Origin of the sequence: Gluconacetobacter sacchari (assembly GCF_014174255.1) — a bacterium.
Taxonomy (GTDB): Bacteria; Pseudomonadota; Alphaproteobacteria; order Acetobacterales; family Acetobacteraceae; genus Gluconacetobacter; species Gluconacetobacter sacchari.
Genome location: NZ_JABEQJ010000001.1, coordinates 1 through 114,471, shown reverse-complemented (window position 1 = coordinate 114,471; position 114,471 = coordinate 1). Strand labels below are relative to the sequence as shown.

Annotated in this window: 100 protein-coding genes, 1 tRNA gene and 1 pseudogene (1 of these 102 only partly in view); 41 read left to right on the top strand and 61 right to left on the bottom strand. The window is 65.2% G+C overall.

Annotation, left to right across the window (positions count from 1 at the left end; all coding sequences use genetic code 11):
* Nucleotides 1-755, bottom strand: the 5' portion of a protein-coding gene (locus tag HLH48_RS00510; RefSeq protein WP_182995542.1) for a sulfite exporter TauE/SafE family protein. The gene continues 31 nt to the left of window position 1, outside the view; only the first 755 of its 786 coding nucleotides appear in the window; the start codon lies at nucleotides 753-755; the stop codon falls past the left edge of the window.
* 113 nt (nucleotides 756-868) lie between these two features.
* On the opposite strand from HLH48_RS00510, the gene HLH48_RS00505 reads away from it, so the two are divergent.
* Together HLH48_RS00505 and HLH48_RS00500 are read left to right on the top strand one after the other, a co-directional pair.
* The gene (locus HLH48_RS00505) at nucleotides 869-1,579 is read left to right on the top strand and encodes a ferric reductase-like transmembrane domain-containing protein (protein WP_182995541.1); all 711 of its coding nucleotides are present in this window, start codon (nucleotides 869-871) and stop codon (nucleotides 1,577-1,579) included.
* 20 nt (nucleotides 1,580-1,599) lie between these two features.
* A complete protein-coding gene (locus tag HLH48_RS00500) occupies nucleotides 1,600-1,956 on the top strand; it encodes a cytochrome c3 family protein (protein WP_182995540.1) in 357 nt (118 codons plus the stop codon).
* Between the two features lie 12 nt (nucleotides 1,957-1,968).
* Here HLH48_RS00500 and HLH48_RS00495 read toward each other — a convergent pair whose 3' ends face one another.
* A complete protein-coding gene (locus HLH48_RS00495; protein WP_182995539.1) occupies nucleotides 1,969-3,072 on the bottom strand; it encodes a helix-turn-helix transcriptional regulator in 1,104 nt (367 codons plus the stop codon).
* A gap of 462 nt (nucleotides 3,073-3,534) precedes the next feature.
* Here HLH48_RS00495 and bcsA point away from each other — a divergent pair, with 462 nt between their 5' ends.
* From bcsA to HLH48_RS00465, 6 genes are read left to right on the top strand one after another with little or no spacing between them, the layout of a single operon-like run.
* Complete coding sequence (gene bcsA, locus HLH48_RS00490) at nucleotides 3,535-8,049, top strand: UDP-forming cellulose synthase catalytic subunit (RefSeq protein WP_182995538.1); 4,515 nt, start codon at nucleotides 3,535-3,537, stop codon at nucleotides 8,047-8,049.
* Nucleotides 8,050-8,096: 47 nt separating this feature from the next.
* Nucleotides 8,097-8,765 (top strand): SGNH/GDSL hydrolase family protein, encoded by a 669-nt coding sequence (locus tag HLH48_RS00485; protein ID WP_182995537.1) that lies wholly within the window; start codon nucleotides 8,097-8,099, stop codon nucleotides 8,763-8,765.
* 54 nt (nucleotides 8,766-8,819) lie between these two features.
* The gene (locus HLH48_RS00480) at nucleotides 8,820-9,980 is read left to right on the top strand and encodes an acyltransferase family protein (RefSeq protein WP_182995536.1); all 1,161 of its coding nucleotides are present in this window, start codon (nucleotides 8,820-8,822) and stop codon (nucleotides 9,978-9,980) included.
* A 28-nt stretch (nucleotides 9,981-10,008) separates the two neighbouring features.
* A complete protein-coding gene (locus HLH48_RS00475; protein WP_182995535.1) occupies nucleotides 10,009-13,761 on the top strand; it encodes a cellulose biosynthesis protein BcsC in 3,753 nt (1,250 codons plus the stop codon).
* 10 nt (nucleotides 13,762-13,771) lie between these two features.
* Nucleotides 13,772-15,451 carry an SGNH/GDSL hydrolase family protein gene (locus HLH48_RS00470; RefSeq protein WP_182995534.1) on the top strand — a complete coding sequence of 560 codons (1,680 nt, stop codon included), beginning with the start codon at nucleotides 13,772-13,774 and terminating at the stop codon, nucleotides 15,449-15,451.
* Nucleotide 15,452: 1 nt separating this feature from the next.
* A complete protein-coding gene (locus HLH48_RS00465) occupies nucleotides 15,453-17,273 on the top strand; it encodes a putative bifunctional diguanylate cyclase/phosphodiesterase (RefSeq protein ID WP_182995533.1) in 1,821 nt (606 codons plus the stop codon).
* Between the two features lie 33 nt (nucleotides 17,274-17,306).
* Here HLH48_RS00465 and HLH48_RS00460 read toward each other — a convergent pair whose 3' ends face one another.
* The 8 genes from HLH48_RS00460 to HLH48_RS00425 form a co-directional block, all read right to left on the bottom strand.
* A complete protein-coding gene (locus HLH48_RS00460) occupies nucleotides 17,307-18,728 on the bottom strand; it encodes a tetratricopeptide repeat protein (protein ID WP_182995532.1) in 1,422 nt (473 codons plus the stop codon).
* Between the two features lie 123 nt (nucleotides 18,729-18,851).
* Nucleotides 18,852-19,958: a flagellin gene (locus HLH48_RS00455; protein WP_182995531.1), complete on the bottom strand. Its 1,107-nt coding sequence runs from the start codon at nucleotides 19,956-19,958 to the stop codon at nucleotides 18,852-18,854.
* A gap of 21 nt (nucleotides 19,959-19,979) precedes the next feature.
* Nucleotides 19,980-21,599, bottom strand: a complete 1,620-nt coding sequence (locus HLH48_RS00450; protein WP_182995530.1) for a flagellar hook-associated protein FlgK — start codon at nucleotides 21,597-21,599, stop codon at nucleotides 19,980-19,982.
* 171 nt (nucleotides 21,600-21,770) lie between these two features.
* The gene (gene flgF / locus HLH48_RS00445; RefSeq protein WP_182995529.1) at nucleotides 21,771-22,514 is read right to left on the bottom strand and encodes a flagellar basal-body rod protein FlgF; all 744 of its coding nucleotides are present in this window, start codon (nucleotides 22,512-22,514) and stop codon (nucleotides 21,771-21,773) included.
* Nucleotides 22,515-22,571: 57 nt separating this feature from the next.
* Nucleotides 22,572-22,979 (bottom strand): flagellar basal body rod protein FlgC, encoded by a 408-nt coding sequence (gene flgC / locus HLH48_RS00440; protein WP_182995528.1) that lies wholly within the window; start codon nucleotides 22,977-22,979, stop codon nucleotides 22,572-22,574.
* Nucleotides 22,980-22,996: 17 nt separating this feature from the next.
* Nucleotides 22,997-23,410, bottom strand: coding sequence for a flagellar basal body rod protein FlgB (locus tag HLH48_RS00435; protein WP_182995527.1), 414 nt, complete (start codon nucleotides 23,408-23,410; stop codon nucleotides 22,997-22,999).
* 110 nt (nucleotides 23,411-23,520) lie between these two features.
* Entirely contained in the window at nucleotides 23,521-25,884 is a 2,364-nt protein-coding gene (locus HLH48_RS00430) for a hypothetical protein (RefSeq protein WP_246386608.1), read from the bottom strand.
* A gap of 407 nt (nucleotides 25,885-26,291) precedes the next feature.
* Complete coding sequence (locus HLH48_RS00425; RefSeq protein ID WP_182995525.1) at nucleotides 26,292-26,540, bottom strand: hypothetical protein; 249 nt, start codon at nucleotides 26,538-26,540, stop codon at nucleotides 26,292-26,294.
* A gap of 621 nt (nucleotides 26,541-27,161) precedes the next feature.
* Here HLH48_RS00425 and HLH48_RS00420 point away from each other — a divergent pair.
* Nucleotides 27,162-27,965 (top strand): response regulator transcription factor, encoded by an 804-nt coding sequence (locus HLH48_RS00420; protein ID WP_182995524.1) that lies wholly within the window; start codon nucleotides 27,162-27,164, stop codon nucleotides 27,963-27,965.
* Nucleotides 27,966-28,008: 43 nt separating this feature from the next.
* Here HLH48_RS00420 and HLH48_RS00415 read toward each other — a convergent pair whose 3' ends face one another.
* From HLH48_RS00415 to flhA, 9 genes are all read right to left on the bottom strand, one after another.
* Nucleotides 28,009-28,818 carry a flagellar hook assembly protein FlgD gene (locus HLH48_RS00415; RefSeq protein ID WP_182995523.1) on the bottom strand — a complete coding sequence of 270 codons (810 nt, stop codon included), beginning with the start codon at nucleotides 28,816-28,818 and terminating at the stop codon, nucleotides 28,009-28,011.
* A 37-nt stretch (nucleotides 28,819-28,855) separates the two neighbouring features.
* Nucleotides 28,856-30,985, bottom strand: coding sequence for a flagellar hook-length control protein FliK (locus HLH48_RS00410; RefSeq protein WP_182995522.1), 2,130 nt, complete (start codon nucleotides 30,983-30,985; stop codon nucleotides 28,856-28,858).
* 37 nt (nucleotides 30,986-31,022) lie between these two features.
* Nucleotides 31,023-31,907 carry a flagellar motor stator protein MotA gene (gene motA / locus HLH48_RS00405; RefSeq protein ID WP_182995521.1) on the bottom strand — a complete coding sequence of 295 codons (885 nt, stop codon included), beginning with the start codon at nucleotides 31,905-31,907 and terminating at the stop codon, nucleotides 31,023-31,025.
* A gap of 126 nt (nucleotides 31,908-32,033) precedes the next feature.
* Nucleotides 32,034-33,071: a flagellar motor protein MotB gene (locus HLH48_RS00400; protein ID WP_182995520.1), complete on the bottom strand. Its 1,038-nt coding sequence runs from the start codon at nucleotides 33,069-33,071 to the stop codon at nucleotides 32,034-32,036.
* 17 nt (nucleotides 33,072-33,088) lie between these two features.
* A complete protein-coding gene (locus tag HLH48_RS00395) occupies nucleotides 33,089-33,853 on the bottom strand; it encodes a hypothetical protein (RefSeq protein WP_182995519.1) in 765 nt (254 codons plus the stop codon).
* Between the two features lie 165 nt (nucleotides 33,854-34,018).
* A complete protein-coding gene (locus HLH48_RS00390) occupies nucleotides 34,019-34,444 on the bottom strand; it encodes a flagellar FliJ family protein (protein ID WP_182995518.1) in 426 nt (141 codons plus the stop codon).
* On the bottom strand, nucleotides 34,441-35,832 hold the full coding sequence (gene fliI, locus HLH48_RS00385; protein ID WP_182995767.1) for a flagellar protein export ATPase FliI: 1,392 nt from the start codon (nucleotides 35,830-35,832) through the stop codon (nucleotides 34,441-34,443). The genes HLH48_RS00390 and fliI overlap by 4 nt, the downstream gene beginning before the upstream one ends.
* Before the next feature lie 110 nt (nucleotides 35,833-35,942).
* Complete coding sequence (locus HLH48_RS00380; RefSeq protein WP_182995517.1) at nucleotides 35,943-37,718, bottom strand: DUF1217 domain-containing protein; 1,776 nt, start codon at nucleotides 37,716-37,718, stop codon at nucleotides 35,943-35,945.
* A gap of 145 nt (nucleotides 37,719-37,863) precedes the next feature.
* A complete protein-coding gene (gene flhA / locus HLH48_RS00375) occupies nucleotides 37,864-39,960 on the bottom strand; it encodes a flagellar biosynthesis protein FlhA (RefSeq protein ID WP_182995766.1) in 2,097 nt (698 codons plus the stop codon).
* 296 nt (nucleotides 39,961-40,256) lie between these two features.
* Between flhA and HLH48_RS00370 the strand changes: the two genes are divergently transcribed.
* Nucleotides 40,257-41,825 (top strand): tetratricopeptide repeat-containing glycosyltransferase family protein, encoded by a 1,569-nt coding sequence (locus tag HLH48_RS00370; protein WP_246386602.1) that lies wholly within the window; start codon nucleotides 40,257-40,259, stop codon nucleotides 41,823-41,825.
* A 17-nt stretch (nucleotides 41,826-41,842) separates the two neighbouring features.
* On the opposite strand, the gene HLH48_RS00365 is transcribed toward HLH48_RS00370, so the two are convergent.
* The gene (locus HLH48_RS00365) at nucleotides 41,843-42,721 is read right to left on the bottom strand and encodes a transglycosylase SLT domain-containing protein (protein WP_246386599.1); all 879 of its coding nucleotides are present in this window, start codon (nucleotides 42,719-42,721) and stop codon (nucleotides 41,843-41,845) included.
* 367 nt (nucleotides 42,722-43,088) lie between these two features.
* On the opposite strand from HLH48_RS00365, the gene HLH48_RS00360 reads away from it, so the two are divergent.
* The 4 genes from HLH48_RS00360 (at nucleotide 43,089) to HLH48_RS00345 (ending at nucleotide 45,574) form a co-directional block, all read left to right on the top strand.
* The gene (locus HLH48_RS00360) at nucleotides 43,089-44,183 is read left to right on the top strand and encodes a flagellar basal body P-ring protein FlgI (RefSeq protein WP_246386666.1); all 1,095 of its coding nucleotides are present in this window, start codon (nucleotides 43,089-43,091) and stop codon (nucleotides 44,181-44,183) included.
* Nucleotides 44,184-44,189: 6 nt separating this feature from the next.
* Nucleotides 44,190-44,561, top strand: a complete 372-nt coding sequence (locus tag HLH48_RS00355; RefSeq protein WP_182995515.1) for a rod-binding protein — start codon at nucleotides 44,190-44,192, stop codon at nucleotides 44,559-44,561.
* Nucleotides 44,558-44,989 carry a hypothetical protein gene (locus HLH48_RS00350; protein WP_182995514.1) on the top strand — a complete coding sequence of 144 codons (432 nt, stop codon included), beginning with the start codon at nucleotides 44,558-44,560 and terminating at the stop codon, nucleotides 44,987-44,989. The genes HLH48_RS00355 and HLH48_RS00350 overlap by 4 nt, the downstream gene beginning before the upstream one ends.
* A gap of 84 nt (nucleotides 44,990-45,073) precedes the next feature.
* Nucleotides 45,074-45,574, top strand: a complete 501-nt coding sequence (locus tag HLH48_RS00345; RefSeq protein WP_182995513.1) for a hypothetical protein — start codon at nucleotides 45,074-45,076, stop codon at nucleotides 45,572-45,574.
* Nucleotides 45,575-45,586: 12 nt separating this feature from the next.
* On the opposite strand, the gene HLH48_RS22910 is transcribed toward HLH48_RS00345, so the two are convergent.
* The 3 genes from HLH48_RS22910 to HLH48_RS00330 are packed head-to-tail and all read right to left on the bottom strand — an operon-like array spanning nucleotide 45,587 to nucleotide 47,955.
* Nucleotides 45,587-46,297 carry a DUF6468 domain-containing protein gene (locus tag HLH48_RS22910; RefSeq protein WP_220794939.1) on the bottom strand — a complete coding sequence of 237 codons (711 nt, stop codon included), beginning with the start codon at nucleotides 46,295-46,297 and terminating at the stop codon, nucleotides 45,587-45,589.
* Between the two features lie 19 nt (nucleotides 46,298-46,316).
* Entirely contained in the window at nucleotides 46,317-47,468 is a 1,152-nt protein-coding gene (gene fliM / locus HLH48_RS00335) for a flagellar motor switch protein FliM (RefSeq protein WP_182995512.1), read from the bottom strand.
* Between the two features lie 58 nt (nucleotides 47,469-47,526).
* Nucleotides 47,527-47,955 carry a flagellar basal body-associated FliL family protein gene (locus tag HLH48_RS00330; protein WP_246386596.1) on the bottom strand — a complete coding sequence of 143 codons (429 nt, stop codon included), beginning with the start codon at nucleotides 47,953-47,955 and terminating at the stop codon, nucleotides 47,527-47,529.
* Nucleotides 47,956-48,146: 191 nt separating this feature from the next.
* Here HLH48_RS00330 and HLH48_RS00325 point away from each other — a divergent pair, with 191 nt between their 5' ends.
* Complete coding sequence (locus tag HLH48_RS00325; protein WP_182995510.1) at nucleotides 48,147-48,287, top strand: hypothetical protein; 141 nt, start codon at nucleotides 48,147-48,149, stop codon at nucleotides 48,285-48,287.
* A gap of 134 nt (nucleotides 48,288-48,421) precedes the next feature.
* Here HLH48_RS00325 and HLH48_RS00320 read toward each other — a convergent pair whose 3' ends face one another.
* The 5 genes from HLH48_RS00320 to HLH48_RS00300 form a co-directional block, all read right to left on the bottom strand.
* Entirely contained in the window at nucleotides 48,422-50,188 is a 1,767-nt protein-coding gene (locus HLH48_RS00320) for a flagellar hook-basal body complex protein (RefSeq protein WP_182995509.1), read from the bottom strand.
* Nucleotides 50,189-50,491: 303 nt separating this feature from the next.
* Complete coding sequence (locus HLH48_RS00315) at nucleotides 50,492-51,577, bottom strand: EscU/YscU/HrcU family type III secretion system export apparatus switch protein (RefSeq protein WP_182995508.1); 1,086 nt, start codon at nucleotides 51,575-51,577, stop codon at nucleotides 50,492-50,494.
* Between the two features lie 12 nt (nucleotides 51,578-51,589).
* Complete coding sequence (locus HLH48_RS00310) at nucleotides 51,590-52,405, bottom strand: flagellar biosynthetic protein FliR (protein ID WP_182995507.1); 816 nt, start codon at nucleotides 52,403-52,405, stop codon at nucleotides 51,590-51,592.
* Between the two features lie 34 nt (nucleotides 52,406-52,439).
* Entirely contained in the window at nucleotides 52,440-52,715 is a 276-nt protein-coding gene (locus HLH48_RS00305; protein WP_182995506.1) for a flagellar biosynthetic protein FliQ, read from the bottom strand.
* Between the two features lie 147 nt (nucleotides 52,716-52,862).
* The gene (locus HLH48_RS00300; protein WP_246386593.1) at nucleotides 52,863-53,240 is read right to left on the bottom strand and encodes a flagellar hook-basal body complex protein FliE; all 378 of its coding nucleotides are present in this window, start codon (nucleotides 53,238-53,240) and stop codon (nucleotides 52,863-52,865) included.
* 285 nt (nucleotides 53,241-53,525) lie between these two features.
* Here HLH48_RS00300 and HLH48_RS00295 point away from each other — a divergent pair, with 285 nt between their 5' ends.
* Nucleotides 53,526-54,110, top strand: coding sequence for a hypothetical protein (locus tag HLH48_RS00295; protein ID WP_182995505.1), 585 nt, complete (start codon nucleotides 53,526-53,528; stop codon nucleotides 54,108-54,110).
* Between the two features lie 112 nt (nucleotides 54,111-54,222).
* Here HLH48_RS00295 and HLH48_RS00290 read toward each other — a convergent pair whose 3' ends face one another.
* Entirely contained in the window at nucleotides 54,223-55,209 is a 987-nt protein-coding gene (locus HLH48_RS00290) for a flagellin (protein ID WP_182995504.1), read from the bottom strand.
* Between the two features lie 236 nt (nucleotides 55,210-55,445).
* Between HLH48_RS00290 and HLH48_RS00285 the strand changes: the two genes are divergently transcribed.
* Nucleotides 55,446-55,847: a flagellar biosynthesis regulator FlaF gene (locus tag HLH48_RS00285; RefSeq protein ID WP_182995503.1), complete on the top strand. Its 402-nt coding sequence runs from the start codon at nucleotides 55,446-55,448 to the stop codon at nucleotides 55,845-55,847.
* Nucleotides 55,848-55,893: 46 nt separating this feature from the next.
* On the opposite strand, the gene HLH48_RS00280 is transcribed toward HLH48_RS00285, so the two are convergent.
* From HLH48_RS00280 to HLH48_RS00195, 18 genes are all read right to left on the bottom strand, one after another.
* Nucleotides 55,894-56,229: a hypothetical protein gene (locus tag HLH48_RS00280; RefSeq protein ID WP_182995502.1), complete on the bottom strand. Its 336-nt coding sequence runs from the start codon at nucleotides 56,227-56,229 to the stop codon at nucleotides 55,894-55,896.
* 103 nt (nucleotides 56,230-56,332) lie between these two features.
* On the bottom strand, nucleotides 56,333-56,818 hold the full coding sequence (locus HLH48_RS00275; RefSeq protein WP_182995762.1) for a chemotaxis protein CheD: 486 nt from the start codon (nucleotides 56,816-56,818) through the stop codon (nucleotides 56,333-56,335).
* Nucleotides 56,819-56,889: 71 nt separating this feature from the next.
* Nucleotides 56,890-57,279 (bottom strand): response regulator, encoded by a 390-nt coding sequence (locus HLH48_RS00270; RefSeq protein ID WP_182995501.1) that lies wholly within the window; start codon nucleotides 57,277-57,279, stop codon nucleotides 56,890-56,892.
* A gap of 114 nt (nucleotides 57,280-57,393) precedes the next feature.
* The gene (locus tag HLH48_RS00265) at nucleotides 57,394-58,431 is read right to left on the bottom strand and encodes a protein-glutamate methylesterase/protein-glutamine glutaminase (RefSeq protein WP_182995500.1); all 1,038 of its coding nucleotides are present in this window, start codon (nucleotides 58,429-58,431) and stop codon (nucleotides 57,394-57,396) included.
* A 3-nt stretch (nucleotides 58,432-58,434) separates the two neighbouring features.
* Nucleotides 58,435-59,265, bottom strand: coding sequence for a CheR family methyltransferase (locus HLH48_RS00260; protein WP_246386590.1), 831 nt, complete (start codon nucleotides 59,263-59,265; stop codon nucleotides 58,435-58,437).
* Nucleotides 59,266-59,273: 8 nt separating this feature from the next.
* Nucleotides 59,274-59,744 carry a chemotaxis protein CheW gene (locus HLH48_RS00255; RefSeq protein ID WP_182995498.1) on the bottom strand — a complete coding sequence of 157 codons (471 nt, stop codon included), beginning with the start codon at nucleotides 59,742-59,744 and terminating at the stop codon, nucleotides 59,274-59,276.
* Between the two features lie 41 nt (nucleotides 59,745-59,785).
* Nucleotides 59,786-62,035 (bottom strand): chemotaxis protein CheA, encoded by a 2,250-nt coding sequence (locus HLH48_RS00250; RefSeq protein ID WP_246386588.1) that lies wholly within the window; start codon nucleotides 62,033-62,035, stop codon nucleotides 59,786-59,788.
* 28 nt (nucleotides 62,036-62,063) lie between these two features.
* Nucleotides 62,064-62,447, bottom strand: a complete 384-nt coding sequence (locus HLH48_RS00245; protein ID WP_182995496.1) for a response regulator — start codon at nucleotides 62,445-62,447, stop codon at nucleotides 62,064-62,066.
* Nucleotides 62,444-62,743, bottom strand: a complete 300-nt coding sequence (locus HLH48_RS00240) for a hypothetical protein (protein ID WP_182995495.1) — start codon at nucleotides 62,741-62,743, stop codon at nucleotides 62,444-62,446. The genes HLH48_RS00245 and HLH48_RS00240 overlap by 4 nt, the downstream gene beginning before the upstream one ends.
* Nucleotides 62,743-64,245, bottom strand: coding sequence for a methyl-accepting chemotaxis protein (locus HLH48_RS00235; protein ID WP_182995494.1), 1,503 nt, complete (start codon nucleotides 64,243-64,245; stop codon nucleotides 62,743-62,745). Before HLH48_RS00235 ends, HLH48_RS00240 begins: the two co-directional genes overlap by 1 nt.
* Before the next feature lie 321 nt (nucleotides 64,246-64,566).
* Nucleotides 64,567-65,346, bottom strand: a complete 780-nt coding sequence (gene fliP / locus HLH48_RS00230; protein WP_246386585.1) for a flagellar type III secretion system pore protein FliP — start codon at nucleotides 65,344-65,346, stop codon at nucleotides 64,567-64,569.
* Nucleotides 65,343-65,711, bottom strand: coding sequence for a hypothetical protein (locus HLH48_RS00225; protein WP_182995492.1), 369 nt, complete (start codon nucleotides 65,709-65,711; stop codon nucleotides 65,343-65,345). Before HLH48_RS00225 ends, fliP begins: the two co-directional genes overlap by 4 nt.
* A 10-nt stretch (nucleotides 65,712-65,721) precedes the next feature.
* Nucleotides 65,722-66,108, bottom strand: a complete 387-nt coding sequence (gene fliN, locus HLH48_RS00220) for a flagellar motor switch protein FliN (RefSeq protein WP_182995491.1) — start codon at nucleotides 66,106-66,108, stop codon at nucleotides 65,722-65,724.
* 17 nt (nucleotides 66,109-66,125) lie between these two features.
* Nucleotides 66,126-66,803: a hypothetical protein gene (locus tag HLH48_RS00215; protein ID WP_182995490.1), complete on the bottom strand. Its 678-nt coding sequence runs from the start codon at nucleotides 66,801-66,803 to the stop codon at nucleotides 66,126-66,128.
* Entirely contained in the window at nucleotides 66,800-67,837 is a 1,038-nt protein-coding gene (fliG, locus tag HLH48_RS00210) for a flagellar motor switch protein FliG (RefSeq protein ID WP_182995761.1), read from the bottom strand. The genes HLH48_RS00215 and fliG overlap by 4 nt, the downstream gene beginning before the upstream one ends.
* Nucleotides 67,838-67,844: 7 nt before the next feature.
* Entirely contained in the window at nucleotides 67,845-69,488 is a 1,644-nt protein-coding gene (gene fliF / locus HLH48_RS00205) for a flagellar basal-body MS-ring/collar protein FliF (protein ID WP_246386582.1), read from the bottom strand.
* A gap of 259 nt (nucleotides 69,489-69,747) precedes the next feature.
* Nucleotides 69,748-70,083, bottom strand: a complete 336-nt coding sequence (locus tag HLH48_RS00200) for a hypothetical protein (protein ID WP_182995488.1) — start codon at nucleotides 70,081-70,083, stop codon at nucleotides 69,748-69,750.
* Nucleotides 70,084-70,321: 238 nt separating this feature from the next.
* Nucleotides 70,322-71,266 carry a MotE family protein gene (locus tag HLH48_RS00195; protein ID WP_182995487.1) on the bottom strand — a complete coding sequence of 315 codons (945 nt, stop codon included), beginning with the start codon at nucleotides 71,264-71,266 and terminating at the stop codon, nucleotides 70,322-70,324.
* Here HLH48_RS00195 and HLH48_RS00190 point away from each other — a divergent pair.
* Nucleotides 71,255-71,680 (top strand): hypothetical protein, encoded by a 426-nt coding sequence (locus HLH48_RS00190; protein ID WP_182995486.1) that lies wholly within the window; start codon nucleotides 71,255-71,257, stop codon nucleotides 71,678-71,680. The genes HLH48_RS00195 and HLH48_RS00190 overlap by 12 nt on opposite strands.
* Here the strand turns inward: HLH48_RS00190 and HLH48_RS00185 are convergent.
* Nucleotides 71,649-71,734 (bottom strand) — tRNA-Tyr (locus HLH48_RS00185). The two genes, HLH48_RS00190 and HLH48_RS00185, sit on opposite strands and share 32 nt — an antisense overlap.
* Nucleotides 71,735-71,842: 108 nt before the next feature.
* On the opposite strand from HLH48_RS00185, the gene HLH48_RS00180 reads away from it, so the two are divergent.
* The 14 genes from HLH48_RS00180 (at nucleotide 71,843) to HLH48_RS00115 (ending at nucleotide 87,964) form a co-directional block, all read left to right on the top strand.
* The gene (locus HLH48_RS00180) at nucleotides 71,843-72,676 is read left to right on the top strand and encodes a TrmH family RNA methyltransferase (protein WP_182995485.1); all 834 of its coding nucleotides are present in this window, start codon (nucleotides 71,843-71,845) and stop codon (nucleotides 72,674-72,676) included.
* Between the two features lie 51 nt (nucleotides 72,677-72,727).
* The gene (locus tag HLH48_RS00175) at nucleotides 72,728-73,114 is read left to right on the top strand and encodes a VOC family protein (RefSeq protein ID WP_182995484.1); all 387 of its coding nucleotides are present in this window, start codon (nucleotides 72,728-72,730) and stop codon (nucleotides 73,112-73,114) included.
* A gap of 141 nt (nucleotides 73,115-73,255) precedes the next feature.
* Nucleotides 73,256-74,509 carry a sarcosine oxidase subunit beta family protein gene (locus HLH48_RS00170; protein WP_182995483.1) on the top strand — a complete coding sequence of 418 codons (1,254 nt, stop codon included), beginning with the start codon at nucleotides 73,256-73,258 and terminating at the stop codon, nucleotides 74,507-74,509.
* 17 nt (nucleotides 74,510-74,526) lie between these two features.
* Complete coding sequence (locus HLH48_RS00165) at nucleotides 74,527-74,808, top strand: sarcosine oxidase subunit delta (RefSeq protein WP_182995482.1); 282 nt, start codon at nucleotides 74,527-74,529, stop codon at nucleotides 74,806-74,808.
* Complete coding sequence (locus HLH48_RS00160) at nucleotides 74,805-77,798, top strand: sarcosine oxidase subunit alpha family protein (RefSeq protein ID WP_182995481.1); 2,994 nt, start codon at nucleotides 74,805-74,807, stop codon at nucleotides 77,796-77,798. Before HLH48_RS00165 ends, HLH48_RS00160 begins: the two co-directional genes overlap by 4 nt.
* Nucleotides 77,791-78,315, top strand: a complete 525-nt coding sequence (locus HLH48_RS00155) for a sarcosine oxidase subunit gamma (protein ID WP_182995480.1) — start codon at nucleotides 77,791-77,793, stop codon at nucleotides 78,313-78,315. Before HLH48_RS00160 ends, HLH48_RS00155 begins: the two co-directional genes overlap by 8 nt.
* 130 nt (nucleotides 78,316-78,445) lie before the next feature.
* Nucleotides 78,446-79,702, top strand: coding sequence for an aromatic ring-hydroxylating oxygenase subunit alpha (locus HLH48_RS00150; protein ID WP_182995479.1), 1,257 nt, complete (start codon nucleotides 78,446-78,448; stop codon nucleotides 79,700-79,702).
* Nucleotides 79,703-79,710: 8 nt separating this feature from the next.
* Nucleotides 79,711-80,796, top strand: a complete 1,086-nt coding sequence (locus HLH48_RS00145; RefSeq protein WP_182995478.1) for a hybrid-cluster NAD(P)-dependent oxidoreductase — start codon at nucleotides 79,711-79,713, stop codon at nucleotides 80,794-80,796.
* A 3-nt stretch (nucleotides 80,797-80,799) separates the two neighbouring features.
* A complete protein-coding gene (locus tag HLH48_RS00140; RefSeq protein WP_182995477.1) occupies nucleotides 80,800-81,765 on the top strand; it encodes a GlxA family transcriptional regulator in 966 nt (321 codons plus the stop codon).
* Nucleotides 81,766-81,775: 10 nt separating this feature from the next.
* Nucleotides 81,776-83,824 carry an NADH:flavin oxidoreductase gene (locus HLH48_RS00135; RefSeq protein ID WP_182995476.1) on the top strand — a complete coding sequence of 683 codons (2,049 nt, stop codon included), beginning with the start codon at nucleotides 81,776-81,778 and terminating at the stop codon, nucleotides 83,822-83,824.
* 4 nt (nucleotides 83,825-83,828) lie between these two features.
* Nucleotides 83,829-85,694, top strand: a complete 1,866-nt coding sequence (locus HLH48_RS00130; protein ID WP_182995475.1) for a DUF3483 domain-containing protein — start codon at nucleotides 83,829-83,831, stop codon at nucleotides 85,692-85,694.
* A complete protein-coding gene (locus HLH48_RS00125; RefSeq protein WP_182995474.1) occupies nucleotides 85,691-86,749 on the top strand; it encodes an electron transfer flavoprotein subunit alpha/FixB family protein in 1,059 nt (352 codons plus the stop codon). The genes HLH48_RS00130 and HLH48_RS00125 overlap by 4 nt, the downstream gene beginning before the upstream one ends.
* Nucleotides 86,749-87,483: an electron transfer flavoprotein subunit beta gene (locus HLH48_RS00120; RefSeq protein ID WP_182995473.1), complete on the top strand. Its 735-nt coding sequence runs from the start codon at nucleotides 86,749-86,751 to the stop codon at nucleotides 87,481-87,483. The genes HLH48_RS00125 and HLH48_RS00120 overlap by 1 nt, the downstream gene beginning before the upstream one ends.
* Nucleotides 87,476-87,964, top strand: a complete 489-nt coding sequence (locus tag HLH48_RS00115; RefSeq protein WP_182995472.1) for a prolyl-tRNA synthetase associated domain-containing protein — start codon at nucleotides 87,476-87,478, stop codon at nucleotides 87,962-87,964. Before HLH48_RS00120 ends, HLH48_RS00115 begins: the two co-directional genes overlap by 8 nt.
* On the opposite strand, the gene HLH48_RS00110 is transcribed toward HLH48_RS00115, so the two are convergent.
* The 3 genes from HLH48_RS00110 to HLH48_RS00100 are packed head-to-tail and all read right to left on the bottom strand — an operon-like array spanning nucleotide 87,945 to nucleotide 90,801.
* Nucleotides 87,945-88,853, bottom strand: coding sequence for a diacylglycerol/lipid kinase family protein (locus HLH48_RS00110; RefSeq protein ID WP_182995471.1), 909 nt, complete (start codon nucleotides 88,851-88,853; stop codon nucleotides 87,945-87,947). The two genes, HLH48_RS00115 and HLH48_RS00110, sit on opposite strands and share 20 nt — an antisense overlap.
* Nucleotides 88,854-88,913: 60 nt before the next feature.
* Complete coding sequence (purU, locus tag HLH48_RS00105) at nucleotides 88,914-89,765, bottom strand: formyltetrahydrofolate deformylase (RefSeq protein WP_182995470.1); 852 nt, start codon at nucleotides 89,763-89,765, stop codon at nucleotides 88,914-88,916.
* Nucleotides 89,766-89,778: 13 nt separating this feature from the next.
* Nucleotides 89,779-90,801: a GlxA family transcriptional regulator gene (locus HLH48_RS00100; RefSeq protein WP_182995469.1), complete on the bottom strand. Its 1,023-nt coding sequence runs from the start codon at nucleotides 90,799-90,801 to the stop codon at nucleotides 89,779-89,781.
* 353 nt (nucleotides 90,802-91,154) lie between these two features.
* Between HLH48_RS00100 and HLH48_RS00095 the strand changes: the two genes are divergently transcribed.
* Complete coding sequence (locus HLH48_RS00095; protein ID WP_182995468.1) at nucleotides 91,155-91,568, top strand: ketosteroid isomerase-related protein; 414 nt, start codon at nucleotides 91,155-91,157, stop codon at nucleotides 91,566-91,568.
* Between the two features lie 23 nt (nucleotides 91,569-91,591).
* On the opposite strand, the gene HLH48_RS00090 is transcribed toward HLH48_RS00095, so the two are convergent.
* From HLH48_RS00090 to HLH48_RS00065, 6 genes are read right to left on the bottom strand one after another with little or no spacing between them, the layout of a single operon-like run.
* A complete protein-coding gene (locus HLH48_RS00090) occupies nucleotides 91,592-92,029 on the bottom strand; it encodes a VOC family protein (protein ID WP_182995467.1) in 438 nt (145 codons plus the stop codon).
* A gap of 50 nt (nucleotides 92,030-92,079) precedes the next feature.
* Nucleotides 92,080-94,275 carry a xanthine dehydrogenase family protein molybdopterin-binding subunit gene (locus HLH48_RS00085; protein WP_182995466.1) on the bottom strand — a complete coding sequence of 732 codons (2,196 nt, stop codon included), beginning with the start codon at nucleotides 94,273-94,275 and terminating at the stop codon, nucleotides 92,080-92,082.
* Between the two features lie 13 nt (nucleotides 94,276-94,288).
* Complete coding sequence (locus HLH48_RS00080) at nucleotides 94,289-94,741, bottom strand: (2Fe-2S)-binding protein (protein ID WP_182995465.1); 453 nt, start codon at nucleotides 94,739-94,741, stop codon at nucleotides 94,289-94,291.
* Nucleotides 94,742-94,783: 42 nt separating this feature from the next.
* A complete protein-coding gene (locus tag HLH48_RS00075; protein ID WP_182995464.1) occupies nucleotides 94,784-95,470 on the bottom strand; it encodes a GntR family transcriptional regulator in 687 nt (228 codons plus the stop codon).
* 27 nt (nucleotides 95,471-95,497) lie between these two features.
* Nucleotides 95,498-96,433 carry an NAD(P)-dependent oxidoreductase gene (locus HLH48_RS00070; protein ID WP_220794937.1) on the bottom strand — a complete coding sequence of 312 codons (936 nt, stop codon included), beginning with the start codon at nucleotides 96,431-96,433 and terminating at the stop codon, nucleotides 95,498-95,500.
* Nucleotides 96,434-96,487: 54 nt separating this feature from the next.
* Nucleotides 96,488-96,901 carry a VOC family protein gene (locus HLH48_RS00065; protein ID WP_182995463.1) on the bottom strand — a complete coding sequence of 138 codons (414 nt, stop codon included), beginning with the start codon at nucleotides 96,899-96,901 and terminating at the stop codon, nucleotides 96,488-96,490.
* Nucleotides 96,902-97,191: 290 nt separating this feature from the next.
* Between HLH48_RS00065 and HLH48_RS00060 the strand changes: the two genes are divergently transcribed.
* From HLH48_RS00060 to HLH48_RS00040, 5 genes are all read left to right on the top strand, one after another.
* On the top strand, nucleotides 97,192-98,091 hold the full coding sequence (locus tag HLH48_RS00060; RefSeq protein WP_220794936.1) for an alpha/beta hydrolase: 900 nt from the start codon (nucleotides 97,192-97,194) through the stop codon (nucleotides 98,089-98,091).
* Nucleotides 98,092-98,096: 5 nt separating this feature from the next.
* Nucleotides 98,097-99,308: an FAD-dependent oxidoreductase gene (locus HLH48_RS00055; protein ID WP_182995461.1), complete on the top strand. Its 1,212-nt coding sequence runs from the start codon at nucleotides 98,097-98,099 to the stop codon at nucleotides 99,306-99,308.
* A gap of 46 nt (nucleotides 99,309-99,354) precedes the next feature.
* On the top strand, nucleotides 99,355-100,665 hold the full coding sequence (locus HLH48_RS00050) for an MFS transporter (protein ID WP_182995460.1): 1,311 nt from the start codon (nucleotides 99,355-99,357) through the stop codon (nucleotides 100,663-100,665).
* 282 nt (nucleotides 100,666-100,947) lie between these two features.
* Entirely contained in the window at nucleotides 100,948-103,341 is a 2,394-nt protein-coding gene (locus HLH48_RS00045; protein ID WP_182995459.1) for a TonB-dependent receptor, read from the top strand.
* A gap of 108 nt (nucleotides 103,342-103,449) precedes the next feature.
* Entirely contained in the window at nucleotides 103,450-104,280 is an 831-nt protein-coding gene (locus HLH48_RS00040) for an aspartate dehydrogenase (protein WP_182995458.1), read from the top strand.
* A 40-nt stretch (nucleotides 104,281-104,320) separates the two neighbouring features.
* On the opposite strand, the gene HLH48_RS00035 is transcribed toward HLH48_RS00040, so the two are convergent.
* From HLH48_RS00035 to betB, 3 genes are all read right to left on the bottom strand, one after another.
* Nucleotides 104,321-105,679, bottom strand: coding sequence for an L-serine ammonia-lyase (locus HLH48_RS00035; RefSeq protein WP_182995457.1), 1,359 nt, complete (start codon nucleotides 105,677-105,679; stop codon nucleotides 104,321-104,323).
* Nucleotides 105,680-105,764: 85 nt separating this feature from the next.
* Nucleotides 105,765-107,432, bottom strand: a complete 1,668-nt coding sequence (gene betA, locus HLH48_RS00030) for a choline dehydrogenase (RefSeq protein WP_456305405.1) — start codon at nucleotides 107,430-107,432, stop codon at nucleotides 105,765-105,767.
* Nucleotides 107,432-109,525, bottom strand: coding sequence for a betaine-aldehyde dehydrogenase (gene betB / locus HLH48_RS00025; RefSeq protein ID WP_182995456.1), 2,094 nt, complete (start codon nucleotides 109,523-109,525; stop codon nucleotides 107,432-107,434). The genes betA and betB overlap by 1 nt, the downstream gene beginning before the upstream one ends.
* 166 nt (nucleotides 109,526-109,691) lie before the next feature.
* On the opposite strand from betB, the gene choW reads away from it, so the two are divergent.
* The 3 genes from choW to HLH48_RS00010 all read left to right on the top strand — a co-directional run bounded on the left by choW (nucleotide 109,692) and on the right by HLH48_RS00010 (nucleotide 114,364).
* Nucleotides 109,692-110,540 (top strand): choline ABC transporter permease subunit, encoded by an 849-nt coding sequence (choW, locus tag HLH48_RS00020; protein WP_182995455.1) that lies wholly within the window; start codon nucleotides 109,692-109,694, stop codon nucleotides 110,538-110,540.
* Entirely contained in the window at nucleotides 110,537-111,721 is a 1,185-nt protein-coding gene (locus HLH48_RS00015) for a quaternary amine ABC transporter ATP-binding protein (RefSeq protein WP_182995454.1), read from the top strand. The genes choW and HLH48_RS00015 overlap by 4 nt, the downstream gene beginning before the upstream one ends.
* 474 nt (nucleotides 111,722-112,195) lie before the next feature.
* Complete coding sequence (locus HLH48_RS00010) at nucleotides 112,196-114,364, top strand: TonB-dependent receptor (RefSeq protein ID WP_246386657.1); 2,169 nt, start codon at nucleotides 112,196-112,198, stop codon at nucleotides 114,362-114,364.
* A gap of 6 nt (nucleotides 114,365-114,370) precedes the next feature.
* Here HLH48_RS00010 and HLH48_RS00005 read toward each other — a convergent pair.
* A pseudogene (locus HLH48_RS00005) lies at nucleotides 114,371-114,471 on the bottom strand (IS5-like element ISMex42 family transposase); the annotation flags it as partial.

Below are 114,471 nucleotides of genomic sequence, written 5' to 3'. Positions count from 1 at the left end.
ACGGTTGCCAGGACCACGCGCTGGACGCTCTCGCGGACCATGCCGACGAACAGGCTGCCCAGGATGATCCCGGGGATCGATCCGACCAGCAGGGACAGCAGCATGCCGGGATTGACCGAGCCCAGCAGCCAGTGCCCCAGTCCGGCGACCAATGTCAGCGGTACCGCGTGCGCGATGTCGGCCGCGACGATGCGTGCGGTCGATAATCCGGGATACAGCACCAGCAGCGCCGTCACGCCGATCGCGCCCGCCCCGACCGACGACAGCGAGACCAGAAGGCCCAGCAGCGCCCCGATGGCGATGGTCAGGACATGGGTCCGGCGGTCGGTCAGGCCGGCGGAGAAGCCGGCCAGACGCTGCATGATGGCTGCGCGAAACAGGATGCAGGGCGCGGTCAGCAGCAGGGCGATGCCCAGGCTGCGGGTGATCAGGTGCGTGGTGATCAAGGATGGGGCGCCCATCATATGCAGCACCACCAGGGCCAGCGCGGATGCCGGGATGCTGCCGCTGGCCAGCCGGCGCACCACCTTCCAGTCCACTCCGCCGGAAAATCCATGCACGCCGGTACCGACGGCCTTGGTGACCGCGGCGTAGAGCAGGTCGGTGCCCACCGCTGTCTGGGGATGCACGCCGAACAGCAGGATCAGCAAGGGTGTCATCAGGGACCCGCCGCCGACCCCGGTCAGGCCGACCAGAAAGCCCACGCCCAGGCCGGAGAGCGAATATAACGGCTGGATCATGTTGATGAAATTCATAACAAGGGATTCCGGGGGCGTGTCGAAGACAGCGCATCATAGTGAGGGTTTTTTTTCAATCAACGATCAAATATGGTGATACAGTTCGCAACGGGTGCGTAACGTGAGGGACCGTGATCATTCTTCTGCCGCTGCTGGTTCTGTGCGGCCTGTTGTTCTCCGTCCTGGTTTCGGGGCGGGAACTGCCTGCCAACGGGCCGCTCTGGGATAGCGCCATGGCGTGCGGCTTCATGGCCTACGGGCTGGTGGCGTTCCTGTTTCTGCTGACCGGGCGACCGCTGCGGATTCCCTTCAACGACGGGCGGTTCTTCACCGTCGCGCATCGTCTGTTCGGGTGCGTCGCCGGCCTGCTGATCGCCCTGCATGTCGGGCTGTCGCTGTGGGCCGAACCGCTGACGGTCCGTTATCTGCTGCCGGGTGGGCCCGGGTACATGCTGGCGGGGCTGGCGGGCATGCTGCTGGCCGTTCTGGACATCGGCCCGTCCTTTCCTGCCGCGCGCCGCCGGATCTGGCGGACGGCGACCCGCTTTCGCCAGGTGCATGGGCTGGCGGCGCTCGGCCTGCTGGGGCTGGCGAGCGTTCATATCACCTGGGCCCGCCTGCATGTGCAGGGGCGGCACCAGATCGCGGCGATCGCGGTGATCGCGGTCTGCTGCGCCATCGTGCCGTGGATCGGACGGCATGGTCGGCTGCCTCGGCCATCGGGGCATCGGCGCCGCAATACCGCGCCGGTCGCGGTTCGGCTGGCGGGAGTGGTCGGTGGCGTGTCGCTGGGAGTCAGCGTGGCGTATGGGCTTTATTTCAGCCGATGGCTGGCGCCGTGACCGGGTGGCTGCCTGCGTGCATGCTCGCGACAGTTCTTGGCATGGCGGCCGGAGTGGCCTGGTGGTGCGAAGCGGGTGCCGGTCATGCCGCGCCGATTCCGGTCGTGTTCCTGCATCGCGACCATGCGGCTTATAATTGTGTGCAGTGCCATCATGACGTGCTGGAACCCGCACTGGCGTCGGCTCCCGACCGGACCTGCTTCGGCTGCCATCGCACGTGGCCGGACCAGGCGGCGCTGGCGCTGTCGACATTTCATGATTTCTGCGAGGGTTGCCACCTGACGCGGCGCCGTGATCATGCCACCGCCGGTCCGGTCCGGTTGTGCCATGGTTGCCATGTGCCGCCGGCGGGCAGGAAGGGGCAGGATATCTTTTGAGGAAAACTGGCCTTATGCGACGCTGGACAGTCGCGTGACGATGGCGGTGAGGTCATTCTGGCTTCGGATGCCCATCTTCGAAAAGATGGTTTTCAGGGACGAGCGGGCGCTTTCGTAGGAGAGGCCGATCCGGGCCGCGCTTTCCTTCAGGGAGCCTGTATGCCCCAATGTCTGGGCCAGCATTGCCTCGGAGCGGGAGAGGCCCAGGGTTTGCAACATGGCGATCATGTTGCCCGTGTCGCGCGTGATGTCGTGAAAGAAGACGACCTTGCATCGGTCGTTTACGCTGAGATGGTCGAGGATGATGTCGGGCACCGGCATCGACCGGGCCAGCAATGTCCTGCCGTCGGGAGTGGTAAATGCCGCGATTTCGGACGATGCGGCGTTCGGAGGACGGTCCTGACGTGTTGAAATGAGTCGATCCCACAATTTCTGATTGTGCGCAGACAGGAAGGTTAGTCTATTGTTTGAGAGACGAAACAGACCATTGATGGCGCTGCTGCCGTATTTGTTTACGAAAATAACGTCTTCATTTTCTCTTACCAGGAAGATGCCGAACTTCATCTGGTCGTAAAGGTAGGATAGCCTGTTTACCTTCGAGGACAGTGCATGCATATTCCGGGCCATGAGGATTGAATTCTTTATATGACCCGAAAAAAAACACAGATCTATTTCAGATGTGGCTTTATCGTAAGAATAGTTTTTTCCTCTCTGCCCCGCTAGGAAGAACGCGATATCCTGCTGGCATATGTATATTCTTTCGGTGTGGGAACATCCATGTTTATTGAGAAAATCGACATAATAGGGGGAATTGCGGATTTCGTCGGGTGACAGGAGATCGATATCGCGTATCAAGCCCTTATACCGGGGGAGATTGGGGCGTAATCTACGGAACGGATTGATGTTGATGTAATAAGTATAATATTCATGGTCTGGTGTCTTGTCGACCGATGAACTGAGTTTCAGGGAGTCGTCGTTCGTATTTTCGGGGACAATCGCTATGCCCCTGTACCCGGTAATCTGCGCGAGACGTGACAGCGTCGGTGTCCAGTTTTCAGGATGGATGGCAGACGCGTAGATATCTTCCACCAACGTGTTGATCGTCATCATCGACATGGAAGACTCTGCCATGCTCCGCTACGGGGAGAAAAAAGTATAAACTCGCTTCCTGCGGCGGATTTTCGTTTTTGTAAATCCCCATTTGGGGTGTGAGGAGACGTTGCGCTTTTGTTAATCGTTTTCGTGCCCGGTTTCAGCAGCACGAAGGCGGCGCACGGGATATCGATATGTTAAGGATGCATGGCTGATCAGCGTTGCGGGCATAGAATGCTCTATTTTCGGAAAATTTTGCATTTTATGCAAATGAAATGGCGATTTCCGTAAAAATAACATGAGAAGCGCGAGTTTCTCAAATTTTTTGCGGAGACTTTGAATATTGAATAGTATAAAATATTAATAAATCGTGATATCTGCGACTTAGGGTCGGGGGAGCTGTCTCCAGGTGCGGCGGACCTCCTGGCGGAAGCGCGTGTCTGATATCTGATTGGGAATTCCATGAGGCGTCGGTTGGATAGGGCAATGCATTCGGGGCCGCTTCGTCGGGTCGTCATCGATTCCGTTCTTGCCGGTATCGTCGGGCTGTCGCTGATCGTGCTGGTCAGTGCGCTTGCGTTGTCGGATCGGCAGCAGGGACTGTTCGCGCTCGGTACAATCGCTCTGATGCTGTCGGTCAATCGCCTTCCGGGACGTCTGGTCAGTTGTTTCCTGATCACGCTGTCCATCATGATGTCGATGCGCTACATCGTCTGGCGGGTCGGGACGACGATCACCCATGACAATATCGTGCAATTCAGTCTGTCGATCGCGCTGCTTCTGGCCGAATGCTATGCCCTGCTTGTTCTCTGCCTGAGTTATTTCCAGATGGTCTGGCCGCTGGAGCGGCAGGTGCAACCGCTGCCGGCGGACAGGGCACTCTGGCCGACGGTCGATATCCTGGTTCCGACCTATCAGGAAAGCCTGGACGTGGTACGCGCGACGGTGCTTGCGGCGCAGGCGCTCGACTGGCCTGCGGACAGGCTGAATGTCTACATCCTGGACGACGGGCGGCGGCAGGATTTCCGCGATTTCGCCATCGCGTGCGGGGCCGGATATATCACGCGCCCGGACAATCGTTTCGCCAAGGCCGGGAATCTCAACCACGCGCTGGGCGTGATCGACGGCGAACTGGTTGTGGTATTCGACTGCGACCATGTGCCGGTGCATGATTTTCTGAAGCAGACGGTTGGCTGGATGGTGGCCGACCCGACGATGTGCATGCTGCAGACCGTGCATTATTTCTATTCGGCGGACCCGTTCCAACGCAATCTGACGGCGGTCGAACAGGTGCCGCCGGAAGGCAACATGTTCTATGGCCTGATCCAGGACGGGAACGATCTGTGGGATTCGGCCTTTTTCTGCGGGTCATGCGCCGTGATCAGACGCGCCGCGCTGGACAGTGTCGGGGGCTTCGCCACCGAGACCGTGACGGAAGATGCGCATACCGCCCTGAAGATGCAGCGCAAGGGCTGGAGTACCGGCTATCTGCGTCAGGCACTGGCGGGCGGACTGGCGACCGAACGGCTGATCTTCCATATCGGGCAGCGCATGCGCTGGGCGCGTGGAACGCTACAGATCATGCGGCTCGACAATCCCCTGCTGGGGCGTGGCCTGCGCTGGGAGCAGCGGCTCTGCTATCTGTCGTCGATGTCGCATTTCCTGTTCGCGGTGCCGCGCATCATCTTCCTGACAGCCCCGATGGCCTTCCTGCTTCTGGGGCAGAATGTCCTGAAGGCGTCGCCGCTGGCGGCCCTTGCTTATGCGGGGCCGCATATCCTGCATTCGATGCTGACCCTGTCGCGGATCGAAGGACGCTGGCGCTATACGTTCTGGAGTGAGCTTTACGAAACCTCGCTGGCCATGTTCCTCGTGCGTCTGACGGCGTCGACCTTTCTGCGGCCGACCAAGGGGCGTTTCAATGTGACGCGCAAGGGTACGCGGCTTCATAACGATTATTTCGATTTGCGGGCGGTCTATCCCAACGTCATCCTGGCCGTCCTGCTGGCGACGGCGGTGCTGCGCGGCATTTTCGGGGTGAGTATCGAGCGACTGGACCCGGCGGATTTCCAGTCGATGCTGCTCAATACATTCTGGGCCCTGTTCAGCCTGTTCATCGTTCTGGCGTCGATCGCGGTCGCCCGTGAAACGCGCCAGAGCCGTGTCCAGCATCGCGTGCGCGCCGACCTGCCGGTTACGCTGCGCACGGAGACCGGCGAGACCTGGCGGACCCGTACCACCGATCTGTCGCTGGGCGGGGCCGGGCTTCTGGTGCCGGAGGGAATGCGGATCGCCGGACCGATGCGGGTCGTCCTTGATTACGACGATGCGCGGTACGGTATCGACGTTTCGGTGCCTGTCGAGATCCTGCGGCAGCGCGGAGACCGGATTCATGCGCGCTGGCTGATTTCGGGGCTGCATGAGGAGCGGCAGGTCGTTTCGATGATCTTCGGGCGTCTGGATGCCTGGGCCTCGTGGGACGATTTTCCCCGAGACCGGCCTATCAGGAGCTTTTTCATCATCCTCAGGAACATTGCCGCCCTGTTCAGGCCCCGTTCCAACGAGGTTCGTTCCGTCATTTCCGGCGAGGACGCGTCGTCCGACGACGTGCCAGCCAAGACATTGGAGAAGGCAAGTTTCGTGGTGAAACCTTCACGACAGGCCGCGCAGCGTGGCGTAGTGGCTTCCTGTCTTCTGGCGGCGGGCCTGGCGATGGCAGGCATTCCGCCGGCCCTTGGGCAGACCGGCGAGGCATCGGCCGCGCTGCCGGCCGCGCCGGGGCTGCCGATCAACGACCCCAATGCCGGCGACCGTAATCCGGCATCGGCGGCCGATGCCGCCATCGCCGCGCGCGTCTCGGATACCGAGGTGACGAATACGCTCTCGCTACGTGATCTTGGGGTGTCCGGTCCCATGGTCCTGCGCGGATACAGCCCGCTTCAGGGCGTGACTGTCGCGGTGCCGGCCAACCGCGTCGTGACCCACGCGCAACTGACGCTGTCCGGTGCGCTGTCGCCTGAGCTGCTTCCCGAAGCGAGCGCGGTGACGGTGACGCTGAACGAGCAATATATCGGTACCATAAAGGTTGATCCGGCGCATCCACAGTTCGGGCCGCTGACATTCGATATCAATCCGATGTATTTCGGCGGAAAGAACACGTTGAATTTTCATTTCGCCGGCGAATATCGGCGGGATTGCAACGATCTTTATAACGAGGTGCTGTGGGCGCGCATTTCCGACCTGTCGCGCCTGACGCTGACCACGGTGCGGATCGCGCCCGAGCGGGTGCTGTCGCGCCTGCCTGCGCCGTTCTTCGATCCGAATCTGCGCACGCCGGTGCGGATTCCGATGGTGGTGCCCGCCACCGGGGCCAGCATGCGGGCCAGCGGCATGATCGCGTCCTGGTTCGGCAAGCTGGCGGATTTCCGGGACTTCGCTTTCCCGGTCACCAACGCGATCCCGGATGCCGGCAATGCGATCGAGATCGGCGAGAATCTTCCCGTCGGGCCCGATGGCCAAATGCCCCATGGGCCGACATTGCTCGAAATACCCAACCCCAATGATCGCTGGGGAACGGTGCTGGTCGTGACCGGGCGTAACCCGCAGGAAGTGGAGATCGCGGCGCGGGCGCTGGTACTGTCGCCCTCGACGCTGGGGGCGGTGAGCGTGCAGGTGGTGGCGAATATCGAGGCCGACCCGCGCAAACCGTATGACGCGCCGTCTTTCGTGCCGACAGATCGTCCTGTTCGTTTCGGTGAACTGGCGCCGGCCGAGGCGCTGGAAGCGAACGGTTTCGCGCCCGCATCGCTCGCCATGCCGTTTCATCTGCCGACCGATCTTTATACCTGGCGGCAGCGGCCGTTCCTGATGGATTTGTGGATCCATCCGCCGGGGGTCATCGGTGGCACGACGGTCGATCTGGCGAGTTCGCGACTGGATGTGTCGATCAATGACATCTTCCTGCAACGGTCTTCGATGATCGCGTCGGGTACCTGGGATACGTGGTCGCGGCGGCTGGTCAATCCGCATTTCGGCACGGTCGGCATCCAGGTGGCGGTGCCGCCTTCGGCGCTGTTCGGCCAGAATCAGCTTCAATTCGCATTCGATGCCAGGCCGGTCGATCGTGGCGCCTGCCGTCATGTGCCGATCGACCTCCATACCAGCGTCGATGAATCCTCGGTGCTCGATTTCCGGCGCGCCTATCATTTCACCATGCTTCCGGACCTGGCCCAGTTCGCCCAGATCGGCTTCCCCTTCACGCGGATGGCGGATTTGTCGGAAACGACGGTGGTCATGCCGCGTCATCCGGACAACGCGACCTTGGAGGCTTATCTGGACCTGATGGGGATCTTCGGCGCGACGACATGGTATCCCACGACCGGCGTCTCGATCGTCTATGCGGATAGTCTGAATGCCAATCCGCCGTCGGGCGACATCATTTTCCTGACGACGGCGGGGCATGTGCATGAAGCCGATCCATTGCTTTCCCGCGCGCCTTATCAGGTGGATCAGGACCGGATCCTGGCTGGACAGATCACAGGTTTGCAAGGAATCCGCTACCTGTTCCAGGACCGGGACCAGAGCGGACTGCGTAATGCCGTGACGGCCAGGCTGCGGGCGCCGATCGTGGGGGCAGGACTGTTGATCGGCGCGCAATCGCCCTTTGCTTCCCATCGATCGGTCGTGGCGATCGTCGGCGACACGTCGCAGCGATTGCGGGAGATGGTGCTGTCGCTGCGCGACGCGGCCGTTCATCCGCTGATCCAGGGCGACCTGGTCATCAAGAACGGCGATCGGGTCTCCAGCTATCGCTCGGCGCCGCGTTATACGGTCGGGTCGCTGCCGTTATGGATGTGGCCGGCCTGGTACCTCGATGGCCATCTGTTCGGCCTGTCGCTGGCCGGTCTGCTCGGCACGGGTCTGCTGGCCTATGTGATCTGGCGGGGCCTGCGGCGCCGGGCACATCGGCGCCTGGGCGACATGCCCACTCACGATGATTGAGCAATAACTTTCCCTTAGAGAATGACAATGAGGAACGGAAACCGGATATGAGTGCGCTTCTCGCGGGACTGACGCTGCTGATCATCGGCGACAGCCATGTGACCTTCAAGGACTCGCTGCTGTCGGTCCTGCCGGACGCGTTGACGGCGCAGGGGGCGAAAGTCGTGGCCTATGGGGTCTGCTCGTCGCAGGCGGCGGACTGGGTGGTGCCGAATCCGAACAATGGCTGCGGCGCGGCCGAACGGATCGACGATGCCCCGATCGGGCCGCCGGACATGAAGCCTGCCGCGCCGCCCGCGATGGCGTCGCTGCTGGAGAAATGGCATCCAAATGTGGTGATGGTGGTGCTGGGCGATACCATGGCGTCCTACGGCCAGGAGAGTGTTTCCAGATCGTGGCTCGACGAGCAGGTGAAGACCCTGACCTACACGATCGGCAAGACCGCCTGTATCTGGATCGGGCCGACCTGGGGCCAGTACAGTCCGCGCTATGGCAAGACCGACGCGCGGGCCGCGGAAATGGCGGCTCTTCTCAAGAGCGAAGTCGCGCCCTGCACCTATATCGACGGTACCGCGCTGATGAAGCCGGGTTCGGTCGCCACTATCGACGGGATTCACGCCACGCCGGCCAGTTATCGGGTTTGGGGAGATGCGATCCTACAGGCGACGGTGCCGCTATTGCAGAAGATCAAGGCTGGGACGCCGGCCGCGCAGTAGCGCATCCTGGCATGTTCGCAACCCATTGACAGCGTATGAGTACGAAAGGCCGGAATGTTACAGCGTGCCACGACAGTTTCTGAGCCGGGTGGCTGGTGGGAAGCCCTGCGGCGAGATTTCCTCCCGGCTGACCGCCGGAGAGATATTGACGGCCTGCGCGGCGTGGCCGTGCTGCTGGTGGTGTTGTTTCATGCCGGGTGGATTCGTGGCGGGTTCATCGGTGTCGATGTGTTCATCGTGATTTCCGGCTATTTCATGGGCCGGTCCGCGTTGCTTCAATCGCCGTTTCGGCCGGTGCATTTCATGTGCCGGCGCCTGTATCGGCTGCTGCCGGCCCTGCTATGCATGATCGTCGCGGTCTGCGCGGCGATGATGTGGTGGGTCCTGCCCAGCGATCGGGCCGATATCGCGCTCAATGGCGCCTATGCGCTGGTCTATCTGTCGAACCTGTGGGCCGCCGGCCATGTCGGATATTTCGAGGGGCAGAGCATCGCCTATCCGTTCCTGCATACCTGGTCGCTCTCGCTGGAGATGCAGTTCTATACGATCATCTTCTTCATGGCGCTGTTCCTGCCCTATGTCAGGCATCGCGGCTGGGCGATCGTCGGGATCTTCGCGCTGTCCTTCGCGTTCAGTGTGACGGCCCATCTGCGCGGCGATGTCCAGGCCTATTACAGCATTTTCGATCGGATGTGGCAGTTCTCGCTCGGCACCATGATCTGGCTGCTGCCGAAGATCCGCCTGCCGTCCATTGCCGCGAACCTGGCGAGCGCGGTGGCGTGTGCGGCGATCATCCTGGCCGGATTGTTCTATTCCCTGCGTTTTGCCTGCCCGTCCTCCATGTCGATCGTGCCATGTCTGGCGGCGGCCGTGCTGATCGCGCTGCCGCAGACCTGGGTTTCACGGACGGGATTGAGCGTGCTGTCGCCGCTCGGCGTGATGTCGTATTCCGTCTATCTGTGGCATTGGCCCTGTATCGTCCTGGCGAACTACCTGCTGGTTTTTTCCGTACATGGCTGGGTCATGGCCGGCGTGCTGGTCCTTGCGCTGGTCGCCAGTTTTATAAGTTATGTCTGCGTCGAGCGGAACGGGCTGGCGTATGAAGGCCGCGTGGCCATGTCGGTCCGGGTGCGTGGAGCATTGTGCCTGGTCGGAGCCAGCGGGCTCGTCGCGCTGGGCCTGTCCATCGTATCGGCGGTGTCCCGTGTCCATTAGGCCGCGCTCGCCCTTGGGGCATGGACGATTGCGTGCATATCTGACCGGCATGACGATGCTGGGCGGTGTGCTCGCCCTGGGGGTGGCATATGCCCCGCAGGCGCCCGCAAGTCCCGCGCCGGCGGCCGATGCCAGTCTGGCGCGGGCCAGAGCGGTACTGGAACTGGTGTTGGAGCAAGGTCATTACTGGATCGATGCGGGACAGCTCGCCAGGGCGCGCGAAAGTATCGAGCGCGCGCTGGCGATCCAGCCGAACAATCCCGACGCGCTGGGCATGTTGTGCGCGGTGCAGATCGGCGCCGGCGACAGCGCGGCCGCGCAACTGACGGTGAATCGCCTGGCCGCCGCCGGGGGCGGCGCGGCGCAACTGGCGCGGCTGCGCGCGGCCCTGCGGGCGGGGCCGGTGGATCCGAAGGGTCTGGCGGAGGCCCGCAAGCTGGCCGGATCGGGCAGCATGTTGGCCGCGATGCTGCGGTATCGCGCGCTGTTTCATGACGGCGAGCCGCCGCCCGCGCTGGCACTGGAATATTACCGAGTGCTGGGCGGCACCATTCTTGGATATAACGAGGCCCGCGCCAGGCTGTCGGCGATGGTGGCGGAAAGCCCGTACGATCTGAACGCGCGACTGGCGCTGGCGCAGGTCCAGACCTATCGCGATTCATCACGGGCCCAGGGACTGGCGGAACTGCGCCGCCTGGCGGGAGCCGACACGCAGCCCCTGATCCGCACGCAGGCCATCGCGGCCTGGCGTGCAACGCTGTCCTGGGTGCCGATCGTGGGCGCCAGTATTCCGCTCTACGAGGACTGGCTGGCCCTGCATCCGGACGATGCGGCGATCGTCACCCGGTTGGAGAGGGCCCGGGCCGTCCAGGCGGAGATCGATGCGGGGAATGGCCGGACCGAAGGGTTCGTCCTGCTGGGGCAAGGCCGGCTGGACGGGGCCAGCGCCGCCTTCCAGCGCGCATTGATCGCCAGTCCGAAAGACGCGGACGTGCTGGGTGGGCTGGGGCTGGTGGCACAGCGGCGCAACCGGATCGCGGCCGCCCGCCGCCTGTTCCAGCAGGCGATCGCCGCGGATCCGGCGCATGCATCCCATTGGCGGGCCGCGTTGACGGCGTTGAATGCCAAAGGTGGGAATGATCCGGAGATTGTCGCGATCAACCGCCTGATGGCGGCGGGACGCTATGACGCCGCGCGGAGGGCACTCGCGCATCTGGCGCGGCGCCCTGAAATGGCGTCTGCATCGCTGCTGATGACCGCCGGGCTCGATCGGCTGCAAGGGCAGCCGGCCGAAGCAGAGCGTCTTTATCGGCAGGCGTTGCGGCGGCGGCCGGCCGATCCCGATGCCCTCTTCAATCTGGCGGACCTGTTGTACCAGGCCGGACAGGTGGAGGAGGCACGCGTCCTGGCGGCCAGGGTCGCGGCCCTGCGGCCGGCGTTGCTGCCCCGGCTGCAAGCCGCGGACGACGCGGTGCGTGCCGCCCGGGCCGAGACCGATGCCGAGCGGATCGGCCTGTTGCGCCAGGCCCTGGGACGGGTGCCGGGCGACCCGTGGCTGATCTTGCGCCTGGCGCAGGCACTCTATCATGGCGGCAAGATCGCCGAGGCCCGGAGGGCGATGGAGGCCTTGACCGGCGACAGGCACGGCACCGCGGCCAACCTGCAGGCCGGTGTGATCTTCGCGATGAACAGGCGAGATTACGATGAGGCGGGGGGGCTGCTGGAGCGGTTGCCGGTGGAAACGCGCGGTCCGGACATGCGGCGTGCCGCCGAACTGGTTGCATTCCATCGCCGCGTCGCCGCCATGCCGATGGAGGATGCGCGGTCGATACGGGCACTGGCCGACCAGCCGGATCCGACTGGCGACCGTGCGGCGATCCTGGTCGATGCGCTGCTGGCGCGGCACGACCGGGACGGCGCGCTGTGGGTGCTGGCGCATGAGAGTGCGATCACCGTGTCCCCCACCCCTGCGCAGAAACTGCTCTATGCCGGTCTGGCGCTGCGCCTGAACGCGCCCGGCGACGCACAGCGTGAACTGGACGGATATGACCGGCTTGTGCGGGCCGGCGTTGTGCGGCAGGCGGCCGATGCGGTGCTGGCGCGTGCGGACCTGGCGGTCGGGGTCGCGATCCAGCAGAGCGACGGGGATGTGCGTGCCGGGCGGCCGCGGGAGGCCTATCGCGTGATCGCGCCGATCGTCGGCCTGCATCCGGATTCGGTGCCGGCGTGGCTGGCCCTGGGGCGTGTCTACCATGCGTTGAAGCAGCCGCGGATGGCGTTGCGCGCCGATCGGGAAGCGCTGCGGCGGGAGCCGCGATCCGTCGATGCGTTGGCGGCCGTGACGCTGGACGCGCTGGGGCTGGACGACCGGCCGGCGGCCCGGGCGATGGAGCGGCGCCTGCTGGCCAATGCGCCCCGGCGGGCGACGACCTGGCGGATAAAGGCCGAGAACGATCGCCTCGACGGACACGACCGCCAGCAGGAGGCGGACCTGGTCTTTGCCCGCATGCTGCAATGCAGCGAGGAACAGGGACCTGCCTGCGCGCCCGCCGTCCGGCGGAAGCCGGATTATCGCTGGCCCGAGATCGAGACCGCCTATGTGCCGCTGCGTGGCGCCCCGCTGCCCGCCAGCGAACATTATCTGCCGCAGGATGGCCCGGTCGGGTCCATGAACCGGCAGATCGTCTATCTGCATGAGAGCACGTCGCCACAACTGGATGCCAACACCTATGTCCGCAGCCGTTCGGGTACGGTCGGGCTGGGGCAGTTGACCGAACTGGCGGTGCCCGTCACCGGAACGATCCCGTTCGCCTCCTGGCGGAACCGGGTTTCGGTCTCGATCACGCCTACGTTCCTCTTTACCGGCGATCCGCTGAGTCGCGCCTACAGCGCCGCCCGGTTCGGCACGGTTCCGCTCCTGGGTGACCGTTTCGGCGGACATCATGCCTATGACGCGCAGGGGGTCGGGCTGGATATCCGCTATGTCGACCATTGGTTCGCGGCCGATGTGGGCGCCAGCCCGCTGGGTTTCCCCATCGCCAACGTGTTGGGCGGGGTGGAATTTGCGCCGCGGCTGACCGACAACCTGACGCTGCGGATCACTGGCGACCGGCGGATGGTGACCGACAGCGAATTGTCCTATGCCGGCATGCGCGATCCGGGAACCGGCAAGGTGTGGGGCGGCGTCACGCGGATTGCGGGACATGGTTCGCTGGAGTGGGCCAACGAGATCTGGAACGCCTATGCCGGCGGTGGATTCGCGTTCCTGGAGGGGAGCCATGTCGCGGGGAATACCGAGGCCGATGCCGCGCTGGGTGGCAGCGCCACCGTGTGGGAGCGGGCGCATCGGCAGAGGTTGCGGCTTGGCCTGGATGCCGAATATATGGGGTATCGCCGGAATGAATACGCCTTCACCCTTGGCCAGGGCGGTTATTTCTCGCCGCAAAGCTATTTTGCCGTCATGCCCTCGCTTGATTATTCGGGCCATGTCGACCGTTGGACATGGTCGGTGCGGGGCGCGGTCGGGTACCAGAATTATCATGTGAACGGTGCGCCGTATTTTCCGCTGGATCCGGACATGCAGAGAATGATGGCCGTGCCTGGGCCGAACCGTTTCGACAGCCAGGGTGCCAGCGGTGTGGCCGGCAGCGGCCGGGCGCGGATCGTCTATCAGGTGACCGATGGCCTGCGTCTGGGGATCGAAGGCGGCTATATCCGGTCGGGGAGCTGGTCCGAGGCCAGTGGCATGCTGATGGCGCATTATCAGTTCGGCGGACCGTAGGAGGAAGATCATGCGTTCCGCGGGGCGGGCGGCAACTTATGGAAGGGCGTTTCTGTCATTCGGTCTGGCCTGGCTGACCTGCGGTTCGGTGTCGGCTGCCGAGCCCTGCGTGGTGGCCGCCGCCCCGGATATGGTGTGTGTCGCTTCCGCCGCGGATCCGCTGGCGCGGGTGCCCGGGATGTCGGACGATTCGCGGGCGGGCTATGCGCCGGGCGACCTGTGGCAGGCGGGGGGGCGGGCCTGGCGCGCCCTGTCGGTGCAGCCCGGCGCCGCGCGCTGGGCGCCGGTGCCGGTTGCGCGGCCGGGCGATGTGTTCGGGCGCCATGCCGTTTTCGCCGGTGGTACGATGCGGATGATCGGTGGCTATGCCGGGCCGGCGCTGGATGTCGCGGCGACCATTGCCGGCCGGGTTCGGCAACGGACGATCGCGATCCGTCCGGACGGCCGGTTCGATGCCCCGGCGCTGGAGGACGCGCTGGCGGCGCGTGACGCCGGGACGGCGCTGGTGGTGACGCGGATCTATGACCAGACCGGCCATCATCATGATCTCACCGCCCTGCCCGGGCATGCCGTGGCCCATATCGGGGCGGTGCGCATCGCGGGACAGGACGTGATCTCGTGGGGTGAGGAGAACGGACCGGGCGGATTCGTCATTCCGGCGGACGTGGCGCTGCCGCGCGACGGGTTCTTCTTCGGTGCCACGGGCATGGTCGCGTCGTCCAACAGCGCCACGGGCGCCGCTCCCGTTCTGGCGACCCTCGGCCAGGGGGCGGGGGCGTTCCGTGTCTTTACCGGCAGCTACACGCTCGACGGGTTCGTGCATCTGGGCGATGCCAACGGTCCCGATCAACGGAGCGGCTTCGTGCTGCCCAGCAGTCCGGCGGCGTTCGGGATCGGCGGCAGGCCGGACGGCTACAGGCTGGTGTCGTCCGACGCGATCGTGGCCCATCGCAGCGTCATCGGACCGGGGACGATGGCCGGCGGCGTCATCGGGTACAGCGGGCAGGCGCGTGGCACCGCCCTGTGGACCGGCATCGTGATGGCCGATGCCGCACCGTCGGACGAGATGCTGCGGGCGTTCCAGGCCTCGGCGGCCGCCGCCAGCCGGGACCTGCCGCAGCAGCGAAGCGTCTTCGTGGCGATCGGGGACAGCCGGACGGAGGGGTATCTGCTGGCGGATGGCGGAAACTGGCCGCTGCGCATGCAGCGGGCGGCCCGGTTTCGCAGCTACAATTTCGCGGTATCGGGCGAGACGACGCGGCAGATGCGCGCGGCATTGCCCGCGGTGGGGAGTGCCGCATGGGGGGCCACGCGCCGGGTGGCGGCCGTGTTCGGCGGGTTCAACGACCATCTGGAACCCGATGCGCTGTCGGTCGGCGAGACCGTCGCCAATCTGGCGACGATCGTGAAGACCCTGAAGACCTATGGCTTTACCGTCGCCCTGATCGCGGAGACCAATACCGGAGGGTCGCGTCGCGATGCGATCGCGGATGCGGCCGGGCGCGGTACGATCCCGGCCGATATCGTCATCGATCCGTTTGCGGCGGGGCAGCCGCTGTTCAACGTGGGGGATCGCCGGTACTGGCTGGCGGATTATACGCATCCGACTGCGGCAGGGGCGAGCGTGCTGGCGGATGCGGTCTGGTCGCGCGTGGAGCCGACGCTGCGTTCTCCGGCCGAGCGGCGCTGAAATGCGCTTCTCCGCCCGATCCGTCGTCACGTCTCCGGAGGCAGGGCCGGAGGCCGGTGGTACGCCGCCGGGCCGCGTCGACGAACCGGCTCGCCTGTCCGCCCGGGATGCGAGCCTGCTGGCCGGCCTGATCGATGACGTGCTGATTGTCGCGATTACCGATGCGACGGGGAAGATCACCTACGTCAACGATCGTTTCTGTGAGATCAGCCAGTATAGTCGCGCCGAACTGCTGGGGGCGACGCATCGGATCGTCAATTCCGGCTATTACGACGCCGCCTTCTTCCGGGAGATGTACGCCACGTTGCGCGCCGGGCAGGCCTGGCATGGCACGTTCCGCAACCGGGCGAAGGACGGGAGCCACTACTGGGTGGCGACGACCATCATGCCGAGATACGGCCCGGACGGCGTGATCGACGGCTTCATCGCCACGCGATACGACGTGACCGAACTGGTGCAGGCCCGCATGCGTCTGGACGCTCTGGCGGTCACCGACCCGCTGACCGGCCTGGCGAACCGGACCGGATTCCTGGATGGCATGTCCGCCGCCATGCGCCGGATGGCCCGGACCGGCGCGGGGGAAACCTATCTGCTGATGTTTGATCTGGACGGCTTCAAGCGGGTCAATGACAGCCACGGCCATTATGCCGGGGACATGGTCCTGTGCGCGATCGCCAACCGGCTGGCGGCCCTGGTCGACCCGGCCGACATAGTGTGTCGCCTGGGCGGCGACGAATTCGCGCTGATCGTGGACAGGAGCCTGACGGCCACGACCCTGGACCAGTTTCTGGACCGGGTGCAGACCGTGATCGCCGAGCCTGTGGATCTGGGCAGCGGGACCGTTGCCCTTTCGGGGAGCATCGGCGTTCTGCCGCTGGCGGGATACAGTTCGATCGACGAAGCGCAGAAACATGCCGACTATGCCCTCTATGCCGCCAAGCGGGCGGGCGGGCGGCAGGTGCGTCTGTTCGAGACCGACCTGCGGCGCGCCGTGAACCGGCGTTCTGAAACGATCGCGGAAGCCAGGGATGGGCTCGCGACCAACGCGTTTGAGGTATATTTCCAGCCCGTCATGGAGTCCGCGACGCGGTGTGTCGGCGAATTCGAGGCGCTGATGCGCTGGCATCATCCCTCACAGGGCCTGTTGCCCGCGGCGTCGTTCATGGAGGTTCTGGCGGATACCCAGATGACGGCGACGATGGTGGCGCGGATGACCTGTGCGCTGGTCGATGCGCTGGCGCGTTTTCGTACCCTGTCGATGGGGACCGTGGGGGAAGCCGTGCGGCTGGGTGTCAATCTTTCGCGTGCCGACCTGTTCGGTGCGGTGTCGCAGAGGACGCTGACGGACCAGATCGTGCAGCGCGGGCTGGTGCCGCGCGATTTCGTCCTGGAAGTGCCGTCCCGCCTGCTTCAGCAGGGGCGGCGCGCGGGGCATGTCGCGGAGCGCGTCGATGAACTCGCCGCGACGGGGTTCCGGATTGCGCTGGATGGGCTGGGAGAAGGGCCTGTCGATTTTCAGGCCATGCGCGGCCTGCCATTCACCAGCATCAAGCTCTGGCCTGGCTTCGTCCAGGGTGTGACCGAGCGTGTCGAGGCGCGGCGGATGCTGCGGGCGATGATCGAACTGGTCCATGCCTGCGGCATGACCGTCTGCGTCAAGGGAGTCGAGACCGCCCAGCAGGCGGAAATCGCCCTGGAATTGGGCGCGGATGCGATCCAGGGCTATGTGTTGTCACGGCCGCTCTCTGTCGAGGATGTGCTGACGCAGATGTCGCGCTGGACGGCGCCGATGCTTGGTTTCAACCGGGAGGGGCCCGCATAGATCGGGATGCGGGGCAGCCGTCCGGCGCATGCGTCAGCGACGTTGCGCCGCAAGAGCGCGCAGGTCGGCGCGGATGCGTCGGATCGGGTCCGACCAGTCCAGCGGTGTCGGCTGCTGATACAGGCGCAGGCTGTCATACCACGGGGAATCGGCGCGGCCCGACAGCCAGCGCCAGCACTGGTCGTAGCGTGACAGCATCCAGACCGGTTTCCCCAGTCCAGCCGCCACATGCGCGGTCGAGGTGTCGACGGCGATCACGAGGTCCAATGCGTTGACAAGGGCAGCCGTGTCGCTGAAATCGCGCAGGTCGGACGTGTGGTCGACCAAGTGCATCCCGGCGGGCGGCGTCGCGGCCTGGGCGGATCTTTCCCCGATCTGGAGACTGTAGAACAGGACACCGGCGGTGTCGGCAAGCGGTGCGAAGGTCGAGAGGTCGGTCGAGCGCCGCCGATCGGCCAGTTCGGCCGCCCGGACCTCGGGGTGTGGCGCACCCGCCCAGACAAGGCCGACACGCAGCGGCGGGAGGCGCTGGCCGGTCGCCGCGTCGTCCTGCTGGAAGCGTGCGCGCCAGAAAGCGGTTTTTGCCGCGTCCGCGTGGAGGAAGCCGGCGGGGGACGGAATGGTCGACAGGGTCGTGCCGAGCGCGAAGGGCAGGCTGAGAACAGGACATTGCAGATCGTGAGGGGGGACCGCCTCGTCTTCCGAAATGACGATCTGCTCGGGGAAGGATTGCCGGAGCAGGGTCAGCAATTCCCGCCTTGCCCGCACCACGACGCGGCCGCCGCGTTGCGCGGCCTGCGGAATGAAGCGTGCGAACTGGATCATGTCGCCGAAACCGCCCTCGGTATGGATCATGAGGGTTCGGTCGGGGAAGGGCGCGCCCTTCCATTGCGGCACCGTCATGCCGTAGCTGCGGGAACTGTATGTGGTCCAGCGCCACTCATATTCCCGGAAGCCCGCGAGATAGTCGCCCTGGGCCAGCAGGGAGATGGCGTAGTTGGTGCGCGTCTTGACGTTGTCGGGCGTGAGCTGGATGGCCACCTGGTGAAATTTCTGGGCCAGTTCGTGTGCGCCGCGATGATCGAGAAGGACGCCGAGATTGCTCAGGGCCAGGGCATGCGCCGGGTTGTGCCGCAGGCAGGTGCGGTAGGCTTCGATCGCGTCGTCATAGCGTTGCAGGTGCAGCAACGTGTTGCCCAGGTTGGACCAGGCGTCGGGCAGGCGCGGGTCGGACGTGACGGCACGGAGAAGGACGGCATGGGCGTCGTCGAAGCGGCTGAACGCATTCAGCAGGCCGCCGTAATTGCTCAGGGTCCTGGCGTCGTTCGGTGTGGCGGCCAGCCGAAGCCGATAGGCCGCCGCGGCCTCGTCCAGCCGTCCGGCGAGGTGCAGGGCCTCGCCGCTGCCTTCGGGATGAAGGGCCTGTTCCGGGGAGGAGCCGGCTGGCTGGGACATGAGGTGCAAACCCTTATCGGCGCGTGAAGACAAAAACCGGCTTCGGGCCTGCGCGATTTTCGGAAGATCGGTCTGGCCGCGTCTCGTCCCGCGGGCCAGGGGGCGGGATGGGACGGCGCGGGGTCAGATGTAATTTGCCAAGGTCATGTTTTTCATGTCCGCGACCAGCGTGTAGGATGCCTCGAGCTGCAATCTGATGGCGGATATCTGGGTGGCGACGGTCGCGGGATCGGCATTCGTGGAATCGCTGAGTTGGTCGCCCAGTGTCGACTGGACATTGGTCAGCAGGCTCGATTGAGCCGTCAGGCTGTCCTGGGTCGAGCCGACCGACGCTTCCAGTTCGGTGAGCTGGCTGATGGTGGTTTCGACCGAGGAGTAGAGCTGCGAGGCCATGTCCGAAAAACCGTGTGTCGACGACGACATGCCGCCGATGGACGAGGCGATCATCATGTCGCGCATCAGGTCGGAGATCGGCGAGCCGGTCGATGTCGGCGGGTTGCCGGTCGCGGCCGACGTCGTGGCGGATGTTGTCGAACTTTGCGTCGCGACGATGCCGACATTCGTCAGCGAATCGTTGTTCGTCACCGTCACGCGTTGCAGGTTCGCGGCACCCGTTGCGGAAACCGACGAGAGCGACTTCGCGAAGACGGAATTCGTGCCGTTCGGCATCGCGGCCGCGGTGGCCTGCTGCATCACCGATGTCGCGCCGGCGGTGCTGAGCGAGCCGACGATGCTCGAAATCTGAGTCGCGAGGGCGCTGTCCGAGAGCGACCCCGTGCCCGAGACCGTGGGCGTATTGGTATCGGTGCCGGAGAAGATGTAGTTCGCGCCGCTGGTCGTGTTGAGGACGGTCTTGAGTTCCGTCAGCGAGCCTTTCGCCTGTTCGGATACTGCCGCGGCCGTGCTGGTCTGGGTCGTGCCGGAAATGCTCAACAGGCTGGTCGCCAGGGACTGGGCCAGCGAGACGAGCTGGTTCAGGGCGCTGGCCGTGACCGTCAGGTCGGTCTGGGCATTTGTGATGTTGGATTGCCAGGCCTTGATCTGGGTAATCTTCGGCGAGAGGCTGATGGCGGTCGATCGTGCCGATCCGAGCCCCGCATAGGTGGGGGAGAGCGTGCCGTCACTGCCTTGCCAGGTCAGCGATTCCTGTTCCAGGGTCATCGACTTGATGCCGGCGGACAGAACCAGTGATATCGCGCCGCCGCCATATTGATTGATTGCCGAACTCATGAGTTCCTCCCCGATCGGGCGTTAATTGACGGCATTCAGAAGCGCGGTGAACATCGTCTGGACGGCGGCGACGATCTTGGCATTGGCCGTATAGGCATTCTGCAAGGCGACGACCTTGGCCATTTCATCGTTGACGTTGACCCCGGAGACATCGGCGACCTTCGCGGCCAGTACGGTCTGGACCGAAGTGCTGGCGGCCAGGCTGTTGCTGCTCGCCGCGATGGTCGCCCCCTGATTCGAAGTCAGCGCGGTGGCCAGGGCCAGCAGTCCCTGCTGACCGGTATAGCCCGTCGAGAGCGTGCCGTCCGGACCGAGATCGTCGGTCGGGGCGGCGAGATCGGGGCCGCCGGAACTGGTCAGGTCGCTGATATATTGGGCGCTGGTGCCGAATGCCTGGTTGAGAACCTGCTGGATGATGGTGGTGTCGCCGGTTGCCGTGCCGGTGGCCACACTGGTGGCCGCGCTTGTCTTGCCCGTCATGCTGTCGGTCGTGGTCGTCGTCAGCAGCGACGGCGTTGCGGTGTAGAGGGTGTTGACGCTGATCGCGGACGAAAGACCGATGATGCCGGCGGGTGTCGTCTGCGTCGGGTCGGAAGATTGGGGGACGGCCGTGCCCGTGGCGTCGGTGCCGTTGGTGAACAGCGGAAGGCCCGCATTGTTGAACCGGTTGACCAGCGTATAGGAGAACGAATCCAGTTGTGCCTGCATCGTGGGATAGGTGACGTCGCGCAGGGTGATGTTGGCGCCGAGCGTACCGCCGGTCAGATGCGTGGTGATGTCCTTGCCGTTCAGCATGATGCCGAGCGTCGATGAACCGCTGCCGCTGTAATACATGTCCGGCGTCAGGGTAGAGTCGGTGGTGCCGAGCGGCCAGGTGGTCGAGGGCAGCTTCTGCGAACTGTCATTCTGCCCGATCTGGTCGGGGCGGGTCGGAAGTTCGGTGCCGTCGGCGGTACGGACGATCATGTCGCCGTTCGCGGTCTGGGAAAACGTGACCGACAGAGTCGACGACAGGTTGGACATGATGCCAAGGCGCTGGTTTTCGAGATCGGCGGTATCGGTGCCGAGCGTCTTGAGCCTGACGATCTGCTGGGACAGGACCCCGATCTGCGTCAGGTCGGAATTGATGGACGGAATGGTCGAGGCGATGCTGTCTTCCGCATTCTGGCGCTGAGTCGCGTAGGTCGATGCCAGGGTGTGGATCGTGCCGGCCAGGGATTGGGCGTCGGCGATGACCGCCGTTTGCGAAACGCTCTGCGATGGCGTGGCGATCAGCGAAGTCAGGGTGCTTTGCACGTTGCCGAGCTGGTCGGCGAGCGTGTTGGTGCTCCCGGGATTCGATGAGGTCGAGCCCTGGACGGCCGAGACGGCGGTCAGCGAATTGTCCATCGCGGTATCGGACGCGACCTGGGCATTCTGCGCATACAGGGCGGATTGCAGCGCCTGGTTGATATTGAGCTGCGTCGCGCCGACACGCACGCCGTTGCCGATCCCGCCGACGACGCCGGTCGTGACCGTGGCGGTCTCGCTCACATACCCCGTGGTGCTCTGGTTCGAGACATTCTGCGACGTGACGCCATATTGATATTCGATCGCGTTCAGTCCGCTGGTGGCTATCGAGAGAGAGGATAACAGATCCATCGTACCAAATTCCCTGTACCAAGCCACCGTTCGCGGAGTATCGCGTTCGCCCCCTGAAACAGGACGGACCCCGGATGATCTTAGCGATTTGTTATCCGTTAATGGTTTCTAAAAGGTTACGCGTGGTGACGGTATCGGAACAAGGGCGGTTTTTCCCGGGAACGGTCGCGCTCAGCTCGTCGGCTCGGCCGTGATCTTGTCGATCGCGGTCTGCTGGCGGGTCGATTCGGTCTGGATCAACTGGAATGTCAGATCGTAATCGCGCTGGATTTCGACCATTCGGGTCGTTTCCGAAACGGCGTTGACGTTGCTCGATTCCAGCATGGCCTGCCGGATTTCCGGACGGGCGACGGCGTGGGTCCGGGTGGTCGGCCGAAGAAGAAAATGGCCCTCGGGGACCAGGGTCTGGATATTGTCGACCGTGACCAGTCCGATCGCCCCGATGGCGCCGTTCTGGGTCGATATCGTGCCGTCCGAGGCGACCGACAGCAGGTCTTCCTCGTTTTGCAGGACCAGGTTCCGGCCGGTGCTGTCCAGGACGGGATTGCCCGATTCGTCGACGATCGTTCCATCCAGGCGGCGTTGGAACGCGCCGTTGCGCGTCAGCCTGATGCCCTGGGTCGTGCGGACGGTGAAATAGCCTTCGCCGTTGATGGCGAAATCGGTCAGGTTGCCGGTCTGCCGGAGCGGGCCCTGAAGCTGGTCGCGGTAGGTTGCCTGATCCTGCGTGTAGGATTGCTGCTTGTCGCCGACCAGGGTGTCGGGACCCTTCTGCCTGGCGAGATATTCGGAAAAGAGCTGCCGCCCTGCCTTGAAGCCGTTCGTGTCGGCGTTGGCGAGATTGTTGGCGGTCACATCCAGGGCGTGCATCAGGGTATCGACGCGGGACAGGGCGATATAGGTCGTATTGTCCAATGTCGTTCTCCGGAAGGAACGGGTGCGGCCAGGCGCCACCGCAGGGGCGAAGGTAGCTTATTTCATCAGGTTGATCGTGCGGGTCATCATGGACCGCGTGATCTGCATGGTATTGAGGTTGGCCTCGTACGAATGCTGGGCTTCGTGCGTGTCCATGATTTCGACCATCGTGTTCACGTTCGGCATCTTGACCAGCCCGTTGCTGTCGGCGGCGGGATGCGACGGGTCGTAGCGTGTCTCGAAAGGAGTCTGGTCCTGCCCGACTTCCTTGATGCCTACGCTGGAGACGCCGGAGGCGCGATTCAGGACTTCCTTGAACGTGACCGTCTTCCGCCGATACGGGTCCGAGCCGGGAGTCGTGCCGGTGGTTTCCTTGTTGGCGAGATTTTCCGCCGCGACCTGGAGGCGTTTCGCCTGCGCGCGCATGCCGGCGGCGGAGACGCCCATCGTGTCGGAGAAATCCATGGAAATGCCTTGCGCGATCAGGAGGAGGAGGAACCGAGGGCGACCGAGAACATCGACATGTAGACGGAATAGGCATTCGTCGCGAGACGCTGCTGGTCGTTCGTGTCCGCGATCTTTTCCAACTGGTTCTCGATGTCGACCTGATTGCCGTCGATGGACGTATTGGTGCCGGTCCGCTTCGCCCCGCCACCCGTGCCGTGGCCGGCCAGATGGCCGGGTTCGGTCTGTGCGAGCGTCATCGACATCTGGTTTTGCAGCACACCCTGAAAAGACGCGATGTCCCTGGGCGTGTAGCCCGGCGTATTCGCGTTGGCGACGTTGCCTGCCAGCACCGATTCACGCTGTTGCAGCCATTGCAGCCGTCGCCCGGCCAGATCGAGCACATCCGTGCCATGGGCCTGCGACATCTGGGAAGACAATGCTTCCAGCATATGCTGTCAATTCCCCTGGTCTCTGTTCGCGTCCGCATGCTGGACGTTCAGTACATCTATATACGGCGCGTCGGCGACTGAATAGCGGGCGATTGCCAAAAAGCGGGCTTTCAGGGAAGGGCTGAGGCCTGGGATGCGGTCATCGCGCCGCCTGGCGCGGTCAGCAGCTTGAAGACGCGTCCGCGATCGCCGTCCAGCATCCGGTCGCCGACCCGCCCGGTGATCCAGCCCAGTATAGGCTGGTCGGCCGCCTGCGAGGCGTCCGAGGCCAGGCGAAGGGCCAGCGCCTGCTGCGCCTCGGTCAGTGGGCCGGTTGGTGGAATGATGTCCGCGGCCATCCTGCGTACGTCGCCGGCCGCCGCCGCCCATTCGCCCCGCCCTTCATGGATGCGGGCGGTGATATCGAGGGCGGATGCGTTCGTACTGTCGTGCAGCAGGGAGAGGGCCTTGGCCTGGTCGCCTGTCGCCAGCGCGATGCGGGCGGCGATCACCTGCCGGGAGGTCCTGATCTCGTTCGGAAGCGTCGGGTCGTCCGTGCGCGCCAGGGCCTGGGCCGCTTCCTGGGGCTGGGCCCTTTCGATATCGGCTTCCGCCAGGGCGGCGCCCGCCAGCGCGCGCAGGTCGGGGGCGACGAGCATGGGGATCGCATCGGAAAACGCCTGGGCCGCGTCGTCGGGCAGGCCGAGCTTGAGAAGCATCTTGCCGTAGGAGGCCAGGATGTTGCCTTTCTGGGGGCCGGGCGGCAGGTCGGGCAGATGGACCTTCAGGGTCGCCGCATCGTGCAGCAGGCTTGTCTTTTCCGGTCCGGAAGGGGGGGAATCGGCCAGGCCGGTCAGGGCCCGGGACAGGAGCGGCGCCACCTTGTCCTTCGATGTCATGTCGGGATACGCGCGGGCCACGTCGATCGCCTGGAGGGCGTCGTTCCATTGCCTCGCCTGCATGTAGGCATCGGCCTGCATCAGGCGGACCGTCGCCTCGCGGCCGGCCAGTCGGGCGTCAGGCATCATCGTGTCGAAGATCTCGGCCGCCGCGTCCGGCTTGATATGGCCGTCGGCGAGGTCGAGCGACGTTTTCTCCTCCAGCGCCTTTTCCGCGACCTGCGGGTTCTGGTCCCCCGCAAGGGTCTGGAAGGCGGCATAGGCGATGTCACGCTTGCCGGAGCGCAACTGCCGGAATGCCGTGGCCAGTCGATAGGGCGATCCGGCCGGCAGGTCGTCGAGCGCCGCGAGGTCGTCCGGCGCGCCGTGGCGGCTGATCTCCTCGGCGGCGATCGGCAGAAGCAGGTCGCGAACCGGGCCGGGATAGGATTTGAGCCGTGTGAAATCCCGCGCCAGGAGATGCGCCGCCTCGGCCTGGTTCCGGCCCGTCGAGGCGAGATAGAGCCCCTGCCAGAGCTGGATCGCGCGTTTCTGGCTGGCCGGCCATGGGCCGTCGAGCATCGAGGCGCCGTCGAGGTCTCCGCTCAGCAGGGCGGATGCGGCCAGCACGAACCTGACGTCGGGCAGGGCGGCTTCTTCCGGGTCGTCCTGGAGGGCGACGGTGAGGATGCCGCGGGCCTCGACGAAGGCGCCCATGCTGAAGGCGGCCTTCGCCGCGTCGAGGCGCCGGGTGAACCGATGGAACGGATCCGAATCCGCCGCGGCGAGAAGAGCCTCGTGATAGCGTCGGCTCAGGACATCCAGGGGCAGGTCCCGCAATCCCAGCCATTTCAGATCGACATCATTGGCATAGACGGCACGGCCGTGATCGAGGAAGGCCTTGCCGTCCTCGGTCAGGAGAATGCCGCTGGGGACGGGCTTCAGGTCGATGCGCGCAGAGTGGGCTGCGATCACGACGCCTTCCGTCGTCGGCCAGACGTCATAGCCGTCGCCGTTGCGGAGGGAGAGGATGCCGCCGTCGTCGGTGGTCGACGTGCCGACCAGGAGCCGGTCTCCGGAGGCGGGGTCCGAGATCGAGAGCACGCGCCCGGACCTGCGCATCGGGTACAGGATGCCGATATCGGTATATTGCGGATTGATGACGCGCCGGTCGTCGTCGCCACCGGGAGGCGGCCTGTCGCCCAGCACCCATCCTTCCGCCTGTTGGGAAAGATAGAGGCGTCGCGTGTCGGGAAGGCGAACCTGGATCAGCGTCGCGTCGGGCAGCGTGTTGACGGACAGGGTCGAGAAGAGCCCGTCGCCGCGAAGGGCGCTGGTGTCCATCGGTTCCGCATTGTCCACGACAATGATGAATCTGTCGCCGCTCTGGAAGGCGGCGATACCCATGCGCGGAGGCACCGGCAGCAGGATGCGGTTGGTGGAGGGGGCGGCCGGCTGCGAAGCCCCGGTGCCCGGCTGGGGGGCCGGGGTCGATTGCGCGCGGGAAGGTGCTTTCGGGGCGTTGCGCGCAGCGGCCGCGCCACTGGCCGATGCCGTGGCGGGCGGCGGGGGGTCCATGAGCGACGCCCGCCACGAGGACGGGAGGCCCTTGAGCATGATCGACTCAGGGAGCGCGACGTCCTGCGGCGCAGCGGGCAGCGCAGCGGTGGCCGGCGGCGGCGGAGCAGGAGGTGCGCTCGCGGGCGCTGGTCCGTTCCGGCGGCCATGATGGTGGACCGCAGCCTGCGGGGACGCCCCCATGACGGGCATGAGGGCGGAGCAGGACAGATACAGGCAGACTGAAAGCGTGACACAGCGTCTTGCGCGGGGAGATCTGCTGGAAGGCACGTGTCTTTAATCCTGACGGGAACGGGATCCCCGTTGTCTCGAGGTCATCGTCTCTGAGCGGGTCTTGATCGCTGATGTCCGCAAAGACAGGATTGAGATGGCCATGTCATCCGGCGGGGCGCCGCCGCTCGTCCCTTGGAAAGCCGTGCGGGCGAACGCGCCCGCACGACGGCGATTCAGGCGAAGAGATCAACCGCGCTCGCGGTCGCGGATTCCTTCTTGTTCGTGGTGCCGCCGGGTACGAGCTGACCGCTGGCGTCGAACGTCATGGATGAGGACGACCCGTCGATGCCGCTGAAGCTGACGGTGGGGCCCGTCGCCGCCGCGTGGGCCGGGCGGGCGTTGTGATAGGCCGCATGAGAAGCCGCCGAAGTCGCCTGGCGGATGCTGGACGCAAGCAGCGAGGCCGCCGTGATGTCAACCATTTCGTTATCCTTCAAAACCGGGAACCATGGAATTCGAACCGGTAACGCGGCCATCATGACCCTATATTTCGTTCACGAACAGGCCTGGCGACCTGGGGGCGTGAGGCGGAGCGACCTGAACAGGTTTCCTGATAACGGTCCTTAATCAGGCACGCCGCCCTGTTCCTGCACCGATCGCGGCATGCGGCTATCATGGTCCGGGTCTAGCTTCCAGGAGACGCCGTGTGCAAGTTACAGAAGTGATTCGGCTGTATCCCGTAATATAACCGATCAATGTTTCCTTCAGTTTATGGGATGGAGCCGGCTTCGCCAAGCCGCTTTTTTTCGTTTCAGGTCTTGGCGGCGCTCCTGGACCGTTTGGATGCGCGCGTGCGTCGCCGGCGCCCGCGGCGACGACGGAGAAAGAGGCGGGGGCAGGGGATTTTTCGTCGACGACAAGGGTGTCATGGCGGGGCGTGACCTTGACATGCACAGCTATATGAGCGCTTCTGGTAACGCCATCCATCCTGGAATTGAACAGGTGCGGCGACTTGGCCGGAATCGCCAGAAAAAGGGATAGGGGACAAGTATAGTCCCGTATTCTTTCCGCTCAATGGCTATGCATTTTTGACGGAAGCAGATATGCGCATACTCTGTGTCGGCGAAGGTTCGGGTCATGATGATGGCCGGCCCTATGTGGGTCTGTCCAAGGCCGCGCTGGAGGGATCGGTTTCGATTACGATGTCCGGCCACGCGGGGGTTGTGGAGACGCTGCGGCGATCGCATTACGATATCGTCGTCATCCAGCAGGCGACGCCGGACATGAAGCTGCTGCGTCATATCCGCAATAGTCGCGTTCCGACGCCCGTCATGATCATCGTCCGTGATTCCACGCCGTCGGCGGTGGCGGAACTGCTGTCCATCGGTGCCGATGATTGCGTGGCGGCTTCGGTCGAACCGGTGGAGTTGTTGGCCCGGCTGCGTGCCATCGTCCGGCGGGTCAGCGGGCATGACAGCCTGACGCTGCATATCGGCCGGATGACGGTTGGTGTCGACCGGCGGGAAGTCCATGTCGATTCCAAGCTGGTACCCCTGACGCGCAGGGAATACGATCTTGTGGAACTGCTGGCCCTGCGCAGGACGCAGGTGCTGAGCAAGGAGACGGTTCTGGATAGCCTGTATGCGGGAGAGAGCGAGCCCTACGGCAAGGTTATCGATGTCATGATCTGCAAGATCCGCAAGAAAATGCGTAATTTCGGGATTGACGAACCGTTTACGACCCTGTGGGGGATCGGCTATCGCCTGAATGAGACCGCCTTTGCTCCGCTGGGAGCGCGTGCGGGGGCCACCGAAAACAGGACCGACCAGCCGGCTAAGGAATCCTGCATTCCCGTCATGTCCGGGATCAATATCATGAACGCGTCGACGACGCTGAATCTCGTCTGAGTCCGGCCCTTTCGGTCCTGGAGACCGGAGGGACCGGCCGGGGTCAGGACGCGGCGTTGTCCGAGGCGGCGTTGTCCGAGGCAGTATCGTCCGATCCGGCGGCGGTCGAGCCGGTGCTGGTGCCGGTACCGGATGAGACGTTGGTGATGTTGGACATCGGGATGGTGGCGCTGCCCATCTGGACCTGCATGTCGGATGTTCCCTTCTGGATACCGGTGATGGTGCCGGTCACGGTGAAGGGCAGCGCGGATGTGGTGCCCGAGGCACTGACGGTCTGCACCGACACGCTATAGGCGCCATCAGGCAATTGGTTGCCGTTATTGTCCTTGCCGTCCCAGGTCCAGTTATCGGTGCCGGCACCGGCGGTCGCGACGACATCCTTGACGATGGTACCGGCGGAATTCGCCACGGCGATCGCGACGGTCTGGCCGGACGTGCCCGTGAAGCTGAGCGAGGCGGAATGATTCTGCAACGGCAGCGTCGTCGTGTTCGCCGTGGCCTGATGGCCGACCAGGGTGGTATCGCTGCTCATCTGGCCGCTTTCATTCAGCGAGATCAGCGAGGCCAGCTTCGTGTTCGTTTCGACCTGCTGCTCCACTCCGGCAAACTGCGCGAGTTCCGAGGTGAAGGTGTCGGTATTCATCGGGCTGCTCGGGTCCTGATTCTTCAACTGCGTGGTCAGGAGAGACAGGAACGTGGTGTAATTATCGGCCAGCGAGGACAGCGCGGATGACGAACTGCTGTCGGTGCCTGAACTGCTCGTCGCGGAACTGGTGTTCGCCGCATTCCTGGCGGCGGCTTCCGCCGCCTGGATCAGTTGGGTCTCGTTGCCGACACTCGATGTCGTCGTCATCTGGCTGTTTCCTTTCTGTCCGCGACGGCCATCGGGATCATGCAGTAATATTGACGCCGCTTCCGGCTTGGGAGTCGGAGGACCTTGCGGAGCGCACGCTCTTCTGTGCCTCGATATCACCAGTTCCCTGGCCTGGGAATGCGGTATTGGCGTTCCAGAGATTGCCGCCGTACGATTGCTGGCCATTCTGTCCGGGACCGCCGCCGAACATGCCGCCTGAAAAATTGCCGCCAAAAGCGGTGCCGTCGGCGTTCTGGCCCTGGCCCTGGTTCTGGAAATCGTTGCTGTTGCCGCTGCTGGCAGCGACGACGTCGATTTTCAGGTTGCTCACATCCACGCCGGCGGCGCCGAGTGCCGCGACCAGGTCATGCCTGTTGTCGGCCAGGTGGCGTGCCGTCGCCTGGTCTTCGCTTTGAAGAATCACATTGGTCGTCTGGCCGTCGGTTCCATCCAGCCGCACATGAACCGGCGTGGAATCATCGGTCAGGATGGTCATGGAAAGGGAGGTCGATCCATCGACGGACTGTGTCGTGATCGGAGACGAGGTGATATGGCCGTCCGTTTCATGGGAGGCGCTGGCCGGCTTCTGGCTTGGGTCCGCCCGGGTTTCAGACAGCGTATTGTTCAGCGTGGTTGCGAAGGTGCCCGAGGGGGCAAGGCCAAGAGCCGGGTCGAGGACGCTTGCCGTCCGTGGGTTGGCCTGGGCATTCGTCTCGTCCCGGTCGGTGTTGGCGGAATCCGGGTGGCCGGCCATGGCGGTGAGGCCGTTGCCCTGCGCGAGAGAACCGTCCGCGCTATCGGGAGACGGCGTACCGCCGGAGGTGGCCGGGGCCAGGGCATCGGCCGGGTGTGGCAATGCGGCCGCGATCGGGCTGCGGGGCTGGGCACTCTGACTTGCCGAAGCACTCTGCTGCGGTGCCGCCACGCCGGGCGCGGGGGAGAGAGAGAGCGCGTCGGTCGCAGGGTCTTGCGGGACGGATGCGGTGGCGTGCGAGGCATGGCCGTGGTCGCCTGCCGTGGTCGCGGCCGCCTGGAGCGATGAGTGCGGCACGGCGGTGGCCGCGCCCGTCGGGAGTTGTGGCGGGGTGGTGGCCGGGACCGGCTGGCTGGTCGGTGCCTGTGTCGCCGCGACCTGCGGGGTGGCCTGGTCGGGAATCGTCGCCATGTCCGCCGAAGAAGACGCATGGGAAACCAGGGAGGCCTGCGTCGCTGCGATCTGGACCGTGGGCTGGTTGGAGGCCGGTGCCGTGGTTGCTGATGGCTGCGGGGAGAGGGTGATTGAAATCGGCTGGCCGCCTGGCGCCTGCGCCGTGGCGGGCGTGATGGTGGGCTGGCTGGCGGCGGATGCCGTGGCTGACTGCGGGGAGGGGGCGGCCGGGATCGGCTGGCCGCCTGGCGCCTGCGTCGCGGCGGACGCGGTGGCGGGCTGGCCGGAGGCGGGTGCCGTGGCTGACTGCGGGGAGAGGGTGACCGGGATCGGCTGGGCGTTTGGCGCCTGCGTCGCGGCGGGCGTGGGGGGATTCTGGCTGGCTGCCGTTGCCGTGCCCGTCGATGGGAGCGGGGAGGCTGGCGGCATGTTCGTCGGGGTCGTCTGGCTGGCTGCCGCGGTCAGGATGCCTGTATCGGTTGGCGGCGAGATGGAGGCGGCGGCCGGGTTCGGCTGGATGGCTGGCGCGCCCGTGTCGTCCGACTGCGGTGGAGACGCTGGAGGCAGGCTCTGCTGGAGGCCGATGGTCTGGGACAGGACGTCCGCCAGCAGGCTCTGGGATGTCTGGTCCGGTGCCGTGGCATCGCCGGCCTTGGGAGCGGAAAGGGTCTTGGTCGTCCGGTTGGCTGTGGACGGGCCGGGTGGGGAGGCGACTGCCTGGACGGTCTGTGATGCGACCGGATCATCGGCCGGAGGCGCGGCGGCGTCCTGCGTCGCCGCATGCCGGGCGTGGCGGCTGGTCGGGCGCGTGGAAGGGGGTTGGGACGGCGGGGATGCCGCATCGTGCGTGTCTGCCCCGTCTTGCGGCGTGCCGCTGTCCGGCTCCTGGTTTGCGTTTTTGAGATGGGCGCCGAAGGTCGTGTCCGATCGGACCGGGCCTGGTGAAACCGGCGGGAGCGAACCACGTGGCGAAGAGGCCTGTGTCGGATCGGTTTTTGTCGAAACTTTCGACATCGTCATGCCCATCGGATGCCCCGTGTTTCCTGTCGCCGTCCTGTCACGCCGCGGCAGCCGCCGGTGACGGCTGCGACACCGATAATGCCGTATCGAGCTCGCTAAACGAAGGCATAAAAGCGGGCGGAATGTCCTTGCGCCCGATTTCGGCGCTGACCTGGGGGGGATTGCCCTGGAGATGCGCCACGAAGACGATCCGGATGATGTCCTGGTAGCGACCGTCCTGGGTGACCACGTCGCGCATCCGCGCCGCCAGAGGGGCGACGACGCCGTAGGACAGCAGCACGCCAAGAAAGGTGCCGACCAGGGCACCGGCGATCATTTCGCCGAGGATCGCCGGCGGCTTGCTGATCGCGGACATCGTCTTGATGACGCCAAGAACCGCGGCCACGATGCCGAGCGCCGGCAGGGCGTCCGCTATGCTCGACAGGCCCTCGGCGATATGCAGCTTCTCGGTCAGGTTCTTCTTCAACTCGCGGGCCATGACTTCGTCGAGCTGATAGGCATCGTCCATATTGAGGCTGACGAGCCGCAGATAGTCGCAGATCAGGTTGCGGGTTTCCAGGTCGTCGCGAATGGTGGGCGACTGGGCGAAGATGCTGCTCTCGTTCGGATTCTCGACATGTTCCTCCAGCGCCATGTTTCCCTTCGCATGGGCCAGGCGCGTGAAGCGGAACAGCGTGACCAGAAGCTCGATATAATCCGCCTTGTCGTAGCGGGGGCCCTTCAGCGTCAGCTTCAGGTCGTGGGGAAACTTCTTGAGCACGCCGGTGGAATTCGCCATCACGAAGATGCCGGTCGCGGCCCCCATGATGGTCAGCAGTTCGAAGGGCATCGAGGCGAGCAGAGGGGCCAGGACGCCGCCGGAGGCGACGAACGAACCGAAGACGCAGAGCAGCGAAAAGACGAGGCCCCCGATGAAGAGCATTGAGTTGTCTCCGTTTTGACTCATATGTGCCGGCCGGCGCGTGCCGGTCGCGGCTGTGTGCGATGTCGCGATCCCCGGCGATGGGATCGAGTGTTTCGGGACCTGCCCTGATCTCGCCGGGTGGCGTCAGTGCGGCGCGACGCCGGCGGCCTCCGGCAGCGGAACGATGGGTGGTGGCGCGTCCGCGTAGAGCTTGTGCATGACGATCACGACCCGGCGGTTGGCCGCGGCCGACGGCGTGGAGGGGATGGCCAGCGCCCGGTCGGCCCGGCCGGAGACGTCGAGAATATTGGTGTCCGGGTAGCCGGCCTTGACCAGGGCCTCTCTGGCGTAATCCGCCCGCAGCGCGGACAAGGTCCAGTTGGACATGCTCCAGTTCTTGCGGGCCCGGTAGGCGTCGGCGTCGGTATAGCCGATGATGGAAATACGTTCCGGCATGGGCGCGAGCCATCGGGCGATTTCGGCCAGCATCTGCTGCCCCATGCGGTTGGGCGCCGGCGATCCGGAATCGAACATCGGGGTATTGCTTGCGTCCCGCAATTCGATCCGGAGGTCGTTCTGGCCCCGGCTGATCGCGATGTTGGGGGTCGCGGCGCGCAGAGCCGGGTCTTTCTCGATCGCCTGGCGCAGGCTGGACGCCATCTGGTCGATCCGGCCCTGTTCGGTGGTCGCGTCGGGGACGCCGATATCGGTCGTGCTCCGGGCGCCGCCGCTGTCCGGTCCGCCGATCGGGACGACGCTGGGCGCCCGCGGGACGAAGCCTGTCCTGATCCCGTATGTGATGTCGTCGGGAGACCCGCCCTCGGTGGACGAGACGGGACCGCGCCGGGCGCCGGGTTTTCGGGATTGCGGTGTGTTCGGGCTCGTATCGTCCCGGATGATCTTCAACGCCTTCCCGTCAGTGAGCGGAGAGGGCGTGCTGTCGAGCATGCCATCCGTCGGTGGCACGAGGGTCTTGTAGTCCGCCATGGGATTGAAGAATTGCGCGATGCCCCTGCGCTGTTCGTCGGTTGTCGCGTTGAGGAGCCACATGACGAGAAAGAACGCCATCATCGCCGTCATGAAGTCGGCGTAGGCGATCTTCCATGCCCCCCCATGATGGGTCGGCCCGTCGGACTCTCCGCCGCGCTTGATGATGATGGGAGGCTTGTTGTTTCTCGCCATGTGTGGCTACCGTGATCTTACATGCTCTTGAGGTGGACCTGGCCGACGCGGCAGGACGGATTGCCGCGATAGGCCGCGCGCCCGGCATGCGTCAGGGACAGAGACGTATCGAGCCAGACTTCGCCGCCGATTTCGCGCCAGCGCCGGCAGAAGGTGAAATCCTCGCTCAGATAGGTGCCGGTTTCCGGATCGATGCTGGCGTCGAACAGGGCGTGGCACATGCCTTCGTCACCGCTGCCGGCGGCGTCGATCCGGCGATAGGCGGTTTCGGGGTAATGCCTGATCATGCTGGCGATCGCCTTGCGGCTGATCATCATGAAGCCGGTGCCCGCGTAATGCGTGCGCAGCAGCGGCCCTTTTTCCCAGGTCTGGTGCATGGCGTCCGTCTCGCCGACATAGCGGAGCGAGGAGGTTTCCTGCGCTTCGCCGCGCAGGATGTTCTCCTGGGTCGCCTGGTCCCAGAACCGGTCCTTGATCGGATACATGCCCGCGATCACGTCCTTGCCGGCCGCGAGAAGGCGGGCCGGCGCTTCGCCGGCGAAGCCGATATCGGCGTCGATGAACAGGATGTGCGAGGCATCGGAGCGCGTGAAGAACTGATGGACCAGGGTATTGCGCGCCCGGCTGATCATCGCATCGTCGCCGAGCAGGGAGAGCGTCATCGGAGTTCGCATGATGCCGGTGCAGGCAATGACGGATTCCATGTATTCCTGCGTTACCAGGCCGCCGAAACAGGGCGTGGCGATGAAGATCTTCGCGGTCTGTTGTTCTGTCTGTTCCATGCGCTTTCCTGGCCGCTCATATCCATTGGGATGTCCGGATCGTATCGGGCGCGGTCATGCTCCGGCCCCGATGAACAGCGATAGCCGGGGCATTCCACTTACTCAAGGACGAAACAGGGTAAAAACGACGATCGTCCGGCCTGCGTGATGTATGAACATTGCATGTCAACCTGGGATCATTCGAACTCGCCGCGACATATCGTCGATTTCGGCCAGTTCCCGCCGGGCGCGGACCGCCTTTTCTTCTTCCTGACGCCGTTCCAGAAGTGCGGTCGCCGCCTTCAGCGCCGCATTGGCCTGCATCAGGGTTTCGCGCGCCTGGTGCGATGCCCGGGTGGCGGCATGCAGGGCGTCGCGGGCGCGCTCGACCGCCTCCTGCCCGAAGGGGAGCCAGTGCCGGAAAGCGTCGGGCGTCGTGTGATCGGACCGCGCTGCCTCTCGTTCGTTTTCAATCGCCGCCTGGCTGTTTTCCAACTGGCGATGCGCCGCGTGCTCCTCGGCCAGCGCCTGGGCCATCATCGCCCTGGCTTCGTCGACTTGCGTCCTGTGCAGGCGGATCAGGGACTGGAGCGCGCGGGTGCGGGACGTCATTGCGCGGCCGTGGCGGCCGAGAGGGCGCCGCGCAGGGCGTCGAAGCTCTGGGCGATCGTGGCGCTGTCGTGGCGCGCCTGTTTCAGGACCTGTTCGATCGCGGGGGCGACTCGAATGGCCTTGTCGGTGACGGGATCGTTTCCGGCCCGATAGGCGCCCAGGCGAACCATGTCCTGGATATCGTCCCAGGTCGCGAGATCGGTGCGCGCTTCCTGCGTCAGGGCATTTTCTTCCACGCTGTTGCAGCCGGGAACGGTGCGCGAGAGGGAGCGCAGGACGTTGACGGCGGGATAGCGCCCGGATTCGGCGATCCGCCGTTCCAGCACCACGTGCCCGTCGAGGATGCCGCGCACCGCGTCGGCGACGGGCTCGTTGTGATCGTCGCCTTCGACGAGGACCGAGAACATGGCCGTGATCTGGCCGGCCGCGCCGTCCGGGCCGGCCAGGCCCGGGCCCGCGCGTTCTAGCAGGCGCGGCAGTTCGGCGAAGACGCTGGGGGGATAGCCCCGCGTCGCCGGCGGCTCCCCCGAAGACAGGCCGATTTCCCGCAGCGCCTGGCAAAAACGCGTGACGCTGTCCATGAGCAGCAGCACCGATCGACCCTGGTCGCGGAAATATTCCGCCACCGTCATCGCCGCATAGGCGGCTTCGCGGCGCATCAGGGGAGAGGTGTCGGAAGTGGCGACCACGACCACCGATTTCGCCAGTCCATCGGGGCCCAGATCGTCTTCCACGAATTCCCGGACCTCCCGGCCGCGTTCGCCGACCAGCGCGATCACCGCGACGTCGCAATCGGTGTTGCGTGCCAGCATACCCATCAGCGTGGATTTCCCGACGCCGGAGCCGGCGAACAGGCCCAGCCTCTGGCCCTGGCGGCAGGTCGTGAACAGGTTGAGCACCCGCACGCCCAGATCGATACGCGGCCCGAGGCGGGCCCGCAGCGCCGCCTCGGGGGGAGGGGCGTGCAGCCGGCAGGGCTCGCCGCCCGGGGGCAGCGGGCCCTTGCCGTCGACGGGGCGGCCCATCGGGTCGATGACGCGCCCCTGCCACAGGGGATTGACGGCCAGCGTGCCGCCCGCCCTGCGGCGGCGCTGGTCCTGGTCGAACAGGCGGAAGGTCGCGCGGCAGCCCGATCCGATGCCCGCCAGCGACCCGAACGGCATGGCGATCGCCGTGTCGCCGCGAAACGCGACGATTTCGGCATCCGTCTCGCGCCCGTCCAGTCCGACGATGCTGACGCGGTCGCCCACGCCGGTAAAGTCGCGCATGCCGCTGAGGGAGACGGAAAGCCCCGTCAGGCCGGTGACGCGCCCCTCCAGAATGCCGACGGGGATATCATGAAACGGGCCGGCCACGGCGTTGCGAATGGCATCCAGCGTGCGGGACATCCCGGCACCCAGTGCTGCGTCTCGCGACGTTCTTTCGGTTCCGGCATTCGTTTCGTCAGGAAGCACGCTGGATCTGTTCCGTCAGGTTCGAGGCTGTTTCGGCGGCCTCTTCAGAACATGCTGGAATAAAGGCCGCTGCTCGACGACGAGGACGAGTCGCTGGCGCCGAACAGCGCCGCGATGCCTTCGTCGCTTGTATCGCCGCCGTACAGATCCATCAGGGATGCCGGCTTGTCCGGCTTCTGCGGCGTGATTTGCAGCAGGGCCAGATATTGTTCTGCATATTGCTGGATTTCCTTGGGGGTCGAGAGCTTGGTGAGATCGACCTTGTTCTTGAGCAGGCGGACCTGCTCGTCATAATCCAGGGTTCCGAACGTCGAAGGATCGTAGCCCGAAACCGTTTCCGCGACGGTCAGCAGGGTGGTGTCGGACATCAATTGCGACAGGGATGTGATGCCGCTCATCTTGCGTGTGAAATAGAGCGCGTTGCCGACCCCGTCATCCTGCATGTCGGGGCTGTTTTCGTACTGCTCCTGTTCGAACTGCGACACGACCGTGCCGATATTGACCCCGCTCGCGGTGTCGACGACCGTGCTGTTGTTCGTCAGCGTCGTGTCCGGCGTCAATGCCGATGTCGAAACGTTGGGAGGCTGGATATTGACCGTGTAGGCAACGCCGTTCACCTGCGCTTGCAGGGGCGGAATGGTGTGGGTGTACTGGCCGTTGACCTGGAGCAGGTTTCCGGTGCTGTCGAAGCTGGTGGTCAGGGCCGTGCTGGTCACCGTCGAGCCGTAGGGATCGATGATATAGGCCTGCCAGGTCGATGGCGCGGTGGTGCTCTGGACCCATTTGACCGAAAGAGTCGTCTGATTGTCGGGGGAGACACCATTCGCGGTGTCCGAGGCCTGGTTCGGGTCGAACGGTGCCGTGACGTAGGTCTGGCCTGTCCCCGACAGGCTGCCCAGGGTGATCGAGGGAAGGGTGAGGGTGGTGCTGGAACCCGACGACGACGTCAGGCTGGCGACCTGGCTCGCGTTGATGCTGGTGGAGGGCGTGTTGCCGGTGGCCATCGTGACGCCGCCTGTTCCGCCCGGCGTGCCGAGATCGAGGCCGAGGGCCTGGGACGCGTAGGTGCCGTCCGGCTGCGCGATGTTCAGGGTGAGGGGGAGCGAGATGGTGCCGTCCGTCGCCGGAGGCACGGCGTCGCCGGTCGACGCGTCGGTGACGGATGCCATGGTGCCGTCGGGATTGAACGTGACCTGATAGGCGTTCGCCTGGACCGCCGCGTTGCCGTCGGCGTCATAGGCGCTGACGGTCCAGGCCAGGGGGTTGGTGGTGCTCTGCGCCCATTTCAGGGCGACCTGATGGGCGGTCGAACTCGAATCGTAGGCGGTGACGGGGGCCGTCGTATAGCTCTGGCCCGTCTTTGCGGCTGACGGCAGGGTGATGCTGGCGGAAATGGACGTCGTCGCCGTGAAGGTTTGGGCGAGCACGTCGGAGACCCCGTCGGCAAGGAAGGGCGACACCGAGGTCGACCCCTTGTTCTGGCCCCAGATCTTGAAGGCGTCGGCGAAGGCGAGCCAGGCCGCGTTGCCCGACGATCTGGCAAGGGACTTGGACGAGGTCGGGTCCTGCGTCAGCAGGTCCTTGATCAGCGCGGTCTCGTTGGCGATCGAACTGAGCCCGTAGGCGCCCAGTACCACTTGCAGGACCGAGTAATTCTTGAGGAGCCCGTCGACCGAGGTGATCGACGTGGCATCCTTTTCGAATGTCGCGACCTGCTGCCGGGTGACGCTGTCGGTCTTCGCGTAGGTCGCCGCGGCCGTCGGTTCGTCCTTGATGGCGGAAAGATATGACGTAACCGGAGAGACGACGGAGATGGACATCAGCCCGATCCTTGATTCCCTGCCATGACGCGAAAGGTGCGACTATGATCCCGTTGCGCCAGTCTAGAGCCTTCGGATCGTCATGGCCATAGGGTCATTCTCATGAAACCGAGGAGACAGAGGGCGCGATTTCTTTGGCTCCATTTCAGGTAATGGTCGCGATCGTCTTGATACGCGCGCGCGGATAGATCTCGGATTGCGAGAGGACCGAGACGCTGGGCCGGACGCGCTCGACGATCGAGCGCATGGAGTCCCGCACCGGGGTCGAGACGACGATGACCGGCACCTCGCCGGTGGCCGACACGGTATTGAAAGTCTCACGCAGGCGCGCGACGAAACGGTTCAGCAGGGAGGGCGGCATGGCCAGGCGCCGTTCCTCGCCCTGTCCCGTGATGTGGTTCAGGAACTCGGCCTCCCATTCCGGGGACAGCGTGATCATGGGGATATAGCCGCCCGGGCCTTCCAGGGTGCTGCAAATCTGCCGGGAGAGGCGGACGCGCACATGGCCGGTCAGGTTCTGTATGCCGCGCAGGCCCAGGCCGCTGCCTTCCTGGATGCTTTCCAGGATCGTCGGCAGATCGCGGATCGAAATGCGTTCCGCCAGCAGGGATTGCAGGACGCGCTGCACGGTGCTCAGCGTCACCTGGGACGGGATCAGGTCGTTGACGAGCTTCTGCTGCTCGCGCGGCAGATCGTCGAGCAGGGACTGGGTGGCGACGTAAGTCAGCAGGTCGGGCAGGTTCTGCCGGACCAGTTCGCTGAGATGGGTCACGATGACGCTCGCGGGGTCGACCACCGTGCATTTCAGCGCGATGGCCTTGGTCTTGAGCGACGGGTCGATCCAGACCGCGGGCAGCCCGAAGGCGGGCTCGGTCGCCTTGTCGCCGGCCAGGGGCGGCGCGCCGCCGGAGGGGCTCATGGCCATCAGCTTGCCGGGCTTCGCCTCGCCCGACCCGATTTCGATTTCCTTGAGCTTGATGACATATTTGTCCGACGACAGCAGGATATTGTCCTGGATCCTGACCGGCGGCGTCACGAAGCCCATCTCGGTCGCGATCGCCCGGCGCAGCGCCTTGATCTGTTCGGTCAACTGGGAGTTCTCGCCGCTGGTCAGCGGCAGCAGGCCGAAGCCGAGTTCGAGGCGCAGCAGGTCGAGCTTGAGGACATCGGAAATCGGTGCCGTCGCCGGGGCGGCGGGCGTGGCCTCGGTCACGTCGCCGTCGCTGTCCGTGGTGGGCGTCCTGTGGCGCCACCAGGCCCCCGCGCCGGCCAGGGCGGCGATGGCCAGGAAGGGGATGGCCGGCAGGCCGGGCAGCAGCGCGAAGCATGCCGCCAGGACCGCCGCCATGGCCAGCGGCTTGGGATTGCCGCCCAGTTGGCGGACCAGCGTGACGTCGGCCGACCCGTCCGTGCCGCCCTTGGTGACGACGATGCCGGCGGCGGTCGAGACCAGGAGCGCTGGAATCTGCGAGACCAGCCCGTCGCCCACCGTCAGGGTCGTGAAGGTGCTGGCGGCCTCGTTCACCGGCATGCCGTGGCGCAGCACGCCGATGGCCAGGCCGCCGACGATATTGATGGCCGTGATGATGATGGCGGCGATCGCGTCGCCGCGCACGAATTTGGCGGCGCCGTCCATGGCGCCGTAGAACGCGCTTTCCTCTTCCAGTTCGCCGCGCTTGCGGCGGGCCGTCCGTTCGTTGATCGCGCCTGAGGACAGTTCGGCGTCGATCGCCATCTGCTTGCCGGGCATGGCGTCGAGGAAGAAGCGGGCCGCGACTTCCGCGATGCGGCCGGAGCCCTTGGTGATGACCATGAAATTCACCACCAGCAGGATGGAGAACACGATGCCGCCGATCACGACGTCGCCTCCCATCAGGAAGCCGCCGAACGCGGCCACCACATGGCCGGCGGCATAGGTGCCTTCGTTGCCGTGGCTGAGGATCAGGCGTGTGGTCGCGATTTCGAGGGCCAGCCGCAGGAGCGTCGTCAGCAGCAGAAGGGTGGGAAACGAGGTGAACTCGATCGGCTTTTCAAGGAAAAGCGAAACCATGAGCACCAGCGCCGAGGTGGTGATCGACAGCGACAGCCCCATGTCGAGGATGAAGGTCGGCAGCGGGACGACGAGGATGGACAGCAGCAGCAGGACGCCGAGCGCGAGGCCGATATCCGTCCCCGGGACCAGGGACCGCCAGGAGAGCCCGCCGGGCCCGCTGCCGCGCAGGAACCTGGTCGACGACGCCATGCCGCGCAGAAGCGACGGAAGCGCGGCGCGCGCGGTGGCCCCGGCCGTCAGCCTGCCCTCGCCGGGGCTCGCGATCGTGCTGCCATTGGCGGGGTCCAAGATGCCGCGTTTCCTTATCACATGCCGGATCACATACCGGTCGCAATCATGACGTTACCGACACGATTCGCCATGGCCGCGAAGCCCGGTTTCTGAGCCCGATAAGTACCGGTATAGTTCGCGTTGAGCAAGGCGCGAAAATGATGTTTGCGCGGTCGGGGGCTTTCGGCCCATCCGAACCGGGCGGGGCGGGATAGATGACGGAAACTGGAACGATGGACGACATGGTGGCCGGGGCGGAGCAGGGAGCGCCGCCCGGGGACCTGGCGTGCTGCAAGGACAGCCTGTTGCGATCGCCGACGCCCGATACGCTGATCCGGATCTGCGACGGGCTGGTGGGCGACGGACGATTTGCCGATGCCCTGCGCCTGATCCTGGAAGTGACGTCCCTGCGTCTCGATGACTGGAAGCTCAGTCTGGCCGGCGCGACGGTGATCCTGCGGTACAGTGCCTGCTATGACATCGTGGAGACCCTGTTGCGCAACGTGTTGCGGTGCAGCCCGGACAATGTGCCGGCGCAATCGTTCCTGGCGCATATCCGGATGGCCGCCGGCGATATCGCCGGGGGATGCGGCCTGTTCGCCGACATGACGCAGCGCTATCCGGCCGAGCGGGCGAATATATGCGAATTCATATCGATGTCGCTTCTGGAGGTCGGATATCCGGAGGAGGCCCTGAAGATCCTGCGGTCCCATCTTCAGGGCGGGGAGGTGACCGCCGCGCTTCTGAACAATCTGGCATGCGCCCTGGAGCGTCTCAATCGCTCGGCCGAGGCCCTGCCGTGGTACGAGCGGGCACTGGCGCTCGACCGGTCCAAGCCCGAGATCAGTTTCGGCTATTCCTGCACGCTGCTGAAGGCCGGGAGGCTGCGTGAGGGGTGGGAGCTTTATGTCGGGCGGAAGCTGATCGTCGATGACGAGACGGCGTGGTTCATGTCCCTGCCGCGCCTGCGCCATGGCGACGACGTGGCGGGGCGGAAGGTCCTGCTGTTCTCGGAGCAGGGGCTGGGCGATACGATCCAGTTCATCCGCCTGGTTCCTTTCCTGCTGGAAAGGGGAGCGGAGGTGACCGCGCTCGTGCCTCGCACGCTGGTTCGACTCCTGGCCCAGTCCTTCCCGGGCGTGTCCGTTCACGACAAGAAGGGCTTCGGCGAGAAAACGGGGTACAGCTATGCCGCCCCCATCCCGGACCTGCCGTATATCGCCGGCGTGATGTCGGTGCGCGACATTCCGGATACCGTTCCGTATCTGCGTGCCGATGACGGTGACGTCGCGCGATGGGCGGCGCTCATGCCCGTTGCGCGGCCGCGTGTGGGCCTGGTCTGGGCGGGCGACCGGCGGACGCAGTCCGAGCATGTGATGGCGGACAAGCGCCGGTCGACCACCCTGGCGGACATGGGAGCGGCCCTGACGCCGGCCGACGTGACGCTGGTCAACCTCCAGTTCGGCAGGCCGCGCGCGGAAATCGCGACGTGGGAGGGGCAGGCCCTGTTCGACCCGATGGACGGGGTTCGGGACATGGCCGATACCGCCGCGATCATGAAAAATCTCGATCTGGTCATTTCCGTCGATACCGCGCCGCTGCATCTCGCGGGGGCCGTCGGCTGCCCGGTCTGGCTGATCAGCCGTTGGGACGCGTGCTGGCGCTGGGGCGACGTGGGAGACAGTTCGCCCTGGTATCCGAACATGCGCGTGTTCAGGGCGCGGGAGCGGTCATTCGCGCCGGTGTTGCAGGAAGTCGGGCGCGCCCTGCGCAACTGGATATAGCAGGGGGAGAGTGCCGCTCAGCCCGTGGGGCCGGCCAGTGCGACGGGATTGGCGCGGTAGGATGCCAGGGTGCGTCCGCGCATGTTGCCCGCCGCCGGCCGGTGGAGCGTGGGCTGGGAAAAATGGGCAAATCCCTGGAACGGATGGAAGGTCCTGGCTGGCGGCGGCGGATTGCCGTCGGCTTCGGGCTGCGCGTCGGCGGTGCGTGTCGGCTGCCGGATCGCCCGGGGCATGGCGGGATGGGGGAAGGCCGGTGGGGCGGGGGCGGGCCGCGTGTCCCGCCCGTCCTGCGGGATCGCCCAGGCCTCCAGCACCTTCCATTGGTAGGGCGTGCCGATGCCGGGGGTCTGGGAATGGTAGGCGGCGGCGGCCCGGGGCCAGCTTCCCGTCTTGTCATACATCTGGAGCAGGAACCGGCCGGCATAGAGCGCATTGGCCATCGGGTCGAATGCCTGGTCGAGCGAGGCGAAGGCGTCCGGGTGCTGTTGCAGATTGACCTGCATGCAGCCCACATCGATCGACTGGATGCCTTGCTGGCGAAAGATCTCCACGGCCGCGGTCGCCTCGGCACGGGTCGGGTAATAATGTCCGATTCCCGCTGCCGTGATCGTCCATGGCCACGCCGAAATCGTGCCATCGGGGCCCGGCCTGCCGCTTTCGACCCGGCTCATGGCATTGAGGAACCCATCGGGGACATGCAGCGCCCGTTCGGCCTGCGCCGTGGCCGCGATGCATCGCGCGGCTTCGGCCGGATAGGCCAGGGCGCTTCGCGCAGGCCAGAACAGGGCGGCTGCGGCCATCGCCGTCAGGGCAGGGCCGGTCAGGACCCGTTTGGAGATGCGTGCCGGCGGCGATCCGGCAGGTATTTCCCGTGTTCCGGTGCGTGTGGCCCTCAAGGCCGCTCTCGCTCAACGGCGCGTATGTCCAAACGGGCTTTCACGGGCCCTCTCTCTCCCCGTCTTCATGATACCCGTCCGGCTTTACCGCATTTCCCGGGCTGTTCACAACCGGGTGGCGGTCGTGCCCATTTCGCGCCGGAGGGGCATTGAATGTCGGGGACCGGCGGCGTATCCTTCTGGTCCGTCATGGTCATTTCGCGGAATGCCATGAGCCGACATGCAAAGGTGACCAGCGTCCATGAGGACTTGCCCCGGAACGGCCGGCCTCCATCGCGACCGTTCCGGGAGCGGAGAGGGAATACGGGCCGCCTGGTCCCGCCCGGAGAGCAGGCAGATGTTCTGTTTCCGGCGGATCGTGGCGTTGATGTCCACGCTGTGCCTCCTGATCGGGTTGGTGCCGCCCGCGCCAGCCCATGCCGCGATGGTCCGGGTGAAGGATATCGTCGATTACGAGGGGGTGCGCGACAACCAGTTGGTCGGTTATGGCCTGGTCGTCGGACTGCGCGGTACGGGCGACCGCCTGACCAATACGATCTTCACCCGCGAGACGCTGATCAGCATGCTCAATCGGCTGGGCGTGAATATTCGTGACCGCGAAGTCCAGTTGCAGACGCACGACGTGGCCGCCGTGATGGTAACCGCGACGCTGCCGGCGTTCTCACACGGGGGCGGGCGGATCGACGTGACGGTTTCCGCCGTCGGCGATGCCCGCGACCTGGCCGGCGGAACGCTGCTGGTCACGCCGCTTCAGGCGGCCGATGGCGAGGTGTATGCCGTGGCCCAGGGGTCGCTCGTCACGAATGCGTTCTCGGCCGGCGGCGCCGGCGCCGCCATGACGCAGAACATCCCGACCAGCGGCCATATCGCCAATGGCGCGGTGGTCGAGCGCGAGGTGCCGGTCAGCCTGGGGGCCGGCGGCATCATCCACCTGTCCCTGCGCAACCCCAATTTCACGACCGCGAACAGAATCGTCGATGTGATAAACCGCCATTTCGGGCGCGGCATGGCGCGCGTCGAAGACCCGCGCACCATCGCCATCAACCTGGTCGGCCGCGATGTGGCGGAAACCCTGTATCGCATCGGCGATTTGAGCGTCGAGCCCGACACGATGGCCAAGGTCATCGTCGACGAGGCCAGTGGAACGATCGTCATGGGTGACAATGTGCGCATCAGCACGGTCGCCATCGCCCAGGGGAATCTGACGATCCAGGTGACCGAGGCGCCCGTGGCCTCGCAGCCCGGCCCGTTTTCCAACGGCACCACCGCCATCCTGCCGCGCACGCAGATCACCGCGAGTACCGGCAGTTCCAATCGTCTTGGGATATTGCGCGAGGGGCCGACTCTTGCCAGTCTTGTGTCGGGCATGAACGCCCTGGGCATGGGACCGCGCGACATGATCGGTATCCTCCAGGCCATCAAGGCGGACGGCGCTCTTCAGGCCGATCTTGAAGTAAGGTAGCTTGACATGAGTGGGGTTGGCAGTGTCGCGTCTTCGCTGTCCTTGATCGACCGGCAGCCTGTTGCGTCCGGACAGGCGGAACAGGCCCGCAAGGCGGCGGTCTCGTTTGAAAGTGTGACCATCGGCGAATTGTTGCAGCCGATGTTCGATACCGTCGATACGTCCGACGGCATGTTCGGCGGGGGGGCGGCGGAAAAGCAGTTCCGGTCGCTTCAGGTTCTGGAACTCGGCAAGCAGATCGCCAAGAGTGGCGGGATCGGCATCGCCGACAGCGTCTATCGCCAGATCCTGGCCATGCAGGAGCAGAGCCAGCAGGTGGCGGGCGGCCAGGAACCGGCCCGGCGGGAGGCCGGCCCGCGGGAGCAGGGCCAGTCATGAAGCGCGCGCCGGACAGAACGGCGCGGTCTCTCCTGGCCGGCTTCCAGAGGGTCTGTGCCGTTCTGGAAGCGGAGAACGATCTTCTGAAAGCCGGCAGGCTGCGGGATGTCGTGGAGATGCTTCCGAAGAAGCAGAGAGAGATGGAAGCCCTGGAGAGCATCCTGCTGGTCGACGGGGAAGACGCATTGCCGGCCGAATACACGCAGGTCCTGATGACGCCGGAAACCGAAGAGGCGGCCGGGCGCTTCGGTGCGCTGGTGCGGGCCAACCGTATCCTGCTGCAAGGTGCGATCGACGCGCAGAACGTCCTGATCCGGCTGATCGTCGTGGATGCGACGCAGGAAGCAGGGGTCGGGTATGGGGCTTCGGGTCAATATATGGCCAATATCGGCGCGCAGACGGCATTGACCCTGCGCAGCGATGTCTGAAAACCTGACCGCACCTGATATCGTGCAGGTGCGAACGGACGGTCTCGCCGCATTCGATCTCTCGCTATCCCGAAAAGAGTATTCATGACATTGCGACGTCATTTCATGGTGCGTCTACCGGGCATCCGGTGGCATGCGATCCGGGTGGGCGCGGCGACGCTGGCATCCGTCGGACTGGCGGGCTGCCTGTCTCCGGCAAGGCCTTATCTGGATATGGACAGGCGCCTGTCGGACGCCGGTTTCGTTGCGCACAAGGCGGACACGACGGCGCGCTACGCCATGATGAATACGCTGCCGCCCGGCGCGCTGACCTATCGTCCGTCTTCGGTCGGGCCGGTCTATCTTTATGCCGATCCGATCGGGTGCGGCTGCGTGTATATGGGGTCGGCGACGGCCTACAGCTATTATCTGTCGGCGGTCGATGCCGGGAAAAGGCGGCGGCGGTCCGTGCCGGCTGCGTCGGCGATTCCGGCGATGACAGCGGAGAACAGGCGCGATACGGCCGAGTGGGACTGGAGCGCATGGTCGCCCAATGCGGACCCCGGTCCGACCCAGCCCCGGCATGTGATCGGCGGATACTGGTAGGAGAGCGGTTCCCTAGCGGGCAGGCCGGCCCAGGAAATTGTTCTCGAGCCGTCTCAACTGCTGATTTGTCTGCCGGGTCGATGCCGGGGTCTTGGTTCGGGCATTCCTCGATTTCTCGTTTCCCGGTGCGGGGCCAGGCTCCGTGGCGTGCATTGCCGGGAGCGTGTCGTGAGGCCTGTCGCCGGGATTGGCGTTTGGCGTGCGGGTGATCGTCGGCGCGGCGGGTGGCTGTGACGATCCGGATTCGGTCTTGCCTGTCCGGGTGTCAATCAGGGGCGCCGTCTCGGTTTCCGGCCGCATGCTGTCGGGTGCGAGATCGTTCCGGACATGGAGGGTGTGGTCGGGTGTGACTTCAGCGGCCTTTTCGAGTAGTCGCTCCAGCTTCCTTTCGTGCGGGGAGGCCTTGATGGTTGCCGTTTCGAGGCGATCGGCCGTCGCGTCGGCCTTGGTGACCATGCTGTCCAGTTCGGTGCCCGTGACCCGGGCCAGTTCGATCATGCGGCTGAGCGGACGGCCGCTGACTTCGCCCGCCACGCGCAGCTTCTCCACGCCATCTTCCGCGCTTTTTACGCTGGCCTCCAGTTTCTCGACCAGTGCCATCAGGCTTTCGCGGTCGCGCCTGAGACTGGACAGAATGCGGCTGAGATAAAAACTGTAGATAATTCCCAATAGCAGGAAGAACGATAAAACGATTTCGATGATCAACTGGATCTGCGTCAGCATCTGCGATGATCCTGGTTTCTTATTCGCTTGATGCGAGGGGAGGTGTGCTGTGGGGGTGCGGGCTGTCCGCGGGCACCAGGCGCCGTTCGATCTTCACGGCCGCCTTGCCATGCAATTGCCCGAGTCTGCCTTCGAACAGGGACGTCTGCCCGCATTGCAGCGTGACATGGATCGGGATGTCGCGCCGGTAGGGAAAGGCGATCTGCATGCCCGGACGCAGGGCGAGCACCTGGGAAAGCGGTATCAGTTTTTCCTCGAAGACGGCGGAGACCTCGACGTCGGTTTCGAGAATCTCGGAAATCAGGTGGTTTTCCCAGATCGAGTCGCGGCCGAACCGTTCGCCCATGAATTGCTGGGACAGGCGGTCACGCACCGGCTCCAGCGTCGCATAGGGGATGATGAGGTCGAGATTGCCGCTCTTGTCCTCCATGTCGATATGCAGCTTCGTCATCACCACGGCATTGGAGGCGCGGGCGATCGCCGCGAAACGGGAACTGACCTCCAGCCGTTCGAAGCTGAGATCGATCGTGCAGACCGGTGTGAAGGCTGCCGAGAGGTCGTTGAGCGTCAGCGTGATCAGTTTTTCGATCAGGGATCGTTCGATCGCCGTATGCGGGCGGCCTTCGGTCCCGACATGGCCGACGCCGCGCGGGCCGCCCATCAGGATATCGATAATGGAATAGGACAGGGCGGAATCGATGACGATCAGGCCGTAATTCTCCCATTGGACGGCCTTGAACACCGCGAACAGCGAGGATGACGGCACCGTATTCATATAGTCGCCGAAACACATCGAGCGTGTGCTCTCCATGGTGATTTCGACGTTGTCGTTCGTGAAATTGCGCAACGTGGACGACAGGAGTCTGACGAGCCGGTCCAGTACGATTTCCAGCATCGGCAGGCGTTCGTAGGCCACGAACCCGGCCTTGATGACGCGCTCCATGCCGGTTTCCTCCCGGTCGGGGAGGCTGGAAAAACTATTGCCCAGCAGGCTGTCGATCTCGGACTGGTCGAGAACATGGCTGCTGATCATGCTGTTCTCGAACCCTGTCGACGCGTCCTCTCGCCTCGCGTGGGCCTGGGCCGATTCGTGCCCATGGATGTCGGACGGCGCATCGGCGTCGCTCTCCTGGGGCGGGTCGGCGTCCGGCGTGTCGTTTACGTCCTGCATAGTGTCTTCGCCACGGTTTGAACTCTATTCTGCGCGAGCATCAAGTAAATCGTTTCGATTACTGAATCAGGAATTCAACCAGATACAGGTTCGTGACCTGCAAGGGCGTTAATTCCGCTCTCAGGCGACGGATGATCGCCTCGCGCAGCCGATAGATGCCGTCGCCCCGGATATCCTGCGGCCGTGTCTCGTGGAGGTATGTCTGGAAAATGTCCTGGACGCGCGGAATCATGTTCTGGAGCGAGGCTTCGTCCCGCGCGCCCGAAATTTCGACCTTGGCCGTCAGTTTTACATAGACCGGCCGGCCATCGCCATTATCGAGATTGGACACGATCGACGGGATGCCCAGGATGATCGGGGGATGAAGCATCTGGCTCGCCTGGCGTGCCACGCCGTGCTGGACCGAATGAAACAGGCGGCCCTTGGTCATGAACATCGTGGCGCCGCCCGCCGCGAGGATAATGACCACGAGACCTGCGAGGAGCATCGTCTTCCTGGAACGGCCGGGTGCGGCTTCCGCTGCCATGGATTGTCGTCTTTCGTCCGCGGAAGAAAGCCCGGATGCGCCGCCGGTTACAGTCTCGCTCATATGCAGGTGGCTCCGGGAAGGGAGGTTAACGCTTTGTTGACAGTGTAGCTACTGCACGGTGCATGCTCAATGGGAGGGCTGGGCCGTTCGTGACGATTGGCGGCGTGGCCGCCATCGACTGGCGCCGTGCGCCGCGCGATGGGATCGAAGGGGTGTCATTGACCCGTGTCGGGGAGGTCGGCTGGTTCGATGCGGCCGGAAGGCGACGCGGCCATGTCGGCCGGGCATGAACGAACGAATTGGAGGCCGATTGCAGCACGCTGTCTGCCGGCGAGGCGCGGCATCGCGTATCGGCTGAGGAACAATCGTATTCGTTACGCCGGCTGGCCTCTGTCCGTCAGAGGCCAGCCGGGTGTGGATCAGCTTACTGCTTCATGGCGATGGTGGTTTGCAGCAACTGGTCCGCGGTCGTGACGACCTTGGTATTGGCGGAATAGGCTTCCTGCGCGACGATCAGGGCGGACAGGTCGCTGGTCAGGTCGGTTGTGGAGGATTCCACATATCCGACCGCCAGCGTGCCGGTGCCGTTGGCCCCGACGGTGCCGATCCTGGCGTTGCCGGAGGCCGCCGTGACGGTATAGGCCTGCCCGTCGACGGCATTCAGCCCGTCGACATTGGCGAAGTTTGCCAGCGCGATCTTGCCCACCAACTGGGTGCCGGTGTCGAACTGGGCCATGACCGAGCCGTCGCTTTCGATCTGGATCCCCTGATAGGTGCCGGTGGCGACGCTGTCAGACGTGAGGGACGAGGTGTCCGTGCTCAGCGTCGAGGCCGTCGAAAGCGAGGCGTTGCTGAGATTAGCCGTATAAGCCGTTCCGCCGACCGTGAGCGCCAGAGCGCTGAGGCCGCCTGGCACCGGCGTCGGGCTGTTCGGGTTTGGCGTCAGATCCGAGACGGACGCCGCGGCGCCGGTGGCCGGGTCGAAGGTAACCTGATAGGAATCCGAAAGGCTGGCGCCGGTATATGGATTGACGAATGTCAGGTTCCAGACGGGGTTGGTCGTGGCGCCGGTGACGGGTGCCTGCGTCCAGACGGCGGACACTGCGTCCGCGCCGGTCGTGTCGGTCGCGGAGGTGTCGAACGGCACCGTCGTATAAGTCTGGGCGGTTCCAGTGGTGGTGCCCAGGATCGTGGCCGGCATCGTGAGTGTGCCGGCTGTCGTTCCGGCGGCCAGGGGATTGACCTGTTTGGCGGTCGGGGTCCCGGTGGCGGCCGCCAGGGTCGTGCCGCTGGTTCCACCGATCGTGCCGAGATTGAGCGTGATGTTCTGCACCGCGCTGCCGTACGTCGCGGTGATCGGAATGGAAGCGGTTGCGCCGCTTGCCGTCACGGTGGTGGCGGAAGCGCCGGTTCCGGAGGTAACGGACTGTATCGAGCCATTCGTATTGAATGTGACGGTTGACGTATTGGCTGCGATCGCGCCGCCGCCGCTGGCGTCGTAGGCGCTGACGGTCCACACATATGGATTGACGCTGTTCTGGGTCCAGTTCAGGCCCACCGAATGCGGCTCGCCATTCGCATCATAGGTCGTGACCGGCGCGGTCGTATAGGTCTGGCTGGTGCTCGTCGGATTTGTGCTGCTGGCCGGAAGCGTGCCGACAGTGGCATTCAGCGTCAGCGTCGTCGTCTGGGTCGGCCGGAAGGCGATGTTGTTGACATTGAGCTGGGTCAGGGCGGTGCCGAGTGTTCCGGTCTTGGGATCGGCCATGTAGCCGTCGAGATAGTAGCCGCTGGTATTGACCAGGTAGCCTTCGTTGTTCTTGTAGACCTCGCCGTTGCGCGTGTAGTAATCCTGAGACGAAAACTGCGGAATGGCTGAGGTCGTGGCGCCGGTTTCCTTGGAAACGACGAAGAGGCCGCTGCCGGAAATCGAACTGGCAAGCTGATCGGTGCTGACCGACGCCGTGCCCTGATTGTCCACATGCTGGACGGTGACGGCGGAGACGGAATCCGAAATATCGGATGAGGCCGTGCTGGCCAGCGAACTCGCGACGAAATCCTGGAACGCCGTTGTGGTGGCCTTGTACCCGACCGTCTGGCTGTTGGAGATGTTGTTGCTGAGATTCGTAAATGCGGTCGACTGGGCGTTGATACCGCTGACAGCCGTGGTAAGGGCATTGAAAACTGACATCCGTCGTCCCCGCCTTGCGCGCGCAGCTCTCTGTTCCGCCTACCATCAAGCAGGAAAGATCATTACCCGATCACGGCCTTGCGGCTTATGACATCATGTCGGGCGTAGGATCTTACGGACATGGAATGGCGGCTGAAACATTCCCTGCGCGACACCTGTGCCTTGCTAGGCACCTGAGTAGCATGGGCGACGCGAAACGCAAGGACTTCCTGCGCCATTCTAGGCTGATGGCTACAGGAAATATGTTACCAAATTATCTCCAGCCGGGAATATGATGCAGAGGCCGACCAGTCGGGCCGTCTTTTACTGTCGGGGCGCGCGTGAGCCCGGGGTCTTGAGCTTCATGATGTACGCGATGATCGCGGCGACCGGCTGGAAATAGTCCGGCGGGATTTCGGAATCCACCGGCAGGGTATAGAGCGCGCGGGCCAGCGGTGGATTGGAGACGATCGGGACTTTTGAATCTTCGGCCGCCTCGCGGATCCGGGCGGCCAGTTCGTCCGAACCCTTGGCGACGACCCGGGGTGCGGCATCCGAACTGTTTTCATACGACAGCGCCACGGCATAGTGGGTCGGGTTGGTGACGATGACCGTGGCCTTCCTGACCGCCTGGATCATGCGTTGCCGGGCGCGCTGCATGCGGATCTGTTTCTGCTTGGCCTTGACCTTGGGATCGCCGTCGGCTTCGCGCGCTTCTTCCTTGATGTCCTGATGGCTCATGCGCAGTTTCTGTAGCCGGTGGTAGCGTGTCCAGATCTCGTCTAGGACGGCGATCACGCCCTGGATCGCCAGGATGATCAGTGTGGCATAGACGAACCAGGAGATGAGTTCCGCGGTGAGGTGGCGGAGGGTCCAGCGTTCGGCCTCGGGCGCGATGTGCAGAGTTCCTTGCGCCACGCCATAGAGCACGGCCCCGAAGACGACGAACTTGACCAGGCTTTTCAGCATTTCGATCAGGTTGGTGACGCTGATCACGCGTTTGATCCCCGACAGGGGAGACAGGCGTGTGATATCGGGGATGAGAGCCTGGGGCCGGAACAGCAGGCCCGTCTGCAGCATGCTGGAAGCAATGACGACAGCCATGCAGACCAGCACCAGAGGCGCTGCCAGCAGGGCCCCTTCGCGCACCGCCTGCCGGAGCATCAGGTAGAGTGCGTTGCCATCCGGTGGGATCGTATCGAACCGCTCCATCAATCCGCGCATGTGTCGTAGAAACAGGCCGCCCGAGAACGTGGTCGTCATGGTGAAGACGGTGAGGAACGCCCCCAGGACCAGGAGCATCTGCGTTTCGCGGGATTGCGCGACATTGCCGTCTTCGCGCGCCTTTTCCAGTCTTTTCCCGGTCGGCGCCTGCGTCCGGTCGTCGCTGGCCGATCCTTCCTCCGCCATGTGGGCCGGCCCCTATCCGTGTGGTGCGGGGGTTGCGCCCACGCCCGGCAAGGTGACGAGCAGGTCGCTCATCCTTTCCTGCCAGACGCCGGTCATGACCTGGATCAGCAGGGCCAGCAGAAGGATGCCGCCCAGTAACTGGGCCGGCATGGCGATGCCATAGACCTGGATGGAGGGCATCAGGCGGTTCAGGACGCCGAGCATGGCCGGCCACAGGGTGCCGATCAGGATGAAGGGCGCGGCCAGTTGAAGTGCCAGGACGAATGTCTGTGCCGTTGCGGTCACCACGCTTTTCGTCATGTCGCCGAGCATCGGCATATGGCCGGGTGGAAACAGGTGGTACGAGCCCGTCACCGCGACCAGCGGCAGGACGTAGAGGCCGGTGGAGAGGAAGATGACCGGTGTCAGCGAGGAGGCCATGTGGCTGACGGCCGTGCTGGATGCCCCGAGTTCCGGGTCCGGTTGCAGGATGCTGGCGAGGCCGGTGAGAAGGGCGATGATCTGCATCGCGATGATCAGCGCCATGGAGACGAGGCGCGCCAGCAGCCCGATGAAGGCGCCGCAGAGCAGTTCGCCCGCGATGATGGCGACCACCATGGACGGTTGATGAAGCGCCGGACCGGATACGGCCACCAGATGACCCTGTACCACCGGCAGGATGGTGATCGTGACGACCAGGGCGATCCCGGCCCTGACCACCATGGGGGAGGTCATTTCGCCGAAACCGGGGGCTGTCATCACCATCGCGCTGACCCGGCACAGGGTCATCAGGAACATCGCGGCCAGGACGGGGATGGAACCGCCGGGAAAGAACGGATCTCCGCTCATTCCACGATGGTCGTTGCCGGCGCGCGGCCCGTCTTCACGAGCCGCCCACCATGATCATCTGATCGAAGATGGTCTGGGCGTAAGTATGCAGTGTGGAATACATGAACGAGCCCGTCAGCATCAGGGCTGCCGCAGCGGCCATGAATTTCGGCACGAAAGACAGGGTGGCCTCGTTCACCTGGGTCACGGCCTGGAACAGGGAAACCAGGATGCCGGCGCATAACGACGCCAGCAGGGACGGCGCGCCCATCTTGACCGCCACGATCAGCGTCTGGCGCAATATTTCATGGATGTCGACCGTATGCTGCATCTGTTCGGGACTTGGAGCCTGGCTGGAAAAAAGGGCCGGTGAGCGAGAACGGCCCATCGGGGCCGTGCCCGGCATGTCGTTCCGAATGTCCGCGCCTGGACGCTGTGTGCAAGGCCGGCCGGCACGGCGACTTTGCACACAGCGTCTTCAGATCGACATCTTCATGACGTCCTGGTAGGCCTGAACGATACGGTCCCGCACCGTGGTGACGGTTTGCAGGGTCAGTTTTGCTTCTTCCACGGACGTTGCGATATCGGTCAGGTTGCCCTTGCCGGACAGGCCCTGCGCCGTCATCGTCTCGGCGGTCTTGCCGGTCTGGACCGCGTTTTGCAGCGCGCCATTCAGGACGTCGCCGAAACTGGATACGGAATCGGAGGAAAAATCGTTCCGCGTGTCGTCGGCCGATGGCTGCAAGGCCTTCTGGGTCTGCCCGTAGGCATTGAGCGCATCGAAGCTGCGGGTGGTGATATCGCTGATCATCGTGTCGGTGCTGCGCCCCTTCTGCCTGGCTGGGTATCCCGGCATGCCACTGCCATTCAGTGCCTAACCCAGTCCTGGCGCGACGGCAAGAGCGGCGTTTTTACCTTTGATTAATATAAAATGACGGAGCGGGAATGGTTTTGAGTGGATGCTGGGCGGCGGATTGGGATCATGATAGAGAGTGTCCTGCACGCTCCGGCATCATCGGGAGGTGGGAGCAGTCGTGGCATGGCGGCGGGAGAGTGTCGGGTCGCGCGTGCATGGAGTGCGACGTTGAAGTGCGACGTTGATAGGTCATTCATATCATATAGAGTGCATATGCGACGTTTGGTGAGCGGTGCCACGGCGGTGGTCGCTTTGCTGGGGATGGGTGGTTGCGGAGCGGCCATTGCCAGGGGGAGCAGCAGCGCGACCGCGCATACCGGAGAGGACGGTCTCCGCTGTCCGGCGGGGCCGGTCCATATCGCGGAAGTTCATGCGATCACGCGACAGAACAATCCCGCCGATCCGAACCTGCCGATCGGCGAGGCCTCGGTGGAGGTCTGCGCGACGGACGCCACCAAATTTTCGGATGTCGTGACGCGTGGGGCACCTGACGATTCGGCGGCCGGTGGCGCGGTCGGGCAGAAGACGGGTGTCAACGGAACGATACAGATACGCGGCCGGACCGCGCAGATGGATGCGACCGTCTATGCCCCCCTGGCCGAAGCGGATATCGCGCAATGCAGCCAGCGCGACGAGGGCCAGCAGCCGGATGGCGGGGGCGCACCATGCAGGCCGCATGGATTTGTGACGAGCTTTGCCGGCACCTGGGTGTTTTCGCCGGGAACGTGGCAGAGTTTTCAGGCGGGAGCCGATTCGGCAGGTAATCCGATCGTCCTGGCCGTCAGGATTTTGAACGGACCCGTGGAATAAGGGCTGGACGCGTGTCGGGAGCGCGTTTTCAGGTAGTCTGCCAGACATAAAAAATGCCCCCGGCGCGATCGCCGGGGGCATCTCCCCTTTCAGGCCGCTGGCCCGAAAGGACTTACTGGAACAGCGACAGGATATTCTGCGACTGCGAGTTGGCGATGGTCAGTGACTTGATGGCCAGCGACTGCTTGGTCTGCAGCGAGGTCAGCTGGGCGCTGGCGGCCGACATGTCGGCGTCGGTCAGCGCGCCGATGCCGTTGGTCAGGTTGTCGGAGATGGTCGCGCCATAGGTGGTCATGTTGGTGATGACGTTGGAGTTGGAGCCCAGCGTCGACGTCACGAAGGTCATCGCCTTGATGGCGGCCTGAACCTGGGCGATCATGTCGGAGATCGACGCGGTTCCGGTGAAGCCGGTGCCGAGCTTTCCGCCGGTGCTTTCGAACACGTTGCTGGTCGGGGAGACGCCGGCGGTGCTGTTGACGGTCAGGCCCAGGGCGTCCGTCAGGCTCGTGCCGGTCGTGCCCTGCACAAAGCTGGTGGCGTTCGTGAGCAGACCGCCCGACGCATTGGACAGATAGCTGGCAATGGTCGAATTGAAGCCGGTGATGGTCGTGCTGTCGCCCTGCAAGCCCGTGACGTAGGTCAGGTCGCTGGACGTGATGCCCAGGCCGTCCGTCGTGCTGCCGGAGAGCAGGTTGACGCCGTTGAACGTCGCGTTGCGGGCGATGGTGTCGATCTGGTTGAGGTAACCGGTGATCTGCGTGCCGATCTGGTCCAACGACGCCGGGCTGCCCTGATTGTTGCCGAGCGAGGTCACCGCATCCTGCACTTCATGCAGAACGCTGAGGATCTGATTGGCGGCGCTGGCCGTCGAGCTGACGGTCTGGGAGGCGAAGGTCAGGCCGTCATTCACCGCGCTCTGGCCGGACACGTTGCCCTGCATCTGCTGCGCGATGCCGAAGGCAGCGGCGTTGTCGGCGGCGGTGGAAACCTTGAGGCCCGTCGAGACCATGTTTTCCGTGTTGCTCAACTGACTCTGGGTCGCGTTCAGCGTCTCGATGGCGACTTTCGCCGAGGCATTGGTGTTGATGGAAAGGCTCACCGCATTTTCTCCATGCTGCATATCCTGGTATGCGCCAGGTCATGGTCAGAAAATCGGGAAATGGCTAAGAGAAGGTTACCAGCACGATCCCGGCGAGAATTTTCATGGCGACGGCGTGGATGAAACCGGACCGGTTGGACGGCATCCGATCCCCATGTTTTCGGCACAGGATAGCCTCGGGCAGAGGAGTAGGTTAGAATGACACGCGTCGAGTATGAGAAATCGCAGACGGTAAGATGATGATTCATCCAGCACTCAAAGCCTATCAAGCCGTGACTGAAACGTCCCTTACCGGAAGGGAGGCCGAGGCCGTCTGTTTCAGAATGCTTATCGAGGATCTTGAGGCCGCGGCGCGCGGGGGCGATCCGCAGGCGCGCAATCGGGCGCTGGACCGACATCAGCGCCTGTGGTCGATGATCATGAAGGCGAATATCCTGGATAACGGCCTGGCGTCCGAAGAAGACCGGACGCTCTTTGTCCGGCTGGCCGACCAGGCCCAGAAATATGGCATCAGGGCCATCCTGCATCCCGACCTGTCCCTGGCGCCGCTGATCGAAATCGCGGAAAACGTGCTTGCCGGGCTTGAGATGGTGTCGGAAGGAAACGAACGGGGCAGCGGCGCCGACAGGATGGTCTGATCGCTGACAAGACTCGCTGGCCGCGATGAGGCGCCGGTCCGGTGGATCAGAAGAGGTCCATTTCACCGGTGCCCATCGATTGGCCCGAACCGTCCTCCCCTTTCAGGACCTGGACGACTTCGCTGAGCGTGACCCCCTTGGCCAGGCTGGCCACGTTGAGGGTGTCCGTGATTCCGATCGGGGACAGAGACATCAGGTTCTTCAGCACGGTTGCCGCGGAGGCGACAGTCTGTGTCGCCAGATCCAGTTTTTGCAGGCGGCAGATTTCCGCGCTGGTCAAGGCGGAGTTCCGCATGCAGTCCGCGACCGCCTGCTGGGCACTTGTCAGTTCCTCACCCGCCATGTCCAGGAGTTGCGTGACCTTGGAGACCGTGTCATGCACCGTTATTTCCGACTGGGGCGACCGGTGTTGCGATCCGTGTCGTGATCCTGGCGTGGTGGCGGATTGCATGGTCATCGCTGTCTTTCTTTCCACGCTCTGACGATCAGAACAGTTCGACGCCGGAACCGGCTTCGCGTGCCCATTGCCGTTCGGCTTCCGTCTCTTGCCGGCTATAGGCTTCTTCCTGGCGGACGATGGCCTGGTCATCCTGGATCAGGCTCTGCTGGGCCTTTCCCGATACCGGCCAGAACCTCACGCGCCTGGCCTGGGTGCCCCCGAGGCTCCGGGCGATGCAGGGAATGCCTTCATCCGCCAGATAATGCATCACGAAGAGGCTGTTTTCCTGCCCGATGCGGCCCAGCGATGGAACGATCGCCGCGCCCCCGAAGGCCTTGCAGCGCAGCCGGTCGCGCTTGCCACCTGCCTTCAGGATGCCATTGACCAGTTTTTCCATGGCGTTGGCACCGAAACGCAGGGCGCCCTCGTCTTCGCGCTCGCCCCCGCCCGGCAGGAGGAAGTGATTCATGCCGCCGAGTCGGGCCACCGGATCGAACATGCACACCGACACGCATGACCCCAGGAGGGTCATGAGAAGTGCTGACGGATCGTCCGAAACGACGACCTCGCCCTGTACGACCGTCGTGGAGGGCAGCGGATCGGTCACGTGATCGGTCCGAAGACCTTCTCGAGAACTTCGCGCAGTTTCGCGACCGTGTAGGGCTTGGCGAGAAAATTGTTCACCCCCGCCTTGACCGCCTCCTGAACCAGGTCACGGCTGGCCTCGCCGGTCAGGATGATGAACGCGACCTTCTGGGTCTTGGGATTGCCGCGGACGGCGCGCAGCAGGGCCAGCCCGTCCATGACGGGCATATTGAAATCGGAAATCACGAGGTGCGTCGGATTCTGTGCGAGATAATCGACGGCTTCCTTGCCGTCCTTTCGCTGCGCGATATGGGCGAAACCGAGTTGTGCCAGGCTGTTGGCCAGAATCTGACGGATGGAAGACTGGTCATCAACGATGAGGACCCTGATCTGTGAAGCCGCGGGCATTTTTTCCTCCTCTTTCCTGTTCGTGGCTGGCGCATGGCTATCGTGCGCAACAGGTGCGCATGGCTTTCGTGCGTGATCGCGCGCCGGCCGGCTCGTATCAGCGTATCTGTCGTGTCAGCGCATCTGGGCGGTCATGGCGGCGGCACTGATCTGATCAAGGGGGACGATCTGGGAGGCCGCGCCCAGCTCGGCGGCAACCCGCGGCATTCCATAGACGACCGAAGACGCCTTGTCTTGTGCAATTGTCCAGGCTCCCGCCCTGTGCATTGCAAGCAGGCCCTCAGCGCCATCCTGCCCCATGCCGGTCAGGATGATGCCCAGGCCGGCATTGGCCGCGCATTCGGCGACGGAGTCGAACAGGACATCGACGGATGGGCAATGCCCGTTGACCGGGGCGGCTTTCAGCAGGCGTGTCACATACCGGCCGTCACGCCGTTCCACGGCCGTATGCCGGTCGCCGCCGGGGGCGATGTGGACGGTGCCGGGGAGCAGGACCTCGCCATTCCGGGCTTCGCCGATGGAGAGAGGTTCGATCTTCTGGTTCAGCCGACTGGCGAAGCTCGAGGTGAACAGGGCCGGCATATGCTGGCAGACGACGATCGGAGGGCTGTGGCGCGGGAAACCCGACAGGACCTGTTCCAAGGCTTCCACGCCGCCCGTCGATGCGCCGATCGCTACCAGTCCGAAATCATGGGCCCATGTTTTTTGCTGGTGGCGCGCATCGTCCGGATCGTTGCGCGGAAATTTCGCGACCGGAGAATGGGCGGCCTGGCGGACCAGGCGGGCCAGGCCGGCATAGGCATCACCGCCGGGGACCACGGAGGAGGGTTTGGGAAAACAGTCGAACGCGCCCATTTGCAGGGCCGTGATCGCGATATCCGCCCCCCGTGCCGTCAGGCCGGACACCATGACGACGGGAATCGGGCGCAATCTCATGATCTTGTCGAGAAACTGCAAGCCGTTCATGCTCGGCATCTCGACATCGAGCGTGATGACGTCCGGCTGGTCCTTGATGATCAGGTCGCGGGCTTCGATCGGATTCGCGGCCTCGCCGCAGATGACGAGGTCGGGATGCTGCGCGAAGGAGCGCCGGATCAATGCCCTTGCCGTCCGCGAATCGTCAACCACGAGAACCTTTATCGGCTTCTCCACGCTTCAATGGTCCTTTCGGTAGATGGTCGGGGCAACCTGGGTCAGGCCGCACTGGTTTGCACAGGATACGCGCTCGGAATGGCCGACATACAGAAAGCCGCCAGGGTCGAGCTTGTCCGCCAGGCGCTGCCACAGATGTTCGCGGGTGGAATCATCGAAATAAATGACGACATTCCGGCAGAAGATGGCCGAAAAGGAGCCCTGGATCGGCCATGACGCGTTGAGATTGAGGACACGGAAGGCGGGCAGGCGCCGGATCGGGCCGGTAAACCGATAATCCCCGCTGGGGGTGCGCTCCATGAACTGCGCTTTCCAGGCCGTGGGGATGCCTTCGACATCCTCGGCGCCATAGACGCCCTCGGTGGCCCGGGCGACGACATGGGCGTTGATGTCGGTGGCCAGGATGCGAAAATCGTGCGTGGCGGCGTCGGGGAACGCCGTCATGACCGACATGGCGATGCTCCATGGTTCCGGGCCCGTCGAGCAGGCGGCCGACCATATCCGCCCGCGCTTTCCGGCACGCACCCTGGAGATCATCTGCGGGACCACGATCGATTCGAGATGATCGAAATGGCTTTTTTCGCGGAAGAAACTGGTGACGTTCGTGGTCAGGGCGAAGATCAGGTTCTGCATTTCGTCTTCGCCGGCGGGCGAGGTCACGAAACTGAGATACGCTTGGAACGAGCCCAGATCCAGTTCCCGTACCCGGCGGGAGACGCGGGAGTAGACGAGTGCTTTCTTGGTCGCAGGAAGGTGAATGCCGGCCTTCTCGCGCGCGATCTGCCTTACTTTCTGAAAATCTGCATCGGTATATTCAGACTCACTGACCGTCATGTGGTCTTTCATTCGGAAACCGTATCCCCGACCAACTGCCCGACGACGGTCTCCAGGCGCAGGATACCGATCATCCGCTCGTCGACCAGGACGAGTCCGCCCAGGCAACTGCTCTCTTCTGACACGGCCTGGACGTCGTTCAGGTCGATATCGGCCATGTCGATGACGCGATCCACCAGCAATCCGCAGACGATGCCGTTCTTCGATTCGACGATCACCACGACCCGGCGTGGATTGTCGGCCTGGGGCGGTACGTTCAGGTAGATCGCGAGGTCGATCACCGTCAGGATGATGCCGCGCAGATTGATGGCTCCGCACACATAGGGGGGCGCGAAGGGCAGGGTGGTCGTCTTCTCGAAACCACGGATCTCGCGAACGCTCAGGATCGGGATGCAATATTCCTGCACGCCGATGGCGAACACGATCATCTTGACGATCTTGGTATCGGTGACCTGGCTGAGTTCGGTCTGGTCCGTCATTTCGGTTCCCTGATTGGATATCGATTGCCCATATGGCCTGGCTAGGCTGCCAGTTCCGCGCGGATGTTCGATGGCTTGCCGTCGATCTGTCCAATGGCGGAGGCCACGAGCGCCGAGACGTCGAGAATCAGGGAAACGCTGCCGTCGCCGAGGATCGTTGCCGCCGAAACACCGAAGATCTGCCGGTAATTGCTCTCGATGCTCTTGATGACGACCTGGGTCTGGTCGCGGATTTCATCGACGATGAGCGCGGCCCGGGCACCGGATTCGTTCTCGACGACGAGAATGACCGAGGCGTCGAGAGCGTCGCGCGGCGGCGCGGCGGGATGATTGTGCGATGGCGCGCCGGGCAGTTTCAGGGCCGTGGCCAGTGGAATCAGCGGCATGCAGTCGCCACGGATGGAAATCACGTTGCGCCCGTTGGGCAGGGCATAGATATCGCCCCGACTGGCGATCATGGTTTCGATGACCGACGCGATCGGAATCACCATGGTCGATCCGCCGGCGGCGATCAGCATGCCGTCGAGAATCGCCAAGGTCAGGGGGAGGCTGAAACCGAATGTCGTGCCCCTGCCGGGAGTGCTGCTGATCGTGATCCGTCCGCCCAGGCTCTGGATGGCCTGCCGGACGACGTCCATGCCCACGCCGCGGCCGGAGAGGTCGGACACCGTCGATGCCGTCGAGAAGCCGGGCATGAAGATCAGATTGTTGATTTCATCATCCGACAGGGCGGCGTCCGCCGGGACGATGCCCCGTTTGACCGCCGTTTCGAAGACGCGTTGACGGTTGATGCCGGCACCGTCGTCCTTGATGGTGATGAGGATCCGCCCGGAGCGATGTTCGGCGGACAGGACGATGCGGCCTTCCGCCGGCTTGCCGGCGGCGATGCGGGCTTTGGTGCTTTCAATACCGTGATCGACGGCGTTGCGCAGCATGTGGGTCAGGGGATCGGTCAGTTTTTCGATCAGCGTGCGGTCGACCTCGGTATCCTCGCCTTCGAGCGTCAGGGCGATCTCCTTGCCGGTCATCGAGCAGGCTTCGCGCACCACGCGCTGCATGCGCTGGAAGACGGCGCGGACAGGCTGGGCCCGCACCGCCATGACCGCGTCCTGGATATCGCGCGTCAGGGACTGCATGCTGCCGATGCTCTGGAGCAGTTCCTGCTGTCCGGCGGGGTCGGTCCGGCGGGAGAGGGATTCGATCGCCGCCTGCGCAATCACCAGTTCGCCCACCAGATCCATCAGGTCGTCGATTCGATGCAGGTCGACGCGTATCGACGCCTGCTCGGGCTTGCGGACGGTGGTCGACTGAGCGCCGGCATGGAGATCGAGCGGTGCCGGAATGGGCGTGGTGCGGGGAGGTTCGGCTGCGTGTTCGTCCTCGGCCGGGACGGGAGACACCGCTTCGGGCGCTTCGATCGGCCGCGCGCGCGCGTCGTCCGGTTCCGGGGATGGATCGGCCACGGACGGATCGGTCATGGACGGATCGACCTGGGGGGCTTCACGGGCGATCGAGAAGTCACAATCGTCGCTGACCCAGTCGAACACAGCCTGGGCGCTTTCTTCCGCGACCTCGGCGGGCAGGACCACCCGCCACGACAGGTAGGAGGTGTCGACACCGAGGTCGGCGAGGGGAGGAAGGGTCGTGCGGTCGCACAGGGTCTGGATCTCGCCACCGCAGGCGTGGGCGATGTCGGCCAGGCCGATCAGGATGTTCCTGGCATCGTCCCCACGCTGGTACAGCGCGTCATGGGGACGGAAGGTGACCACCAGGGGAGACGCGACCGGCGTGGCTTCCTCTTCCTCCCCGAAGTCGAAATCGAAGGGGACCGGCTCGAAATCCATGGGGACGGGAGAAAAATCCGCGGGAATGGCGTCTTCGCCCGCGGCTGTCGGCGCCGTGGAAGCCTGGCTCCCGGTGGCGCCGATATCCGCCAGTTCGGCGTGGCTCTCCGCGACGCGCGCCGGATCGACCGCGGCCCCGCCACGGGCCTCGTTGACCAGGTCGCTCAGGACGTCCATCGCCTTGAGGAAGATTTTGACAACATCGTGGGTCGGCGCGAAACGCTCCGACCGCAGGCCGTCGAGGGCATTTTCAAAGACGTGGGCGAACCGCACGAGATTGTCGAGCCCGAACGACGCGGCGCCCCCCTTGATCGAATGCACCGCGCGAAAGACGGCATTGACGGTCTCGTGCTCGGATACGCCGTCCGACAGGGCCGAAAGCCCGCCTTCGAGCTCCTGGAGCTGTTCGTCACATTCCTGGAAAAAGATCTGGAGGATATCGTCCATATCGGAACTCATGCCGTCCCCGCTTTTTTCAGGCTGTTACCCGACGGATTGCCGTAACCAGACTGTCGGAACTGAACGGCTTGATGATCCAGCCCGTCGCCCCGGCGGCCCTGGCCCTGGCCTTCTTTTCCGGATCGCTTTCCGTGGTCAGCACGATGATCGGCAGATGCTTGAACGCGGCCATTTTCCGAACCGCCTCGATCACCCCGAATCCGTCCAGGCGCGGCATGTTGATATCCGTAATGATCACGTTCGGGGGTGGGTTGGCGGATTCCAAGACTTCGAGCCCTTCTATGCCGTCCGCTCCCTGAATGACGTCGTAGCCGGCTTCTTCCAGAGCCTTGCGCAGCATGCCCTGCATGGTTCGGGAATCATCGATCGTCAGGACACGCAAATTTTTTTTTTCTGTCATGCTGAGGGCTCGCTGGAGGAGGTGGAGGGTTCCGACAGGAATTCACCGACCCCGAAAAGGGCGAACGCTTCCCTGACTTTCTCTGACGGTGCGGCCAGGGGGCGACCGCTTGCCAGAAGAATCTGGAGGCACAGGCCGCCGACATACGCGACGCCCGAGGCGTCGAGAGCGGACTCCGTCGCCGCGGCCTGTTCCACGAGGCTCTTGAGCGCCCCGGCCGCCGCACTGTCCAGCCGTTCCGGCAAGATCAGCGGCGTGGTGGCGTGGGCTGGAGCCGTCTCGGCGTCGGCGGTCATCAGAAATCTTCCCAGCCCTGATCGGAGGATGTGGTCAGGAGCGGCGTCGCCAGCGTGCCGGTCGCGGCCGGGCGCACGGGCCTGGGCACTTCCGTCCGCGCCGGAGGCAGGGGCATGGTGCGGCGGTCGAACTGGCTCTCCGCATGGTCGCCGCCGACTCTGAACCGGCTGATGGTCTGGGTCAGCGTCCTGGTTTCCGCCGTGAGATTATGGCTGGCCGCCGTCGTTTCCTCGACCATCGCGGCATTCTGCTGCGTGACCTGGTCCATGTCGCCGATCGACGCCGTGACTTCGGACAGGCGCTGTGCCTGCTCGCGGGTGGAGACGGAAATCTCCTCGACCCGTGTCGAGATATTCTGCGTGCTGCCGGCGAATTCGGTCAGGTAGCGTCCTGTCTGCTGCACCAGGTCGACGCCCTTGTCGACCTGGTCGGCCGAGACGGAAATCAGGCGCTTGATCTCGCTGGCCGATTTGGCTGATTTCTCGGCAAGGGACCGGACCTCCTGCGCCACCACGGCGAAGCCTCGGCCGGCGTCGCCGGCCCGGGCGGCCTCGACGCCCGCGTTCAGGGCCAGCACGTTGGTCTGGAAGGCGATGCCGTCGATCACCGAAATGATCTCGCCGATCGCGTCGGAGGACGTCTTGATTCCGTCCATCGCCTGCGTCGTTTCGGTCATGACATCGGTGGCGGACTTTACCTTGGCCAACGACTGTTTCGCCTCGGCGCTGGCTTCGGAACTGGCCTTGGCCGTACGCTGGACGCCGTCGGTGATGGTACGGACCGCCGCCGCCGTCTGGCCGAGATTGGCGGCCTGTTTCTCGGTGCGTTTCGCCAGGTCGTCGGACGCGGTCGAAATTTCGATGGCGCCGGTCGCGATCAGTTCGGAATTGCTGGCGACGGCGCGCAACGCATCATTCAGATGCGACGCCGAATTGTTGAACGCGTCGCGCAGGGGCGCGAACTCGCCATCGAAGATGCTGGAGGTGATGCGGGTTTGCAGATCGCCGCGCGCCATGTCCGCCAGGGCGGACCCCAGGGCGTCGATCACGTCGTGGGTCTGCTTGTCGCGGGTCTGGCTGCGTTCGAGCGATTGCTGGATTTCCGTTGCCATTGCGGTCTGGCGGGTGCGCGCCTGCTGCTGTTCCTGCAGGCTGCGGGCGAATTCGACCATCACGCGCGCCAGGCGGCCGGTGCAGTCCTTGTATTCGAGAAAGGGCACGTCATCGCGGATTTCTCCCCGGCCGAGCCGTTCGCCCAGGTCGGTCAGCGTTTCCAGCGGCCCGGTCACCACGCGGGTCAGCATGAACCAGACCCATTGGACGACCACCGCACCGAAGGCGAGGGCGCACATGTTGACGATGAACATATGCTGGATCGGCTCGTGGATAAGGTACCCGACGGCCTCGACGACGATCTGGAGCAGCAGATAGGCTTCCAGACCCAGCATGACCACTCGGATCTTGCTTCGGAACGGTGCTTCCCGATACAGCCAATTCAACATGCTGACTTAACTTTCCTTGCACACCCGGCGAGGTGTGTCTTGCCGAGGATAATAGGCCGACGCTGGTTCTCCAAGGCCTTTGGATACCTTGTAAAGAGATGTTTTTTATATGGATATCCGTTCCGGGCCATCGGTGCGGGGCCGCCGGAGAGACGCTGGTCCTGACCCCCTGATCTTGCCCGCCCACTTCGAACGCCTGCATCGCCTGTCGAGGAGAAATGCAGGGAGACGGCTTCTCTTACCCTTGAGAGCCTGTCCTTGTGCATGATGTAAATCAATTAATAAGTCGTTAATTTCCGTTATGGATCCGGTGGGATCCGGTCAGCTTCCAAAGCTCCGGACCAGGCCGCCCGCCACCATCTGCCAGCCATCGACCATCACGAAGAAGATGAGCTTGAAGGGCAACGAGATCGTCGCCGGTGGCAGCATCATCATGCCGAGACTCATCAGCACGCTGGACGTGACGATATCGATGACAAGAAAGGGCAGGTAGAGCAGGAAACCCATTTCGAAGCCACGGCTGAGTTCGCCGATCATGAAGGCCGGCATGATGACCCGCCAGGGGGTTTCGGCGGCTGTCTTCGGGGGCGGCAGGCTGGCCAGATGCTGGAAGGTGGCGATGTCGGCCGGTCGGGCATTGGCCAGCATGAAGGTGCGGAAGGGCTCGGCCGCCGCCTTCAGGCCATCCATCTCGCTGACCTGGCCGTCCATCATCGGAGCGATGCCGTGGGTCCAGGATTGTTCGAGGACCGGCTGCATGACGAAGAAGGTCAGGAACAGCGCGAGGCCGATCAGCACCGTGTTCGGCGGCGTTCCCTGCGCGCCGATGGCGCCGCGCAGCAGCGACAGGACGATGATGATGCGCGTGAACGCGGTGACCATCACCAGCAGGCTGGGGGCGAGGGACAGCAGGGTGATGAGCGCCGTCAGTTGAATCAGGCGGCTGGTCGTTCCCGTGTCTCCGGTACCTCTGCCGAGGTCCAGGGTCAGTGCCTGCGCGTGGGCCAGGTCCGGCAGGATCGCCAGCGTCGCGAAGGCCAGGATGCCTGTGATGATGGCCCTGGTACCGGCAGGACGGCCCGTGAACAACCGGAGTGTCAATGCGTCGTGCCCTCTTGTTCCGCTCGACCGCGATGGCGGTCCTGATCCTGTTCCTCGTCCACCCATCCGAGGAACAGGTCGTTTCCGCCGCCGGTCAGGATCAGCCCGGTCCTGGCGTGGTACCGGATGATGCTGAGCCGCCGGCGCTGATCGATGGCCAGGCTCTCGACGATCGCCAGGTTGCGGGTCCGGCGCCCTTTCAGCAGATAGGGCTCCAGGAATTTCAGGCCATGGCGGCTGAGGAGAATCAGCACGATGACGATCGCGAACGATGCGAGATAGGCAAGCCACGTGGCGGCGAAACTGCCACCACCCTGCGCCAGTGACCCCGTCTGGGAGGCGGAAAGAAGGCCTGTCCCGGACATGTCGTCCCTTTCAGCCCTGGGCGGTCGGGGTCGGAGACGCGGACAGGATTTCCGTCATCGTCACGCCGATATGGTTGTCATCGACGACCACGACTTCCCCGCGTGCGATCAGCCGGTTGTTCGCGTAGATATCGACGGCTTCGCCCAGCTTCCTGTTCAACTCCACTACCGCGCCACGCCCCAGCCGCAGCAATTGGCTGACCGGCATCGTGGCCGTGCCGATGACGGCCGTGATCTTGACCGGGATGTCGTAGACCGCTTCCATCTGGCTGGTGCCGACGGTCGTCGGATCCTTGTCGTCAGGTGGCGGCGCACCGGCGGGCGCGGAGGGCGTTGCCGACGCCGCCGCGCTGGTGGCGAAATCCTCCAATCCGATATGTCCACTGTCCGAGTTCATGTTTCTCTCCGCCTGGTCTATGGCTTCGGTGTTCGCTGGGCCGCCCGCTGGCCGGCCAATGCCGCGACAGCGGTGACGATCTTGTCCGCAACAGATTGTCGCCACTGTTCCGGGTCGATGACAATGCTGTTCGCCGCCGAAACGATGCCGATGGTCGCTGGTTCGGTATCCGGCACGATGTCGATCCGGATGCGCCCCTCCGCCCCGATGAGCGGTTGCAGGGAGCGGGCGTCGGCCTGCTGGCAGCGGATCGTGACATCGCCTTCGCAGTCTTTGGCGAAACAGGCGGCGTCCGCCACCAGGTCGCGCTCCAGCCCCTCCAGTACCGTGCCGTCCAGGGCGGTCAGGCCACGGATGATCGCGACCACCGTTGCGACGAAGGACCCGGTGGCATCTGCGACGACCTGCTGTCGCCGGATGCTCTCGGCCTCGAACGACGTGGCGAGAGCGGATATCCGGGCGGCAAATTCCGCGTGCAGCGTCTCCTCCCGTTCCCGCGCGCCGTGGGCCTGGCCCTCGCGGAAGGCCGCGTCGCGCATCGAGGCGATGTCGTCGCGATGGATCGTGACCAGGTTGGGGTCGAGCTCGGGCTCTGCGGACGCGGCGTCAGTGGCTGCTATGCCGTCGGTGTCCAGCCCCGGCGCCGCGCCGAAATCCTCCAGGTCGATCAGGCGGCGAGGGGTGGTGCCCGTCACGGAATGATCTCGTCATTGCCGGCGCTGTCGGTCAGATCGATTTCACCGACATTCGCCAGATTCTTGATCGTCGCGACGATTTCGACCTGTGCCGCCTCGACATCCTTGACGCGGACAGGTCCCAGGGCCGCGATCTCTTCGATCAGCATGCTGCCGGCGCGCTTGGACATGCATTGCAGGAACAGCTTCCGGATCGTGTCCGACGCGCCCTTGAGGGCCAGCGGCAGCTTCTCGCGGTCGATCTCGTTGACGATCCGCATGAGCGATTCGTGCGGCAGGCGCTTGATGTCCTCGAAGGTGAACATCAGTGCCTTCACCTTTTCCATGTCGTCGTGGTTGCGCCTGTCCATCGACTCCATCAGGCGGCTTTCGGTCTTGCGGTCGAAATTGTTGAAGACTTCGGCCAGCAATTCGTAGCTGTCGCGCCGGGTCGAGCGCCCGAGGGTCGCGATGAATTCGGACCGCAGCGTGGCTTCGACACTGTCCAGGACGTCGCGCTGGACCGTTTCCATATGCAGGATCCGCATCATGACGTCGGTCGCGTAATCATCGGGCAGCAATGCCAGGACGCGTGCGGCGTGAGCCGGCTGGAGACGGGTGAGGATGACGGCGGCGGTCTGCGGATATTCGCTGCGCAGGTAGCTGGCCAGCACGGTTTCCTGCACGTTGCCCAGCTTGTCCCACATCGTCCGGCCGGCCGGACCGCGGATTTCGTCCATGATCTTTTCGACCTGGTCGGCCGGCAGGGCCCGGCGCAGGAATTCCTCGGTGGTCTCGTACGTGCCGACCAGCCCATCCGGCGATTCGAAATTCTTGGTGAATTCGCGGCAGACGCTCTCGACCGTTTCGGCCTTGACGAGGCCCAGGCCGGCCATCGCGATGGAGATGTCGCGGATTTCGTCCTCATGCAGCATCTTCAACAGTTTCGCTGCCTTGTCGCGTCCGACCGCCAGCATCAGGACGGCGGCCTTCTGTTTGCCGGTCAGATGGGGCGCCAGGGGCGCCTGAGCCAGGAATCCCGACGTGGCCTGCATGGTGGAATCACTCACGGTCCCGTCCCTTCCTGATGTCGGGAGATGCCAGCCAGTTGCGGATGATGAAGATCGTCTCGCGCGGGTTCTGCTCTATGCGGTCCGACACTTTCGTGAGCGCCTCCATCTGCAGTTTGCCTTCGATGCCCTCGATGGACACCGTCTCCTCTCCTTCGCCCCCGGCGGCGGGCAGGGCGGCCGTTGACTGGCTTGCGGTCTGGCCGCCGGCCAGGGCTGGCGTGCCGCCCGGCAGTGCTTCGAGAGGCGTCGGGCCCGCCAGGGCCGGCACATCGTCCTTGCCACGGCGCAGCATGGGGCGGATGGCAAGGAAGAGGGCGCCGCTGGCCAGAAGAATGGGCACGACCCACTCGGCCACGTAGACCAGGGTATCGCGGTTGAACAGGCTGGAGTTCTCGGCGGCGAATCCGCCATCCCTCTCCGCCGTGAAGCGCATGGAGACGACATCGACTTCGTCGCCGCGATTCTTGTCATAGCCGACGGCCGTTCGGACCAGCGCCGTCAACCTTTCGATCTCGGCGGAGTCCAGGGGCTTCCAGAGATCGTTGCCGTTCTTGTCCTTGCTGTACGTTCCGTCGACCAGAACGGCGAGGCTGATGCGGGAGACGCGGGGTCTGGCCTGGTTGACGACGCGGACTCGTTTGCCGATCTCGTAATTGTCGGTTTCTTCTTCGCGATCGTCGTTGGACCCGGTCCGGTTGTTCTGGTTGGCATTGGCATTCGGCAGATTGTTCGCAACCGAAGTGTTCGGGGTCGCTTCGGTGTTGGTGCTCTTGTCCGATGTCGTCTGCTGGGATCTGAGGACCTGCTGGTTGGGGTCGTACGTTTCCTCGGTTTCGCGAATTTCATCCGTATTGATGGTGACGGCCGCGCGTGCGCGGACATGGCCGGCACCGAGTGTCGGCACCAGGATCTCTTCCGCGGCCTGGGCGAGGCGCTGTTCTTCGGCGTGACGGAACTTGTCGAGCGCGGCGGCCTGGCCATCCGTGCTGTCCGGATCGCCGGGTTTGGCCAGGACGTCGCCGCGTGTGTCGACGATCGAGATATTCTGCGGCCGCAGGCCGGGGACTGCTGCCGCCACCAGATTCTGGATCGCCTGGATTCCGTCCGGCGCGATGCGCCCTCCGTGTCCGATATCGAGCACGACGCTGGCCTGGGACGGGCTGGTCTGGGTCGAGAACAGGTCGCGGTGGGGCAGGACAAGATGGACCCGGACGTTGCGTACCCCCTGGAGAAGACGGATGGATCGTTCCAGTTCGCCTTCCAGGGCCCGGGTCTCGTTGATCGTCTGCTCGAACTGCGTGCTGGTGAGGGTCGCGCTTTTGTCGAACAACTCGTATCCGACGCTGCCACCGCTCGGCAGACCGTCCTTGGCCAGCAGCAGCCGCGCGCTGGCGACCTGGTCCTGCGGTACGTAGACGTTCGTGCCGTCGCTGCTGGTCCTGGAAGGGATATGCGCCTTGGTCAGGTCGTCGATCATGCGGGCGGCTTCATTGAGGTCGACACCGCCATAGAGAAGGGCCATTGGCTGGCCGCTGCCCCGAAAGGCGAAGAGGCCGATCGCCGCGAGGAGGACCGCCGCCGCGGCCCCCATCACCATCAATCGCGTGCGCCCGAGCCCCTGAAGGCCAGCCAAGAAATTCTGCATAAGGAAACCGTTACGTTGATACAGCGCTGGAGCGGGAACCCGGACAATCCCCAGGGCGTTTGATCATCGGGACCTGATCATTCGTAATCTCCGCAGTTCGCGTTGCCATCGCGCTGTCAGGCGCATCGAAGCGATCCGGAGCACTGTGCGGCTATCATAACGCAGCCAGCCTTCTCAGGAAGGGTGAAACGCCAATTCATGCCGAAAACACGAAAAAACCGATTTTCGCCTTGGATGGCAGGGATGGTCAGGGAATATAATCGTTGGTCGGGGGGACCTGTTTGACAGGCATGTTCAGCCTGTCCGCGTTCTGGTCCTGGGTCAGGCCCGTCGGCCCCTGTGCGACCTGCCGCGCGACGTTCGGCATCTGGTCCGGCCGGCCCCAGCAATCGACGCCGTTCCAGCTTTGCGTACAGTAAGGCTGGGGAGCGGGTGGTCTTTCCGGCGGCGCGCACCAATCCTCGCCTTCCTGGATATAGCCGGCATTGCATTCGCGACCGGTCAGATGCCGAGCGACGGTGTCGGCGGCGCATCCTGCGAGAAGTGTGGTCATCAGCAGCATCACCCCGCGCTTGATCGTCATGACTGCCAGTTCCTGCGTTGATGGAGACGTGCTCGGGTTGCGCGGTGCGCGGACGAATGATCCCGAATATGCCCGTGCGTTTGCGCCTTCACAACCGGCGACGCCATTTTTCCAGCGTGGAACATTCCAGAAGAAAACAGTCTATTTTCGATGCTTGTGGGAGCGGAGCCTCCCGGGAGGCAGGCGTGATCGTTCCCCGTTCGCGCAGGATGTCATGGATCCGACCGTGGGCAGACGGTCACTGGCGCGACAATTTCAGGGGATCGCTGTCGGATGGCCTGGCGTCCGGCCTGGCTCTGGACCACAGGGACAGGGCCCCAGCCTCCGCGGGTTGGCCGGTCGTACCGTCGAACGCGGCGCGAAGGGGGTGGAATGTCCTGATCCCTGCCATGTATTGCGATACGATATTGACCCGTTCGGGCATCATATACCCCATGACGGCCGATATCTTCCGCGGGTTCATTCGGTTGGCAACGGAAACAAGCACATGGATGTCCATGATGTTGAAGACCGCGGCGGCTTCCTTGGGAGGCATTTCCTCGTAGATCCGCACCAGCCTGTCGGTTTCGGCCGACATCGTTTCGCGGTGAGCGGCCTGCCGTTCGGCCAGGGCCGCCATCGTGCTGTCCAGGTCGCGCATCTTCTCATTGAGGGCCGATTGGGCTGCGTCGATGATACGTTTCTGTTCTTCGAGACTTTTCTGTTCGGTATCGAAGGTGGATTGCCTTGCCACGATGTTGCGGATCAGAGCCGTCTCGGCCTTGGTGACTTCGGGATCGGTGCCTTGCCCTGGCGTGGCGGCCGTTGCCGCCGCCTCGGCTCCGGATGTCTCCGGTGGCGTGGCGCTGGTCTGTCTGGCTATATCGTGATCATCGACGGACACGATGGATGTCCACCCTTCGATCGCGTTCCTTGTGTCGCTCGCACGGGACTCGGGGGCGTCCGTCGTTTGGCTTCGGGCCGCTTGCGGGGGCGGGTTCACGGCCTGCGCCGCCGGATCGTCGGCCTCTATGGTGTCGTTCTTCAGGTGGCCGGCAAGCGCGTGCATGTTCATCGCCAGCAGCAGAGTCATCAGAATTGACGAAACATGCACCAGCTTCCCGAATGACAGGCGGGGTATCAGCATCTTAACCTGATCGCCTTTCGGGGTTCTGTCGATATGATTGCAATCATGTTCGCACAATTCGGACGTGCGGGCAATAAAACGCTTGAAGTGGACAAATCCAGTCCTGATTTCTTCTTAGTCTCTGTAACGGCTGATTTTGAAATTTCGATCCGGCTTGCTGTTCTGCAAGTCATGGGGTCTCCACAGACATCTGATGGACTTGACGCTGCACTTCGCCGCAGTCCGGATAGATGTTCTTATAACGCCATATTAACGGAATGGCTGAACATGGGACCCTTTGTCAAGCCGGACCCTGGTTGGGCGGACATTTTTCATCGAATCGACACGGTGACCCCCCCCAGGCGGGAGGAGGGATTTTCTGTGGCTTCACTTGTGCTTGGAGCCGCATTACATACCATCAATCTGGCGTGCCTTAGGCTGTGCCCGACGATGCATGAAATGGTGGAAGGGGTTGGATTCGAACCAACGTAGGCGTACGCCAGCGGATTTACAGTCCGCCCCCTTTAGCCACTCGGGCACCCTTCCGTGTGGGAAGGCTGGTTAAGGCCATCCGCCGGACGTGTCAATGGTCTTGTCGCGCCTGCCCTTGCGCCATGTCGTGACGGGCCGGGCGGTTCGTCCTATATCGGGGAAATGCGCACCCGCCCTCCGCGTCGTCCGGACGCCCGAAACCCTTCCCATTCGACCGATCAGCGGGCCGACGTCGCCAGCCGCGAGTCGTCTCGTCCGCCCCGGCGCAGCGGCGGAACCGCGCCGCGCGGGACGTACTGGTTATATGGGCTGCACCCGGCGCTGGCGGCCCTGGCCAATCCGGATAGGCGAATCCGCCAGATCCTGGTGACAGAAGAGGGCGAGGCCGCGCTGCGGCAGCGGCTGGACCAGCCGCTGCCGATGCAGCCCCAGCGGGCCGACCGGACGCGGTTCGACATGCTGTGCGGGCGTGACGCCGTGCATCAAGGGGTTGCGATCCTGACCGATATCCTGCCGCCGCTGGCGATCGAGGACGCGGTGGACCGTCCGGGTCCGCTGCTGTTGCTGGATCAGGTGACCGATCCGCGCAATGTCGGGGCGATCCTGCGTTCGGCCGCCGCGTTCGGTGCCGCCGCCGTCGTGGTGATGGACCGCAACGCGCCTGACGAAACGGGGGCCCTGGCCAAGGCGGCCTCCGGCGCGCTGGATGTCGTGCCGCTGGTGCGTGTGGTGAATCTGGCCCGCACTCTGGATCTGCTGAAGGATCGGGGGTTCTGGGTCGTCGGGCTGGATGCCGGCGGGGGCGTGCTGGATGGAGGCACATTCGGACAGCGGCGCCCGGCCCTGGTCCTGGGGGCCGAGGGAGACGGGTTGCGCCGCCTGACCCGCGAACATTGCGACGAGATCGCCGGACTGGCGATGCCGGGCGGCATGGAGAGCCTGAACGTCTCGAACGCCGCTGCGGTGGCGTTGTACGAGGTGACCCGCCGGCGCTGACGGCAGGTCGATCATGAGGATGGGCCTGTCGAGATTGAAGGAGCGCGCGCGATGTTCAGCCATGTGACGATTGGCGTCGATGACGTCGCCCATGCGATTCCGTTTTACGACGCGGTCCTGGCGCCGTTGGGCATTGTCAGGATCTGGACCGCCGGGGATGGGGGTTTTGCAGGCTGGGGTAGGGAGGCGGGGGGAGCGAAGCTCTATCTGACCCGCCCGTTCGATGGCCGGCCTGCGGCGCGGGGCAATGGCTGGATGTGCGCGCTGGCGGCCGACAGCCACGAGGCGGTGCGCGCCGCCTGGGAGGCCGCGATGGCGCATGGTGGCAGTGACGAGGGGGCGCCGGGGCCGCGACCCCATTACGGGCCTCATTATTTCGGCGCCTATTTCCGCGATCCGTACGGCAACAAGCTGCATGTCGTCTGTCGCGGCGACTGACGCGGGCGGCCTGCGGCCGCGATTGCCGTCATGTCGCGAACATGCAAGTGGCATGTCATTTTTGTGAAAGATTTTGCCGGTCGCGGCTTCCATCATCGCCATCGATCGCGCGTGTCGGGTCGGAGGTGAAGTCAGATCGCCATGCAGAAATTTTCCGTGTTTTCCCTGGCTCGCGAGGCGTTCGGGCGTCATCTCGGGTGGCGGCCCCAATGGCGCTCGGTGGCGCCGAAGCCCAGCTATGACATCGTTATCGTCGGCGGCGGCGGTCATGGGCTCGGCGCCGCCTATTACCTGGCCAAGCAGCACGGGTTGCGCAATATCGCCGTGGTCGAGCGCGGATGGCTGGCGGGTGGCAATACCGCGCGCAATACCACCATCATCCGCTCGAACTATCTGTTCGAGGAAAGCTCGTCCTATTACGAGCACGCGCTGAAATTGTGGGAAGGCCTGTCGGAGGAACTGAACTACAATGTCATGTTCAGTCAGCGCGGCTGTCTGATGGTCGCACATACGGTCCATGACGTGCAGGTCTTCAAGCGCCATGTCCATGCCAACCGGTTGAACGGCATCGACAATGAATGGCTGACGCCGGAGGAGGCCAAGGCATTCTGCCCGCCGCTGAATATCTCGCCCAATATCCGCTATCCCGTCCTGGGGGCCGCGCTACAGCGCCGGGCCGGCACCGCGCGGCATGACGCGGTGGCCTGGGGCTTCGCGCGGGCGGCCAGCGAGCTGGGCGTCGATATCATCGAGAACTGCGAGGTCACGGGCATCGACCGCGATCCGTCGGGCAAGGTGACGGGCGTGCAGACGACGCGCGGGCCGATCCGCGCGGCCAAGGTCGGCGTGTCGGCGGCGGGCCATAGTTCGGTGGTCATGGCTATGGCGGGGATTCGCCTGCCATTGCAGGTCAATCCATTGCAGGCGCTGGTGTCCGAACCGGTGAAGCCGGCCTTTCCGTGCGTGGTGATGTCCAACACCATCCACGCCTATATCAGCCAGTCCGACAAGGGCGAGATGGTGATCGGTGCCGGTACCGATTCCTATGTTTCCTATACCCAGCGCGGCGGGCTGCATATCCCGGCTCATACGCTGGAGGCGATCTGCGAGCTGGTGCCGGATTTTCGCCGGCTGCGGATGCTGCGCTCGTGGGGCGGGATTACCGACAACACGCCTGATCGCTCGCCGATCACGGCGAAGACGTCGGTGCCGGGCCTGTATGTCAATTGCGGCTGGGGCACCGGCGGATTCAAGGCGACGCCCGGGGCGGCGAACCTGTTCGCCTGGACGATCGCGCGCGACGAGCCGCACCCGATCAACGCGCCTTTCACCATCGATCGTTTTCGCGACGGTACCCTTATCGACGAAGCCGCCGCGGCGGCGGTCGCGCACTGAAGCGGCGGAGACTGGTCATGCTTTTGATCGACTGTCCCTATTGCGGTCCCCGGGCCGAAATCGAGTTCGCCTATGGGGGCGAGGCGCATATCGTCCGTCCCGCCGCCGATGTGTCCGAGGCGGAATGGGAGGCCTTTCTGTATCTGCGTGACAATACCAAGGGCGTGCTGGCCGAGCGCTGGCGCCATTCGCATGGCTGCGGCCGTTTCTTCAACGCCCTGCGCGACACGCGGACCGACCGGTTTCTTGCCTTCTATGAAATCGGGACGCCGCGTCCTGAAACGGGAGAGGCGGCATGAGCGGCGTCTTCCGGCTGGCCGGACGCGGGCGCATCGACCCGTCGCGCCCGGTCGCGTTCCGCTTCGACGGGCGACTGATCAGGGGCTATGCGGGCGATACCGTAGCGTCGGCCCTGCTGGCCGAGGGGCGGCATCTGATGGGCCGCTCGTTCAAATATCACCGGCCGCGCGGTCCGGTTTCCGCCGGGTCGGACGAGCCGAACGCGCTGATCGGTGTCGGCGAAGGGGGGCGGTATACGCCCAATCTGCGGGCGACGCAGGTCGAGATCCATGACGGCCTGGTTGCGGTCAGCCAGAATCGCGCCCCGAGCCTGCGTTTCGATATCGGCGCGCTGAACACGCTGGCGGCGCCGCTGCTGCCGGCGGGATTCTACTACAAGACCTTCATGTGGCCGCGCGGCTTCTGGGACAAGGTCTATGAGCCGCTGATCCGCCGCGCCGCCGGGCTGGGCCGCGCGCCCGAGGCGCCGGACCCCGATCATTATGCCCTGCATTATGCCCATTGCGACGTGCTGGTGGCGGGCGGCGGTCCGGCCGGACTGGCGGCGGCGCTGGCGGCGGGGCGGATGGGCGCGCGGGTGATCCTGTGCGACGAGAACGCGGAGTTCGGCGGCAGCCTGCTGGCGGATGCCTACAGCCGGATCGATGGCCTGACCGCCATGGACTGGGTGGCGCGCATGGTGGCCGAACTGGAGCGGCTGCCGAACGTGCAATTGCTGACGCGCTGTTCGGCCTTTCATTACGGACCGCACAATATGGTGGCGCTGAACCAGCGCCTGACCGACCATCTGGCCATGCCGCCCGCCGACATGCCGCGCGAGCGGATATGGCAGGTGCGGGCGCGCGAGGTGGTGCTGGCGGCCGGCGCGTTGGAGCGGGCGCTGGTATTCGAGGGCAATGATCGCCCCGGCATCATGCTGGCCAGCGCCGCGCGGACCTATCTGCATCGCTATGGCGTGGCCTGCGGCCGCAAGGCGGTGGTGGTGACGGCCGACGACGCGGCCTATCGCGTGGCGCTGGACCTGGCCGAAGCCGGGGTGAAGATCGCGGCGATCGCCGATCTGCGCCCGGTACCGGGCGGGACGCTGGTCGAGGCGGCGCGGGCGCGGGGCATTCGGATCCTGCCCGCCACCACCATCCAGCGGGCGCATGGCCATCTGCGGGTGACCGGGGCCGAACTGGCACCGGTCGGAGAGGGCGGCGCGGTCGGGAAGGGGCGGGCGGTCGCGTGCGACCTGGTGCTGATGTCGGGCGGTTTCACGCCCAGCCTGCATCTGCACAGCCAGGCGCGCGGGGCTCTGCGCTTCGACGATGCGCTGGGTGTCTACCTGCCCGGTGAGGCGATCGAGCGCGTGCGTTCGGCTGGTGCGTGCCGGGGCGTGTTCGCGCTGGATGCGGTGCTACGCGACGGGGTTGCGGCCGGATTGGCGGCGGCAGGTGGGGAGAATGGGCCGGAGTGGCGCGTGACGCGCCAGGACGCGCCGGGGACGGGCGGCTTCGCCGGTGCGCTGCCGCGCCGTGGACCGGGTCATCTGGCGTTGGCCTTCGTCGATTTCCAGAACGACGTCACGGCCAAGGACGTGAAGCTGGCGGTGCGCGAGGGGTTCCGCTCCATCGAGCATGTGAAGCGCTACACCACCACCGGCATGGCGACGGACCAGGGCAAGGGCTCGAACGTCAATGCGCTGGCCATCGTCTCCAACGTGCTGGGGCGCCGGCCGGAGGAGATCGGGCTGACCACCTACCGGCCGCCTTATACGCCGGTGACGTTCGGTGCCTTTGCCGGCCATGCGCGCGGCGACCAGTTCGACCCGCTGCGCCTGCCGCCGATGGATGGGTGGGCGCGCGCGCGCGGGGCGGTATTCGAGGATGTCGGGCAGTGGCGCCGGGCGCGCTATTTCCCCCGCGCCGGCGAGGACATGGCGGCGGCGGTGGCGCGAGAATGCCGGGCGGTGCGGAGCGCGGCCGGGATCTTCGATGCCTCGACCCTGGGTAAGATCGAGGTGGCGGGTCCCGATGCGGCCGAGTTCATGAACCGGTTCTATGTCAATGCGTGGACCAAGCTCGGGGTGGGGAAATGCCGCTACGGGCTGGTCTGCCGGGATAGTGGCTTCGTCTATGATGACGGGGTGGTCGGGCGGATTGCCGCCGACAGGTTCCATGTCACCACGACCACCGGCGGGGCGGCGGGCGTGCTGAACATGATGGAGGATTACCTCCAGACCGAATGGGCCGACCTGGATGTATGGCTGACCTCGGTCACCGAGCAATGGGCGGTGATCGCCCTGCAAGGCCCCAGGGCACGCGAGATCCTGGCGCCGCTGGTGGATGGGCTGGATATCTCGGCCGCGTCCATGCCCCACATGACGCTGCGCGAGGGCAGTATCGGCGGGGTACCGATGCGGCTGTTCCGCGTCAGCTTCACCGGCGAACTGGGCTATGAGATCAATGTGCCGTCCGGTCAGGCGCGGGCGGTGTGGGACCGGGTGTGGCAGGCCGGGGCGGCATGCGGCCTGACGCCCTACGGCACCGAGGCAATGCATGTGCTGCGCGCCGAGAAGGGCTATCTGATCGTCGGGCAGGAAACCGACGGCACCATGACCCCCGGCGATGTCGGCTGCGGCTGGGCGGTCAGCAAGGTCAAGCCGGATTTCATCGGCAAGCGGGCGCTGGCCCTGCCGGCGATGAATGCGCCGGACCGGTTGCAGATGGTGGGTGTGCTGACCGACGACCCGCTCAGCATGCTGGAAGAAGGCATGCAGCTTGTCGCCGCCGCGCATATCCCGGCTCCAACGTCGGCGGAGGGACATGTGACCTCGTCCTATTTCAGTCCGGCTCTGGGCCGGTCCATCGCGCTGGCGATGGTGAAGGGCGGACGAGGTCGGATGGGGACCGGACTGTATGCGCCGTGTCTGGACGGCCCGCCGCTGAAGGTCACGCTGGTCGATCCTGTCTTCTACGATCCCGAGGGAGCGCGCCTGAATGGTTGAGATCGCAGAAGGCTGCACGCTGGACAGCCTGCCGCCCATGATCCGGCTGGTGTTGCAGGGGCGCGCGGCCGCGCTGGACGCCGCCGCCGGGGCGCTGGGGCTGGATGCCGTGCCGCCGCTGCTGCGCGCGGCGTCGGGCGCGGGGGGGCAGGCGTTGCGGCTGGGGCCGTTCGAACTGATGATCCTGCCCGCGTTGGGGAGCCGTGCGGGGCTGGATGCCGCCCTGGCTGCCCTGCCCCACAGTCTGGTGGACGTCAGCGACCGGCATGTCGGCTTCGTGCTGGAGGGCGCGCGTGCGGCCGATATCCTGGCCGGGCTGTGCCCGCTGGATTTCGCGCCGTCGTCGTTTCCGGTCGGGATGGTGACGCGGACGCTGCTGGACAAGGCAGGAGCCGCGATCTGGCGGACCGGTGCGCAGACCTTCCATATCGAGGTCTGGCGGTCGTTCGCCCCTTATGTGGAGGCACAACTGCGTGAAGTCGGGCGCGGCATTTCTTTTTCTCTTCTGTCGGTCTGAAAAAAACGGATGACGGAAAGAAGGAACCGGAACAGCATATCGAAATCGTAATGTCCGAGGTGGAGCGGGGGCGGACGAGGTCCGTCGCCTTTCGCAGCAGGACGGCCGCCGGCCGATGGAGCATTGTGTCATGCCGAAATACGATGTCGAGGCGGTACGGGCGCTGATCGCCCGTCGGCGGCCAGGATATGCGCTGGAGAGCGCGTTCTATACCGATCCGGACGTCTTCCGGGCCGACATGGATGCCATCTTCCATCGGCATTGGCTCTATGTCGCGGTGGAATGCGAGGTGCCGGAGCCCGGCGATGCGCTGGCGGTGGATGTCGGCACCGCGTCGGTCGTGATCGTCCGGGGCGACGACGAGCAGGTCCGGGCCTTCCATAATGTCTGCCGTCATCGCGGCGCGCGGCTGCTGCCGCCGGGGCCGTCCATCGTCGGCAATCTGGTCTGTCCCTATCACGCCTGGACCTATGGGCTGAATGGTGCCCTGAAATTCGCCGAGCATATGGGCGAGGGGTTCGACCCGTCGTGCCACGGGTTGCGCCCGGTGGCGCTGCGTTCGGTCGGTGGGTTGCTGTTCATCTGCCTGTCGGACACGCCGCCGGACGATATCGACGACCTGGCGCGGCAGATCGAGCCGTATCTGGCGCCGCACGATCTGCGCAACACGCGCGTCGCGCATTCGGCGGACCTGATCGAATACGGCAACTGGAAGCTCGTGATGGAAAATAATCGCGAATGCTACCATTGCACGCCCAACCATCCGGAATTGACGATTCCGCTGTTCGCCTACGGGTTCGGCTTCGCCCCCGGCGAGTTGGAGCCGGAAGGACAGGAACAGGCCGCGCGGTACGAAACATTGCGCCAATCGTCCCATGCGCAGTGGGAGGCCGCCGGCCTGCCTTCGCGCCTGATCGAGCATCTGGACGACCGTCCGACCGGCTTCCGCACCGAGCGCCTGCCGCTGGACGGCGCGGGCGAGAGCCAGACCATGGACACGATGGCGGCCTGCCGCATGCCGTTGGGTACGATCCGCGACAAGGCGGCGGGCGGCCTGCATTTCTGGACCCAGCCCAATTCCTGGCATCATCTGATGAGCGATCATGTCGTGACCTTTACCGCGCTGCCGCTGGATGAAGGGCGCACGCTGGTACGCACCAAATGGCTGGTCCATAAGGATGCGGTCGAAGGCGTGGATTACGACCTGGAGAAGCTGACCGAAATCTGGAACGCGACCAACCGGCAGGATGCCGACCTGGTGGAGATCACGCAGCGCGGGGTCGCCGACCCGGCCTATGTGCCTGGTCCCTATTCGCCCTATACCGAGGGGCTGGTCGAGAAATTCATGCTCTGGTACGCCGCGCGCCTGCGCGCGCATCTGGGTTGACCGCCGGCATGGCGATCGCCGAGGTCTTGCCGCCCTTCTGGGACCCGGAACATGACGAGGTGCTGGTCTGCCGCGCGGTACGGCGGCAGACCCATGATGTCATGACCTTTATCCTGACCGCGCCGCAGCCGCGCCGGTTCCGCTACCGGCCGGGCCAGTTCATGACCTTTACCGTCGTGATCGGCGGCGTCGCGCATCATCGCTGTTACACGCTGTCCTCGTCGCCCAGTCGGCCGGACGCGGTGGCGATCACGGTCAAGCGTGTGCCCGGTGGCCCGGTCTCGAACTGGCTGCACGACCATTTTCGGCCGGGAATGGAGATCGCTTCGCTGGGGCCGGCGGGGGATTTCGTGCTGGATGAGCCGCGCGACGGGGCGGCGGAGAAATATCTGTTCCTGTCGGCGGGCAGCGGCATTACGCCGGTGATGTCGATGGCGCGGCATCGGGTCGATACGTGTTTCGATGTCGATGCGGTGTTCCTGCATGCCGCCCGTTCGCCTGACGACCTGATCTTCGCGCGTGAGCTGGCATGGATGGAAAGCCAGGCGCCGTCGCTGCGGGTCCGGACGATCTGCGAGCATGACACGCCCTGGCGGCGCTGGGCGGGCGCGATGGGCCGGATCGACGCGGCGCTGCTGGCGCGTGAGGTGCCGGACCTGCTCGAGCGCCGCTGGTTCGTCTGTGGACCCGAGGGGTATCGCCGGGCGGTGCGGGGGCTGGCGGCGCAGTCGGGCCTGGATATGACCCGCTTTCACGAGGAAAGTTTCGATTTCGGAGAGTTGCTGGCGCAGGAGGCCGAACTGCCCGATCCGGATGCTGCGTCCGGTGCCGTGGAATATACGGTCAGCTTTACCCGCAGCCGGCGCGAGATCGTCTGCGGCACCGACACGCCGGTTCTGTCCGCCGCGCGGGCGGCCGGGATGCGCCTGCCGGCGTCTTGCGCGCGGGGCATGTGCGGGACGTGCAAATGCAAATTGCTGTCGGGCACGGTGGAGATGCAGCATGATGGCGGTATCCGCCAGCGCGAGATCGACCAAGGGATGATCCTGATCTGCTGCGCGCGGCCGACCAGCGACCTCGTGATCGAGCGATAGGCGATGGCTCCACGCGCCAGCGACCTCGCCAGCCTGCGCCGCTTCGGGTTCCTGACGCTGAAGAGCTATTCGCTGATTGCCGTCAGCAATGCGATCGAGGCGTTGCGCATGGCCAACCGGGTGACCGGGCGCGATGATTATAGCTGGCGGGTGCTGAGCCTGGATGGGGCGCCCGTCGCTGCCAGCAGCGCGTTGTCGCTGCATCCGACCGGGGCGCTGGGCGATGCCGAGGGGCTGGACGTACTGTTCGTCTGTGGCGGGATCGATGTCCGCGCCGCCACCAGCCAGGAATTGCGGGTCGTGCTGCGCCGGCTGGCGCGGCAGCGAATGGTGATCGGGGCGTTATGCACGGGCACCTTCGTCCTGGCCGAAGCCGGGCTGCTGCGGGGCTATCGCTGTGCGATCCATTGGGAAAATCTGGGGGCGATCCGCGAGGAGTTTCCCGAAATCGACATCGTGGACGAGATGTTCGTGATCGATCGCGACCGCATTACCTGCACCGGCGGCGCGGTGCCGCTGGACATGATGCTGCGGATCGTCGCCGCCCATGTCGGCCCGGCACGGGCGCGTGAAATCGCCACGCAGTTCCTGCTGGACCGCGATCGGGCCGGCAGCGAGGCGCAACCGCTTGCCGCGCTGGACCCGTTGCCGCCATCGATGGGCCGGGCGGTACAGTTGATGGAAAGCCGTATCGACCAGAAGTTGAGCGTCGGCGAGATCGCGCGTGCCGCCGGCCTGTCGGAACGCCAGCTTGAGCGGCTGTTTCGCACCTATACCGGCGCGACGCCGGTCGCCTATCTGGCCGCGACCCGGCTGGAACGCGCGCGGCGCCTGCTGCGGCAGACCGGCATGTCGGTCACCGAGATCGGCATCGCCTGCGGCTTCATGTCGCTGGCCCATTTCTCGACCGCCTTTCGCAACCGGTTCGGCTACGCCCCGCGCCAGGAACGCCAGCGTCAGGCAGGCTGAAGGAACACACATGATCCCCCATGCCGACGCCCTGATGAAACCGTTGCGCATCAAGTCGATGGTCATCCGCAACCGGGTGATGAGCACCAGCCATGCACCGGGCTATGGCGTCGATGGCAAGCCGCAGGAACGCTACCAGCTCTATCATGCCGAAAAGGCCAGGGGCGGTATTGGGCTGACCATGTTCGGCGGCTCTTCGTCCGTCGAACTGGACAGTCCGGCCACGCCGTGGAGTCAGATCGCGGTTTCCGACGACAGCGTGATTCCGTATTTCCGCCAGTTCGCGGATCGGGTGCATGGCCATGGTGCCCGGCTGATGATCCAGTTGACCCATATGGGCCGTCGCACCCGATGGGATACCGATGCCTGGCTGCCGGTGATCGGGCCGTCGGTGCGGCGCGAGCCGGCCTCGCGCTCGATCCCCAAGGAGATGGAGCCGGAGGATATCACGCGCGTCGTGCGCGCCTTTGGCGCCGCCGCGCGGCGCTGCCGGGAGGGTGGGCTGGACGGGCTGGAGATCTCGGGCGCGCATGGACACCTGCTGGACCAGTTCTGGAGTCCGTCGGTCAATCATCGGCGGGATGGCTATGGCGGCAGCCTGGAGCATCGGATGCGGTTTGGCATCGAGGTGCTGAGCGCGATCCGCGAGGCGACCGGCGATGATTATGTGATCGGCATGCGGATGTCGGGCGACGAATTGCTGAAGGGCGGCCTGACCCAGGACGATTGCATCGCGATCGCCGAGGAGTATGCGCGCCGGGGGCTGGTCGATTTCGTCAACGTCATCGGTGGGCAGGCGCGTGACGAGATGGCGCATGCGGTCTCGCTGCCCAACATGGCATTTCCCGTCGCACCGTTTCTGGGCCTGGCCAGCGCGATCAAGCGTGCGGTCGATATCCCGGTGTTTCACGCCCAGCGCATCACCGAGCTGGCGACGGCGGCGCGTGCGGTGGCGGAAGGCCATGTCGACATGGTGGCGATGACCCGCGCGCATATCGCCGATCCGCATCTGGTCCGCAAGCTGGCGGACGGACGCGAGGACGATATCCGCCAGTGCGTGGGGGCGGGATATTGCATCGACCGGATCTATGTCGGCGGTGATGCGCTGTGTCTCCAGAACGCGGCGACAGGGCGCGAGGCGACGATGCCGCACGATATCCCGCCGGCTCCGGTGGTGCGGCGGGTGGTGATCGTCGGTGCGGGGGTGGCGGGGTTGGAGGCGGCGCGGGTCTGTGCCCTGCGCGGGCATAAGGTGACGCTGTTCGAGCGCGAGGACCGTACTGGCGGACAGGTGAATCTGGCGGCGCGCGCGACGTGGCGCGAGGCGCTGTCGGGCATCGTGCGGTGGTTGGACGGCCAGATACGCAAGCTGGGGGTCGATCTGCGGCTGGGCGAGGAGGCGACGGCGGCCGACATCCTGCTCTGTGCGCCCGATGTGGTGATCGTGGCGACCGGGGGCGACGCGATCCGGGGCGATGAGCCGGGCAGCGACCTGCACCAGACGACGCGCGATGTGCTGGCCGGCCGCGCTGCGCCGACGGGCAGCGTGCTGATCTTCGACGAGATGGGGCAGCATAATGCCTCTTCGGTGGCGGAATTGCTGGCCACGCGTGGCTGTCTGGTCGAGCTGGTCACGCATGATCGGCTGGTGGCGCAGGAGGTCGGCACCACCAACCAGCCGGTGCATCTGCGCGAATTCTATCGGCTCGATGTTGTGACGACGCCGAACATGGAACTGACCGAGACGTGGCGCGAGGGCAACCGGCTGGTCGCTCTGCTGCGCAACACCATGACGGGTGTGGAAGAGGAACGGGTGGTCGATCATGTCGTGGTCGATCGCGGTGGGTCGCCGGATACCACGCTTTATGATGTGCTGAAGGCGGGCTCGGCCAATGCGGGCCAGACTGACGCGCACGCGCTGGTGGCCGGGCGGCCGCAGCCGGTGATGGAAGGAATCGGGACCGGCGATTATGCGCTGTTCCGGATCGGCGATGCGGTGGCCGCGCGCAACATTCATGCAGCCCTCTATGACGCGCTGCGTCTGTGCAAGGATCTGTAGCGCGATGCGGGCCTTGATCGCGGGCGAGATCGGGGGCGTCGCGCTGGCTGCCGCCGTGGGGTGGCTGGTTCTGCTGGCACGCTGGCTGAGAGGGCGGCCGGCGGCCGGATCGTGGCTGGCGGGGTTGCGGCATGTGCCCCGGCGCTATCTGGTCGATGTGCATCATGTCGTCGCGCGCCGTCCGGTGGCGGCGCGGATGCACGCCCTCGCGGCGGGGGGTGTGCTGGGCGGCTCGGTGCTGGCCCTGGCGGCAGCGGTATCGGGCCTGGGGTGGAGTGTCTGGGCGTTGGTCGCGCTGGCCTTTGGCGTGGGGGGTATGGGAGCGCTGCTGGCGTGGCGTCGGCGGGTGCCGGGGACACCGCCCGCCTTGTCGGGTGGCGCGTTCCTGTGGCTGCCGGCCGCGTTGGCGGCCTGGTGTGTGGGGAATGGGCTGGCGGCGCTGTTCATGGCGGTTGGCGCGCCGATGACGGCGATAGTCGGGGCGGTGGTGCTGGGGGGCGCGGGCGGGGTGGCGCTGTTGCGGCTCGTGGAGCTGGGGCCGATGCGGCATGCGCTGGCGGGCGTGGCCTGGCTGGCCGGCCATACGCGGCCGGGACGCTTTGCGGGCGATGGACGCGATACGGGGCTGCGGCCGCTCGATCTGGCTGCGGCGCGGTTGGGGGTGTTGGTGCCGGCCGATTTCCCGGGTCCGGTACTCGCGAGTTTCGATGCCTGTATCCAGTGCGGGCGGTGCGAGGAGGCGTGCCCCGCCTTTGCCGCGGGCCAGCGCCTGAACCCCAAGGCGCTGATCCAGATCCTGTCGGGCGCGATGCGTGTCGTGCCGCCGCCTTATGCCGGCCGGCCCGCGCCGATGGCGCCGGTGCTGCTTGGCACGGGCGGAATGGCGCAGCCGATCGTGGGCAATGTGTTGCATCCGGACACGCTCTGGGCCTGCACCACCTGTCGTGCCTGTGTCGAGGAGTGCCCGATGCTGATCGAGCATGTCGATGCCGTGGTGTCGCTGCGACGGGGGCAGACCCTGATGCTGGGGCAGGTGCGCGACGGCGCGGCGCGCGTGCTGGAGGCGTCGCGCGCGCGGGCGGAGCCGGGTGGGCGGGACCTGGCGGCGCGGGGCGATGCGTTGGCGACCCTGGATGTGCCGGTGCTGGCGCCGGGGGGCGAGACGGATATCCTGCTTTGGCTGGGCGAGGGGGCGTTCGATGCGCGCTATGGCCGGACGCTGCGCGCGCTGGTCGCGTTGATGCGCCGGGCGGGGCTGCGGTTCGCGACCCTGGGGGCGGATGAGGTCGATTGCGGCGACCTGGCGCGCCGGCTGGGGGATGAGGCGGGCTTCCAGTCCCTGGCGGCGGAGGCCATCGCGGCGCTGAAGACCCGGCGTTTCGCGAAGATCGTCACCGCCGATCCGCATGCGCTGCATGTGTTGCGCAACGAATATCCGGCGTTGGGTGGCATATGGCGGGTCCAGCATCATACCGGCCTGCTGGACGAGTTGGTACGCGATGGCCGGCTGCGCCTGGAACGGCGGGAAGGGGTGCGTGTCGCCTATCATGATCCCTGCTACCTGGGCCGCTATAATGGTGAGATCGATGCGCCGCGCCGGCTGCTGGACGCGTCGTGCGCCGGGCGGGTGGAAATGGAGCGCCATGGCATGCGCGCGATGTGCTGCGGCGGCGGCGGCGGCGGGCCGGCCAGCGATGTCGATGCCGTGACGCGGATTCCCGATTTGCGGATGGCGCAGGCGCGGGCCGTGGGGGCTGGAATGGTGGCGGTCGCCTGCCCCGGCTGCACCGCGATGCTGGAAGGCGTGACCGGGCCGCGCCCGGACGTTCGCGATGTGGCGGAACTGGTGCTGGCGGCGGTGGTGGCATGAGGGCCAGGCGCGATCCGCGTGCCGAGCGCGCGCGCTGCCTGGTGCCTGGCGGTGCCCGGCCGCGCCTGGCGCGGGCGGGGGAGGCGGTGGTGGGTGCCGGGCCGCGCGAGCGGGCGGTGATCAGCATCGAGGCGCCCGCTTTCTGGGTCGCCGTGGTTGTCGAGGCGCCGGACGGGCGGCTGGATCGCTGGGCGCGCCAGAGCGTGGGTGCGGCGCGGGTGCTGGCGGGGGCGGAGGGCGGTGTCGTCGCCCTGCTGGCCGGGACGGCGGGGGGCGACGCGCTCGGCGAGGCCGGGGCCGATCGGGTGGTGCCGCTGGATGGCGGGATCGGGCCCGACGCGATGCCGGAGATGATGCTGGCGGCGCTGGCGCCGTTCGTGCCGCGCCATGTGGTGCTGGCGGAGACGCCCGCTGGTGGCGACTGGGCCCGTCGCCTGGCCGCGCGGGCGGGGTGGCCGATCCAGACCGGGGTTGAAATGCTGAGCGCGCGGCAGGCGATCCGGCCGGTCGGCGGCATGCGCCGCGAGCGGGCGGCCGCGCCGGCCCGGGTGCTGACGCTGCCGCGCGATCGGGTTGCCTCCCATGGCGGGACGCGTCGGGAGGGCCGGTGGTGCCCGGCGCCGGAGAGGCCGGCGGACAGGGGACGCATGCGGGTCGGGCCGGTGGTGACGGCAACGGCGGCCGGCATTCCGCTGGCCGAGGCGCCGTTCGTGATGGCGGCGGGGCAGGGCGTGGTCGATTTCGAGCGGTTCCATGCGCTGTCGCGCCTTTTGGGCGCGACCGAGGGCGCCAGTCGCGTGGTGTGCGATGCCGGGCTGATGCCGCGCGCGGCGCAGGTCGGCGCGTCCGGCACCGTGCTGGACGCGCGCTGCTATCTGGCCTTCGGCATTGCCGGGGCGCCGCAGCATCTCCAGGGGCTGGGCAAGGTCGAGCACGTGGTCGCGGTCAATACCGACCTGCATGCGGCGATCGTCGCGCGGGCCGGGCTGTCGATCATCGCCGACGCGCAGGCGGTGATGCCGGCGTTGCTGGACCTGCTGCGGGAGGAAGGCTGATGCGGAGCGTGGTGCTGCTCTCGGGCGGGATCGACCCGGTTTCGGGCCGGCCGGCGCCGCCGGCCGGCGAGATCGCGGCCATCGGGCTGGCGCTGTCGGTGGGCGGAGCCGTCGGCGGGCTGCATGCGGGAGCGCCCGTGCCGGCCTTGCGGCAGGCGGCGGGCCATGGGCTGGAACAGGTCGATTGCCTGCAAGGCGGGGGTGATGCCGTTGCGGTGCTGGCCGAGGCGCTGTTCGCCGCGCCGCCCGACCTGGTACTGGCCGGGCGGCAGGCCCGTGGCGGCGAGGATAGCGGCATGCTGCCCTATCTGCTGGCCGAGCGGCTCGACTGGCCGCTGCTGTCGGGCGTGGTGGCGATCGGCGCGACGGCGGAGGGCTGGCTGGCGGTGACGATCGGGCTGGCGCAGGGCGCCCGGCGGCCGGCGCAGATCAGGCTGCCCTGCATCCTGTGCGCCCATGATGCCGCGCCGGCGCCGCCTTTCGTCTTCGATCGCGCGCGGCGGGCGGTGTTGCGGGTCGTCCCGGTGACGGGCGAGGAGGGACCGGGCATGGTCGCGGTGGAGGGAACCGAGCGCCCGTACCGGGCCCGGCCCCGCCTGATCGGCACGGCGTCGGGCGGTGGCGGGACGGTGTTGGAGCATCCGGACCCCGCCGAGGCGGCACGGGTGCTGCGCGACCATCTTCGGGCGCTCGGGATGCTGGCGCCGCCACGGGAGGGTGCCGCCGATGCGTGAGGACCTGCGTGCGCTGCTGGAGCGGCTGGACTTCCAGCCCCGTGGTGTCAGCCATCCGCCCGTCCGCACGGTGGAGGAGGCGCACGCGCATTATGCCGGGCTGGAGGGCGCGCATACGAAGAACGCCTTTCTGAAGGATGCCAAGGGGGTGCTGGTGCTGGTCACCGTGCCGGCGGCGTGTCGGCTGGACATGAAGGCCCTGCCGGCGCTGATCGGCACCAGGCGCCTGTCCTTCGCCAGCCCCGAGGTGATGCGCGCGGTGCTGGACACCGAGCCGGGGGCGCTGGGGCCGCTGAGCCTGGCCGCCGATACCGGCAGGCAGGTCCGCTTCGCCATCGAGGCCTCGCTGCTGGAGGCCGATGCCATCACCTGCCATCCGCTGGACAATACCGAGACCTGGGTGATCCCGCGGGCCGTGCTGGTGCGCCTGCTGGCCGAACTGGGCGTGGAGCCGGTGGTCTTTACCCTGCCCGCGCCGTGAGGGGCGGCATGGCCACGCGCAGGGGCGACGGGGAAAGGGCGAGATGGACCGGGGATGATCCCTTGGCGTCGCCGTCGCTCTGGATGGGGAGAGCCGCGGCGGGGACATGGACGGTCGTGGCGGTGACGGTCCGCGTGCCCTTCTGCCGCTCGATCCGGCCGAGGAACAGGGAGAGGATGGTCCTGGCCAGCGTCATCCTGTCCGACATGTCGAACAGGATGACGGAAAACCTGTTGTGCTGGTGCGCGGAATGGCGCGTCAGCCGATATTTCCCGGCATAGAGCGATCCTTTCGACACGATGACGGTCGTGGCCCGGTAGGGGACATCGTCGATCATGACGGTGAATGCCGTCAGCCGGTATCTGGCCAGCGACGAGAGCGTGCTGACGGCGTAGGCGGCGCGTCCGATCCGCGCCTTCAGCCGCGTCGAAGTGGTGTGGACGATATGCGCGTCGAACCCGATGCTGGCCATCTGCACGAAAAGATGGCTGCCGGCCGGGGTGTGGAGCGTGCCGGGCCACAGGGTGGCGGCATGGCCGCCCCGGATCAGTTCGGCGTTCCGCGCCGGATCGAAGGGGATGCGCAATTCGTGCGCCAGGACGTTGGCCGAGCCGAGGGGGAGGATGCCGAGGATCGCGGAGGTGCCGGCCAGGCCCGCCGCGACCTCGGCGATCGTGCCGTCGCCGCCGGCCGCCACGATGTGGGAATAGCAGCCGCCTGCCGCCGCGTCGCGGGCCAGGATGGTGGCGTGGCCCCGATACCGTGTCGGCACCACCGTCGGGTGCAGGCCGGCGTGGCGAAGATGGCGGACGAACCGGGCGATGGACGACGGGTTATGATGGCCGGCCGCCGGGTTGGTGATGACCAGGACGTTCTTTATCGACACCATGCGCCGCCCGCGAAATTTTCGCGATCATAGACGGGTCTGCCGGGGGGAAGAAGGCGGTTCTCAATCCGGGAACACCACGGTACGGCGGCCGTTGACGATCACCCGCCGTTGCAGGTGGTAATGCACGGCCTTGGACAGCACGCGCCGCTCCACGTCGCGGCCCTTGCGGATCAGGTCTTCGGGCGTGTCGGCGTGCGAGATCCGTTCGACATCCTGTTCGATGATCGGGCCTTCGTCGAGGTCGGCCGTCACGTAATGGGCGGTGGCGCCGATGAGCTTCACGCCGCGCGCCTGGGCCTGGTGATAGGGGCGCGAGCCCTTGAAGCTGGGCAGGAAGGAATGGTGGATGTTGATGCAGCGGCCGGACAGTTTCGCCGCCATCTCGTTGGACAGCACCTGCATGTAGCGCGCCAGCACCACCAGGTCGGCCCGGGTTTCGGTGACCAGGCGCCAGAGCTGTTCTTCCTGCGCGGCCTTGGTCATCGGGGTGACGGGCAGGTAGTGGAACGGGATGTCGTCGGGCGCGGCGGCGCGGCTGGCTTCGCGCGGGTGGTTCGACACCACCGCCACCGGGTCCATCGCCAGTTCGCCGATGCGCCAGCGATAGAGCAGGTCGGCCAGGCAATGGTCGAATTTCGACACCATGATCAGCACCCGCTGGCGCGCGCCGGCGGGGTAGAACTGCCAGCGCGCGTCGAACCGCGCCGCCACGCCGGCCAGCGTCGCGCGGTCGGGCGGGGTGTCGGCGGTGAAGGCGATGCGCATGAAGAACTGGCCTTCCGCCAGGTCCGCGTGCTGGTGGATTTCGATGATGTTGGCGCCGGATTCGAACAGGCAGCCCGACCAGGCCGCGACCAGCCCCGTCTGGCTGGCGCAGGTGACGATCAGGACATGGGCGGCGGAATAGGCCATCGTCAGGATATCTTCATCTGTCGGAGAACAATCGGATTCCGCCATGCGACAGCACGTCCGGCGCGGCGCGGCGGGCGGCGAAATCGGGGGTGGCGATGCGGTGGCAGGCGCTGGGGCTGATGCCGAAGATATTCTTGAAATGGCGCGAGAAATGCGAACAGTCGGAAAATCCCATCTCAATGGCGATTTCCGTCACGCTCATCTCGCCGGCTTCCAGCAGGGCGCGGGCGTGGCGCAGGCGCAGCGTGCGATAGAAATCCTGCGGCTTGCGGCCCAGCGTGGCCTGGAACAGCCGTTCGAGCTGGCGGCTGGAAATCCCCAGCCGGGCGGCGAGTTGCGCGATCGGCAGGGGGCGCGCCATGTTCTGTTCCATGTGCAGCACCGCGCGGCGCACCCGCGGGTCGGCGAAGCGGGTCGCCGAGGCCAGGGTCGGGGGCTGGGGTTGCAGGCGGGTCTGGCCGCCATTGGCGCCCGCGCGTTCCATCAGCAGGATATGGCTGGCCTTGAGCCCCGCCGGGCGGCCGATGCTGCGTTCGATCAGGTGCATCGCCACGTCGGCCGCCGCGCCGCCGCCCGAGCAGGTGATGCGGTCGCCGTCATCGAGGAACATCTGGTCGCTGACCGGCTCGTGCGTCGGGAAGGCTTCGAGGAAATCCTGCCGGTGATACCAACTGACGCAGACGCGGCGATTGTCCATCAGCCCGGCGCGGCACAGGGCGAAGGTGCCGGTGCAGACGCCGATCAGCGTGATGCCCATCGCGGCCGCGCGGCGCAGCCAGGCGGTGGTGACGTAATCGATCTGCTCCTGCCCGTGGAGCAGGCCGCCGACCACGACGATATGGTCGAAGGCCCTGGGGTCGCCCAGCGGCGCGTCGCGCGCGATGGCGACGCCGCAACTGGAGCGCACCGGATGGACCGAGGCGGAGAGGACCTGCCATGAGCAGTGGATGGGGCGGCTGCGATCGTCCTTGTCGCCGGCGAGAATGAAGCCGACGCGCAGGCGCGGCTTGATGCCGGCCGGAGCCCCTTCTGACATGATCGTTCTCCCGATCGGGCCCGGTCGGTACCGGGCGGCTTTGATTTCTTATGCGAAATGAGGATAGGGAGCGGAAGGCAGGCAATTCTTGTCCCGATCCGACATAAATCTATTGAAGTCCGTCAGGTTTCCATCGAGGCGCGTCATGGCGTCCCGCCGGGCCGTTCCGCCCGGGAACCGAACGTTCGCGCCGGATGTTGGTTCGATTCCGACATGGTGGACCGAAAGGCCGGTCGGGGTCGATTTTTTTGCCGTGACGCGGGCGGCGGGACATTCCCTCGGCGCGGGCCGGCGCTTATTGAGGGGCGTGTTCACACAATCGGATAGATCCGCCAGACTGATCGGAGCCCGTCATGTCCGTCGATACCGCGCGCGCAGCCATCGAGACCTATTACCGCACCTTCAATGACGGCGATCGCGAGGCCTTTCTGGCCCTGCTGGCCGAGGATGTGGTGCATGACATCAACCAGGGGGGCAGCGAGAGCGGGGTGGCGGCGTTCCGCGTCTTTCTGGAGCGGATGGACCGGTGCTATCGCGAGGAGATCCGCGACGTGGTGGTGATGGTCAATGAGGATGGCAGCCGGGCGGCGGCGGAATTCGTCGTCCATGGCACGTATCTGAGCACCGACGACGGGCTGCCGGAGGCCGCCGGCCAGACCTATGTGCTGCCGGCGGGGGCGTTCTTTACCCTGCGCGACGGCAAGGTCGCGCGGATTGCGAATTACTACAACCTGCCGGAATGGATGCGGCAGGTGACGGGCGGGTAGGGCCGCGATCGGCGGCAGGCCGCTCACTGTTTGGCGAACAGCCGGTCCATCGAACGAAACGCCTTGAATTCCAGGGCGTTGCCGGCCGGGTCGCAGAAGAACATCGTGGCCTGCTCGCCGGGCAGGCCCTTGAAGCGGACCTGCGGTTCCATGCCGAAGGGGATGCCGTGCCGGCGCACGCGCTCGGCCAGGGCTTCCCAGCTTGCCATGTCCAGCACCACGCCGAAATGCGGGATCGGCACGTTGTGGCCGTCGACCGCGCCGCTGCCCGTGCCGCCGCCCGTGCCGCCCTGGGGGTCGCGGAGGCCGGTGCGATGGGTGACGATCTGGTTGCCGAACAGGTCGAAATCGATCCAGCTATCGGAACTCCGCCCTTCGGGGCAGCCCAGGACCTCGCCATAGAAATGGCGGGCGGCATCGAGATCGTCCACGGGGAAGGCGAGATGGAATGGTGCGGACATTGTCTGTTTCTCCTGATGAATCCGGGATGGTTCGGCTGTTTGGTGCAGTGTCAGGCGTGCGCCTGGAACCATTCGGCGCGGAACGGCATGCGGTCCGGACGGCGGCCCGTGGCGTGCAGCAGGGCCTGCGAGAGGGCGGGGGCCAGCGGCGCCACCATGATCTCGCCCGCGCCCTGGGGCGGCCGGTCGCTTTCGACGATGACCGGCACGATTTCGGGCATTTCGGCGATGGACAGCAGCGGATAGTCGGTGAAGTTCGACTGTTCCGCCGCGCCGTCGCGAAAGGTGATTTCGCTTTTCAGTGCGGAGGTCAGGGCAAAACCGATTCCGCCCTGGATCTGGGCGTTGAAGGTGTTGTGGTTGACGACCAGCCCGGCATCCATTGCGCAGACCACGCGGGCCACCTTCCAGCGGTCGCCCACGCGCTTGAGTTCCACCACCTCGGCGCATTCCGACACGAACGAGCCGCCGCGCCCGAAATAGGTGTTGAAGGCGATGCCGCGCGCGATGTCCGGGCCTGCCGGCCGGTCCCACCCCGCCGCCCGGGCGGCCGCGTCCAGCACCCGCAGCCCGGCGGGATAGTCGCGCAGCAGGTGCCGGCGATAGGCGTACTGGTCGATGCCGGCATGATGGGCGAGATCGGTGATAAAGCTTTCCCAGAACAGCACGCCGGCGCTCGACCCCACCGAGCGCATGAAATAGACCGGGATCGGCAGCGGCGTCTGGATGACGTCCACATGGAGGTTGGGGATGGCGTAGGTCTGCTGGTACAGGCCGTCGACCATGCTTTCGTCGTAATCGCCCAGCGGCGTCCTGGTGAGCCAGTACGGCCGGGTGGTGGCGAACAGCGACTGGCCGCACACCCGCGCGTGAATTGCCAGCGGATAGCCGTCCGCATCCAGCACTGCCCGCAGCCGGCCCTTGTTGTTGGGCCGGAAATGATCGTGCTGGATATCCATCTCGCGCGTGCGGATCAGCTTGACCGGCCGGCCAAGCGCCTTGGCTGCCTTGGCCGCCTGCGCGACGAAGCTGGGCACGATCTTGCCGCCGAAACTGCCGCCCAGGAAGCCGACATGCAGATGGATCTGATCCTCGTGCAGGCCGCAGATCTTGGCCACGGCGGTGACGGTGGCGTCCGTGCTCTGGATCGAGCCCCAGACGTCCACGCGGTCCTTCTGCACATGGACCGTCGCGTTCATCGGCTCCATCGCGGCGTGAGCCAGATGCGGGACGCTGAAGCGGCTTTCGATGACCCGGTCGGGATGCTGGCCGATGATCCTGAGCGCGTCGCCCTGCGAGAGTGCGGGCACGCCGATTTCGGCCTCCAGCCCGGCCTCGGCCAGATTGTCGATCAGCGCGGTCGACAGATGGCCGTTCTCGCCGGGCGAGAAGACGACATCGAGCAGGTCGACGGCGCGCTGGGCCTGCCAGTAGCGATCGGCGACGGCGATGACCGCGTCGTCCAGTTTCAGGATATGCCGTACGCCGGGCTGCTTCAGCACCTCGGCCTCGTTGCGGACATCGACCAGCCAGCCGCCGATGGCCGGCGCGATGCGGATGGCGGCGTTGAGCATGCCCGGCAGCGTGACGTCGAGCCCGAAGATGGCCGAACCATTGGTCTTGGCCGCCGTGTCGCGGCGGGGCAGGGATTTGCCGATCAGCCGGAAGGCACTGCGCTCCTTCAGCGGCGGATCGGACGGCACGGGCAGCTTCGCCGCGTCGGGGGCCAGCGTGCCGTAGGCCAGTTTTTCCCCCGTCGCCCGGTTGTGTACCCAGCCGTCGCGCGTCTCGCATTGTCCGGCTGCCACGCCCCAGCGCGCGGCGGCGACGCTGACCAACATGATGCGTGCCGCCGCCCCGGCCGTGCGCAGCCGGGCGTACAGCTTGGTGGTCGAGGTGGAGGCGCCTTCCTTCTGCGACGGTTTTTCGTTGCGGAACTGGATCTTGTAGGCGTCGCGCCCCATCACCCAGCGCACGGCGATGGCCGGCCAGTCGGCATCCAGCTCCTCGGCCAGGATACTGGGCAGGACGGTGTACGAGCCCTGGCCGACCTCCGGCTGGCACAGGCCGAGCGTGACGGTACCCGCCTGGTCGATGAAGACCCAGTCCGTCAGCTCGGAGTCCGCGACTTCGCCCCGCCGAGCGATGGCGGCATCCAGCGGGACGGCCAGAACCGCGCCGAAGGCGGCCGCGACCTCGAGGAAACGGCGCCGGCCCAGCAGGACAGGGGATGCGTGGTGCGACATGACCGTGCTCCTCTTACGCCCGCCGAGCGGCGGCGTGGATGGCCGCGCGGATGCGGATATAGGTCGCGCAGCGGCAGAGATTGGTGATGGTCTGATCGATATCCTGATCGGTGGGGTTGGGATTGCGGGCCAGCAGGGAGGTCGTGGCCATGATCATGCCCGACTGGCAGTAGCCGCATTGCGGTACGTCCAGTTCGTTCCAGGCCTGATGCACGGGATTGGTCTCGTCGGTCGGCAATCCCTCGATCGTGGTCACGGCGCGCCCGCGCACATGGCCGACCGCCATGACGCAGGTGCGTACGGCCGCGCCGTCCAGATGCATGGTGCAGGCGCCGCACATGCCGATCCCGCAGCCGAACTTGCTGCCCGTCAGGCTGAAATGTTCGCGCACCGCCCACAGGAGGGGCACATCGTCGGGCCCGTCGAAGGTGACGGGCTTGCCGTTCAGGCTGAATGTGACCGACATTGATGCGTCCTTCCTGCAAAGGCCCGGCGCTGCCGGGCGGTGTCAGACAGTGGCGTGAAGTGTGGCGTAGGGCCGTGCGTTCTGCTGTTCGCGCGCGCGCAGCAATTGCAGCACGCCGGCCGCCAGCCGGGCATTGTGATCGCGCATGACGGTGTAGGCGGCCTCGGGATCGCCGGCGACGATCGCCCGCATGACCGCGCCGTGATCGTCATGCGACTTGTGCAGGCGGTCGCCGTTTTCCTGCGGCTGGGCCTGGCGGAAGGCAGCCAGGCGGGTGCGCAGGTCGCGCATCAGTCCCGCCAGGGTGTCGTTGTGGGCCCCGCGCCCGATCAGGTCGTGGAACTGTTGGTTGATGGCCCAGTACGCCGTGCGGTCACCGCGCGCGGCGGCGTCCTTGCCCTGCTCGTACAGATCCTGCAGCAGGCTTTTTTCCAGCGCGTTCATCTTCTGCGATGCCAGCCGGGCACAGAGCGCCTCGATCTCGCATTCCGCGTCCAGCATGTCTGCCAACTGGTCCAGGCTGATCTGCGTGACCACCGCCCCGCGCCGGGGCAGGAATTCGATCAGCCCCCGTGCCGCCAGTTCCTTCAGCGCTTCGCGAACCGGAGTGCGCGACACGCCGAAGCTGGCGGCCAGGCCCTGCTCATCCAGCTTCTGGCCGGGCTGTAACTGGCCATGGATGATCTGTTCGGCCAGGCGATTATATATATCTTCGGCATATGTCGACATGCGGGGCTCCCTGCGTTCAATCCAGCTTCAACTGTGTACCAGATTCGGCGGAGACCTGCCCTGCGTGCAAGCTGCTATATGTGTTTCCCAGGCCGATAGCTGGGCGGCCTGCGCCTGGGGCGATCGGCCGGCCAGATGCGGCGTGAGAATGACGTTGGGCAGCGTGCGCAGTCGGGGCGGCACGACCGGTTCGCCCTCGAATACGTCCAGCGCGGCGCCTGCGATGACGCCATCCTCCAGCGCCGCGACCAGCGCCGTGGTGTCCACCACGCTGCCGCGCCCGATATTGATCAGGAACCCGCGTGGCCCCAGCGCCTGCAGCAAAGCGGCATCGACGAGGTGGCGCGTCGCCGCCCCGCCGGGACAGGCCACCACCAGATAGTCCGCGCGCGCGGCCATCATCTTCAGATCGGCCGCGTGTTCCGCACCCTGGAAGGGACGCGGCACGCGGGTGTGATAGAGCACGCGCATGCCGAACCCCAGCGCCCGTGTAGCGATCGCCTGACCGATCTGCCCGAAGCCGAGCAGGCCGAGCGTGCGGTCGTGCGGCGCCGGGCGGGGCTGGCGCAGATCTTCCCACCGGCCCGCGCGCACCCCCTGGTCCAGCCGGAGCAGATCGCGCGAGATGGCCAGCAGCAGCGCCATGGCGTGATCGGCCACTGTCTGGCCGTTCGCGCCGGGCGTGTTGGAGACCCGCACCCCCTGGGACCGCGCCGCGTCGAGATCCACGTTCTCGTGCCCAACCCCGGTGCAGAGTACCCAGCGCAGGGCAGGGAGTGCCGCCATGTCGTCGGCCGACAGCCCGGCCGAACCGTTGGTGACGACGAGCCGCACCTGCTCCCGGAGCCCCTGGTCGAGCATCGCGACCGGCAAGGTCGGTCCCGGCCGATCGATCACGGCCCCGTACCGGGCCAGCATCATCCGGGCAGGCCCTGTCAGCGGAATGCATGTCAGGATCGTCATGGTGTCGGGTCCGGGTTGGGAAGGGGCTGGGGCAGGCGCAGGCGCGTCACGATGTCAGGCCGCGACCACGTTCTTGACCGCGCCGCGCCAGCCGCTCTCTGTCATGTCGAAGACGATGCCCTCGGGAGTCTTGTACTTGACCTCGTAAAAGACGTTCGGATCGGTTTCCTTGCGGCCGGTCACATAGGCGCCGCCGGCCTCGGTCACCTTCGTGCCGGCCTCTTCCAGATTGTCGACCCACACGCCGAAATGGATCAGGCCGTAATAACCCTTCTGATCTTCGAAGCCCGGCACCGGCTCGTCGCCGAAATTCAGCAGCGCGACGTTCACGGTGCCGTCCGACATGTAGATGCCCCGCATGGCGCGGCCCGCGCGCTGCATGCCGAAAGCCTGTTCGAAAAATGTCGCTGCCGCCTCGGGGTCCGGCACGGACAGGGCGATATGTCTCAGCTTGCTCGTCTCACTCATCGATCACTCATCCTCGATATACGCGCGGGCCGCCTGACCCTCATCAGGACGGAGCTTCATTATGCATATGAATACAATCTGTCGCTACAAAATACTTTGACAGATAATTGTATTTTTGCCTAACGTGCGAGCAGGGCAGTGGAGGCGCATATCGACTCACGGCCGATTATGATTAAAATAATATCATATGACTTAAATGTATGCATATATGGAGTAACCGATTGGCAATTGATGATTGTCTGTGCAATTCGACGGCGTTGACTCATCTGACACCTGATCAGCGCGCCCGCATGCGCGCGATCGGGAACTGCTGGAACGACGATATCGTCGCCCATCGCGCGGAAATGGTGGCGCTATATTCCCCGTTGGCCGCGCGCATGCCCAAGGCTGCGACGGTGGTCCGCGATATTGCCTATGGGCCCGGCGCGCGGCAGGTGCTCGACGTCTTCCGCCCCGATGGCCATGACGGGGCGTGCCCGGTGGTCGTCTTTATCCATGGGGGCGCCTTCACCCGTGGCGCCAAGAGCGCGAATGGCGAGATCTATGACAATGTCCTGCATTGGTTCGCCCGGCTGGGTTATGTCGGCGTCAATGTCGAATATCGTCTGGCGCCCGACATCACCTGGCCCGATGGCGCGCGGGATGTCCTGGATGCGTTGGCCTGGGTGCGCGATGCGATCGCCGCGCATGGGGGCGATCCGGCACGGGTGCATGTGATCGGCCATTCGGCGGGCGGCAGCCATCTGGCGACCGCCGCGTTGGAACCTGGCCTGGGTGGATTGCCGGCGGGGGTTCGCAGTCTGGCACTGGTCAGCGGCCGTCTGCGCGCCGATCGGCGCCCGGATAACCCGAACGCCGACAATGTCGCGGCCTATTTCGGCGCGGACGAGAGCCTGTATGCCGCGCGCTCGCCTGTCAGCCGCGCGGCGGACTGTCCGCTGCCGGTGCTGGTGGCCGTCGCGGAATTCGAGAACCGCCACCTGGACGAATATGGGGCGGAATTCGCGCAGGCCGTGGCGCGGGCGGGGCGGGTACCCGTGCGCTGGGTCCGCCTGGCGGAGCACAACCACACATCGATCGTCGCCCATCTCAATACCGGAGAAGAAGGATTCGGCCGCGCGCTGGACAGTTTCTTCCGCTTACATGGTTCCGAGATCGAATCGGAACGGAACCGAACAGGAGCCTCGTAGGACAGATGCAGAAACGGATCATGATCGTCGGTGCCGGCCCTGTGGGCATGGTCTGCGCCCTGGCTCTGGGGCGGCAGGGATTCGACGTTACCGTCGTCGAACGCGAGGCCGGCCCGGTGATGGACCAGCGCGCGGCATCGCTGCATCCGACCACGCTGGCGATGCTGGGCGATCTGGGTATCGGCGAGACGATTATCGACAAGGGGCTGATCGCGCCGAAATACCAGTATCATGACCGCGTCAGTGGCGGGATCGTGGCCGAATTCGACCTGTCGACCATGGCGGACGAATTCCGCTACCCGTACGTGCTGCAATACGAGCAGTACAAATTCACCGACGATGTCAGCACCCGTTATGCCGACGAGATTGGCATCGCCGTGCTGTTCTCGACCGAGGCGACGCAGATCGTCCAGCATGATGACCGCGTCACGGTCACGCTGGAACAGGACGGTGCGCAGGAGGTGCGGGAGTACGATTACCTGATCGGTGCCGACGGTGGGCGCAGCATCGTGCGCAAGTCGCAGGACATTGCCTTCGAAGGCTTTACCTATGACGAGCGGTTCGTGAAGATTGCAACCTTCTTCGATTTCGGTGCCGAACGGCCGGACTACGCATTCCGCAACTATTTCTCGGACCCGAGCGAATGGTGCAACCTGTTCAAGGTGCGCGGCGCGGATGGCAGTGGCCTGTGGCGCGCGATCTTCCCGACCCGGGTCGGTGAGTCCGAGGAGGAGGCGCTGAGCCATGCCGGCATCCAGGAGCGGTTGCAGAAATTCTTTCCCAAGGCGGGCGACTATCAGATCGCCTATTCCAACGTCTATGCCGTCAACCAGCGCGTTGCCGCCACCTTCCGCAAGGGCCGTGTGTTGCTGGCCGGTGATTCGGCCCATGTGAACAATCCGATCGGCGGCATGGGCATGAATGGCGGCATCCATGACGCCGTCAATCTGGGCGAGAAGCTGGGCCGCGTTCTGCGTGGCGAGGCCGACGCGGCGTTGCTGGACCTATACAGCCGCCAGCGGCGCAAGGCCGCGGTGGATTTCGTCCAGGCCCAGACCATCCAGAACAAGCGCCTGCTGGAAGAACGCGCCCCTGAAATCCGCGCCCAGCATCTGCGCGACCTGCGTGACGCGGCATCCGACCCCGAACGGGCCCGGGCCTTCATGCGGCGCGCATCGCTTGCCGACAGCCTGAAGGCAGCGGCTTCCGTGTCCTGATACGCCGCGCCGCTCCATGCCCATGCCCCCGGAAAAGGATCGCAGCATGCCCCTCGTCGATGTCGAGACGTCCGCCGTCCCCGTGACCGCATCGCCGAGCGTGTGGTTCGGTGCCGGCCCCTTCGCCTGGTACACGGGCCTGTCGAAGGTCGAGAAGATTACGTTCTGGAGCTGCTATGGCGGCGTGGCGCTGGATGCGATGGACCTGCGCATCTTCAGCTTCCTGATCCCCGTGCTGATGAAGGCCTGGCATGTCGCCCCGGCGCAGGCCGGACTGCTGGGCAGTGCCGCCTTGTATGCGGCGGCGGCCGGCGGCTGGATCACGGGCCTGCTGGGCGACTGGTTCGGGCGCGTGAAGGCGATGCAGTTTACGATCGTCATCTATTCCGTGTTCACTTTTCTCAGCGGATTCGCCACCAGCTACGACCAGTTGTTCATTTGCCGGACGATCCAGGGGTTCGGCTTCGGCGGCGAGATCACCGCGGGTGTGGTGCTGATGGCCGAGATCGTGGGACATCAGAATCGGGGGCGTGCCGTAGGGTGCCTACAGAGTGGCGTGGCCGTAGGCTGGGCTCTGGCGGCCGTAATTGCCAGTGTCGCGATCGCGCTGCTGCCCGAAACCATTGCCTGGCGTGCCGTGTTCTGGTCGGGCATCCTCCCTGGCCTACTGCTGATCGTCATCCGCCGCCATGTGGACGAACCCGAAATCTACAAGGAATGCCGCGAGCAGGCGATCGAGCGCGCTGCGCGGATGAAGATCCACGACATCTTCCGCCCTGCCATTCTGCGCCACACGACATTGTCCACGCTTCTGGCGCTGGGTGTGCAGACCAGCGGCCTGGGCATCTCGACCTGGCTGCCCGCCTATCTGACCCTGTCGCGCCACCTTTCCCCCGCTGCGACCGGGCTCTATGTGATCGTGCTGACGGCGGGTGCGTTCTTCGGGTATATCGGCAGCGCCTATCTGTCGGACGCCCGGGGCCGGCGGCCCAATTTCTTCATCTACGTGACCGGCAGCATCGCCATCCTGACGGCTTATCTCTGTATCCCGATGCCGGGCTGGGCGCTGCTGGTGGCGGGGTTCCCGCTCGGCTTCTTCTCCCAGGGGCTTTATGGCGGCATGGGCACCTTCTTTTCCGAACTGTTTCCCACGCAGATTCGTGCCAGCGGTACCAGCTTCGCTTACAGCGCCGGGCGCCTGGGGGCTGCTTCGGGTGTCGCGCTGGTGGGGGCGCTTGCCCATGGGATCGGGATCGGCGCGGCGCTGCTCTGGGTCTGTCTCGCCAGTTATCTGCTGGTGATGATCGCGACCATGCTGCTGCCCGAGACCGGACAGAGGGCGCGCCCGGCGGCGTGATAGCGGGGCCCGGCGGCATCGCCGGGACTTATTTGTTTCTTGAGCGGAATTTTTTCGACTGTCCTTGAAGCTGGGATGTCCCGATCCGGGCTCAATCGGCCCGGCTTTCGGCTGCCTGCATGTTTTCTGACTCAAAAGTATTTTATAATTTCCAAATGTATACAAAAAAACTTCAAATAGTTTTTATATTCGTATATGCCTACATGACGATGTCAAAACGATATCGTAATGTCGTTTCGATATGCGATAAAACAAAACCACATGATGATTCGGGGTAAAAACATGCGTAACGCCCTATTTGGTATAACGCGCCAGACCCTGCGGACGGCCCTGCTACTGGGCGTCGGCCCCTGCGCGTTCGCACTGCCCGCCCTGGCGGCGACGGCGCCGGATCAGACCCGTGGGAAAGGGCGGGCCTCTCCGGTGGCCACGGTCCATCCGCCAGCCCATTCGGCTCCTGTCGTTGCGGCTGTTCCCACCGTGCCGGCGCGCCACGAGGCCCAGGGGCTGGAAGAGGTGACGGTGTCGGCAACCCGGCGCAACACCGGCGTTCAGCATACGCCGATGGCGATCGACGCGATCAGCCGGCGTACTCTGGAGCAGATTCATGCCCAGACGATCTCGGATTATTTCGTTCAGGTGCCGGGACTGAGCATTCAGGACCAGGGGCCGGGCCAGAAGCGATATGCCATTCGCAATCTGACCGCCGCGGGGGAGCCGCAGGTCGGCCTGTATCTCGATGAAATTCCCGTCGTCGGGTTTACCGGCGAAAATACGGACGCCGGAGCGGCACAACCCGATGTCAAATTATGGGACATGCAGCAGGTGGAGGTTCTGAAAGGGCCTCAGGGAACGCTCTACGGTTCCGGCTCCGAGGGGGGAACGATCCGGATCATCTCGGAAAGGCCGAATCTGGAAAAATTCAGTGGTCAGGTCAACACGTCCCTTTCCACCTATGCCGGGGGAGGGTTCAATAATTCCGAAAATGGTACAATCAACATACCGATCATCAAGGACAAGCTGTCCATTCGTCTGTCGGCCTATCGCGACAGCAATTCCGGCTGGATCAAGGAATATTATCTCCAGCAGGACAAGACGAACTGGGTTGAGAATGCGGGCGGGCGGCTGAATATCCGTTACAAGCCGATGGAGAAGTGGACCATCGATTTCATCGGCTATCGTCAGAATACCAGTGTCGGTGATCTGTCCAATCTGAATCCGTCCTATATCGATGCCGCCCACAACAAATGGGCTGCGGCGAGCATGATCAAGCAGCCATATACAGACCAGTTCCAGGCATACAACCTGATTTCGACCACCCATATGAAGTGGGCGACCCTGACCGCGACCGCGTCGTGGCAGGAGCGCAAGATGACCTATACCCACGACACGTCGTACAATTATACGAACAGCAATTGCAGCGGAGCCGACGCGAATTTTCTGGCGTGCTATCCCCTGTCCGAATACATGACGAACCTTGCCGACGGCAAGATCAATGCGGTCCAGGACAATCAGGTTGTCAATGCGTGGACGGCGGAAGTGCGGCTTTCGGCACCCGCTCACAGCAGGATCCAGTGGACCGGTGGCGTCTTCTACCAGATGCGCCAGAACAAGTTCGCCCTCAATTACGGCGGGGTGGATCCGTACGGTTATTTCGACAGGAACAGTGACGGCTGGGCACCGACATCGGTGCTGGCGCGGGCGAACTGGGACAATACCCAGCAGATCGCGGAATTCGGCGAGTTAACTTATCCTATAACGAAAAAATTGAAGATAACGGGTGGCGTCCGGGTCTTCCAGGTGCAGCGTGATGTCGCGTCGGAACAATTGCGGTCCTATCAGGGGCCCTATGACCCGCAATTCTATCCGTCGCAATCGGATTCGGAAAATTCGGCAACCGGAAAAGCGCTGATTTCCTATGACATCATGCCGCATGCCATGGTTTATGTCGAAGCGGCGGAAGGATATCGCATCGGGGGGCCGAACCTGCCGGTGGGCTTTGCCGTCTTCCAGCCGGCGCCGTATGCGCCCGATACTGTCTGGGATTACGAACTTGGCTGGAAAACGGCGTGGTGGCATAATCGTGTAACGCTCGATGGTGCATTCTATCGCATGAACTGGTCGAACATGCAGCAGCAGGGCACAGATCCGACGGGGGCGTTCGCCTATATCGTGAATGCCGGTTCGGCGGAGGCCACCGGTTTTGAGGCCGAATTGGCGGCGCGCCCTGTTCAGGCGCTCCAGATCGGGATGGGCGTGAATTATACCGATGCGCATCTGGTCGGCAGCCAGCCCTACCAGCCGGACCCGGTCAACCAGACGCATGCGGGCGATGATCTGCCCTATGTGCCGCGCTGGACCCTGAATGGAAATGCCACCTATACGTTCGACGTCATGAGGCATGAGAGCTTCATTCGCGGTGACGTCGCCTATCAGAGCGGTCGCACGACGGCCTTCGACCGTGCCAGCCCCAACTATGCCTATCTGGGAGGATGGTTCATCGCGAACATCAATATGGGCATCACGTTCGGGCGCTACAGCGCGCAGCTCTATGCCAACAACATCCTCAATCGCCAGACCCGTGTGTCGGGACGCGTCAGTTCTTCCGCGCAGCCGCTCTATGTGAACTCGTCACCGCCGGCCACGATCGGCCTGAGCCTGACGGCCAATTTCTGATGCTGGAACTCTGGTTCCGCCGTCTGAAATGAAGTGGTGAGCCCTGCGTGGAATCTGATCCACGCAGGGTCTGCTTTCGGTTTCTCTTCCTTGTCTGGAATTCCGACCATGCACTTTGCCCCTTATCCGGGTTCCCGTTCCCTGCGTATCGGGCTGGCCGGCCTTGGTTCCATCGGCATTCAGGTGGCGAGGCTGCTGGATGCCGGGATTCCGGGGCTTGAGCTTGCGGCTGTTGCGGCTGCCGATCAGGAGCGGGCGCGCGAGCGGCTGGCCGCTCTGGTGCATCCGCCGCCCGTTGGGGATCTGGCCTCGCTGGCGGCGTGTGACGTGGTGGTCGAAATGCTGCCGTCGCGCCTGCTCGCCGATGTCGCGCGGCCGACCCTGGAGCGGGGAGCGACGCTGGTCGTGGCGTCGGCGGGGGCGCTTCTGTCCAACATGGCGTTGATCGATCTGGCCCGTGCCAGTGGGGGGCGGATTCTGGTGCCCAGCGGGGCCATTCCGGGGCTGGATGCGATCAAGGCCGTCTGTGAGGGCCAGGTCGTTTCGATCCGGATCGATACCCGCAAATCGCCCGACAGCCTGGCGGGGGCGCCGCATATCGTCGCGCATGGGATCGATCTCCACGCCATGACCGCGCCTGCCGTGATCTTTTCCGGCACGGCGGATGAAGCGGCCATCGCGTTCCCGGCCAATACCAACGTGGCGGCTGCCCTGGCCTTGGCCGGGGTGGGGCCGGAGCGCACGACCGTCTGCGTGATTGCCGACCCGGCGGTGGATCGCAATATCCACACCATTACTGTCGACGCCGATTCCGCGCGTTTCATCGCGACGATCGAAATCGTGCCTAATGCGGAGAATCCCCGCAGCGGTCAGTTGACGCCGCGTTCCATCGTTTCCTGCCTGCGCGATCTGGTATCGCCGGTTCGTATCGGGAGTTGAGGGGCGGGGCGTGCTGACGTGCCGGGAGTGGGGATGAGACTCAGCATTCGGGGAAATTGACCGCGAGACCGCCCAGCGCCGTTTCCTTGTAGCGATGGTTCATGTCCCGCCCGGTTTCCGCCATGGTGCGGATGACCTGATCCAGCGAGACATGATGCGCGCCGTCGCCATGCATGGCCAGCGAGGCGGCGTTGATCGCCTTCACCGCGCCGAAGGCGTTGCGTTCGATGCAGGGGATCTGCACCAGGCCCGCGACCGGGTCGCACGTCATGCCCAGATGATGTTCCATACCGATCTCGGCGGCGTTCTCGATCTGGAGTGGGGTCGCGCCCAGTGCCGCTGCCAGACCCGCCGCCGCCATCGATGAGGCCACCCCGACTTCGCCCTGGCAGCCGACTTCGGCGCCCGAGATCGAAGCGTTGAGCTTGAACAATCCGCCGATGGCGGCTGCCGTCAGCAGGAAATCATGCAGGCCCTGGCGCGAGGCATCGGGGCAGAAATCGCGGTAATAGCGCAGGACGGCCGGGATCACGCCTGCCGCGCCGTTGGTTGGTGCGGTGACGACGCGGCCGCCGGCGGCGTTTTCCTCATTCACCGCGATGGCGAACAGGCTGACCCAGTCCATCGCCTCATGTGGGGGGCGCTGGTTGAGGCGCGCGCGGTCCTGCAACCGTTCGTAGAGCGCCGCCGCGCGGCGACGGACCTTGATCCGGCCGGGCAGCGTGCCGTGCTGGACCAGGCCGCGCTCGACGCAGGCCATCATGGTGTCGATGATCCGGTCCAGATAGGCGGCGACCTCGGCATCGGGGCGCAGGGCGGACTCGTTGGCCAGGACGACGCCCGCGATGCTCAGGCCGCTTTCGCGTGTGCGTTCCAGCAGTTCAATGCCGCTGGCGAAATCCAGCTTCATGTCGGGCTGGGCGTAGCCGGCCTGTTTCGTCGCATCCTCGGACACGATGAAGCCGCCGCCGACCGAGCAGAAGCGCGCGGTTTCCAGCACCGCGCCCTCGGCGGAGAGGGCTTCGAACTGCAAGGTGTTGGGGTGGACCGGCGGGATCGTGTCGCGGTCAAGCACGATATCCCGGGCAGGGTCGAACGCCACGGCGCGGCCGTGGAGCAGTACCGTGCGGTCGGTACCGATCCGGCGGACGATTTCATCGGCGGCATCGGGATCGACGTTCTCCGGCGTTTCGCCGGCCAGGCCGAGGATGACGGCCTTGTCTGTGGCGTGGCCGCTGGCGGTCCAGGCCAGCGAGCCATAGAGCGTGACGCGCAGCCGCGCGACCGGCATCGCGGGATCGAGAGTCGCGGTGAAACGCCGGGCGGCCCGCATCGGCCCGACCGTATGGGACGAGGACGGGCCGATGCCGATCTTGAAGAGGTCGAAGAGACTGATCATGGGGCGCGATGGTGCGCCGGTGGCCCGCTCGGCACAAGGAGGCGCGCGTCACCTTCCATGCGGAAAGCGACAGGATGCGCGCCGGTCAGGGGGCGCCGGTACGTTGCCGGGTCTGCCAGTCAGGGGCTTCGAAGAACGGGGCGTTGGAGGCGGGGAGCGGTGGCAGACCTCTGATGTGATCGGCGGCCTTTTCCGCGATCATGATCGTCGGGCCGTTGAGGTTGCCGTTGGTGACGCGCGGCATGATCGAGGAATCGACCACCCGCAGCCCCTCCACCCCGATGACGCGCGTCTGGGGATCGACGACGGCCATCGGGTCGTCTTCCGCGCCCATCTTGCAGGTGCAGGAGGGGTGGAGCGCGCTTTCGACCTTGCGGCGGATGAAGGCGTCGATCTGCTCGTCGGTCTGGCAGGCGGCGCCGGGTTGCAGTTCCTCGCCCCGGTAGGGGTCGAAGGCCGGCTGGGCGAAGATCTCGCGCGTCAGGCGCACGCAGGCGCGCATGTCCGTCCAGTCGTCCGGGTGGCTCATATAGTTGAACTGGATGACCGGTTTTTCCGCCGGGTCGGCCGAGCGCAGGCGCACCCGGCCCCGGCTCCTGGAGCGCATCGGCCCGACATGGGCCTGGTAGCCGTGGCCCCGGGCCAGGCCCTTGCCGTCATAGGTGACGGCCAGCGGCAGGAAATGGAACTGGATGTCGGGGTAGCGGATGCCGGCGCGGCTGCGGATGAAGCCGCAGCTTTCGAAATGGTTGGTCGCGCCCAGCCCGTCCTTGAACAGCAGCCAGCGCAGGCCGATCCGCGCCTTCGCCCAGGGCGACATGGCCGAATAGAGGGTGACCGGCTGGCGGCAGGCGACCTGGAAATAGAATTCCAGATGGTCCTGGAGGTTCTCGCCCACGCCCGGCCGGTCGGCCAGGACCGCGATGCCGTGGGCGCGCAGTTCCGCCGCCGGGCCGATGCCCGACAGTTTCAGGAGCTGCGGCGAATTGATCGGGCCGCCGCAGAGGATGATTTCGCGCGTCGCGCGTGCGGTGTGGGACGTGCCGTGGCGCGTATAGACCAGGCCGGTGGCGCGGGTGCCCTCGAACAGCAGGCGCGTGGCGCGGGCGTGGGTTTCGAGCGTGAGATTGGCGCGCCCGAGCGCCGGGCGCAGATAGGCGTTGGCGGTGCTCCAGCGCCGTCCGCGATGGACCGTCATGCTCATCCGGTCGAAGCCTTCCTGGCGGAAGCCGTTGTAATCGCCGGTGCGGCCGTAGCCGGCCTGCTCGCCCGCCTTCATCCAGGCCTCGTGCAGGGGATTGTCCAGCGTGCCGTACTGCGTGTGCAGCGGGCCGCCGCGGCCGCGATAGGAATCCTCGCCCTCGGCGCAATCCTCCGCGCGGCGGAAATAGGGCAGGACATGGCGGTAGCCCCAGCCGGCCGCGCCCATATCCTCCCATTCCTGGAAATCCAGGGCGTGGCCGCGCACATAGACCATGCCGTTGATCGAGGAGGAGCCGCCCAGACCCTTGCCGCGCGGCGTGTGCATGCGCCGGCCGTCCAGGTGCGGTTCCGGCTCGCTTTCGTAGAACCAGTTGAAGCGTCTGGAATGCATCGGCATGGCCAGGGCGCTGGGCATCTGCACGATGACCGAGCGGTCGCTGCCGCCGAATTCCAGCAGCAGCACGCGGCTGCGCCCATCCTCGGTCAGGCGGTTGGCCAGCACGCAGCCGGCCGAGCCGGCGCCGACGATGATATAGTCGAATTCCCGCATCAGTAGGGTGCCTCGATATCGCCCAGCGCCACGTAGACGCTCTTGATCTGGGTATAGTGATCGAGCGCCGCGCGGCTGTTCTCGCGGCCCAGGCCGGACTGTTTGTAGCCGCCGAACGGCAGTTCGATCGGTGTGACGTTGTACTGGTTGATCCAGCAGGTGCCGGCCTCCAGCCGCGCGATCACCCGGTGCGCGCGGGCCAGGTCGCGGGTGAAGACGCCGGCGGCCAGGCCGAACGGGGTGGCGTTGGCGCGGGCGACCGCTTCGTCCTCGTCGGTGAAATCGAGCACCGCCATCACGGGGCCGAAGATTTCCTCGCGCACGATCGTCATGTCGTCGTGGCAGTTGGCGAACACCGTGGGCTCGACGAAGGCGCCGTGGCGCAGGGTGCCGCGCTGCACGCGCCGGCCGCCGGCCAGGAGCGTGGCGCCTTCCTTCCGGCCCGCCGCGATATAGGACAGGACCTTGCGCATATGGTCCTCGGAGATCAGCGCGCCGACATCGGTCTTCGGGTCGAGGGGGTCGCCCACCGTCATCGCCGAGACGCGTGCCTTCAACCGGGCCAGGAAGCGGTCGCGGATGCCGGCCTGCACGAAGACGCGGGTGGCGTTGGAACAGACCTCGCCGGCCGAATAGAAATTGCCCAGCAGCGCGGCGGAGACCGCGTTGTCGAGATCGGCGTCGTCGAAGACGATCAGCGGCGATTTGCCGCCCAGTTCCAGCGTGACATATTTGAGCGTCGCCGCCGCGTCGGCCATCACCCGGCGGCCGGTTCCGACCTCGCCGGTCAGGGAGACCTTGCGGATGCGCGGGGCGCGGGTGAGCAACTGCCCGGTTTCGCGCGTGCCCTGCACGACGTTGAAGACGCCGTCGGGCAGGCCGGCCTCGCTAAAGATCGCCGCCAGGCGGGCCGCCGTCAGCGGCGTCAGCTCGGCGGGCTTGAAGATCATCGCGTTGCCGCAGGCGAGGGCGGGCGCGGCCTTCCAGCATGCGATCTGGATCGGGTAGTTCCAGGCGCCGATGCCGGCCACGATCCCCAGCGGCTCGCGCCGCGTGTAGCCGAAGGCCGTGGGGCCGAGATCGACGCAATCGCCGGTCATCGTCGCGGCCAGGGCGGCGAAATACTCCAGCGCGTCGGCGCCGGACGCGACGTCCACGCTCGATGTCTCGGCGATCGGCTTGCCGGTGTCCAGCGTTTCGAGCCGGGCGAGGGCCGCATTGTCGCGGCGCAGCAGGTCGGCGGCGCGGCGCAGGATGCGCGCCCGCTCGGCGCCGGTGCGGGCCGCCCATTCCACCTGCCCGCGCGCCGCCGCCTCGATGGCCTGGGCGACCAGGAGCTCGCCGGCTTCCTCGACCTCGGCCAGGACCGCGTTCGTCGCCGGATTGCGGGTTTCGAACCGTGGGCCGCCGCCGGTGACGGGGCGGCCGTCGATCCAGCTTGTGCATGGCGCGTCCGGCGCGCCGCGCAGGATCGCGGGAGGTGGCGAGGAGGCCGTTTCGGTACCGATCTGGCCATGGAGGAAGGCGAGGACCTGCTGGCGGGGGAGGCGGCTGTCGAACGTCGCGGGCGGGGCCAGGGCCGCGCGCAGCCAGGTGCCGTCGATCAGCGAGGCCAGCGTGTCGGCGACGGCACGGGCCTGCTGCGGCGGCAGCAGGTGCCCGAGATCGTAGCGCAGGTTCGACAGCATGCGGGACTGGTAGGCATGCTGGATCCGGCCCAGTGTCGGGACATGGACCGCCTGGCCCCACAGGGCCAGCCAGATGGCGACCTGGCGGGTGGTGAACTGGTCCCCCCCCAGGCAGGCGCCGACCAGGGCCTCCAGCCGGGCCCGTGGCCCGCGGGCCGCGCGCACGGCCCGCGCGACGTCGGCCGACAGGGCGGCGGCCGTGCCCCGGAAGGCCAGCGCCAGCAGCGTATCCTTGTCGCCGAAATAATGGACCAGAAGGGCGGGGGAAACGCCGGCATGGCGGGCGATGCGGGCCACCGTCGCCCCGGCATAGCCATGGGAGACCAGAACGTCGCGCGTCGCGGCCACGAGCTCCCCGCGACGTTTCAGCTCGATCGGCGTGAGGGAGGGGATGGGCTGTTTCATGCGCGCAATCTGGCATGAATTGAACGGACGTTCAATGTCGATTTCATCCCGATGAAGGTCGGAATCATCTCTATCATGTTCCGGTTTCATATCGTTATATGTACCGGGTTCGAAGGGGTATCGACTCTGCGATATCGCACACCGACAGGCGGGGGTCGCGCGGATCATGGCGCCGGAACATTGGATTGCGAATCATAAGATTCCGGTAGGAGCCGCCATGGCGGCCGTGGTGGACGTCATCAAGAAACATGGTCTTGGCGTGTTCGATGTCATTACGGATGTCGTCGGTTTCTGCGCCGACGGCCTGACCATGCTGCTGCTGGACATGCCGCCCCTGCTGCTTGTGGCGGCGGCCATGGCCGGGGCGTGGTACGCGCGCCGGTCGGCGGGCCTGGTGGTGATGGTTGCGCTGGGGCTGCTGTTCATCATCAATCAGGGCTATTGGAACGAGACGATGGCGACGCTGTCGCTCATCCTGTTCTCGACCCTGTTCTGCATGGTGATCGGCGTGCCTTTGGGAATCGCCTGTGCCCATCGGCCCCGGCTGGCGCATGTGCTGCAACCGCTGCTGGACCTGATGCAGACCCTGCCGACATTCGTCTATCTGATTCCGACCCTGATCCTGTTCGGCCTGGGGACCGTGCCGGGCATGATCTCCACCATCATCTTCGCCGTGCCGGCGCCGATCCGCATGACCCAGATGGGCATTACCCGGGTGCCCCGGTCGCTGATCGAGGCCGGCGAGGCCTTCGGCGCCACGGAGCGCCAGATCCTGTGGAAGATCGAGCTGCCCGCCGCCATGCCGATGATCCAGGCGGGGCTGACGCAGTGCATCATGCTCAGCCTGTCGATGGTCGTGATCGCGGCGCTGGTCGGAGCCGGCGGGCTGGGGGTGCCGGTGGTGCGGGCGCTCAATACCGTGCAGGTCGATGTCGGGTTCGAGTCCGGGTTCGTCATCGTGCTGATGGCCATCATGCTCGACCGGGTCTGTCGCCCGAAGGACCAGGCATCGTGAGTGAGGAGGTCAACGCGGCGCTCGAATTCCGCGATGTCGATATCCTGTTCGACCGCGGCAATCGCCGGGGCGCGATCGAGGCGGCGCTGGCGCGGCTGGACGCCGGCGAAACGCGCGAGGAGATCGGCCGTGCCCTGAAGGTGACGGTGGGGGTGGCGGGCGCCAACCTGGCGGTGGCGCGGGGTGAGATCAGCGTGCTGATGGGGTTGTCCGGCTCGGGCAAATCGACCCTGCTGCGGGCGGCCAACCGGCTGAATCGGCCGGTGCGCGGCGAGGTGCGGATCGGCAACGGCCTGGCGTGGCTGGATATCGCGCGCTGCGACGACGATACGCTGCGCACCCTGCGCAAGACGCGCATCGCCATGGTCTTTCAGCAATTCGGCCTGCTGCCGTGGCGGACCGTGCGCGACAATGTGGGGTTCGGCCTGGAACTGCGCGGCATGGCGCCCGCGATCCGGCGCGATGTCGTCGCCGAGAAGCTGGACCTGGTCGGCCTGTCGAACTGGGCCGATGCCTATGTCCATGAATTGTCGGGCGGCATGCAGCAGCGTGTCGGCCTGGCGCGCGCGTTCGCGACCGATGCTGACATCCTGCTGATGGACGAACCGTTTTCCGCGCTCGACCCGCTGATCCGCCGGAAATTGCAGGACGAGCTGATGGATCTTCAGAAGCGGCTGAAGAAGACGATCCTGTTCGTCAGCCACGATATCGACGAGGCGCTGAAGATCGGCAGTCGCATCACGATCATGCGCGAGGGGCGGATCGTCCAGACCGGCACGCCCGACGATATCGCCCTGCGCCCGGTCAATGCCTATGTCGCGGAATTCATCCGGCACATGAACCCGCTGCCGACCATCGTGGCCACCGCCGTCATGCGGCGTTTCGAGGATCTGCCGCGTCTGGCGGACGGGATGCTGGATGGTGGGCGCATCGCCGTCGCGCCGGAAAGTGCGACCGCGCGACTGGCCGGCCGGCCGCTGCCGATCCGGCCGCATGGCGAATGGCAGCCGGGGGCGCTGTGTGTCGTGCCCGCCCAGTTGAGCCTGGGCGAGATCGTCGCCCTGCGCCAGCGCAGCGGCCTGCCGGTGCTGGTGGAGGTCGATGGGCGGCTTGCCGGCCTGTGCGACGATGCCGATATTCTTCAGGCGCTGTGCGGCGAGGCGCGCTTCCGGCCTGAATAGCGGCCTGTTCGCATGGCCGGCTGCGGCTCCGCGCGTGGTTTCGATCGTATATTGAATAGATGTTCAGGTCGGTTGGCTCCCGTTTTCCATCCGGCGGGAGGTGTCGTATTTCTTCCGGAAACTGGCGGATTCATTATTTCGAAATGGCAATAATTGAACGAGCATTCAGCTCCTGGCGGCGTTCTGCCGGATCGCGTAGCGGATCAACCGGAGATGGGTATCGTCATGAATGCGAGAAAAATCCTGTCGTTCCTTCTTTTGACCTCGTGTATCGCCGTGCCGCCAGGGGCCGCTTTTCGCGCGCACGCGGCTTCTGGCGCCGGCAAGGTGGGCGGATCGAAGCATCGCCCGGTACCGAGGGTGCGGGCGGTGTCGTCCGGGGCGCCGGGCGGCAAGGCTGTCGCGGCGGGGCGGCCGGCCGGGAAGCGTGTGGCTGTTCGTTCGCCTTCGAGCGAAGACCTTACGGTGACCACGATGCGGCGTAGCGGCTATGGCGCGACGGAAACCATGACCCGCGTGGAAATGGACAGGTTCGTGCAGGGGAGCAGCCCGATGATGATGCTGGCGCGCAGGCCGGGCATCAATTTCGTGGCCAACGATCCGCTGGGTGTCGATACGTGGGGCTCCAGCCTGTATATGCGCGGTTTCCAGCAGGACCAGTTGGGCGTGACGCTGGATGGCGTGCCGCTGGGGGCGCAGACGTACCTGCCGTATAACGGCCAGAGCATCAATTTCTCGATCCTGTCGGACAATATCGAGCGGATGGATGTCTCGGACGGCGGTGGGGACGTGGCGCTGCCGGCGACGACGAATCTCGGCGGTTCGATCCAGATCGTCTCGCGCGACCCCGCCGACCATTTCGGCGGCAAGATCGCGCAGATGTTCGGAAGCTACAATTCCTTTCGGACCTTCGGACGGGTCGACAGCGGCAGGCTGAATGCCTCGGGCACCAAATTCACCGTTTCCTATGCCCGGTCCGACGGCGATAAATGGAAAGGGCACGGCGAGCAGTTCGACCAGCAGGTGAATGCCAAGCTCGTCCAGCCCATCGGGCAGGAGAGCACTGTAAAAATATTCTTCAACTGGAATGACGCGACCCAGTTCAATTATGCCGACCAGACGATCGGCATGTTGAGGGATCTGGGCCATCGCAACGATTATTATTATCCCGATTATACCCGCGCCTATCTGGCGGCTGAAGGCACGTTCAGCGGCGCGCTCGCCGCCTATGACGCGGCGGGCGGCGATGCGCTCGATGCTTCCTATTTCGACGGCGTGACGCATTCCTCCGGCTATCTGGGGGGCATCAATGCCCATCTGGTCCTGACCCGGCATCTGGCGTGGAATTCCGTGGCCTATGGTCAGGCCGCGAACCAGTGGGGAACCTGGACGACGCCTTACGTTCGCTCGCCCGACGGCGCGCCGCTGTCCGAACAGGTCAATGCCTCAGGCAACCGGAAATTCGGCTTTACGACCGCGCTGGAATACGAGGTCGCGCGGCATACGATCGATGCCGGCGTCTGGTACGAGAATAACCGGTATGGTATCGATCAGAACATGTATCAGGAGCCGCTCCTGGGCCAGGGGACGCCGGTCAGCGGGGTGCTGGGGAATTTCGGCGCGCCGTTCCAGCACAACTGGGGCGAGAATTTCAATACCAATAGTTTCCAGTTCCATCTTGAGGATACCTATCGGCCGCTGGCCAGCCTGACGCTGAAGGCCGGGTTCAAATCCATGCTGGTGACGACGGTGGGCGGCGCCACGGCCAATGACGCCGCCTATACCGGGCAGGACCAGCTTGTGAACGGCAGCATGACCAGCGCCAAGGCGTTTCTGCCGCATTTCAACGGCGTGTGGCGGTTTCTGCCCGGCCATGAACTCTATTTCGATATTGCCCGCAACATGCGGGCCTATAGCTATGGCGGGTATCAACTGGGTTCGACCTTCGGCGGATTTGCCAACCAGGCGACGTTCGACAGCCTGAAAAATACGCTGCGGCCCGAGACGGCCTGGGTCTATGATGTCGGGTATCGCTATAACGCGCGGATCGTCAGCGGGTCGCTGAACCTGTATCATGCCGATTTTTCCAACAGAATCCAGAACCTGACATCCGGCCCGATTACCGACCCGGTATCGACCCCGATCGATGTCGGCGGAGTCGGCATGTATGGCGTCGATGCGGCCCTGACGCTGCGTCCGATCCGGAACCTCTCGATTACCAACAGTATCAGCTACAATCACTCGACATATGACGACAATATCATGTCGGAGGGGATGAGCTACGGGCTGGCGGGCAAGAAGGTGGTGGCGTTTCCGCAATTCATGTACAAAGCCGATATTTCCTATACTTATGGCGCAGCGACCGTTTATGCCAATGCCAACTATATGTCGAAGCGCTATTTCAGCTACATCAACGATATGTCGGTGCCCGGCTACTGGTTGACGTCGCTGGGGGCCAGCTACCGTTTCGGCAGGGTCGGGCCGCTGCATAATCTGAAATTCGACCTGAATATCTACAACCTGACCAATATTTCCTATATTTCCCAGATCGGCGAGAATGGTCTGCCGCTTTCGGGCGATTATCAGTCGGCGCTCGCGGGTTCGCCGCGTACCTATTTCGGCACCGTCAGCGTCGAGTTCTAGGGCCTGTTAGATCTTGATCCAGTCTGCAGCGGCAGCGATGTGTATGACGGCGAGGAATGACGTTGCTGTTTTTTCGTATCTGGTTGCGACAGCGCGCCACTCCTTGA

Bases quoted from the DNA above. Each gene is read 5' to 3' on its own strand.
- HLH48_RS00500 (WP_182995540.1), top strand. From the start codon at position 1,600: ATGCTCGCGACAGTTCTTGGCATGGCGGCCGGAGTGGCCTGGTGGTGC.
- HLH48_RS00495 (WP_182995539.1), bottom strand. From the start codon at position 3,072: ATGTCGATGATGACGATCAACACGTTGGTGGAAGATATCTACGCGTCT.
- bcsA (WP_182995538.1), top strand. From the start codon at position 3,535: ATGCATTCGGGGCCGCTTCGTCGGGTCGTCATCGATTCCGTTCTTGCC.
- HLH48_RS00485 (WP_182995537.1), top strand. From the start codon at position 8,097: ATGAGTGCGCTTCTCGCGGGACTGACGCTGCTGATCATCGGCGACAGC.
- HLH48_RS00480 (WP_182995536.1), top strand. From the start codon at position 8,820: ATGTTACAGCGTGCCACGACAGTTTCTGAGCCGGGTGGCTGGTGGGAA.
- HLH48_RS00470 (WP_182995534.1), top strand. From the start codon at position 13,772: ATGCGTTCCGCGGGGCGGGCGGCAACTTATGGAAGGGCGTTTCTGTCA.
- HLH48_RS00465 (WP_182995533.1), top strand. From the start codon at position 15,453: ATGCGCTTCTCCGCCCGATCCGTCGTCACGTCTCCGGAGGCAGGGCCG.
- HLH48_RS00460 (WP_182995532.1), bottom strand. From the start codon at position 18,728: ATGTCCCAGCCAGCCGGCTCCTCCCCGGAACAGGCCCTTCATCCCGAA.
- HLH48_RS00455 (WP_182995531.1), bottom strand. From the start codon at position 19,958: ATGAGTTCGGCAATCAATCAATATGGCGGCGGCGCGATATCACTGGTT.
- HLH48_RS00450 (WP_182995530.1), bottom strand. From the start codon at position 21,599: ATGGATCTGTTATCCTCTCTCTCGATAGCCACCAGCGGACTGAACGCG.
- flgC (WP_182995528.1), bottom strand. From the start codon at position 22,979: ATGGATTTCTCCGACACGATGGGCGTCTCCGCCGCCGGCATGCGCGCG.
- HLH48_RS00435 (WP_182995527.1), bottom strand. From the start codon at position 23,410: ATGCTGGAAGCATTGTCTTCCCAGATGTCGCAGGCCCATGGCACGGAT.
- HLH48_RS00430 (WP_246386608.1), bottom strand. From the start codon at position 25,884: ATGCTCAAGGGCCTCCCGTCCTCGTGGCGGGCGTCGCTCATGGACCCC.
- HLH48_RS00425 (WP_182995525.1), bottom strand. From the start codon at position 26,540: ATGGTTGACATCACGGCGGCCTCGCTGCTTGCGTCCAGCATCCGCCAG.
- HLH48_RS00420 (WP_182995524.1), top strand. From the start codon at position 27,162: ATGCGCATACTCTGTGTCGGCGAAGGTTCGGGTCATGATGATGGCCGG.
- HLH48_RS00415 (WP_182995523.1), bottom strand. From the start codon at position 28,818: ATGACGACGACATCGAGTGTCGGCAACGAGACCCAACTGATCCAGGCG.
- HLH48_RS00410 (WP_182995522.1), bottom strand. From the start codon at position 30,985: ATGACGATGTCGAAAGTTTCGACAAAAACCGATCCGACACAGGCCTCT.
- motA (WP_182995521.1), bottom strand. From the start codon at position 31,907: ATGCTCTTCATCGGGGGCCTCGTCTTTTCGCTGCTCTGCGTCTTCGGT.
- HLH48_RS00400 (WP_182995520.1), bottom strand. From the start codon at position 33,071: ATGGCGAGAAACAACAAGCCTCCCATCATCATCAAGCGCGGCGGAGAG.
- HLH48_RS00395 (WP_182995519.1), bottom strand. From the start codon at position 33,853: ATGGAACAGACAGAACAACAGACCGCGAAGATCTTCATCGCCACGCCC.
- HLH48_RS00390 (WP_182995518.1), bottom strand. From the start codon at position 34,444: ATGACGTCCCGCACCCGCGCGCTCCAGTCCCTGATCCGCCTGCACAGG.
- fliI (WP_182995767.1), bottom strand. From the start codon at position 35,832: ATGTCCCGCACGCTGGATGCCATTCGCAACGCCGTGGCCGGCCCGTTT.
- HLH48_RS00380 (WP_182995517.1), bottom strand. From the start codon at position 37,718: ATGTCCATCTCCGTCGTCTCTCCGGTTACGTCATATCTTTCCGCCATC.
- flhA (WP_182995766.1), bottom strand. From the start codon at position 39,960: ATGGCGTCGTCGACCAGGTTCCTGCGCGGCAGCGGGCCCGGCGGGCTC.
- HLH48_RS00370 (WP_246386602.1), top strand. From the start codon at position 40,257: ATGACGGAAACTGGAACGATGGACGACATGGTGGCCGGGGCGGAGCAG.
- HLH48_RS00360 (WP_246386666.1), top strand. From the start codon at position 43,089: ATGTCCACGCTGTGCCTCCTGATCGGGTTGGTGCCGCCCGCGCCAGCC.
- HLH48_RS00355 (WP_182995515.1), top strand. From the start codon at position 44,190: ATGAGTGGGGTTGGCAGTGTCGCGTCTTCGCTGTCCTTGATCGACCGG.
- HLH48_RS00350 (WP_182995514.1), top strand. From the start codon at position 44,558: ATGAAGCGCGCGCCGGACAGAACGGCGCGGTCTCTCCTGGCCGGCTTC.
- HLH48_RS00345 (WP_182995513.1), top strand. From the start codon at position 45,074: ATGACATTGCGACGTCATTTCATGGTGCGTCTACCGGGCATCCGGTGG.
- HLH48_RS22910 (WP_220794939.1), bottom strand. From the start codon at position 46,297: ATGCTGACGCAGATCCAGTTGATCATCGAAATCGTTTTATCGTTCTTC.
- fliM (WP_182995512.1), bottom strand. From the start codon at position 47,468: ATGCAGGACGTAAACGACACGCCGGACGCCGACCCGCCCCAGGAGAGC.
- HLH48_RS00330 (WP_246386596.1), bottom strand. From the start codon at position 47,955: ATGCTCCTCGCAGGTCTCGTGGTCATTATCCTCGCGGCGGGCGGCGCC.
- HLH48_RS00320 (WP_182995509.1), bottom strand. From the start codon at position 50,188: ATGTCAGTTTTCAATGCCCTTACCACGGCTGTCAGCGGTATCAACGCC.
- HLH48_RS00315 (WP_182995508.1), bottom strand. From the start codon at position 51,577: ATGGCGGAGGAAGGATCGGCCAGCGACGACCGGACGCAGGCGCCGACC.
- HLH48_RS00310 (WP_182995507.1), bottom strand. From the start codon at position 52,405: ATGAGCGGAGATCCGTTCTTTCCCGGCGGTTCCATCCCCGTCCTGGCC.
- HLH48_RS00305 (WP_182995506.1), bottom strand. From the start codon at position 52,715: ATGCAGCATACGGTCGACATCCATGAAATATTGCGCCAGACGCTGATC.
- HLH48_RS00300 (WP_246386593.1), bottom strand. From the start codon at position 53,240: ATGCCGGGATACCCAGCCAGGCAGAAGGGGCGCAGCACCGACACGATG.
- HLH48_RS00285 (WP_182995503.1), top strand. From the start codon at position 55,446: ATGATGATTCATCCAGCACTCAAAGCCTATCAAGCCGTGACTGAAACG.
- HLH48_RS00275 (WP_182995762.1), bottom strand. From the start codon at position 56,818: ATGACCCTCCTGGGGTCATGCGTGTCGGTGTGCATGTTCGATCCGGTG.
- HLH48_RS00270 (WP_182995501.1), bottom strand. From the start codon at position 57,279: ATGCCCGCGGCTTCACAGATCAGGGTCCTCATCGTTGATGACCAGTCT.
- HLH48_RS00260 (WP_246386590.1), bottom strand. From the start codon at position 59,265: ATGACGGTCAGTGAGTCTGAATATACCGATGCAGATTTTCAGAAAGTA.
- HLH48_RS00255 (WP_182995498.1), bottom strand. From the start codon at position 59,744: ATGACGGACCAGACCGAACTCAGCCAGGTCACCGATACCAAGATCGTC.
- HLH48_RS00250 (WP_246386588.1), bottom strand. From the start codon at position 62,035: ATGGACGATATCCTCCAGATCTTTTTCCAGGAATGTGACGAACAGCTC.
- HLH48_RS00245 (WP_182995496.1), bottom strand. From the start codon at position 62,447: ATGACAGAAAAAAAAAATTTGCGTGTCCTGACGATCGATGATTCCCGA.
- HLH48_RS00240 (WP_182995495.1), bottom strand. From the start codon at position 62,743: ATGACCGCCGACGCCGAGACGGCTCCAGCCCACGCCACCACGCCGCTG.
- HLH48_RS00235 (WP_182995494.1), bottom strand. From the start codon at position 64,245: ATGTTGAATTGGCTGTATCGGGAAGCACCGTTCCGAAGCAAGATCCGA.
- HLH48_RS00225 (WP_182995492.1), bottom strand. From the start codon at position 65,711: ATGTCCGGGACAGGCCTTCTTTCCGCCTCCCAGACGGGGTCACTGGCG.
- fliN (WP_182995491.1), bottom strand. From the start codon at position 66,108: ATGAACTCGGACAGTGGACATATCGGATTGGAGGATTTCGCCACCAGC.
- fliG (WP_182995761.1), bottom strand. From the start codon at position 67,837: ATGCAGGCCACGTCGGGATTCCTGGCTCAGGCGCCCCTGGCGCCCCAT.
- HLH48_RS00200 (WP_182995488.1), bottom strand. From the start codon at position 70,083: ATGACGATCAAGCGCGGGGTGATGCTGCTGATGACCACACTTCTCGCA.
- HLH48_RS00190 (WP_182995486.1), top strand. From the start codon at position 71,255: ATGTTCGCACAATTCGGACGTGCGGGCAATAAAACGCTTGAAGTGGAC.
- HLH48_RS00180 (WP_182995485.1), top strand. From the start codon at position 71,843: ATGCGCACCCGCCCTCCGCGTCGTCCGGACGCCCGAAACCCTTCCCAT.
- HLH48_RS00175 (WP_182995484.1), top strand. From the start codon at position 72,728: ATGTTCAGCCATGTGACGATTGGCGTCGATGACGTCGCCCATGCGATT.
- HLH48_RS00170 (WP_182995483.1), top strand. From the start codon at position 73,256: ATGCAGAAATTTTCCGTGTTTTCCCTGGCTCGCGAGGCGTTCGGGCGT.
- HLH48_RS00165 (WP_182995482.1), top strand. From the start codon at position 74,527: ATGCTTTTGATCGACTGTCCCTATTGCGGTCCCCGGGCCGAAATCGAG.
- HLH48_RS00160 (WP_182995481.1), top strand. From the start codon at position 74,805: ATGAGCGGCGTCTTCCGGCTGGCCGGACGCGGGCGCATCGACCCGTCG.
- HLH48_RS00155 (WP_182995480.1), top strand. From the start codon at position 77,791: ATGGTTGAGATCGCAGAAGGCTGCACGCTGGACAGCCTGCCGCCCATG.
- HLH48_RS00150 (WP_182995479.1), top strand. From the start codon at position 78,446: ATGCCGAAATACGATGTCGAGGCGGTACGGGCGCTGATCGCCCGTCGG.
- HLH48_RS00145 (WP_182995478.1), top strand. From the start codon at position 79,711: ATGGCGATCGCCGAGGTCTTGCCGCCCTTCTGGGACCCGGAACATGAC.
- HLH48_RS00140 (WP_182995477.1), top strand. From the start codon at position 80,800: ATGGCTCCACGCGCCAGCGACCTCGCCAGCCTGCGCCGCTTCGGGTTC.
- HLH48_RS00135 (WP_182995476.1), top strand. From the start codon at position 81,776: ATGATCCCCCATGCCGACGCCCTGATGAAACCGTTGCGCATCAAGTCG.
- HLH48_RS00130 (WP_182995475.1), top strand. From the start codon at position 83,829: ATGCGGGCCTTGATCGCGGGCGAGATCGGGGGCGTCGCGCTGGCTGCC.
- HLH48_RS00125 (WP_182995474.1), top strand. From the start codon at position 85,691: ATGAGGGCCAGGCGCGATCCGCGTGCCGAGCGCGCGCGCTGCCTGGTG.
- HLH48_RS00120 (WP_182995473.1), top strand. From the start codon at position 86,749: ATGCGGAGCGTGGTGCTGCTCTCGGGCGGGATCGACCCGGTTTCGGGC.
- HLH48_RS00115 (WP_182995472.1), top strand. From the start codon at position 87,476: ATGCGTGAGGACCTGCGTGCGCTGCTGGAGCGGCTGGACTTCCAGCCC.
- HLH48_RS00110 (WP_182995471.1), bottom strand. From the start codon at position 88,853: ATGGTGTCGATAAAGAACGTCCTGGTCATCACCAACCCGGCGGCCGGC.
- purU (WP_182995470.1), bottom strand. From the start codon at position 89,765: ATGGCCTATTCCGCCGCCCATGTCCTGATCGTCACCTGCGCCAGCCAG.
- HLH48_RS00100 (WP_182995469.1), bottom strand. From the start codon at position 90,801: ATGTCAGAAGGGGCTCCGGCCGGCATCAAGCCGCGCCTGCGCGTCGGC.
- HLH48_RS00095 (WP_182995468.1), top strand. From the start codon at position 91,155: ATGTCCGTCGATACCGCGCGCGCAGCCATCGAGACCTATTACCGCACC.
- HLH48_RS00090 (WP_182995467.1), bottom strand. From the start codon at position 92,029: ATGTCCGCACCATTCCATCTCGCCTTCCCCGTGGACGATCTCGATGCC.
- HLH48_RS00085 (WP_182995466.1), bottom strand. From the start codon at position 94,275: ATGTCGCACCACGCATCCCCTGTCCTGCTGGGCCGGCGCCGTTTCCTC.
- HLH48_RS00080 (WP_182995465.1), bottom strand. From the start codon at position 94,741: ATGTCGGTCACATTCAGCCTGAACGGCAAGCCCGTCACCTTCGACGGG.
- HLH48_RS00075 (WP_182995464.1), bottom strand. From the start codon at position 95,470: ATGTCGACATATGCCGAAGATATATATAATCGCCTGGCCGAACAGATC.
- HLH48_RS00070 (WP_220794937.1), bottom strand. From the start codon at position 96,433: ATGACGATCCTGACATGCATTCCGCTGACAGGGCCTGCCCGGATGATG.
- HLH48_RS00065 (WP_182995463.1), bottom strand. From the start codon at position 96,901: ATGAGTGAGACGAGCAAGCTGAGACATATCGCCCTGTCCGTGCCGGAC.
- HLH48_RS00060 (WP_220794936.1), top strand. From the start codon at position 97,192: ATGCGCGCGATCGGGAACTGCTGGAACGACGATATCGTCGCCCATCGC.
- HLH48_RS00055 (WP_182995461.1), top strand. From the start codon at position 98,097: ATGCAGAAACGGATCATGATCGTCGGTGCCGGCCCTGTGGGCATGGTC.
- HLH48_RS00050 (WP_182995460.1), top strand. From the start codon at position 99,355: ATGCCCCTCGTCGATGTCGAGACGTCCGCCGTCCCCGTGACCGCATCG.
- HLH48_RS00045 (WP_182995459.1), top strand. From the start codon at position 100,948: ATGCGTAACGCCCTATTTGGTATAACGCGCCAGACCCTGCGGACGGCC.
- HLH48_RS00040 (WP_182995458.1), top strand. From the start codon at position 103,450: ATGCACTTTGCCCCTTATCCGGGTTCCCGTTCCCTGCGTATCGGGCTG.
- HLH48_RS00035 (WP_182995457.1), bottom strand. From the start codon at position 105,679: ATGATCAGTCTCTTCGACCTCTTCAAGATCGGCATCGGCCCGTCCTCG.
- betA (WP_456305405.1), bottom strand. From the start codon at position 107,432: ATGCGGGAATTCGACTATATCATCGTCGGCGCCGGCTCGGCCGGCTGC.
- betB (WP_182995456.1), bottom strand. From the start codon at position 109,525: ATGAAACAGCCCATCCCCTCCCTCACGCCGATCGAGCTGAAACGTCGC.
- choW (WP_182995455.1), top strand. From the start codon at position 109,692: ATGGCGCCGGAACATTGGATTGCGAATCATAAGATTCCGGTAGGAGCC.
- HLH48_RS00010 (WP_246386657.1), top strand. From the start codon at position 112,196: ATGCGGCGTAGCGGCTATGGCGCGACGGAAACCATGACCCGCGTGGAA.